Origin of the sequence: Micromonospora sp. NPDC051006, from assembly GCF_044456245.1 — a bacterium.
GTDB lineage: Bacteria > Actinomycetota > Actinomycetes > Mycobacteriales > Micromonosporaceae > Micromonospora.
The window spans coordinates 1-91193 of record NZ_JBITFP010000025.1 but is presented as its reverse complement, the minus strand read 5'-3'; the positions used below and the strand labels follow the sequence as shown (position 1 = coordinate 91193).

Below are 91193 nucleotides of genomic sequence, written 5' to 3'. Positions count from 1 at the left end.
CCAAACCAAAAGGCCCGACCAGTCCGGGGTATAAATCATAATTGGCACTGGCTTATCAAGCACCCTGTTGAGTTCTCAAAGAACAACCACACACCGAACAGCAACCCCGCTTCGCGGAGCGCCCCTCGGGGCAACCTCTCTAACCTACTCGGACCGACTTGCGTTGTCAACCCCGTTTCCGAGGTGATCAACGAAGTGAGATCCGGACCCACGTCGACGCACGCCGAAACCCGGCGGTCGTTGCTGTCGTGGGAAACCGCAGACCGGCCGATCGCCGCTTCGCGGCTATCCGCCCGGCTCCTGCCGGCCTCAGAACTCTACCCGGTCGGTTTCGCGTTCGCAACCCCGTGTTTCCCGGAGTGTTCCGCACCGCCCGATCTCAGTCTCGTTGGCGTTTCCGCCGCGAAGCCTGGCGCCCGTTCTCGGCCGGTTTGTCCGGCCTCCCCCGTGCAGAGAGAAAGTTACGCGGACAGCCCGGAGAAGGCAAATCAACGGCGGTCACTGTGGCTCCTCCGCCGGTCCTGGCACCCGACGGCCGCCCCGACCCGATCGCCCGATGTGGATAGGCCGGACGACAGTGCCGCGCGGATCGCCTGGGCGTGCCAGAGTGTCTGGCATGGATGACGTATCCCGGCCGCCGGCGACCCTCCTCGCCGAGGAAGCGCTGCTCGGGCTCCTCCTGCCGTTCTGGCAGCTGGTCATCGGCGCGTTCGTGCTCGTCGTCCTCGTCCTGTCGGTGGGCCGGTTGGCCCGGCGCGGCCGGTCCCGGATGACCACCGCGCTGCTGGTCACCGCCGCGGCGATCGCTGGCTTCGCCCTGGTGGGTGTCCTACTACAGGGCTGACCCGATGCCCGCTCGGCGCTGACGCAGTGCCGGCCCGGCGCTGCTGACGCGCCGCCCCCTGGGCGTGGACCCTGCCGGTGCCGGCCGACGGACGAATCAGAACCGCCGGTTGGCCAGGCTCGGCAACTCGGCACGGATGGTGGCGAGCCGCTCGAGATCCAGGTCCGCGAAGGCGACACCGGGCTCGTCGGGCACCTGAGTGAGCACCGTCCCCCAGGGGTCGACCACCATGCTGCGACCGAAGCAGGTCCGCCCCGGGTCGTGGTCGCCGATCTGGCCGGCCGCCAGCACGTAGCACTGGTTCTCGATCGCCCGGGCGCGTAGCAGCACCTCCCAGTGGTCCCGACCGGTGTGCAGCATGAAGGCGGCCGGCACCACCAGCACCTGGGCTCCACCCCCAGTGGCGAGCCGGCGGTAGAGCTCGGGAAAACGCAGGTCGTAGCAGATCGACAGGCCGACCCGGACGCCCTCCACGGTGATCGTCACCGGCTGGTCCCCCGGGGCCACCGTCGCCGACTCCCGATAGGACACCCGACCGGGGATCTCCACGTCGTACAGGTGGATCTTGCGATAGCTCGCGGCCAGCGCGCCGGCGCGGTCGAAGACCAGCGAGGTGTTCCAGGTGTGCTCCGGATCCGGCCCGGCCTCGTGGAACGACCCGGCGACCACCCAGATTCCCAGCCGGCGGGCTACGGCGGCGAAGAACTGGCCCACCTCACCGTCGACCGGCTCCGGGGCGGGCGATCCGGCCGCGGGGCCTAGGTAGTCGACGTACTCCGGCAGGACCGCGAGGTCCGCGCCACCGGCGGCGGCGCGCTCCAGCAACGACTCCGCGGCGGCGAGATTCGCCTTGCGGTCGTCCCGGGCGTTCAGCTGGCAGACGGCGACGCGCATGGAATTCAGCGTACGGGGGCGCGCGGCGCCGGGACAGCGTTGGCCAGGGACCGCCGGCGCGTGGCCGGGTGGACGCCGCCAGCAGCCGGCCGCGGCCGGGACGGCCGGGCCTGCTGCACGGCGGTCAGGCCGACTTCTCCTCGCGGTCGCGGCGGGCACGCCGGCCGGTGAACTCGCGGGGCACGATCGTCGGGTTGACGTTCTCGAGGACCACCTCACGGGTGATCAGCACCCGGGCGGCGTCGGGGTTGCTCGGCACCTCGTACATCACGGAGAGCAGCACTTCCTCCATGATCGCGCGGAGCCCACGGGCGCCGGTGCCGCGCAGCATCGCCTGGTCGGCGATCGCCTCCAGCGCAGGCTCTTCGAACTCCAGCTCGACGCCGTCCAGCTCGAAGAGGCGCTGGTATTGCCGGACCAGCGCGTTGCGCGGCTCGGTGAGGATCCGCACCAGCGCCTCACGGTCCAGGCTGCGCACGTTCGTGATCACCGGGAGCCGGCCGATGAACTCGGGGATCAGCCCGAACTTGAGCATGTCCTCCGGCATCACCTGGCTGAAGATGTCGTCGGTCGAGCGCTCGGAGACCGCCCGGAGCCGAGCGCCGAAGCCGGTGCCACCGTGGCCCGTACGCGCCTCGATGATCTGGTCCAGGCCGGCGAAGGCGCCACCGCAGATGAACAGCACGTTGGTGGTGTCGATCTGGATGAACTCCTGGTGCGGGTGTTTCCGGCCGCCCTGCGGCGGCACGTTCGCCACGGTGCCTTCCAGCATCTTGAGCAGCGCCTGCTGCACACCCTCGCCGGAGACGTCCCGGGTGATCGACGGGTTCTCCGACTTGCGGGCGATCTTGTCGACCTCGTCGATGTAGATGATGCCGGTCTCGGCGCGCTTGATGTCGTAGTCGGCGGCCTGGATCAGCTTGAGGAGGATGTTCTCGACGTCCTCACCGACGTAGCCGGCCTCCGTGAGCGCGGTGGCGTCGGCGATCGCGAACGGGACGTTGAGCATCCGGGCCAGGGTCTGCGCCAGGTGGGTCTTACCGCACCCGGTGGGGCCGAGCAGGAGGATGTTGGACTTGGCCAGCTCGACGGCGTCGCCGCCGGTGCCCGGCCCGCCGGCCGACTCGGCCTGGATCCGCTTGTAGTGGTTGTAGACCGCGACGGCGAGCGCCTTCTTGGCCTGGTCCTGCCCCACGACGTAGTTGTCGAGGAACTGGCAGATCTCCATCGGCTTGGGAAGCTCTTCCCACTTCACCTCGCCGGACTCGGCCAGCTCTTCCTCGATGATCTCGTTGCAGAGATCGATGCACTCGTCGCAGATGTAGACCCCGGGGCCCGCGATGAGCTTCTTGACCTGCTTCTGCGACTTGCCGCAGAACGAGCACTTGAGTAGGTCGCCGCCGTCACCGATCCGTGCCACCTACGTTCTCCCTGCACTCACCGGCCGGGGACCCGGCCATGACCTGCGGCGGCTACGCCCCGCCCGTCTCGTTCACCCCGCCAGGTCGTCCCAGCGAAGCGGTACAGACCCGACGTTACCCGCTGGCGGAGCTTTCTCCGACCCCCAAAACGGGTGTGTCAGAGGTCGGCCGGGATCAACGCCCCGGCCGACCTCCGACCCGGTACCGGTCAGCTGGCCGCGTTGGCGGCCAGCAGGCCCTTCTTGCGGCTGGTCAGGATCGTGTCGACCAGCCCGTACTCGCGGGACTCCTCGGCCGTCATGATCTTGTCACGGTCAATGTCCTTGCGGACCTTGTCGACCGGCTGGTTGCAGTGCCGGGAGAGCATCTCCTCCAGCTGGGTCCGCATCCGCAGGATCTCCCGGGCCTGGATCTCGATGTCCGAGCCCTGCCCGTAGCCGCCCTCGGTGGCCGGCTGGTGGATGATGATCCGCGAGTTCGGCAGCGCCATCCGCTTACCCGGCGTGCCGGCCGCGAGCAGCACCGCCGCGGCGCTGGCGGCCTGGCCGAGGCAGACGGTCTGGATGTCCGGCCGGACGTACTGCATGGTGTCGTAGATCGCCGTCATGGCGGTGAACGAGCCACCCGGCGAGTTGATGTACATGATGATGTCGCGGTCCGGGTCGGTGCCCTCGAGCGTCAGCAGCTGGGCCATCACGTCGTTGGCCGACGCGTCGTCCACCTGGACGCCGAGGAAGATGATCCGGTCCTCGAAGAGCTTGTTGTACGGGTTGGACTCCTTGACCCCGTACGACGTGCGCTCGACGAACGACGGCAGCACGTAGCGGTTGTGCACGGCCGCGAACTGGGGCGGCAAACTCAGGTCGGTCATCGTCAGCTCCTCAGCTCAGGGTCCCGGCACCTTCCGGAACCTGGGTGGCTCCGGTGATGACCTTGTCGATGAAGCCGTAGTCCACGGCCTCCTGGGCGGTGAACCAACGGTCGCGGTCCGAGTCGGCCTCGATCTGCTCGGGAGCCTGACCGGTGTGGTGCGCGACCCGCTCCTGGAACATCCGCTTGGTGTAGAGCATCTGCTCCGCCTGGATCGCGATGTCGGCGGCGGTGCCGCCCACGCCACCCGACGGCTGGTGCATCATGATCCGCGCGTGCGGCAGGGCGTAGCGCTTGCCCTTGGTGCCCGCGCAGAGCAGCAGCTGGCCCATCGAGGCGGCCATGCCCATCGCCACCGTCGAGACGTCGTTGTCGATGAACTGCATGGTGTCGTAGATCGCCATGCCGGAGTAGACCGAGCCACCCGGCGAGTTGATCCAGAGGTTGATGTCGCGGTCCGGGTCCTCCGCGGCGAGCAGCAGCAGCTGCGCGCAGATGCGGTTGGCGACCTGGTCGGTCACCTCGCTGCCCAGGAAGATGATCCGCTCCTTGAGCAACCGGTTGTAGACCGAGTCGTCGAGGTTGCCAATGTTGTCGCCACCTCGGGCATCGATCGCCCGGAGCGGCTTCGCTGGGATGTGCATGTCGGTCATGGCAGCCCTTCGCTCTCCGTACCGTCCTACCCGACCCTAACCGCTGGGCCGGGCAGCAGAGTCCCGGTCGTGGCACTGTTCGCTCTCAGCGCAGCCACCCTCGGGCCGTACCGAAAAAAGGGTTGTGGCCGCCGCCCGCCGGAACCGGCGGACGACGGCCTCACCCGACGATCAGTGCTCGTGGTTGTGCTCGGCCTCGTTGGCCGCGCGCAGCGCCTCGAGGGTGACCTCGTTGCCGGCGCTGTCCTTGATCGTGATCCGCTCCATCACCGAAGCGAGCGCCTTGCCGCGCCGGACGTCGCCGAAGACGGCGGCCGCCGCGCCCGAGCGCACCAGCTGGTCGTAGTACTGCTGCGGGGCCATCCCGGCGCGCTGGGCCCGGTGCACGATCTCGTGGCCGAACTCGTCGTCGGAGACCTGGACGTCCTCGGCGTCGGCCAGGGTGTCCAGCAGCAGCTGGACCTTGACCCCCTCGGTCGCCGCCTCGGTCAGCTCGGCGTCGATCTGCTCCTCGGTCTTCTCCTCCGAGGCGAGGTAGTCCTCCAGGGTGGCGCCGATCCGCTCCAGCTGGTCGATCATGGCCTGCTTGCGGCTGTCGACCTCCTCGCGGACGACCCCCTCCGGCGCCGGCACCTCGGCGGCGGCGACCAGCTGCTCCAGGGCCTTGTCCCGGGCGGCGTAGATCTGCTCGACCTGCTTGCCCCGGCTGACCCGCTCGCGCAGGTCGTTGCGGAGCTCCTCGATCGTGTCGAACTCGCTCGCCATCTGGGCGAAGTCGTCGTCGAGCTCCGGCAGCTCCTTCTCCTTGACCGTGCGCACGGTCACCGCCACCTCGGCGTCCCGGCCGGCGAAGTCGCCGCCGACGAGCTGGGTGGTGAAGGTGGTGGTGTCGCCGGCCGCAAGGCCCTCCACGGCCTCGTCCAGACCCGGCAGAAGCTGCTTGCTGCCGACCTCGTGCGAGATGTTGCTCGCCGAGCCGCCCGGCACGTCCTCGCCGTCGACCGTGGCGTTCAGGTCGATCTGGACGTAGTCGCCCTCCTGGGCGGCGCGCTCGACGGTCTTCAGGGTCGCGAACCGCTCACGCAGGTTCTTCACCTGCTCGTCGATCTCGCTCTCGTCGATCTGCAGCTCGTCCACGGTCACCTCGACGGTGGCCAGGTCGGGCAGGGTGATCTCCGGGCGGACGTCGACCTCGGCCGTGAAGTTGAGGGAGTCACCGTCGTTGAACTCGGTGATCTCGACCTCGGGGCGACCGAGCGTCTTCAGGTCGTGCTCGCGGACGGCGGCCAGGATGTTCTCCGGGATGGCGTCCTGCACGGCCTCGTTGAGGACGGTGCCCCGGCCCACCCGCTGGTCGATGACGGCGGTCGGCACCTTGCCCCGGCGGAAGCCGGGAACCTGGACCTGCGAGCCGATCTCCCGGTACGCCTTCCTGAGGCTCGGCTCGAGCTCGACGAACGGCACCTCGATGGCGAGCCGAACGCGCGTCGGGCTCAGAGTCTCGACGGTGCTCTTCACAGGCGTACTCCTTGACGGATCTCAGTTGAGTCTGGGCGTGATTCAGCCCATCGAGTGTAGGCGAGCCGGTCGGGCGCTCCGGCAGCGCCCGGGGACCGCGCGGGAAAAATCGGCGGCGCCCCGGACGACCCGGCTGCGGACGACAGTCGGGGTGGCGGGATTTGAACCCACGGCCCCTCGCTCCCAAAGCGAGTGCGCTACCAAGCTGCGCCACACCCCGTGGCGACGAGAAGTGTATGCCGTCGCACCCCGGCCCGGGCCCCGGGGCACCACCAACCCGACACATCGCCCGCTTTCCCCCGCCGGTGGCGCCCCCTCGGCGCGGCCTCGCGCCCCGCCGGTTGGAGGCCGCAACTTCCGGGATGTTGTGGCCTCCCCCGCCTCCCCAAGCCCCAACATCCCGGAAAGTGCGTGGATCTTGGCGGGCCGGCGCGCGGCGCGGCGCGCGGGGGGACACGACTGCGTGCGGAGCGAGGGCATTGGGTACGCTGTGCGCGTCCCGGGTGTGTCGGGGCGTACGCGGGCGTAGCTCAATGGCAGAGCTTCAGTCTTCCAAACTGACGGTGCGGGTTCGATTCCCGTCGCCCGCTCCACCGGGTCTCCGGCCCAGATCAGAGGCTGCATCCCCTGATCCTGGGCCGATCGGCCACTCCCCCCTTCGATCTTGCGGGCCATCCGTCGGCCATTAGCTGCTCTGGCCGCCCTTGCCCGGGTCTGCCGGGCGATCCGCCGGTCCATGGCCGATGCGCGGGCCGATGGCAGGCCCGGTATGTGGGCCCGGAGGGATTGACCCGGACCGCCACGATCGCCCAGGTCTACGCCCTGGCCGACGGGATGCCTGTTCGGTTCTCGGCGCCCGTTGTGGCTTGGCTGGATCAGCTCGTAGGCCGCCGCCGTGCAGCTTTGTCGCAACCTGCCACAACCGAAGCGGGTCCCCGGCCACTCTCAATGTTGGTGGGAGGCTGGGTTGCGGAGTGAACGAGAGTACGTCGAGTACATCCAGGCGCGGATGCCGTGGCTGCGACGGCTGGCGTACCGGCTGTGCGGGCAGTGGTCGGCCGCTGACGACCTGGTGCAGGAGTGCCTCGTCGCGCTGTACCAGCATTGGCGCAAGGCAACGGCTGCGGACTCCCTCGACGCGTACGTCCGGGCGATGCTGGTGCACGTCTACCTGGCCGAGCGGAAGCGGTCCTGGAGCCGCCGGGTGTGGCCCGTGGCCGACGTGATCGGGCCCCCGGTAGCGCCGCTGGCTGGTGCCGAACTCCGCGTCGACCTCCTGGCCGCGCTCGCGAAGCTGTCCCGCGGGCAACGGGCGGTGCTGGTGCTGCGGTTCTGGGAGGACCTCGACGTTGCGCAGACCGCGGCGGCGCTGGGCTGCTCGACGGGCACCGTGAAGAGCCAGACCTCGCACGCCATCACGGCGCTGCGCCGCCTGCTGCCGAACTACGTGCCGGGAGGATCGGACACGCCATGAGAGACCTGTTCGCCACCCTGCCGGACGATCCGCCGCCGCTGCCGCCCGGCTACCTGGAGGCCGTGCTCACCCGAGGCCGCCGCTCGATCCGCCGCCATCGGATCGCGACCGCAGCGGTATGGGCAGTCGTCGTGCTCGTCCTGACCGTCCTGGTCGTGCCCGGCCTCCCGTTGCCCGTCCGGCCGGCGGCCCCGTCCACGAAGCCAAGCCTGCCAGACCGCTTCGCCGGGTACTCGATGCTCACCAGCACCGTCACGTCGGCTCCGCCCGGCCGCGCGATCGCCCTCTACGGTTCCGGCAACGGCGAGTGGCTCAACAGTTTCCAACCGCTCGTCGTCGGGGCCGATGGGGACACGTACCGGCGGGTCGACGCCATGGAGGAGCGGGACCGCCCCTCGGCGCTACTTTCCCCGGACGGCACCCGCGTGCTGCTCGGCGACGAACGAGGCGCGACCGGCGACCTGATCCTCGTCGACCTGACCACCGGCAAGCGCCGGTCGATTCCGCTCGGTGACCCGGTCGGCGTACGGCTGCTGGCCTGGTCTCCCGACGGACGCCACGTCGCGTTCAGCGCCGCGCCCCTCACCAACTCCGGAGAGTTCGGCACCGTCAACGTCGTCGAGGCCGAGGTGGCTCGCACCGGCACGCTGCGGCTGCTCGACCTGTCGACCGGGCGCAGCACCGAGGTGCCGGCGATCAAGCCGGCATGGACGGCGGCGTTCGCGCCAGACAGTCGCCGGATCGCCGTGCAGGTCGGCCAGGTGGCCCACCTCATCGACCTCGACGGTCGCGAGCACGGCAGCGTCCAGATTCCGAGTGGACGCGAGTTGGCCGCCGCGGTCGGCTGGTCGCCGGACGGAAGGTTCCTCGCTACCGTGCCGTGGGTGTACGACGGCCCGCTCAACGGCACCACCGGTGGCGACACTGGCCGCCACGGCACCTTCCTGTGGAAGGTCGGCGACGTCACGTTCGTGCCCGTCACGGGCAGCGGCACACCACTGGCATCAGTCCCCGACGTCGTGCAACTGCTCGGCTGGCGCTCGATGGGCAGTGTGGTCGTCGCGACCACCAACGCCGCAGGTCACGTGTCACTGGCCGAGGTGCAACTCGGCGCCGGCACCCGCCGGACCCTGGCCCGCTTCGACACCGGTAGCACCTGCGAGCTCGGCACCGAGAGCTGCCAGCTTTTCGACCTTCACCTCGCCACCGGCCTGCTGCCCGACCTGACCGTCCGCGACGCCGGTCGCGCCCAGCGCGGGCCCTGGCCAATGCTCCTCAACGCCGTCATCGGCGTCGTCGTCCTCGGCACCGCGTACTTGCTATGGCGCCGAACACATCCATCGACGCAGCCCCGAGCCGGGAATAGAACAGCTTCCTCCTAGCCACGAGGCGCCCGAGCCGCGCGGTCCGCCACGATCAGCGAGCCCGCTTCCCGGATACAGCCTGTCACCCCGTCGCCCCAGGCGAGGCGTTACAGAGTGCGTCGATGGGCTCGTGCCAAGCGCCTACTTCAACCGGCGTGGTGAGCTCGGCGGATTGCTGGTCGGGGGTCTGCACCGAGAATCGCATCGGCAGAGGATTCGGGCTGGCCATGCGGCAATCAACCATCAGCCGGACGTCTATCCCGCCTGTGCTGCCCGGGAGCAACAACAGTGACTGGCCGGTGTCGCGTACCAGCACGCCCGTCTCCTGAGCTCCAGCGAAACGAACCATGACCGGTATGGAACCAGCATTAACCACCGTCAACTGGGCGTCCACCTCGGCATTCCCGTCGCGTCCGTTACCCCCGCTGGTTGGGCCGGCCATGGCGTCGACCGCGACCGTGGCCGACTGTGCCTGTTGTTCGCGGCGTTCCTGGAACTTGGCAACACCGACACCGCCAAGCGCCACACCGAGAGCGAAGGTACCGACGAGGTACAGCGCCACACGTGGTCTAGACAGCACGCGCTCACCCCGACTCTCGTCCGATCCTGCAGGACCACCCTCTCTCTGATCCAGGTCGATGAACCCATGCTCTGTTGCCACGCCAAAAGCATAGGGCCGACCTGTCCAACGCCGTCCTCGTCACCGGTCCGCATCCAGTCCGCAAGAGGCCGACGGACAGCAGGAGAAGTGTGAGACGTCGCAAAGAATTTCCGCTGCTGGGACCCGATACCCAGGTCGTCATGGCGGTCAGCTTGACCTCATATATGTAGGTCATCCGTGCCATCCGCGTGCCAGTAGCGCGTACCCCCTACGGCGGATAGACCGCGTGACCGCGGCACCTGGGCGTTCCGTTCCGGCGGGTCCGAATCTGGCTTGGCGTCGACGTACGCCGGCGTCAGCGATGCGACTGCCGCATGAGCCAGGTGGGCACGGGCTCGGCGAAGGCGTGCACCACGTCCCAGCCGGCGCGGCGGTACACCTCGACGTTGTCGGGGTTGCTGGTCTCCAGGATCGCCGGCAGGCCGTCTGCGGCGGCGCGGTCCAGTCCCATCTTCATGACGGCGTGGCCCCACCGGCGGCCGGCCTTGTCAGGGTGCGTACCCAACACCCCGAGGTACCAGAACGGCGCGGCCGGCAGTGCGGAGTGCACCGCCTCGTCGTAGCCGCGGACGCGGGCCAACACGTCGGCGGGAAGGTGGGCGGCGAGATCGTCGTCCGGCCACTCGTTCTCGGCGGCGGGTGGTTCCCAGATCGCGACCGACGCGCCGTGCTCGATCGTCCAGATCGTTCCCTTGTGCACCCGCTTGTCGAAGAGGTGCCCGAAGAAGGCGGCGGCGTACCGCGGATAGGTCGCCTCGTCGGGGAACAGGTACCGCAGGACGGGATCCTTGGTGAAGGCGGCGACCAGCGAGGTGATGACCTGTGCACGGTCTTCCGGGGTGGCGACGGTGATCTCGGGCGCTGTCACAGCGGAAACCTATCTCAGGCCGTCGCATCACCAGGGCCACCCGGCGAGCCGGGGCCGGCCCCATCGGCTTCATAGTGGGCCAGGTCGCGGGCAAGTTCGCCGACCAGCACCGTGGGCCGGCGCCGCAGCCACCACCGGTCGGTCACGCCGAACGGCCAGAAGGCCGCACCGTCGTCGACGGTCACCTCGCGAAACTTCTCATCCAGCTCATCCACGATGCCTTGCCAGTTCGCCCGCACGGGCTCGGTGAGCAGGGGCAGCGCCTGTTCGATCCATTCGCGGCAGGACAGGTCGTTGCGGTACTCGTCCACACCCCAGTCATAGCCTGCACGGATCTCCTCGATCAGTCCCGACCACCCTTCCACCGTCTGCGGAAGGCTGCGGACCGTTCGCCAGCCCCTTTCGCGCAGCGCTTCCCCTACGCGTAAGGCGGATTGGTAGTCCTCGCGGCTGAGGTTCAGACTCTCCACCTGCCCCATCATGCCTCCGTCGGTCACGGATCCAGCTTGGTCTCCCTCAGCCAGCACAGGAACGCCCCCATCCGCTCGTCGCTCCATCGTTGGCGTCCCGAGGGCCAGCCGTTTCACCGGACGCGCCGGCCGGCGAATAATCGGCTGCTCCGCCCGGCCGGCGCGGGCGAGAATCCGGCACATGTCCCAGGCCACGCTGCGAACCAGCCGGATCCATCTCGTCCCGCTCTCCGACGAGCACCTCGACGACGAGGTCGAGCTCGACGCCGACCCTGAGGTGATGCGCTACCTCGGCCCGGCGCGTACCCGTGCGGAGGTGCAGGCCCTGCACCGGCGGCGGCTCGCGGCCGCGCAGCAGGTGCCCGGTCTGGGTTTCTGGGCCGGTCTCGTCGACGGGGCGTTCGTCGGTTGGTGGATCCTCGAACCGCCGGAGCGCGCCGACCAGAGCCCGGTCGAGGGGCAGGCCGAACTCGGCTACCGGCTGCTGCGCCGGTACTGGCGCCGGGGCCTGGCCAGCGAGGGGGCCCGCGAGCTGGTCCGGCACGGCTTCGAGGATCTCGGCCTGACCCGGATCTTCGCCGAGACCATGACGGTCAACACCCCGTCGCGAGCCACCATGGCCTCGGTCGGGCTGCGGTATGTCCGCACGTTCCATCTCGACTTCGACGACCCGCTGCCGGGCACCGAGCTCGGCGAGGTCGAGTACGCGCTGACCCGGCAGGAGTGGCTCGCCCACCGGGCGGAGGCCGCCGACCGCCCCTGACGCCGTTGGCCGCCGCCGACGACTGCGGCCGCGGTCGTCGGCCGCAACGTCGATCAGGCGTGGTCGTTGGGGGCCGGACCGGTGCCGATGCTCAGCCGGTAGATCCAGGCCGGGTACCGCACCCGCTGGGCGCCGCCGGCCAGGCCCGGCGTCCGGTGCAGCTGCGCGGCGGGCAGCCAGAGATCACCCCCGGCGTCGACCCACATGGCATCCACCCAGACCAGCCGGGGATCGGCGATCAACGTCGTCACCGCGCGTTCCGGCGAGATGGCGAGGATCCTCCGCCGTTCGACGTCACTCAGGTAGATCGTGCCGGCCGCGTCGATCGCGGTGCCGCCGGTCGTCGGGGTGTCCAGCCAGGGCTCGACCTGCGCGGCCACCGTCTCGGGGGCGACCGTCGGGTCGTCCAGCCAGCGGGTCTCGATCCGGGACAGGCCGCCGGAGGCCGGCTGGTAGTAGAGGTACCGCCCGTCCGGCGACACCTCCAGTTGGTCGGCGTGCAGGACGACCTCGGCGCCGTCCGGACCGTGCAGCACCTCGCCGTCGGCGATCAACCGTCGGCCCACCGTGCTCGGGTGCCCGTCGAGCACCCGGCGGGCCGCGCCGGTCGCCAGGTCGAGCACGATCAACCCCGGCGCCCCGGCGTCGGTCAGGTAGCCGGTGCCGCCGTTGAACCGGACGTCGTCGACGTAGCTGGTCCCGACGACCGCGGCGGTCAGGTCGTAGATCCGGGTCACCTGCGCGGTTGCCGGGTCCGCGACGATCAGCCGGGCGCCGCCGGGCACCTGCGGCTGGCCGGGCCCCGGCGCGCCCGCGTCGATGATCCACAGCCGCCCGTCCGGCCCGGCCCGCAGGCCGTTGACGTTGACGTACGCCCCGTCGCCGTGGGCCGCGTTCCAGGACGCGTCCGGCCAGGGCTCCCGCCGGCCGTCCGGGAGCGCCTCGGCGACCTTAACTCCCGGCTCGTCAGCGCCGGGGAAGCTCAGGAAGATCCGTCCGCCGACGGTGGTGACGCCGGTGCAGACCCGGTCGTTGGCGAGCACCGGCGTCAGGCGCGGGTCTTCCCGGGTGGGCAGGGCGGACATGGCGCTCCTTCGCGGCTACCGGGTCGGTGACGGCAGCGCGCGTTCCCCGGCCCCACCCTTCGAAACACCGCCACCGGAAGCCGACTGCTTGACAGTTGTCGATCTGTGCACTGGTGTGGGTAGCACCCGTGACATCGATGTCCGTCAGGAGGGCACATGATCGTCCGACGACGGTGGACGGCTGCCGCCACCACAGCGATCCTGCTCAGCGCGGTGCTGTCCCATCCCGGCTCCGGCGCGGCCGCGCCAGCCGCACCACCACCCACGGTCACCCTGGCCAGCGGCGAGACCGCGGTGATCCGGGTCCAGCTGCGCGACCAGGCGCAGCTCGACCAGCTCGTCGCCCGCGGCGCCGACCTCGCCAACCGGCCCCGCTCCGCGGACGGGCGGGTCCTCGCCGACCTGGTGCTGACCGGCGCACAGCTCGCCGAGCTGACCGCGCAGGGCGCCACCGCGCTGCGGGTGGTGCAGCGCGAGGGCGACGGCGCCCGACACCTGGCGGAGAGCGTCCGCGCCGCGCAGCAGCGCACCGCCGCCGGCCTGCGGGCCCCGACCGCAGGGCAGCGTACGGCCGGTGCCGCGGCGGCCGTGGACACCCTGCACTTCCTTCAGGCGTACTGGTGGAGCACCGGGGGCCAGACCTTCGTGCAGACCCAGGTGGCGACGACCGCCACCGACGACCCGGACGTGGAGATCACGGTCAACTGGCGCACCGCCGACGGGGCGACGGGTTCCTTCCCGCTGTTCCGGTTCGAGGACTCCGGCGAGTACCAGTACCACTACGCGCTCCCCCAGCCGGTGCCGAACCGGCCGGTGCAGGTGACCGCGACGTCCAGCCTCGGCGGGGTCAGCCGGGTCGTCACCCCGGCACCCTGGCCGAGCGCCACCCCGCCGCCGCTGCCCGCCGGCTACCAGAAGGACTTCATCGACGCCTACCTCACCCCGGTCGACATCCAGGCCCGGATCAAGCGGCTCGCCCGCCAGTACCCGGGGTTGGTCGACGTGATCGACCTTCCGCACCGCACCCAGGGCTACCGGCGGACCGCGGTGGCGTACCTCGGCGATCCGGCCGCCGCGGCCGTCGTGGTCGAGTCGGTGCGCTTCGGCGACCAGGGCATGAACGGCGTCCAGGTGCGTACCGTCGACCCGGGTCGACCGGGTCGCGCCCTGACGGTCGGTTACCGGGACCGGGTCATGACCGTCTCGTTGGCCACCGACGGAGCCGGCAAGATCACCAGCAGCACCGACGACGTCGCCGCCGCGATCAGCAGCCGGTTCCCGAACCGGTTCCGGGCCTTCGTCGAGGAGGGCTCGGCCGGCCTGCCGATGCCGGTCGTCAGCCCGGTCCGGCTCGACGACGGGCTGCGGGGCGCGGAGGTGCCGACCCGAGCGTGGACCGTGCAGGCGCTGCGCATCGGCGTGCACCGGGACGGTTCCCGGGTCGGCGTGCTGGCGTACTCCCAGGAGCATGCCCGGGAGTGGGCGACGCCGCTGGTCACGCTGGAGTTCGCGGAGCGGATGCTGGCCAACGCCCACACCGACCCGGCCACCCGGGAGTTGCTGGAGCAGGTGGACATCTTCGTCATCCCGACGGTGAACCCGGACGGCGCGAACTACTCCTTCCACGACTACAACTTCCAGCGCAAGAACCTGGTCAACCACTGCGCGGGCGCCAACCGTGACCCGCGCTACCGCGACTCGTGGGGGGTGGACCTGAACCGCAACTACACCGTCGGCTCGCACTTCGACGGGTACGTGGGCGCGAGCAGCAACTGCCTCTCCGGCACCTACGCCGGGACCAGTGAGCTCTCCGAGGCGGAGAGCCGCAACGTCATCGCGCTCGCCCAGGCGCACTCGAACATCCGGTTCGCGATGAACGTGCACTCCTACGGCGGGTACTTCATGTGGCCGCCGGGGGCGTACCGGGCCGACGGGCGGGTCACGCTGCCCCGGCCGTCGATCGACGAGTCGACGCTCTTCCTGAACAGCGCCCGGCGGATCGTCGGCGCCATCGCCCAGGAGCGCGGCACGGTCACCTGGCCGTCGCAGACCGGACCGGTCGCGGACGTGCTCTACTCGGCCGCCGGCAACTCGGCGGACCAGCTCTACTACGAGCTCGGCATCTTCGCCTGGGACTTCGAGGTGGGCAACGACCGCTGGAACCCGGTCACCGCCGAGTGGGAGGGGGTCGGCTTCCAGCCGCCGTTCGATGAGGCGCACGGCGAATCCCAGGAGTACGCCGGCGGTCTGGTGGAGATGGTCCGGGTCGCCCGCGACTGGGCCGCCGCCCAGGCCGCCGGCTGACCGCCCGTGACCCGGCCGCCCGATCGGCGGCCGGGTCAGCGCCACCGGTCACCCGCCGAGGCGGTAGCGGCGGGTGACCGGTCCGGGGACGTCCGTTTTGCGCCGAGGCGACCCGGGTACGGGCATCGGCATGGACACGAACAGCACAGCGCACCTGGCCGGCGGGCCTCGGGACGGCAGCACCCACGACGCGGGCGGTGCCGCCCTCGTGGAGCTGGAGATCGACGGCCTGTTCCATCGCTACATCCGGACCACCAAGCAGCACGGCGAGGGCGGGACGATCTACAACTACGACGGCGTGGTCGCGCCGGACGGCGGCGAGCCCGGCGTGGAGGACCCGGCCGCCCGGGTCGCCTCGCCGCGCGCCGACGCCGAGGGGCACGGCGGCACGCACTGACCGCCGGAGGGTTCAACCGGACCGGCCGGCCGCGGATGAACCGCGGCCGGCCGGGTAAGCAGCCCGGCCTGGTGGAGAACGACCGGCGTCGCGGCCGTACCCGCGACCGGGCGCGCGGGCGGGCGGCGGTGGCCGGCCCGCCCGGGCGTACCGCCGTCAGCGGCCGGTGATCCAGTTCCAGGCCGACATGACCCACTCGGTCTGCTGGAGCCAGGCGACCCCCAGGCCGGCCAGGAAAACCGCGGTGACCAGGTGCGCGCCCCGGGCGCTGCGCCGGACCCGACCCAGCTGACGCTCGAGGACCACCCGCCCGACCAGCCGGGAGAGCGCGAAGAGCCCGACCGCGACCAGCAGGCTCAACACGAAGATCAGCAGCGGCGCGGTCAGGTCGCCCCGCCCGGAGATCGCCCAGATCCCCCAGCAGACGAAGGCGAAGAGCCCGCCCGCGGCGCTCCACTCGCCGCCGCGCCGCAGCTGGGCCAGGTGCCAGCTCATCGGCCGGCGAGGCGTGGGCCCCTCCGGCCAGCCGGTCCCGGTGGGCTCCTGCCCCACCACGGGGAAGGGCTCGGTGCGCGGCGTCCGCGGCTGCCCGACCGGGGCGACGCCCCGGCGGAACCCGTCCCGCTGCGGTGGCACCCCGACACCGGGCTGCGGCGGCACCTCGACGGTCCGCTCCGCCCAGGGCTGTGTCTGGTCCGCCATCTCTCGTTCCTCCCCCTGACCGACGGCACCACCGTCCGCCGTCTGTTTCCGAGGGTAGCCACCCGGCAAATCGGTCGCCGAGTCCGGCACCGCCCGAGCGGTGCCGCCGACGCGCGGCGGCGACGGGGGTACGGTCGGCTGATGGGTGATGCGGAGCGACGGCGACGGCGGCTGCGGCACCACGCCGAGGGTGACCCGGCGACCCGGGGCACCGACGGGCACTCGGTCAGCACGGCCGGGGTGCACGACGGTGCCGAGCCGCCCCGACGCCGCGGGCCGGCCGACGACCGGGACGGCGAGCGCGGGCTGCGCGGCCTGGTCGGCTCGGGGTCGTCACAGGTGGGGCTGAGCGCCGCCCTGCGCGCCCGGGACGCCGCCCGGCCCGGCGAGGAGGACCTCGCCGCGGCCGAGGCCCGGGTGGTGGTGGTCCGGCGCAACTGGGTGCCCCGCGAGGAACTGCCCCGCTCGCCGCGCTGACCGCCGCCCGGCACCCCGAGCAGGGTGCCGGGGATCAGCCGGCGACCGTCACGGCAGCGGCGGCAGCTCCCGGGACTGCTCGTACGCGGCGACCTGGGCGATCCGCCGCGCGTGCCGCTCGTTGCCGGAGAACGGCGTGTCGAGGAACGCCTCGACGATGCCGGTCGCCTCGTCCAGGGTGTGCTGGCGGGCGCCGACGGCCACGATGTTGGCGTCGTTGTGCTGGCGGGAGAGCTGGGCGGTCTCGATGTTCCAGGCCAGCGCCGCCCGCACGCCCTCGATCTTGTTGGCGGCGATCTGCTCCCCGTTGCCGGAGCCGCCGATGACCACGCCGAGGCTGCCCGCATCGGCCACCACCCGGTCGCCGGTGTGCAGGCAGAAGGTCGGGTAGTCGTCGTCGGGGTCGAACCCGTGCGGCCCGACGTCCACCACCTCGTACCCCTGCTTGGCCAGGTAGTTGGCCAGGTGCACCTTCAGCTCGTAACCGGCGTGGTCGGATCCCAGGTAGACGCGCATACCGCGCAGTCTTTCAGGCCGCCGACGGCGGCGCCGCGCGGGCGGCGCCACCGAGGCGGATTGGTCACAGCTCAGCGGGAGAGCTCGGCCACCACCAGGCCGCCGCGCGCCTTCGGGGTGAACCAGGTGCTCTTGCGCGGCATCTTCTCCCGGGCCAGGTTCACCGCGACGAAGTCGTCCACGGTCACCGGGGCGATCAGGATGGCCAGCTCGGCCCGGCCGGCGTCGACCTCTCCGGTCAGCCAGCTCGCCGGGTAGTCGCCGCCGACGTAGGTGATCCGCTTGTCGCCCGGGTCGAGACCGAGGGCGTCGCGCAGCAGCAGCCGCTCGACCAGGGCGTGGTCGAGGTTCTCCAGCCGATCGCCGTCGACGTTCGGCAGCGTCACCGCGTACCCCTGGCCCGCCAGGCGGAGGTGGACGGTGCCGCCGGCCGCCGGGACCTCGACCGGGCCGTCGATCCCGGTGATCGCCGCGCCGGCCGTGCGGAGCCGGTCGAGCAGCTCCGGGCCGGTGGTGGTCAACTCGCTGACCAGCCGGTTGTACGGCTGGATCGCCACCGACCGGGGCGTGGTGACCACCGCCAGGAAGCGCGGCAGCCCACCGGTCTGCGCGGCGAGGCTGCGGTGGTTGCCGTCGGCGACCACCAGCTCACCGCCGCCGGCCAGCGCGGTCAGCTCGTCCTGCCGCGGGCCGGGGCCGAGCAGCCAGATCGCGTGGGTCCGGCCGGCCTGGTCGGTGTCGGTGGCGGCGGGCACGCCGGCCGACTCGGTGGCCGCGGCGAGCGCGTCGTGCAGTTCCTCGCCGCGCCCGGTCTGCAACAACAGCACCGGCGAGAGCAGGTGCCCGAGCGACTCGGCGAGGGCCACCCGCTCGCGCACCTTGGCGATGAAGACGTCCTCGTTGCGGATCACCAGGCCGGGCTCGTCGGCCCGGGTGGAGATCTGGTCGGTGTCCACCATCGCGAAGAGACCGTAGGCCGCCTCCTCGCCCGGGGCGCTGATCCGGTAGAGCACCACCACCTGCTCGGCGGGGGTGTAGCTGCCGTCGGCCTTCGCCTCGGCGAGCCGGGCCACCGCGTCGGGCAGCGCGTCGAGGAAGGACTTGCCGACGCTCTCCGGCGCCCGGTGCGGCATCTCGATGCCGAGGGCGCTGTGCGGGTTCCCCTCGATGATCGCGGTGATCTCCGCGTCGTCGGCGAACTCGTCGTAGTTCTGCGCGCCGGTGCCGCCAGTGGTGATCCAGGCCCGGGTGATCGGGTGCACGACCGTCATGACCGCTGACGCTACCGTCGCCCGCATCGACCCGGACGCGGACCCGGTGCGGCGTCCACCAGATGAAAGGGGCGGGCCGGCCGGAGGTCCGGCACGGTCAGCCGGCGTGCTCGGTCGACCGGCGGTGCCGCCCGGTGTTCACCGGCCCGCCGGCCGGGCCACGACCGGCCGGGGTGGGCAGCGTCCGCCGGGCCGGGTTGCCGACGCCGGGCGGGGCCGACCGGGCCGGGCCGGGCGACGGCTGGGCCGACCGGGCCGCGTTGGCGACGCCGGGCGGAACCGGCCGGGCCGGCTCGGTGGCGGTGGACGGGGGCAGCCGGAAGGTCGGGTCGGCGGTTCCGGGCGGGGTCAGGCGGGACGTCGGCGCCACCCGGGCCACCCCCACCACGATCGGCGGGGCGAGCAGGTCGGCCACGTCCGCGGGCAGGTCGGGTCGGAGCGCGGGCCAACGGGAGTCGTCGACCGACCAGTACGCCGGGGTGTCGGCCGCCTCCTCCCGGTTGAGCAGATCTTCACCGGGGGTGCGGCGGTGCTTCGCCATCGGGATGCCTCCACGAGCTGCAGGTTGCGGGTTGCGAATCGCTGCGGCGGACATCGGGCCAAACGAGGTCGAAGCGGAGCGGTGACGGGGGTTAATCACGCCGTCACGGGTGTTGACCGGCCCCGACGTCGGGCCGGGGCCGGTCAGTGGGTCTGTCGATCGGTGGGCCGGCGGGTCAGTCGAAGATCGGCCCGAGCTCGCGGCTGCGCTTGAGTTCGTAGAAGCCGGGCGTGCCGGCGACCAGCAGCACGCCGTCCCAGAGCCGACCGGCGGCCTCCCCCTTCGGGGCGGGAGTGATCACCGGGCCGAAGAACGCGACCGGGCTGCCGTCCGGGCCGGGCGCGTGGATGACCGGGGTGCCGACGTCCTGGCCGACCGGGCGCATGCCGGCCTCGTGGCTGGCCCGCAGCGCCTCGTCGTACTCGGTGCTGTCCGCGGCGGCGGCCAGCGCCGGGTCCAGACCGGCGTCGGTCAGCGCGGCGGCGTAGAGCTCCGGACCCCGTTCCTCCTTGCCGAGGTGGATCCGGGTGCCGAAGGCGGTGTAGAGCTTGCGGAGCACGTCGGCGCCGTACCGCTGCTCGGCGGCGATGCAGACGCGCACCGGACCCCAGGCGGTGCTGAGGAACGACTTGTACTCCTCGGGCAGCTCGTCTCGGCCCTCGTTGAGCACGGACAGGCTCATCACGTGGAAGCGGATGTCCACGTCACGGACCTGCTCGACCTCGAGCAGCCAGCGGGACGTGATCCACGCCCAGGGGCAGGCCGGGTCGAACCACATGTCGGCGGTGACACGATCGGTCACGGTGAGGTCCCTTCGCGACGGGTGACGCCGCGCCTGCGACGTCCAACCCCGATCTTCACCCCGGAAACCGTCGATCGACAGCGGAATGAGAGCGTGACCTCGGCCACCGCGGCGTGCCGGTGCATGGAAGACTCGGTTCCGGGCCGACCGCCACGAGCGGCCGGCGGACGACGCCGCCGCGGCGTACGGCGAGAGTGGGATGGAGACGAACAGTGCCGGGAGTGCGCAACCTGACGCAGGTCGAGGCGACCGAGCGGGCCCGCCTGCTCGAGGTCACCGGGTACGAGATCAGTCTGGACCTGTCGACCGCGGTGCAGGCGGCCGACGGCCGCACGTTCCGCTCCACCACCGAGGTGCGGTTCCGCTGCGCCGAGCCGGGCGCGAGCACCTTCATCGAGGTGGCCGCCGAGTCGGTGCGCTCGGCGACGCTGAACGGCTCGCCGGTGGACCTCGCCGACTGGTCGGCCGAGAAGGGCCTCGTGCTCTCCGGGCTGGACAGTGAGAACACGCTGGTGGTCGACGCCGACTTCGGCTACTCGAACAGCGGCCAGGGCCTGCACCGCACGGTCGACCCGGTCGACGGCGAGACCTACCTCTACAGCCAGTTCGAGACGGCCGACGCGCAGCGGGTGTTCGCCTGCTTCGACCAGCCCGACCTGAAGAGCGTCTACACCTGGCGGGCCACCGTGCCGGAGCACTGGCGCGTGGTGTCCAACATGCCGGTGGAGCGCGAGGAGCCCGCCGGCGAGGGTCTGAAGCTCGTCCACTTCGTCGAGTCGGCCCGGATGAGCACCTACATCACCGCGCTCTGCGCGGGGCCCTACCACGAGGTGCGCGACAGCCACGACGGCATCGACCTGGGCGTCTTCTGCCGGGCCTCGATGGCCCAGTACCTGGACGCGGACGACCTCTTCCTCATCACCAAGCAGGGCTTCGACTTCTTCCACGAGAAGTTCGGGGTGCGCTACCCGCTGCCGAAGTACGACCAGCTCTGGGTGCCCGACTTCAACGCCGGCGCGATGGAGAACTTCGGCTGCGTGACGCACGCCGAGTCGCACTACATCTTCCGCTCCCAGGTCACCGACTTCGAGTACGAGCAGCGGGCCAACACGATCCTCCACGAGCTGGCCCACATGTGGTTCGGTGACCTGGTCACCATGCGCTGGTGGAACGACCTGTGGCTGAACGAGTCGTTCGCCGAGTGGGCCAGCCACTGGTGCAACACCCACGCGACCCGGTTCGGCGACGCGTGGACGACCTTCCTGTCGATCCGCAAGAACTGGGGCTACCGGCAGGACCAGCTCTCCTCCACCCACCCGGTCTACTGCGAGATGCCGGACCTGGAGGCCGTCGAGGTCAACTTCGACGGCATCACGTACGCCAAGGGCGCGAGCGTGCTCAAGCAGCTGGTCGCGTACGTCGGCGAGGAGCCGTTCGTGGCCGGCCTGCGGGCCTACTTCGGCAAGCACGCGTGGGGCAACGCCACCTTCGACGACCTGCTCTCCGAGCTGGAGGCGGCCTCCGGGCGGGAGCTGCGCAAGTTCGCCGCCCAGTGGCTGGAGACCGCGCAGGTCAACACGCTGCGTCCGGAGGTGACGATCGGCCCGTACGGCAACTACCAGCAGGTGGTGGTCCGGCAGGAGGCGCCGGGCGGCTACCCGACGCTGCGCACCCACCGGATCGGGGTCGGCCTCTACGACCTGACCGACGGGCGACTGGTCCGCCGGGAGCGCTACGAGGTGGACGTCGCCGGCGAGCGCACCGAGGTGACCGACCTGTCCGGCGTTCCCGCGGCCGACGTGCTGCTGCTCAACGACGACGACCTCACCTACGCCAAGCTGCGCTTGGACGAGCGGTCGATGTCCACAGTGGTGCAGCACATCGGCGGCTTCGAGTCGTCGCTGGCCCGGGCGCTCTGCTGGACCGCGGCCTGGGACATGATCCGCGACGCCGAGCTCGCCGCCCGGGACTACGTGGCGCTCGTGCTGGCCGGGCTGCCCGCGGAGTCCGACATCAACCTGGTCACCGCCACACTGCGGCAGGCGACCACGACGCTCACCCTCTACGCCGACCCCGCCTGGGCGCCGATCGGCTGGGCCGATCTGGCCCGCACGGCGAAGACCGCGCTCGCCGCCGCCGAACCGGGCAGCGGTTTCCAGCTCGCCTGGGCCCGGGCGTACGCCTCGGCGGCCCGCTCCAGCGAGGATCTGTCCACACTGCGTGGCTGGCTCGACGGCAACGAGGTGCCGGCCGGGCTGACCATCGACACCGAGCTGCGCTGGGGGGTGCTCGGCGCGCTGGTGGCCAACGGGGCGGCCGGGCCGGCCGACGTGGAGGCCGAGCTGGCCAACGACCGGACGGCGAGCGGCGAGCGGGAGGCCGCGTACGTGCACGCGCTGGTGCCGACCGCGGAGAACAAGGCCGCCGTGTGGGCCCAGCTGACCGGCCCGGAGGCGTTGCCGAACTGGCGGCACCGGGCGCTGCTGCAGGGCTTCGTGCACCCCACCCAGGTCGAGCTGGTCACGCCCTACCGGGAGAAGTACTTCGCCGCGGTCGCCCAGGTGTGGGCCAGCCGGGACAGCGAGCCGGCGCAGGAGTTCGCCCAGCTCGCCTACCCCGCCTACCAGGTGGACGACGACACGGTGGCGGCCACGGACGCCTGGCTGGCCGAGGAGGGGCACCCGGCTCCGCTGCGCCGGCTGGTGGCGGAGGGCCGCGACGGCGTCGTCCGCGCCCTGCGGGCCCGGGCGAAGGACGCCGCCCAGAGCGCCTGATCGGCAGCAGACCGGCCCGGGGCCGGCGGGGGTGCGAGCCCTCGCCGGCCCCGGGCCGTTGTCGGCGCCACTCTGCCTGCCGCGAGCGCCCTCATCCAATTCGTGCGCACCAGCACCGGGCACGAAAAAGCCCGGCCCGCGAGTGCGCGGGCCGGGCTTCGTCGTAGGGAGTGGGTCAGCCCTTGCCGGCGTGGCTGGCCAGCTGGTCGAGGCCGTTGATGATGCCGCCGGCCAGGTCGCCGCCGCTGAACGCGCCGACCATGGAGAGCGCGGCGAGCTTGGCGTACGTGTCGGGGATGCGCTTGCGCGCGTGCCGGCCGGTGACGATCTCCAGCTGCCGCTGGTTGGGCGACACCGCGATCAGCACCGACTTGTCCGGGTCGGCGAGCTGGCGGTGCAGCCGCTCGGCGTGCTCCCGGATCGGCTCGTCGAGACCGCCGACGAAGATCGAGAAGACCAGGCCGGTGCCCTGGTCGGCCAGGCGGAGCGCCTCGTCGATGCGCAGCAGCTGCCGGGTCGAGAAGGGGCCGTCCAGCACCTCCGGCGGGTTGCCCGTAGCGGCCTGCGTCTCACCAACGGTCACTTGCGCCTCCGGTTCCACTGGCCGGGGCCTCCCGGTCAGCCTGTTCCTGCTTGCGACTGGACAGCGCCGGCGCCTGCGCGCCCGCTGCCAGGGCGGTGCCGGCCGAGTCGGCCAGCTGCTCCGGACGGGCCAGGAACCAGACCGGAGTGAAGTCGAAGGGTCGGCCCGGCCGGTAGCGCTTCGCGCTGCCGCCCCCACCGCGGCCGCGGCTACCGGCGTACGCCAGCCCGCCGATCACCAGTACGGCGGCCGCCGGGATGCCGACGAAGACCAGCAACGTGTCGGTAACAGACAATCCCAACGCCCCCAGGCGGAAGAAGAGACCTTAAGCATCCAGGTCGGGTGGACATGGTCAACGCGTCGACCGCCCGACCCCGCTGCCATTCACGTTAGCGGAGTCGACGGCCCGCCAGATTGCGGGGTGGTGATCCCATCCGCCACTGGAGTTCTCCAGTTGCGCAGCCGTGGCGATCAAACGCGCGTCGTCACCGTACCGGCCGGTCAGGAGGGCTCCCACCGGCAGCCCCGCCGCCGTGATCCCGACCGGCAGCGAGACGGACGGTTCGCCGGTGACGTTGAAGATGGCGCAGTACGGCGAGAACCGGCGTTGCCGGTCGAAATCGGCCGCCGGGTCGCCGCCGGCGGTGAACCAGCCGACCGGCGCCTGCGGGGCGGCGAGGGTGGGGCAGAGCAGCAGGTCGCAGCCGGCGGTGCGGCGGGCGCCGAGGCGTACCTGGGCCTGGAGTTCGCCCAGCGTGGCGGAGAGCGTCCCGGCGGAGACCTCGGCGCCTCGGGCCCGGAGGAAGCGGGTGAGCGGCAGCAGCTCGCTCTCCCGCTCCGGCGGCACCGGGGAGAGCGCCAGCACGTACCAGACGACCTCGAAGAGCGGCCACGCCGTGGGCCCGAGTGGCGGTGGCACCTCGACCACCTCGTGGCCGGCAGCGGTGAGCAGCGCGGCGGCCCGGTCCACGGCGGCGACGCAGTCCGGGTGTACGAGCTCCTCGGCGAGCATCGGTGCGGTGAACCGGCCGATCCGCAGCCGGCCCGGCGCGGCCGCGCGGGCCGCCGCCAGGTAGCCACCGGGCGGTGGGAGCGGCGGCAGGTAGGGCTCGCCGGGCATCGGCTGGGCCAGCACGTCGAGCAGGGCGGCGACGTCGGTGACTGTCCGCCCGATCGGGCCGTGGGTGGGCAGGCCGAACGCGCCGAAACCGAGCGGGCCGCCGGGGACCAGGCCCCGACTGGGCTTGTAGCCGACCAGGCCGCAGAGCGCGGCCGGAATGCGCAGCGACCCACCACCGTCGGATCCCTGCGCGACCGGCACCAGCCCGGCCGCCACCGCGGCGGCCGCGCCGCCGCTGGAGCCGCCGGCGGTGTACGTCAGGTCCCACGGGTTGCGGGCCGGCGGCGCGACCAGCCCTTCCGAGTAGAGCGAGCAGCCCAGCTCGGAGGTGGTGGTCTTGCCGAGGCTGACCAGGCCGGCGGCCCGCATGAAGCGGACCACGTCGGCATCGACCGGCGGCACGAAGTCGGTGAAGGCGGCCGAGCCGAAGGTGGTGCGCACCCCCGCGGTGAGGGTGAGGTCCTTGATCGCGGTCGGCACGCCGTGCAGCGGGCCGCGCTGCCCGGCCGGGACCGCGTCCGCCGCCGCGGCGGCCTGCCCGGCCAGCTCGGCGGTGACCGTGACGAACGCGCCGACGGTGTCGCCGAGGGCGGCCACCCGGCCGAGGTGATGCGCGACCAGTTCCGCGCTGGACAGCTCGCCGCGGGCGATCGCGGCGGCCTGCTCCAGCGCGGTCAGGTCGTGCGGCTCGGCCATGACCTCATCCTGCCCGGACGACCGACCGCTCGCACTCGTCACGCGCCGGCCCGCCCGGCCGGATCGCCCGACCGGCCCGTTCGCGCTCGGTCTCCGGGTGACCCGGAGGGCGGGACGCCGGCCGTCAGCCGTACAGGAAGCGCCGGGCGTTGCCGGAGAGGAGCTTGTCGCGCTGTTCGGCGGTGAGGAAGTCGGCCTGGTGCACCACCTGGCCGACCGGGCGTTCGCCCAGCGGGTACGGGTAGTCGCTGCCGACCAGCACCCGGTCCTCCCCCATGGTCTCCACCAGCAGCCGCAACGCGGGCATGGCGAAGACCACCGAGTCGACACTGAACCGGTCGAGGTAGGAGCTGGGTGGCGCGGTCGAGGCGCCACGGACCAGGTCGCCCCGGCGGTGCCAGGCGTTCTCGGCCCGTCCGAGCCAGAACGGGAAGCTGCCGCCGCCGTGCGCGAAGCAGATCCGCAGCGAGGGTGGCACCCGGTCGAAGACGCCGCCGAGGATCAGGGCCAGCACCGACAGGTGGGTCTCGGCGGGCATCCCGGTCAGCCAGCGAGCCATCCACCGGTCCAGCCGAGGACCGCCCGGCATGTCCCACGGATGGACGAAGACCGGGGCGCCGACCCGGGCGCAGTGCTGCAGGAAGCTGACCACGCCCTCGTCGTCCAGGTCGCGGTCGCCGACGTGGTTGCCGATCTCCACGCCGACGTGCCCGTTGGCGAGGCAGCGGTCCAGTTCCGCGCAGGCGGCGTCCGGGTCCTGCAACGGCACCTGGCAGAACGGCACCAGCCGCTCCCCGCCGGCCTCGGTCACCGCCAGCGTGAGGTCGTTGAAGATCCGAGCCACCTTCACCGCCTGGTCGGCGGGACGGTCGTAGCTGAAGAAGACCGGGGTCGGCGAGACGACCTGCACGTCGACGCCGTCGGCGTCCATGTCGGCCAGCCGGGTCGACGCATCCCAGCACTCGGCGCCGACCGGGCGGAACTCCGTCTCGCCGACCATGATCATGGCGGCGCGCTCGGAGTCGACCCGCAGCCACGGCCAGTCGGACCCACCGCACGCGGCGCCGAGGTCCGGCCACCCCTTCGGTACGACGTGCGTGTGCACGTCGACCACCGGGGACCGCGCCTGCCCCGGCAGACCCCGGGCGGGTTCCGCCATCAGCCCTTGCCCGGGTGCAGCGCGCCGCAGTTGGCGCAGGTACGCGCGTTCTCGTCGGCGTAGAAGGCCTGGAAGACCGGGGGCAGGTCGGCGGCGATGTCGCGCACCTGCAACTCCACCTCGTGCACCTTGTAGCCGCACTCCGCGCAGTACCACTGGAACTTCTCCAGAGTGCCCTCCTCCCGGATCCGCTCCACCACCACGCCGATCGAGCCGGGCTCCGGGCGCTGCGGCGAGTGCGGGGTGTTGCGGGGCAGCATCCACATCTGACCCTCGCGCACGTGCACCGTGCGCGGCCCCTCCGGGAGCATCAGGTTGATGTGCATGTTGCCCTTGACCTGATAGAAGAACTCCTCGTACGGGTCGATGTGGAAGTCGGTGCGCTGGTTCGGCCCGCCCACCACCATCACGATGAAGTCGTCCCCGCCGGGGAACATCTCCTTGTTGCCGACCGGGGGCTTCAGCAGGTGCTGGTTCTCCGCGATCCATCCGGGGAAACTGAACGGCTCGGCGATCTCGCTCACGACTGACCTCCTGAGGGGAGAAGTGCCACGGCCTGAATCTCGATGAGCAGGTGCGGGTGCGGCAGCTGGTGCACGGCCACGGTCGTCCGGGTGGGCCCGGTGGCGTCGAAGAACTCCGCCCACACCTCGTTGTAGCCGCCGAAGTCGTTCATGTTCACCAGGTAGCTGGTGACCTGGACCAGGTCGGCAAGCTCGGCGCCGACGGAGCGCAGCAGGTCGCGGATGTTCTCGATGACCGCCCGGGTCTGCGCCCGGATGTCCAGGGCGGTGGTGCCGAACTCGTCCACCTCGACCCCGGCGAAGGTGTTGTCCGGCCGGCGGGACGACGTACCGGAGACGAAGACGAAGCCGCCGGCCACCTTGACGTGGGGGAACGCCCCGCGCGGCACGGCCTTGCCGGCCACCACCCGGGCCTCACCCGCGCTCACCGCGGTCCCTCCGTTCGCAACCAGGCCCCGTCGCTCCTCGCCGTCACGACGCCGCCCGCAGCGAGGCCGTGCCGAGCCGCTCGACCACGGCCCGCACGTGCGCGCCCGGGCGCAGCGGCACCGCCGCCGTCGCCGCCCCGGCCAGGAAGACCCAGCCCTCGCGCAGTCGCACCCCGTGCCGCCCGGCCAGCCGGATCCCCTCGTCCAGCGCCCGTCGTGGGTCGCCGAGGATCGCCGCGGTCGAGCCGACCTGGGCCACCCGCCCGTCGACCTCCAGCAGCACGCCGAGGTTCGCCAGGCCGTCCGGCACCGGCGACCAGGGGCCGACCACGAAGGCGGCGGCGGAGGTGTTGTCGGCGATCACGTCGGGCAGCGAGAAGGTGAAGTTGGCGTACCGGGAGTCGATCAGCTCGATGGCCGGGGCGACGGCGCGGACGGCGTCGGTGAAGTCGCCCACCGGCTCGCCCGGTTCGGGGAGCCGGTCGAGCAGGAACGCCACCTCCGGCTCCACCCGCGGGTGGATGTACCAGCCGACGTCTACCGTGCCGCCGTCGGGCACCCGCATCACGTCGGTGAGCCGGCCCCAGATCACCTCGTCCACGCCGACCTGGGCCATCTTCGCCTTGCTGGTGAGCCCCATCTTCAGCCCGACCAGCCGCTCGCCCCGGTCGAGCCGGCGCTGCACGAGCGCGGTCTGCACGGCGTACGCGGCATCCACGTCGAGGCCGGTCTCGGCCGCGAGCTGGCCGATCGCGGTCGCGGTGTCGGCCGCCACCCCCAGCTTCTCGGCGATCCCGACAGTGTCCGGCCCGATCATGCGAGTTCCTCCTGCTCGCGCCGACCGGCCAGGTCCAGCGCCACGTCGACGATCATGTCCTCCTGGCCGCCGACCATCCGGCGTCGCCCCAGCTCGACCAGGATCGAGCGGACGTCCACGCCGTACTTCGACGAGGCGCGCTCGGCGTGCCGCAGGAAGCTGGAGTAGACCCCGGCGTACCCGAGGGAGAGAGTCTCCCGGTCGACCTGCACCGGCCGGTCCTGCGTCGGGCGGACCAGGTCGTCGGCCGCGTCCATCAGCGCGAAGACGTCGCAGCCGTGCTTCCAGCCGTGCAGCTCGGCCACCGCCACGAAGACCTCCAGCGGGGCGTTGCCCGCGCCGGCGCCCTGCCCGGCCAGCGAGGCGTCCACCCGGACGGTCCGCCCGTGCGGCGCCTGCGCGCCGGCCGGCCCGGCACCGGCGATCCGGCCGTGCTCGACGGCCAGCACGCTGTTCGCCACCCCGAGCGAGAGGTTGTGGTGGGCATGGATGCCGATCTGCGTCTGCGGCTCCAGCACCTGCCGGTACGCGTCGACCCGCTGCGCCACGTCGGACATCAGCAGCCGACCGCCGGAGTCGGTGACGTAGACGCAGTGCGCCCCGTACGACTCCATCAGCTTGGCCTGGGCGGCCAGCCCGGCGGGGTCGTTCATGTGCGACATCATCAGGAAGCCGGCCACGTCCATGCCGTTCTCCCGGGCCCAGGAGATGTGCTGGGCGGAGATGTCGGCCTCGGTGCAGTGGGTGGCGATCCGGACGCTGGTCACGCCGAGCGCCTTCGCGGCCTTCAGGTCGGCGATGGTGCCGATGCCGGGCAGCAGCAGCGTGGTCAGCTTCGCGTTGGTCATCACCTCGGCCGCCGCGGCGATCCACTGCGCGTCGCTGGACGCGCCGTGGCCGTAGTTGACGCTGGACCCGGCGAGCCCGTCGCCGTGCGCCACCTCGATGGCGGCCACCCCGGCCGCGTCCAGCGCGGCGGCGATGGCGCGCACCTGGTCGACGGTGTAGCGGTGGGCGACGGCGTGCATGCCGTCGCGCAGCGTCACGTCCTGGATGTAGAGGTCGGTCACGCGGTCACCCCCGTGGATACGGCGCCCCGCAGCGCGACCAGCCGTTCCGCGGTCCGCAGCGCGGCCGAGGTCATGATGTCCAGGTTCCCGGCGTACGCCGGCAGGTAGTGCCCGGCGCCGGAGACCTCCAGGAAGACGGAGACCTGCAGACCGGTGAGGTGGCGACCCAGCGACGGGACGTAGGTGTCGACCCGGTCGAACTGGACGTCCTGCTTGAGCCGGTAGCCCGGCACGTACTCCTGGACGCGGGCGACCATGTCGGCCACCGAGGCGGCGATGGCGGCGGTGTCCGCGTCGGCGTCCGGGCAGAGGCAGTAGACGGTGTCGCGCATCAACAGCGGCGGCTCGGCCGGGTTGAGCACGATGATCGCCTTGCCCCGCTCGGCCCCGCCGACCACCTCGATCGCCCGGGCGGTGGTCTCGGTGAACTCGTCGATGTTCGCCCGGGTGCCCGGCCCGGCCGACCGCGAGGCGATCGAGGCGACGATCTCGCCGTACGCCACCGGGGTGACCCGACCGACCGCGGCGACGATCGGCACGGTGGCCTGCCCGCCGCAGGTGACCATGTTGACGTTGCGCTCGTGCAGGTGCTCGTCGAGGTTGACCGGCGGCACCACGTACGGGCCGATCGCGGCCGGGGTCAGGTCGACCACGGTGCGGCCGTGTGCGCGCAGCACCGCGTCGTTGTGCCGGTGCGCCGCGGCCGAGGTGGCGTCGAAGACCAGCTCGACGTCGGCGAACTCGGGCATCGCCACCAGGCCGTCGACGCCGCCGGCGGTGGTCGCCACGCCGAGCCGGCGGGCCCGGGCCAGGCCGTCCGACTCCGGGTCGATGCCGGCCATCGCGACCATGCGGAGCCGGTCGCTCAGCCGCAACACCTTGATCATCAGATCGGTGCCGATGTTGCCCGACCCGATCACCGCCACCCCGGTCGCCCTCGCACTCATGCCGCTTCCTTTCCGAAGCAGGTCCGGACCGAGCCGAGGCCGGAGATCCGGGCCTCGTACGCCGCGCCCGGGGTGACCGGCACCATCGGGCCGAGCGCCCCGGAGAGCACCACGTCACCGGCGCGCAGCGGGTCGCCCGAGCGGGAGAGGGTGCGCGCCAGCCACTCCAACGCGTGCAGCGGGTTGCCGAGGCAGGCCGCCCCCGCGCCGACCGAGACCGGCTCGCCCGCGTGCTCCAGCACCATGCCGCACAGCCGCAGGTCGACGTCGGCGAGGCGGCGCGGCGAGGTGCCGAGCACGAACAGCCCGCTGGACGCGTTGTCCGCGACGGTGTCCACGATGGAGATGTCCCAGCCGGCGATCCGGGAGTCGACGATCTCGATGGCCGGCAGCAGGTGGTCGACCGCGCGGATCAGCGTCGCGGTGGTCACCCGCTCGTCGGGCAGGTCGGCGCCGAGCACGAAGGCGACCTCCGCCTCCACCCGAGGCTGCAGGAGCCGGTCGATCGGCACCTCGACCCCGTCGCCCACCGCCATCGCGTCGGTGAGAATGCCGAAGTCCGGCTGGAAGACACCGAGGCTCTCCTGCACCGCCCGGGAGGTCAGCCCGATCTTGGCGCCCACCCGCCGTTCGCCGCGACCCTGCCAGGCGCGCGCCTGGAGCTGCTGCACCCGGTACGCCGACTCGACGTCCCCCTCGGGCAGCAACCGCCCGCGCAGCGGCGGGCAGGGCCTCCCGCTGCTGCGCGCCTCGGCGAGTTCACGGTTCGCCGCTTCGATGTCGACGTCCATCTGCCGCCCGTCGGTTGGCTCGCTGCGCTCGTTCACGAGAGGTCCACGCAGACGTTGGTGAGTTCGGAGTAGAAGTCGAGCGAGTGCACGCCACCCTCGCGGCCGATCCCGGACGCCTTCACCCCGCCGAACGGGGTGCGCAGATCGCGCAGGAACCAGGTGTTCACCCAGACGATGCCGGCGTCGAGCCGGGCGCCGGCCCGGTGCGCCCGGCCCACGTCCCGGGTCCACACCGTCGCCGCCAGCCCGTACTCGGTGCCGTTGGCGAGGGCGTACGCCTCCTCCTCGTCGTCGAAGGGCGCGACGTGCACCACCGGGCCGAAGATCTCCTCCCGGTTGGTCCGGGCGTCCGGGCCGAGCCCGGTGAGCACGGTCGGCTGCACGTACGCCCCGCCGTCGCGGGCGTCGCCGAAGCGCGGCGTGCCGCCCCCGGTGAGCACCTCGGCGCCCTCGGCCCGGGCCAGGTCGTAGTGACCGAGCACCTTGTCCCGGTGGGTGTGCGAGATCAGCGGCATGTTCGCCGTGGCCTCGTCGGCCGGCCAGCCGTACGCCAGCTCGCCGGCCCGCTTGGCCAGCCGCGCGGTGAACTCCTCGAAGACCGGCCGCTGCACGTAGATGCGTTCGGTGCAGAGGCACACCTGACCGCCGTTGGTGAAGCTGGACCGGACCGAGCCGACCACCGCGGCGTCCAGGTCGGTGTCGGCGAAGACCAGCCCGGCGTTCTTGCCGCCCAACTCGAAGCTGACCGCCTTCACCCCGTCGGCCGCGGCCCGCATGATGGCGCTGCCGGTGGCCGACTCGCCGGTGAAGGTGATCGCGTCGACGCCCGGGTGCCGGGTGAGGAACTCCCCGGCCGAGTCCGGCCCGAAGCCGTGCACCAGGTTGAACACCCCGGCCGGCACACCGGCCGCGGCCATCACCTCGGCGAGCAGGGTCGCCGACGCCGGGGTCTCCTCGCTGGGCTTGACCACCACCGCGTTGCCACTGGCCAGCGCTGGCGCCACCTTCCAGGTGAGCAGCAGCAGCGGCAGGTTCCACGGCACGATGACGGCCACCACGCCGACCGGCTTGCGGACGGCGTAGTTGAGCGCCCGGCCGCCGGTCGGGGTGACCGTGGTGAACGACTCGGTGGGCGCGGTGGCGACGATCTCGGCGAACGCCCGGAAGTTCGCCGCGCCACGCGGGATGTCCAGGGTGCGGGCCTGCGAGATGGCCTTGCCGGTGTCCGCCACCTCGGCGGTGACCAGGTCGTCGAAGCGGCGTTCCAGCTCGTCGGCAACCCGGCGGAGCACCTCCGCGCGCTCCCGCTCCCCCATCCGGCCCCACGGTCCGCCCAGCGCCGCCCGGGCGGCGGCGACGGCGTCGTCCACCGTGGACTGCGACGCCTCGGCCACCTCGAAGACCGGCTCGCCGGTCACCGGGCTGCGCTTGGTGAACCGTTGCCCGCCGTCGCGGAACTCCCCGCCGACGAAGTTGCGCAGCAGGCCCGGCCCGTCCGGCGCGTGCCCGGCCATCAGCCGGGGATCCCAGAGCGTCATCCACGCCTCCCTCGGCTGATCAAGGCGCCGACCACGCCGCCCAGCAGCACGACCGCGCCCGCGGCGGTCGCGCCGAGCAGCCGATGCTGCCGGCGCACCCGACGGCGCACCTCGGCGTACGGGGTGGTGGAGAAGGACACCAGCTCGTACCGGGAAACGTACCGGCCGGGAAGCGCCCGCTCCAGTGCGTGCTCGACCCGGCGGCCGAGCTGAAACAGGGGTGAGGCGACCTTGTCCCGCATCTCCACGAAGTTGGCCAGCGCCATCCGGGCGATCGCCTCGGTGTTCTCCTGCCGGCGTCGCTGGAACAGCGGCAGCGCGCTCGCCCAGTTGTCGGCGCACTCGTCGAGGCAGCGGTCCAGCTCGACCACGTCCTCGAAGGCGGCGTTCGCGCCCTGACCGTAGAACGGCACGATGGCGTGCGCCGCGTCGCCGAGCAGGCCGACCTTCCCGTCCACCTGCCACGGGGTGCACCGGACCGTGCCGAGCACGCCGACCGGGTTGTGCTGGTAGTCGTCCACCAGGTTCGGCGCCAGCGGCACCAGGTCGGGGTAGTGCTCGGCGAAGTGCCGCTCGATCGCCGCCGGGCTGCCCAGCGAGGCGAAGCTGGCCGTGCCGTGGGTGGGCCAGAACAGGGTGCAGGTGAAGGAGCGGTCCGGGTTGGGCAGGGCGATCATCATCGAGGTGCCCCGGGGCCAGATGTGCAGCGCGTCCGGGTTGAGCGCGAAGTCGCCGCCGAGCGGCGGGATGGTGAGTTCCTTGTAGCCGTAGTCGAGGAAGTCCAGGCTCTCGGTCAGCAGTCCGTGGCCGAGCAGCTGCCCGCGTACCGCCGAGCCGGCCCCGTCGGCGCCGAGCACCACCGACGCGGTCGCCACCACCTTGCCCTGCGGGGTCTCGAAGGTCATCTCACCGGTCGCCGGGTCCAGCCCGACCAGCCGGTGGTCGAAGGCGACCCGCACGCCGGGCAGCGCCGTGGCCGCGTCGAGCAGCGCGTTGTTCAGCGCGCCCCGGCTGATCGAGTTGATCGCCCGGTCGCCGGCGGCGCTGTAGGACTGGAACTGCGGCTCCCCCGCCACCGGGTGGATCATCCGGCCGCGCATTGGCAGCGCGTCCGTCATCACCTGGGTGTCCAGGCCGATCCGGCGCAGCGCGTCCAGGCCACGCTCGGAGAGCGCCAGGTTGATCGAGCGGCCCCGCTCGACCCGGCCGGCGCGCGGATCCGGCCGCCGCTCGTAGAGCGCCACCGGGTAGCCGCGCCGGGCCAGGAAGCAGGCCAACAGGCAACCGGCGAGCCCGGCGCCGACCACCGCGATCTCGTCGCGTTCCGTCATCGGTTCTTCTCCACACTGGCGGCCAGCGCGTCGGCGACCCGCCAGCAGTCGTGGTACGTCGAGTAGAGCGGCACCGGCGTGAACCGTACGACGTCCGGCTCCCGGGCGTCGGCGATCACGCCGTGCTCGTGCCGCAGCCGCTTGGTCAGCTCGTTGGCGCTGCCCGCCCCGATCCGCACCGAGAGCTGGCAGCCGCGTCGCGCCGGGTCGCGCGGGGTGACCACGGTCAGCGGCCGGCCGGCGGTGACCTCGTCGAGCAGCCGCTCCAGGTATCCGGTGAGCCGAAGACTCCGCTCGCGCAGCGCCGGCATGCCGACCGAGTCGAAGAGCTCCAGCGAGGTGCGGACCGGCCCCATCGCGAAGATCGGCGGGTTCGAGATCTGCCACGCCTCCACGGTGGCCGGCGGCCGGGACACCGGGGTCATCTCGAACCGGGTGCTGGCCTCGGTGCTCCACCACCCCTCGAAGCGGGGCAGCGTCGGGTCACCGAGGTGCCGCTCGTGCACGAAGACACCGGCCAGCGCCCCCGGCCCCGAGTTGAGGTACTTGTACGAGCACCAGGCGGCGAAGTCCACGTCCCAGTCGTGCAGGGCCAGCGGCACGTTGCCGGCGGCGTGCGCGAGGTCCCAGCCGACCACCGCGCCGGCGGCCCGGCCGGCCGCGGTCACGGCCGGGATGTCCAGCAGCTCACCGGTCAGGTAGTTGACCCCGCCGAGCAGCACCAGCGCCACCCGGTCTCCCTCGGTGGCCAGGTAGTCGAGCACGTCCTCGGTGCGCAGGGCGTCCTCACCGGGTCGGGGCGTCAACCGGACCACGGTGGAATCCGGGTCCAGCCCGTGGAACCGGGCCTGGCTGCGCACCGCGTAGCTGTCGGAGGGGAAGGCGGCGTCCTCGATCACGATCCGGGTCCGCCGGCCCGCCGGCCGGTAGAAGCTGACCATCAGCAGGTGCAGGTTGACCGTGAGCGAGTTCATCACCACGGTCTCCGCCGGCAGGGCGCCGACCAGCCGCGCGGCCGGCGCGGTGAGCAGCTCGTGGTACGGCAGCCAGGGCCGCTCGGCCTCCAGGTGCCCCTCCACGCCGAGTTGGCGCCAGGCGTCCAGGTCGGCGAGGAGTTCGTCGCGGGTGGCCCGGGGTTGCAGCCCGAGCGAGTTGCCAGCGAGGTAGGCGACCTCGGGGAAGCGACCGCCCTCGGCCGGCGGCACGTGGAACAGGTGGCGGTGCCCGGGATCGGCGGCGTCCAACTGCCGTGCCTCGGCCTCGGCGGCGGTGAGGTGGGACGGTGCGGGGTGCGGGGCGTTCATGGGGGTGTCTCGCTCTCCGGTCACATGCTGGTGCGGGCCGACCACAGCTCCGGGAAGACCACCCGGGCCATGCTGCGCTGCAACCAGGCGAGCCCGGCGGAGCCACCGCTGCCGACCTTGGCGCCCATGGTCCGCTGCACCGCCTTGACATGCTGCCACCGCCAGTCGCCGAACTGCTCGGCCACCTCGGTGAGCGCCTCGCCCAGCAGCCGGAGATCGTTCTCCGGCCCGCTGTCGGCGTAGATCCGCACCCAGGCCGCCTCGACCTGGGGCTCCGGCTGGTGCTCGACCGAGACGTCGCGGGACAGCAGCTCGACCGGGAGGTCGAAGCCCCTGCGGGCGAGCAGGGCGATCACGTCGTCCCAGAGGCTCGGTGCGGCCAGCGTGGCGCCCAGCTCGGCGTACACCTCGGTCTGCCGGCGGAACGGCCGGATCAGCGCGGGGTCGCGGAGGCCGAGCAGGAACTCCAGGTGCCGGTACATCGCCGACTGGAAGCCGGAGGCGTCGCCGAGCAGGTCGCGGAAGCGGTTGAAGTCGGCCGGGGTCATCCAGCGCAGCCCCCGCCAGGCGGCGTTGAGCCCCTCCAGGTGCAGCCCGGCCCGGCGCAGCGGCGCCAGCGCCTCCCAGACCTGGTCGGCGCGGAGCAGTCGCTGGGCCTCGATCAGCTCGTGGCGGGTCAGCCCGAAGTAGAGCTCCATGATCTGGCTGACCATGAGGAAGGACATCTCGCCCGGGTCGTCGCTGAGTGGCTGTTGCAGCCGGTGCAGTGTGCTGGCGTGGGTGTACGCGTCGTAGGGCACCTGCTCGGCGAACTCCAGCGTCGGTCCGCCACCGTTGCGCGCCGCCGTGGCCGCCCGCTGCTGCGGCGTGATCGGGCGCACCGCTGCGGTCAGGGCGGGCGCCCGCAGCTCCGTCTGTTCCAACGTCGTCTCCTCAAGAAACCGGGGTGAGGTCATGATCCCGCGCATGGATCGGCGGATGGAATGCCGGATCAACGGCGGCGGCGCGGATCGGCCTGCCGCACCGAAGGCATGAGATTGCTTCCGGTTGCCGAATGTAAGGTCGCCTCGTGGACGACATGGACTGGGCGCTGCTGCGTGAGCTGCAGGCCGACGCGCGCCTCTCCTTCAGCGAGCTCTCCCGCCGGGTGCACCTCTCCCCGCCGGCGGTGGCGGAGCGGGTCCGCCGGCTGGAGGAGTCGGGTGTGATCACCGGCTACCACGCCCACGTCGACCTGAGTCGCGCCGGTCGCGGTGTGGTCGCGCTGATCCGGATGTCCTGTTACGGCTCGCGCTGCATCATGAACGACCCGGAGGTGGCCGGCTGGCCGGAGATCCTCGAGATCCACCGGATCACCGGGGACGCGTGCAGCATGCTCAAGGTCGCGGCCGGCTCGATCACCGACTTCGAGCGGGTCATCGACCGGCTCGCCCCGTACGGCCAGCCGTCCAGCACGATGGTGCTCTCCACCCCGCTGGACTGGCACCCGGTCACCCCGCTCGCCGGCCCGGACGACGCTCCGGGCAGCCGCCGCCGCTGAGGCCCCCGGGTTAGCCGGCAGACCAGGGGGAAAGCACCGCGGGTCGCCCCAGCAGGACCGGTGCACCGGTGCCGGGAGGGAGGATCATGCGGGGTCTGCGACCGGACGGTGGCGTGTTTCCCGCCCCGTCGACCATCTTCAGGCTGCTCGGGGCGTTCGCGCTGATCGCGGCGTTCGTCCTGGCCGGCGCCGGGCCCGCTCGGGCGGGCGAGAACACGTTCATCGAGGTGACGCCGAGCAGCGTCCAGGCGGGCGGCCGGGTCCAGCTCCGGGCCAGCTGCGACAACGACAACAATCGCCAGGCCGAGGTGCAGTCCGATGCGTTCAACCGGGTCACCCTGCGGCCGGACAACGGCTTCCTGACCGGCTCGGCGACCGTGCCGGGCGACAAGCAACCCGGCGACTACCCGGTCAACCTGCGGTGCCAGAACGGCAACACCGCGACCACCACCCTCACCGTGCTGAACATGGCCCAGCCGAGCAAGGGCCCGGCGACCGGTGGCGGGGGCACGGCCGTCGGCCGGGGCACCGGCTCACTGCTGCTGATCGGCGGGGTGGTCGTGGTGGCCGCCGCGGTGGCGCTCGGCATGGCCGGTGGCCGCCGACGGACCGGGTCCGGGTCCTGACCCGGGGGCATCATGGCCCGCTCACCCTCGCGGCGCAGGCGACCGGACCGGCCCCGGGCCGGCTCGACGGCCCGGTCGGCCCTGCGGGCGTCCGGCCGGCTGGTGGCCAGGACCTCGGGCCGGCTGCGCCGGGTCGGCCGGCACACGATCGCCGCCAGCCTCGCCAGCACCGACCCGGAGGCCCCGCCACTGCCGGCCCGGCCGCGGGCAGGGCCCACGGCGCGCCGCCGGATCGGCGTCGGCGTCGGGCCGGGGCTGCCGGTGCTGCTGATCGCGGGGCTGATGGTGCTGATCGTCGCGATGCTGGGAGTCGAACGGATCACCGGGATCAACGTGCTGCCGGAGCAGCTCAGCGCCGGGCTCCGGCCGCCGCCGAAGAACTTCCCGGTGCTGCCGGCGAGCCGTCCGGTGGACCTCAGCATCCACTCCATCGACCTGCGCGCCCCGGTGCACAGCGTGGGCATCGCCCCGGACGGCAGCATCGGGGTGCCGGACGCCGCCCGGGCCCAGGAGGCCGCCTGGTACGACCAGGGGCCGACGCCCGGCCAGTACGGCCCGTCGGTGATCGTCGGGCACGTGGACACCACCACCGGACCGGCGGTGTTCCACGAGTTGAAGGGGTTGCGCCCCGGCGACCGGGTGGAGGTCCGGCGGGAGGACGGCACGATCGCCGTCTTCGAGGTGGACTCGGTGGAGAAGTTCGACAAGGCGGAACTGCCGGTGGACGAGGTGTTCGGGGACTTCAGCCGGCCCAACCTGCGCCTGATCACCTGTGGCGGGCGCTGGGTCGGCGGGGAGACCGGCTACGCGGACAACGTCGTGGTCTTCGCGTCCCTGGTGAAGGTGCGCCAGTGACCGGCCGACCGCCTGCCTCAGGCCGCCTCGGGCTCGCGCAGGTCGAGCCAGTCGGCCCAGCGCGGGTCGGGTGCCCGGTGGCCGAGCACCCGCCAGGCGGTGCCCTTCGGCGCCGCGGGCGACGAGTGCAGTCGCCAGCCCAGCTCGGCGGGGGTCTTGTCGCCCTTGGTGTGGTTGCAGCGGGCACAGGCGGCGACCACGTTCTCCCAGGCGTGCCGGCCGCCGCGGCTGCGCGGGAAGACGTGGTCGATGGTCTCGGCCGGGCCCCGACAGTAGGCGCAGCGCCAGCCGTCCCGGGCGAAGATCGCCCGCCGGGACAGACCGACGTGGGTGCGGTAGGGCACCCGGACGAACCGGGTCAGCCGGACCACCGAGGGCACCGGCAGGGCGTCCCGGGCGCTGTGCAGGATGCCGTCGCCGTCGGCGACACAGACCGCCTTGGCGGAGAGGACGAGGATCGCGGCACGACGCACCGACACGACACACAGCGGCTCGTAGGTGGCGTTGAGGACCAGCGCACCGGAGCCCACCGTGGGTCGTATGTCAGGCATCGCGCTCACCCTCCCGGTTCAGCGGCCCCCTCCGCGCGCCGCCGACCGGGGCCGGGCACGGCGGCCCAGCACGGTCGACGTCGGCCGGATCACCGACGTCCGTTGCGCCAATAGTCCCTGATCGGACCCCGGATTGCACGTACTAATCCGGGCTCCCTCGTGAAGGTTTTTCCGGGCCTCGCGAGATGACCGGTTCGCCCGCTCCGTTCACCCACCAGCCGGGTGACGGCGACGGGCCGGTCACCCTGCGGTGGGTCGGCGGCGGGCCACCGGGCCGGTTGCGGTACGAAGACAGGGTGACTGCCTCCGTCCTGACGCTCCTCGCGGCCGTGCCCGGTACCCCCGCCCCGAGCCCGGAATGCCTGAACGAGACGGTGTGCCGGGTCACCTGGGAGACCACCAGGTCGGTCTGGTTCGCCGAGGGCAGCTACTGGATCCTGGTCAAGCCGCTGCGGGTGGTGCTGATCCTGCTGCTGGCGGTGGTCGCCCGATGGGCCGTGCACCGGACCATCAGCCGGCTGGTCCGCACCACCACCGACGCCGGGGTGCCGACCATGCTGCGGCCACTGCGCGAGCGGATCCCGAGCGCCGCGGTGGAACCCGGCGAGTTCGTGCCCGAGCGACGGCGGCAACGGGCCGAGGCGATCGGCTCGGTGTTGCGCAGCCTGACCACGGCGTTCTTCTTCGGCATCGCGCTGTTGATGATCCTGCGCGAGTTCAGCTTCGACCTGGCCCCGCTGCTGGCCAGCGCGGGCATCGCCGGCGTGGCGCTGGGCTTCGGCGCGCAGAGCCTGGTGAAGGACCTGATCGCCGGCCTGTTCATGCTGATCGAGGACCAGTACGGCGTCGGCGACAACGTCGACCTCGGCGAGGCCAACGGCGTGGTGGAGTCGGTGGGGCTGCGGGTCACCACCGTCCGGGACGGGCGCGGCGTGCTCTGGTACATCCGCAACGGCGAGATCATCCGGGTGGGCAACAAGAGTCAGGGCTGGGCCCTGGTCGTGGTCGACCTGCCGATCGGGTTCGCCGCCACCGAGGAGGCCACCGCGGTGCTGCGTACCGCGGCCGCCTCGGTCGCCCTGGACCCGGAGCTGGCGCCGGAGATCGTCGAGGAGCCGGAGGTGCTCGGCGTGGAGCAGATGACGGTCGACGGCGCGGTGATCCGCACAGTGGTGAAGACGACCGCGGACGGCCAGTTCGCGGTGGGTCGGGAGCTGCGTCGTCGGCTGGCCGAGGCGTTGGAGAACTCCGGGATCACCGCGCAGATCGCCGCCGCCCGACTCTTCCCCGGTCTGCCCGGCCGGCCGCCGGCCGACGGCGAGGCGGGGCGCGGCGGCGCGACCTGAGCGGTCCGATATGGCCGTCGGTTGTGGGGTCGCGGTCCGCGTGGCCCCTCAGGTATCGTCCGTTCGTTCAGTCGGAGATGCGACGATCTATCCGTTCGCCCTAGCTAGTTGTCAGACGATCGGGCAGAATCCGGGGCACGCGTTCCCCCGCCGGAGCGTGCTGGCGTCCTCGCTGATCAATTGATCTGACGACAGTTCCCGGGCCGACGCCGTCACGAGTGGCCGTCCTGGGGAACATGGAGGCGACGGTGTCCGACGAGCGACCCTCAGCGGAGGGGCCGGCCACCTTCCGCGAGGTCTTCGCCCAACGGGAATTCCGGGCTGTCTTCGCGGCGGGTTCGCTCTCCTGGGTCGGTGACTACCTCGCCAAGGCCGCGGTCACCCTGCTGGTCTACCAGGAGACCAAGTCGGTCGCGCTCTCCGCCGCCGCCTTCGCGGTCAGCTACCTGCCCTGGCTGGCCGGCGGTCCGCTGCTCGCCGCGCTCGCCGAGCGCTACCCGTACCGGCGGGTGATGGTGGCGTGCGACGTGATCCGGATGGCGCTGATGCTGCTCATGGCCATCCCGAGCCTGCCGGTGCAGGTCCTGCTGGCGCTGCTCTTCCTCACCACCCTGGCCAACCCGCCCAGCCAGGCCGCGAAGTCCGCGCTGATGCCGCAGATCCTCGCCGGCGACCGGCTGGTCCTCGGGCTGTCCCTGAACGCCAGCGTCGGCCAGGCGGCCCAGGTGATCGGCTATCTCATGGGGGCCTCGATCGCCGCCCTCGACCCGGTCACCGCGCTGCTGATCAACGCGGGCACCTTCGCCGTCTCGGCGGTCCTGGTCCGCCTGGGCGTCGAGGACCGCCCGCCCGCGCTGAGTGTGGCGCACCGCACCCACCTGCTCCGGGAGACCTCCCAGGGCTTCCAGATCGTGTTCGGCACCCCGGTGCTGCGGGCCATCGCCGTGCTGGTGTTCAGCGCCATGCTCTTCTCGATCGTGCCGGAAGGGCTCGCCGCCGGCTGGGCCGACGACAAGGCCGGGGGCGACCTCGACGCGGGCATGGCGCAGGCGGTGATCATGGCCGCCAACCCGGTCGGCTTCATCCTCGGTGGGCTGCTGGTCGGGCGGGCCTTCGGTCCGGCCCGCCGGCTCACCCTGATGCGCCCGCTGGCGGTGCTCGCCCCGCTCACCCTGGTGCCCGCCCTGTTCGACCCGCCGGCCCTGGTGGTGGCGCTGCTCGCGGCCGCCTGCGGCTTCGCGGTCGCCGGCATGCTGCCGACCGCCAACGGGCTCTTCGTGCAGGCACTGCCGGACGCCTTCCGGGCCCGCGCCTTCGGCGTGATGGCCACCGGCGTCCAGGTGATCCAGGGCCTCGCCGTGCTGGTCACCGGGGTGCTCGCGGAGCGCTTCGAGATTCCGTCGGTGGTCGGCATCTGGAGCGCCGCCGGGGTCCTGCTGATGCTCGTGGCCGCCCTGCGCTGGCCGAGCCAGCAGTCGGTGGACGCCGCCATGGCGGCCGCGAACGCGGCGAACGCGACGCCCGGCCCGGAGGGCTCGCCACCCGCCGGCCGGCCGCACCCCGCGACCGACCCGGTTCCCGGGCAGCCCGGCGAGAACGGTCGGCGGCGGCACGCGGTCAGCTGACGTCCCGGCCCGGCCGCACGCCCGCTGCCGGAGGACGTGCCGGCCGAGCGCGCGCCCGTGACCCGACGCACAGCGACGGCGGGTCCACCCGTACCGCCGGCGCTCAGGGCGCCTGGCAGGATGGAACGGTGCACCCCGCAGGTGAATCCGACCGTGCCCAGCCGTCGATGACTCTCTTCGAGGCGATCGGCGGCGAACCCACCTTCCGCAAGCTGGTGGACGAGTTCTACGCCGGCGTCGCCGAGGACCCGCTGCTGCGGCCGATGTATCCCGAGGAGGACCTGGGCCCGGCTGCCGAGCGGTTCAGCCTCTTCCTGATCCAGTACTGGGGCGGGCCGAACACCTACTCGGCACAGCGCGGGCACCCGCGGCTGCGGATGCGCCACGCGCCGTTCCGGATCGGCGCGGCGGAGCGGGACGCCTGGCTGCGGAACATGCGCCGGGCCCTCGACCGGCTCGACCTGCCGCCGGAGCACGCCACCGCGCTCTGGGACTACCTGGAGCGGGCCGCGTACTTCATGGTGAACGTGATGGAGGACCCGGCCTGACGGCCGGCCAGGCGGCCGTGGTGGCGGGGATCCGCCGCACCACGGCCGGTCCGGCGGCTCAGAGCAGCGCGCCCTCGTCGTGCAGCCAGTCCACGAAGCTGGTGGCCACCGCCGCGCCGCAGTCGAGCATCTCGACCAGGAGCGCGTCGTGCGTCCCGGCACCCAACGGCACCTGCAACTCGGCGTAGATCGGCAGCTGACCGCGCTCGGTCGGGTCGCCGATGTAGGCCTTGCAGAACCGGCGGGTGTGGTTCCACTCGTTGACCACCCGGTAGGCCCGGTCGGCCCAGTCCGGCGGGACGGTCGCGTGCGGACGCGCCCGCATCACCAGGATCTCGTCCTCGGGCCCTTCGAGGGTGACCAGCACCGCGTGCCGCTCCCACATGGCCAGCAGGTTGCCGTCACCGTCGGCCAGGTAGCGCACGTCGAGCAGGTCGAGCGCGTCGCAGACCCGGCTCAGCGTGACCGGCTCGACGGTGGCCGGCATCCCGACGGTCACCGACCGGTCGTTGGCCGTGCAGTCGTCGCCTGGCTGGCGCGGGGTCGGTGGTCCGACCCGGACGGTGCTCTCCACTGTGATCCCGCTCCGACTTTCCGGATCGCCGCCGCCGGCGGGACCCGGGCGCCATGACCACCACGGCATCGCTCGCGCACCTCACTCCCCAGCGGATCCAGTCGCCTACGGTGCGTTGGATCCGAGGATGGACGGTACCCGGACAGCCGGCTTGAAGCATCCCCCCAACGACCGCCCCAACCCAGAAGAATGATCCAGGGTCATCCGTTCGGACGACCCCCGAGGGGCGTCAGGCCAAGATCCGTGGCCTTCTGCGACCAGGCCGCTCCGTATGGTCCCACCAGCCCGACCCATCGGCCGGCTACCCGCACCTGGGCGTCGGCCTCCGGTCCGGAGCCGTCCGACGGGCCCAGAAAGCCCATCCGGACCAGCCCCTGCACCAGTCGTTGCGGCACCTCGACCGGCGCACCGGGCGGATCCTCCGGGGTGACCAGCACGGCCACGTGGTCGAGCAGCGCGTCGCGCAGCGCCCGCTGCCCCACCGCCCGGCCGGCCACGCCGTGTTCGCTGGCGTCCCGCAGGGTGCCGGCCGCCGCCCGGGCGATCCGCCACAGGTCGGCCGCGGGCAGCGTCTCCACCGGCCGGCTCGCCGCCGGCGGCAGCGGCCACCGCCACTGCGCGTCCCGCCGGGCCGGCAGCGCCGGGCCGGAGCGTTCCAGCTCGGCCAGGAGTTCCCCGGCCGAGACCGTCACGTCCCCCGGCCCCGGGCCGGCCACGGTGCGCACCACCAGCACCTGCCAGGGCAGCCGGGCCCAGAGCGCCGTCCGGCCGCCGTCGACCGGACGGAGCCGGACCGGGAGAGCCGGGTCCAGCCGGAGCAGCCGGGCCAGGAACGCGCCGGCGTCGGCGACCCCGACGATGCCGTGCCCGCCGGCAGCGGGCGCGGGCCCTGCCGGCGAGCCGCTCCTCGGCGCCGCCGCCTGACCGGACGCCGCCGGGACGGGCCGCGGACCGGCCGGCCCCGGCCGGGTCACGCCGACCCGCCGGAGAGCGCGTACGTCCGCAGGAACTCCCGCTCCCGGTCGGTGATCCGCCGGGGCAGCTGCCGACCGAGGTCGAACGGCACTAGCACCGACCGGGCCCGCCCGGCGAGCACCTCGCCGTCGTAGAGCTCGTAGGCGACGGTGAACCGGGAGGGCTTGATCTCCTCCACCCAGAGTTCGATCCGCACGGTCGGGCCGCCCTCGGCGGTGGCCCCGGCGAGCGGATAGTCGACCGGGCGCAGGTAGTCGACCTCGTGCCGGCGGATCACCACTCCGTCGGCGAACGAGTCGACCCCCGCCGCCCGGGCACCGGCGAACATCAACGCCACCCGGGCCTCCTCGTAGAGGGTGAGGAAGCGCGAGTTGTTGACGTGGCCGAACGCGTCCAGGTCGGACCACCGCAGCGTGCAGTGGTAGACGAACCGGTCAGCCATGATCAGTCGCGGGTCAGCTTGCGGTACGTCACCCGGTGCGGCCGGGCGGCCTCCGCGCCGAGCCGGTCGATCTTGTTCTTCTCGTACGCGTCGAAGTTGCCCTCGAACCAGAACCACTTCGACGGGTCCTCGTCGTCGCCCTCCCAGGCCAGGATGTGCGTCGCGACCCGGTCCAGGAACATCCGGTCGTGCGAGATGACCACGGCGCAGCCCGGGAACTCCAGCAGCGCGTTCTCCAGGCTGGAGAGGGTCTCCACGTCCAGGTCGTTGGTCGGCTCGTCGAGCAGGATCACGTTGCCGCCGATCTTCAGGGTCAGCGCCAGGTTGAGCCGATTGCGCTCACCGCCGGAGAGCACCTTGGTCGGCTTCTGCTGGTCCGGGCCCTTGAAACCGAACGCGGCGATGTACGCCCGCGACGGCATCTCGACCTTGCCCACCATCAGGTAGTCCAGCCCGTCGGAGACGACCTCCCAGACGGTCTTGTCGCCGCTGAGGCCCTGCCGGTTCTGGTCGACGTACGACAGCGAGACGGTCTCGCCGACCCGGACCGAGCCGCTCGTCGGCTGCTCCAGCCCGACGATGGTCTTGAACAGGGTGGTCTTGCCGACGCCGTTCGGGCCGATGATGCCGACGATGCCGTTGCGCGGCAGCGAGAACGACAGGTCGTTGATCAGCACCCGGTCGCCGAAGCCCTTGGTGAGGTGCGAGGCCTCGATGACCGTGCTGCCCAGGCGCGGGCCCGGCGGGATCTGGATCTCCTCGAAGTCCAGCTTGCGGGTCTTCTCCGCCTCGGTGGCCATCTCGTCGTACCGGTCCAGGCGGGCCTTGGACTTGGTCTGCCGGGCCTTGGCGTTGGAGCGGACCCACTCCAGCTCCTCGGTGAGGCGCTTCTTCATCTTGGCGTCGCGGCGGCCCTCGACGGCCAGCCGGGCGGCCTTCTTCTCCAGGTAGGTGGAGTAGTTGCCCTCGTAGGGGTAGGTCCGGCCGCGGTCCAGCTCGAGGATCCAGTTGGCCACGTTGTCCAGGAAGTACCGGTCGTGGGTGATCGCCATGACGGTGCCGGCGTACTTGGCCAGGTGCTGCTCCAGCCAGGAGACGCTCTCCGCGTCCAGGTGGTTGGTGGGCTCGTCGAGCAGCAGCAGGTCGGGCGCCTCCAGCAGCAGCTTGCAGAGCGCCACCCGGCGGCGCTCACCACCGGAGAGCTGGGTGACGTCGGCGTCCGGCGGCGGGCAGCGCAGCGCGTCCATGGCCAGTTCGAGCTTGGAGTCGATGTCCCAGGCGTCGAGGTGGTCCAGCTCCTCCTGGAGCTTGCCCATCTCCTCCATCAGCTCGTCGGAGTAGTCCGTCGCCATCTGCTCGGCGATCTTGTTGAACCGTTCCAGCTTGGCCTTGGTCTCGGCGACCGCCTCCTCGACGTTGCCGAGCACGGTCTTGGCGTCGTTGAGCGGAGGCTCCTGGGCGAGCATGCCGACGGTGTAGCCGGGCATCAGCCGGGCCTCGCCGTTGCTCGGCTTGTCGAGCCCTGCCATGATCTTGAGGAGGCTGGACTTACCGGCGCCGTTCGGCCCGACCACGCCGATCTTGGCCCCGGGCAGGAAGTTCAGCGTCACGTTGTCCAGCACGACCTTGTCGCCGTGCGCCTTGCGCGCCTTTTCCAGGACGTAGATGAACTGGGCCACGGTGCGGGCTACCTCCGTCGATTGGGATCGCGAGCTTGCGGCGCGGCGCGGGCTGCGACTTCCGCCGGCCGCCGCCGGCCGGGGGCCGGCTGCACGCACGCCGTCGTCAATCCTGACAGGTACGGCGGGCTTCGCCCACATCACCCCGCCCCCCGTGTAGCCCGGTCGGCGGCTGTTGGCAAGATCACCGGCAGGATTCGGCGACCGTGGGACGGGTAGGGAACTCCGGCACGGGGCCCCAGACGCCGCAGCTACGCTCAGTACGCTCATTCGCGGTTGACCCGTCAGCACCCGGAGGTGGCCGAACGTGACCGTCCGCAGCTCCTTTGTCGTAGTGGCGAACCGCCTGCCGGTCGACGAGGTGAGCACACCTGAGGGACGGCAGTGGCGTCGCAGCCCGGGCGGGCTGGTGACGGCGCTGCATCCCGTCCTCGCCGAGCACCAGGGCACCTGGGTCGGCTGGGCCGGCGGCACCGGCGCCGCCCCCGAACCGTTCGACCTGGAGGGCATCCGGCTGCACCCGGTCCCGCTCAGCGCCGAGGAGCTGGAGCGCTACTACGAGGGTCAGTCCAACGCGACGATCTGGCCGCTCTACCACGACGCGGTCGAGACGCCGGCCTACAAGCGCCGCTGGCGGGAGGCGTACCGGCTGGTCAACGCCCGGTTCGCGGAAGCCGCGGCGGAGGTGGCGGCCGAGGGCGCCACGGTCTGGGTGCAGGACTACCAGCTGCAGCTGGTACCGGCGATGCTCCGCGAGCTGCGGCCGGACCTACGGATCGGCTTCTTCCTGCACATTCCGTTCCCGCCGATCGAGCTGTTCATGCAGATGCCGTTCCGCACCGAGATCCTGCGCGGTCTGCTCGGCGCCGACCTGGTCGGGTTCCAGCAGCGGCTGGCCGCGCAGAACTTCGTCCGGCTGGCCCGGCACCTGCTCGGGCTGCGCTACGAGGGGCAGATGATCCAGGTCGACGGCCGGCAGGTGAAGGCCGGGGCCTTCCCCATCTCGATCGACACCCGGGAGATGGAGCGGATGGCCGCCGACCCGGCGGTGCTGGCCCGGGCCAAGGAGATCCGCGAGGAGCTGGGCAACCCTAAGACGATCATCCTGGGCGTGGACCGGCTCGACTACACCAAGGGCATCGAGCTACGGCTAAAGGCCTTCCGGGAACTGCTGGCTGACGGAAAGCTGACAGTGCCCGACGCGGTCATGGTCCAGGTGGCCACACCGAGCCGCGAACGCGTGGAGCACTACCAGGCGCTTCGGGTCAAGGTAGAACGCGAGGTTGGTCGGATTAATGGCGAATTCGGCAGGGTCGGCGTGCCGGCAGTGCATTATCTGCATCAGTCGTACAGTCGCAGTGAACTTGCCGCGATGTACGTCGCTGCCGACGTGATGATGGTGACCCCGCTTCGAGACGGAATGAATCTGGTGGCCAAGGAGTACGTCGCATCGCGCGGGGACCAGGGCGGCGCGCTCGTGCTCAGTGAGTTCGCCGGCGCGGCCACCGAGCTGCGCCAGGCATTTTTGTGCAACCCGCACGACCCGGACGCGGTCAAGGACGCCCTGCTGCGGGCCGTGCATGTGGAGAAGCCGGAGGCCCGCCGCCGCATGCGGACGATGCAACGCCATCTGCGTACCAATGACGTTGGCCACTGGGCCAAGTCGTTCCTCACCGAGCTCGGCGTGCCGGAGGCGGAGGCCGCGTGAACACGCCCGTCCCCGGTGGCGCCACCATCGCCACCGGCGTCATGGACCCGGAACTGCGTTCGGCCATCGGCCGGATCGCCCGGGTCCCCCAGCTGCTGATCGCCTGCGACTACGACGGCACGCTGGCCCCGATCGTCGAGGACCCGAGCAAGGCCGTACCGCTGCCCGAGGCGGTCGCCGCGATCCGCGCGCTGGCCTCCCTGCCCCAGACGAGCGTCGCGGTGGTCTCCGGCCGGGCGCTGCGCGACCTGGCCGCGCTCTCCCGGCTGCCCAGCGAGGTCCACCTGGTCGGCAGCCACGGTTCCGAGTTCGACATCGGCTTCGTCGAACGGCTCTCCCCGGAGCTGATCGCGGTCCGCACCCGGCTGCGCGACGCGCTGCGGGAGATCGCCGCGAGCCACCCGGGCGTACGGCTGGAACGCAAGCCGGCGAGCGTCGCGGTGCACACCCGCGGGGTCGACCCGCAGGTCGCCGCCGCCGCCATCGAGGCGGTCCGTGGTGGCCCCGCCACCTGGGATGGCGTCACGGTCACCCAGGGCAAGGAGGTCATCGAGCTGTCGGTGGTCGCCACCCACAAGGGCACCGCGGTCGACCAGCTGCGGACCCAGCTCTCCGCCAGCGCGGTGCTCTTCATCGGCGACGACGTCACCGACGAGAACGCCTTCGGCAACCTGCACGGGCCGGACGTCGGCATCAAGATCGGCGTGGGCGACACCAAGGCCGACTACCGGGTCGACGAGCCGATCGAGGCGGCGCGCGCCCTCGGCCTGCTGCTGGAGACCCGGCGGCACTGGCTTTTCGGCGAGCGGGCGGTGCCGATCGAGCGGCACTCGATGCTGGCCAACGGCCGGACGGTCGCGCTGCTCACCCCCGACGCCAAGGTCACCTGGCTCTGCAACCCCAAGCCGGACTCGGCGGCGATCTTCGCCGACCTGGTCGGCGGCAGCCCGGCCGGGCACTTCACCGTCTCCCCCGAGCGCGGCGGCATCCCGCTGGGCCAGCGCTACCGCGGCGGCACGATGACGGTGGAGACCCGGTGGTCCGGTCTCACCGTGACCGACTGGCTGGACCTGCCGGCACAGGAGACCACCCCGGACGGCCCGGCCATCATGGCCGGCGACTCGACGCTGGTGCGGGTGCTCACCGGCCACGGCCGGGCCCGGGTGGAGTTCGCTCCCCGGCCCGAGTTCGGCCAGGTGGCGGTGCAGTTGCAGCCGGTCGGCGACGGTCTGCTGGTGCTCGGCTCGAACGAGCCGATCGCGCTCTACTCCCCCGGGGTCGAGTGGGACGTCGTCAGCGACGGCGGCTACGAGACCGCCAAGGCGGTCGTGGACCTGCGGGCGGCCGGCGGGCAGGTCGTCCTGGAGCTGCGCTTCGGCACCCACAGCGTGGAGCACCACCGGCTGCCCGTGCACGAGCGGCAGGCCGCCGCGGAGCAGCCGTGGAAGGACTGGGTGGCCTCGCTCAAGCTGCCCACCACCGCCCGCGACCTGGTGGTCCGCAGCGCGCTGACGCTGCGCGGGCTCTGTCACCAGCCCACCGGCTCGATCCTGGCCGCCGCGACCACCTCGCTGCCGGAGGAGCTGGGCGGCGTCCGCAACTGGGACTACCGCTACTGCTGGCTGCGCGACGCCGCGCTGACCGCCCGGTCGCTGGTCGACCTCGGCTCGACCGAGGAGGCCGAGGGGCTGCTGCGCTGGATCGACGGCGTCGTCGAGCGCACCGGCGGGCACCCGGAGCGGCTGCACCCGCTCTACACGGTCGACGGGTACGAACTCGGCGCCGAGGCGGTCATCGACACCCTGCCCGGCTACGCCGGCTCCCGGCCCGTCCGGGTCGGCAACCTGGCCAACCACCAGCTCCAGCTGGACGTCTTCGGCCCGGTCGCCGACCTGATCGCCGCCGTGGCCGACCTTCGCGGCTCGGTCCGGGAGACCGAGTGGCGGGTGCTGGAGTCGATGGTCGAGGCGGTCAGCCGCCGCTGGCACGAGCCCGACCACGGCATCTGGGAGGCCCGCCTCCCACCGCGGCACCACATCTTCTCCAAGGTGATGTGCTGGATGACCGTGGACCGGGCCCTGCACGTGGTGCGCCAGCACGGCGGCGAGGACCGGCCGGAGTGGGTCGACCTGCGCGACCGGATCGCGGCCAACGTGCTGGAGCACGGCTGGCACGAGCACGCGGAGGCCTACAGCGTCGCCTACGGCGACGAGGACATGGACGCCTCGTCACTCTGGATCGGCCTGTCCGGGCTGCTTCCGGGCGACGACCCGCGCTTCCTCTCCACGGTGCTGAAGATCGAGGCTGACCTGCGCAGCGGGCCGGTCGTCTACCGCTACCACTGGGACGACGGCCTGCCCGGGCGGGAGGGTGGCTTCCACATCTGCACGGCGTGGCTGATCGAGGCGTACCTGCGCACCGGCCGGCGGCTCGACGCCGAGGAGCTCTTCGCCCAGATGGTCGACACCGCCGGGCCGACCGGGCTGCTCCCCGAGCAGTACGACCCGCTGGCCGAGCGCGGGCTGGGCAACCACCCGCAGGCCTACAGCCACCTCGGCCTGATCCGCTGTGCCCTGCTGCTGGACAACATGCTCAAGCAGTGAGCTGACGGTCCACCCCGACGACGGCCGGAGCGCGAGCTCCGGCCGTCGTCGTTGTCCCCCACCCCGCCCCCTGCCCACCCCCACGCGTTGATCATGAAGTTGTTGCCGGTCGCCTCGGCGTGTCGCGACAACAACTTCATGATCAACGAGCGCTGTGGGGGCCGGTCAGGTGTGGAGGGCGTCGACCACGTCGCCGATGACCACTACGGCCGGGGGGCGGAGGTTCGCGGCGACCGCGTCGGCGGCGACGTCCGCCAGGGTCGACCGGAGCATCCGCTGGGAGCCGGTGGTCGCCTCCTGGACCACCGCGGCGGGGGTGTCCGGGCGGCGGCCGTGAGCGAGCAGGGCGGCGGTGATCCCGGCCAGGTTCTTCAGCCCCATCAGGATCACCAGCGTGCCGCGCAACCCGGCCAGCGCGTCCCAGCGCACCAGTGAGGCCGGCGAGTCCGGCGCCAGGTGCCCGGAGACCACGGTGAACTCGTGCGCGACCGCCCGGTGGGTGACCGGGATGCCGGCCGCCGCCGGGGCGGCGATGGAGCTGGTCACCCCGGGGACCACGGTCACCGGTACGCCGGCCTCGGCGCAGGCCAGCAACTCCTCCCCGCCACGACCGAAGACGTACGGGTCGCCGCCCTTGAGCCGGACCACGAACGCGCCGGCGCGGGCGCGGTCGACCAGGATCCGGTTGATCTCCTCCTGGGCCCGGGCCGGCCCGTACGGGATCTTGGAGGCGTCGACCAGCTCCACGTCGGCGCGCAGCTCATCGAGGAGCAGCCCGGGTACCAGCCGGTCGGCGATCACCACGTCCGCCTCGGTCAGCAGGCGCCAGCCCTTCACGGTGATCAGCTCGGGATCACCCGGCCCGGCACCGACCAGGGCGACCCGTCCGACCGGGTCATCCGCCGATCGTCGGGGCGCGTCCGGCTCGGCGACCGGCTCGAACCCGGCGCGCGCGGCGAGCAGCTCGCGTACCGCGTCCCGGACGCTCATCGCCCGACGCGGATCGCCGCCGCCCAGCACCGCGACCGTCACCGGCCCGTGCCGGGTCACCGCCGGCGTCCAGGCGGTGGCCGCCGTCCGGTCGTCGGCCCGCACGCAGAAGATGTGCCGCTCGGCGGCGGCGGCGCTGACCGACGCGGCGGCCGTCGGGTCGTCCACCGCCACCTGGACCAGCCAGGCCCCGTCCAGGTCCTCGGGGGCGAACCGGCGCGCCACCCAGCGCAGCCGGCCGGCGTCGACGTGCGCGCGCAGCGCCGGAGTCAGCTCCGGGGCCACCAGCAACACGTCCGCGCCCGCGTCCAGCAGGGCGGGCACCCGCCGGGTGGCGACCGTTCCGCCGCCCACCACGACCACCCGCAGCCCGGCCAGCCGCAGCCCGAGCGGGTACGGCGTCTCGCTCACGCCGCCGCCCGACCCGACTCGGCGGCGGCGCGAGCCGGCGCGCCGCGCCGCCCTTGGGCTCGCTCGCTGCGCTCGCTCACTTCTCGGCCACCCCGGCCGAGTCGAAGGTGGCCACCTCGTGCAGCACCCGGACCGCGCCGGTGACCACCGGCAGCGCGAGCAGCGCCCCGGTGCCCTCGCCGAGGCGCAGGCCGAGGTCGATCAGCGGGACCAGCCCGAGCCGGCGCAGCGCCAGCGTGGCGCCGGGCTCGGCGGACCGGTGCCCGGCGACCATGGCGCCCACCGCGTCCGGGGCGAAGGCCGCGGCGGCGAGCGCGGCGGACACCGCGATCACCCCGTCCAGCAGCACCGGCACCCGGTGCGCGGCGGCGCCGAGGATCAGCCCGGTCAGTGCGGCGTGCTCCAGCCCGCCGACCGCGGCCAGCACGCCCAGCGGGTCAGCCGGGTCAGGCCGGTGCCGGTCCAGCGCGGTCCGCACCACCTCGACCTTCCGCCGGTACGTCGGGTCGTCCACGCCGGTGCCACGGCCGGTCGCCGCAGCCGGATCGGCGTCGGTGAACGCGGCGATCAGCGCGGCCGCCGGGGTGGTGTTGCCGATGCCCATGTCCCCGGTGAGCAGGATGCCGGCGCCCGCCGCGACGAGATCGTTCGCGACCCGGATGCCGGTCTCGACGGCGGCGCGGGCCTCGTCGCGGGTGAGCGCGGCGGTCACCGCGAGGTCCCGGGTGCCGGCCCGGACGTTGGCGCTGACCAGCCGGGGCGCCCGCGAGTCGAGCGTCCCGGACCCCCCGGCGTCGCGGTCGGCCGCGGCGTCGGCCGCGACGGCGTCGTCCGCGGCCGCGGGGATCGGGGTCGCCACCCCGACGTCGACCACGGTGACCGCGGCGCCGGCCTGCCGCGCGAACGCGTTGACCACCGCGCCGCCGGCCAGGAAGTTGCCGATCATCTGCGCGGTGACCTCCTGCGGCCAGGGCGTCACCCCCTGGGCGTGCACGCCGTGGTCACCGGCGAAGATCGCCACGGCGGCCGGCTCGGGCAGCGGCGGCGGGCAGTTCCCGGCCAGGCCGGCGAGGCGTACCGACAGCTCCTCCAGGGCGCCGAGCGAACCGGCCGGCTTGGTGAGCCGGCCGTGCAGCTCCCGGGCGGCGGCCATCGCCGGCTCGTCCAACGGCCCGATCGCCGCGATCGTGGTCTCCAGCATCATGCCTCCAGCATCTCGCCCAGTACCCGGATGAACTCGTCGGTGGTGGCCGGGTCGCGCACGGCCACCCGCAGCCAGTCCGGCCCGAGGCCGGGGAAGGTGTCCCCCCGACGCACCGCCCAGCCGCGCTCGCGCAGCCCGGCCCGGACGGTGGCGGCGCCGGGCAGGTGGATCAGGACGAAGGCGCTGGCCGGGCGGCCGGCGACGCGTACCCCTGGCAGGGCGGCGAGCCGGGCGACCAGGTGCTCGCGGTCGGCGGCGAGCCGCGCGGCGATCGCGCGCTCGGCCTCGACCGCGGCCGGCGTGGCGCAGGCGGCGGCGGCCGCCAGCGCGGGCGTGGAGACCGCCCAGAGCGGCTGGACGGCGGCGAGCCGCGCCAGCAGCTCCGGCGCGCCCAGCAGGTAGCCGATCCGCAGTCCGGCCAGCCCCCAGGTCTTGGTGAGGCTGCGTACCACCAGCAAGCCGGGCAGGTCCCGCCGGGCGGCGAGGGACTCCGGCTCGCCCAAGTGGCCGGGGCGGACGGTGGTGTCGGCGAAGGCCTCGTCCACGACCAGCACCCGGCCCGGGCGGGCCAGCGCGGCCAGGGTCCGCGCCGGATGCAGGACGGAGGTGGGATTCGTCGGGTTGCCGACCATCACCAGGTCGGCGTCGGCGGGCACCCGCGCCGGGTCGAGGTGGAAGTCGTCGCCCGCGTCGAGCAGCACCCGTTCCACCTGGTGGCCGGCCGCCCGGAGCGCCGCCTCGGGCTCGGTGAACTGCGGGTGCACCACCACCGGCCGGCGGACCCCGCGCAGTGCCTGGGCGAGCAGCACGAAGCCCTCGGCGGCACCGGCGGTGAGCAGCACCTCGTCCGGGGCGCGGTGGTGCCGGGCGGCGACCGCGGCCCGGGCGGGTGCCGGATCCGGGTAGCGGGCCAGGTCGGTGAGGCTGGCGGTGATCGGCCCGGCCAGCCACGGCGGCATCGGCGCGCGGCGGACGTTGACCGCGAGGTCGACCAGGCCGTCCCCCACCTCCGCGTCCCCGTGGTGGGCGAGGTCGGGCTCGCCGACGGGGATCGACTCCGGGACGCGGTCGAGCGCCGGCGCAGGCGCCGGTTCGTCACCGGCGCTCGCCGGTGCCCCGCTCGGCTGACCACGCATGCCCGCGATCCTGCCGGGAAGGCGGCGTGTGGGACAGCCGATCACGGCGTGGGACGCGTCACGACCCGTTCGACGTACGCCCGTTTATGAATTCTTCTCATTTCCGAATCGGAAATGTCATAGCTTGACCTGGTGAGCAACCGACCCCTTGCTGCCGCCGGTCGTGTCGTCCCTCTCCTCCGCGCCGGGCTGATAGCCGGCATCGTGATCGCCGCCGTCGCCTATCCGCTCTTCGCCTTCACCGGCCTGGGCGCGAAGGCCACCGCGCACGCGATGGAGCACAAGACCAAGCTGTTGACCACCGCGCTACCCGCCGAGACGTCGTACTTGTACGCGCCGGACGGCAAGACCGTGCTGACGATGTTCTACGAGGAGTACCGGCAGTACACCAAGCTGTCGGACATGTCGCCGAACATCCAGCAGGCCATCGTGGCGGCCGAGGACTCGCGCTTCTACCAGCACCGGGGCGTGGACCCGAAGGGCGTGGCGCGGGCCTTCGTCGCCAACGCCCGCTCCAGCGGGGTGTCCCAGGGCGCGTCCACGCTGACCATGCAGTACGTCCGGATGGCGTTGCGGGACAGCGCGAAGACCCCGACGGAGGTCCAGGAGGCCACCCAGCAGACCAGCCTGCGCAAGATCAAAGAGATGCGGATGGCGCTGGACCTGGAGAAGGAGCTCAGCAAGGAGGACATCCTCGAGCGCTACCTGAACTCCGCGTACTTCGGGCACCGCGCGTACGGCATCTACGCGGCCAGCGAGATCTTCTTCTCCAAGACCCCGAAGGACCTCAGCCCGGTAGAGGCGGCCACCCTCGCCGGGCTGGTCAAGTCGCCCAGCGAGTACGACCCCGCGTCGTCGGACCAGAAGGACGCCACCGCCCGGCGCAACTACGTGCTGGACCGGATGACCCAGCTCGGCTATCTCTCGCCGGACGCTGCCGCGACGGCCAAGGCGGAGCCGATCCGGCTGAAGCTGACCGACCCGCCGAACGACTGCGCCTCGATCCCGGAGAAGTACAACAGCTGGGGCTTCGCCTGCGACTACCTGAAGAACTGGTGGAGCGCGCAGCCGGCATTCGGAGAGAACCGGCTGGAACGGATGGACAAGCTGCGCCGCGGCGGCTACCGGATCGTGCTCAGCATCGACCCGAAGATCCAGGACGCGGCGGAGAAGAACGTCGGCGCCAAGGAGAACACCGGCAGTCCGTTCGCCAACGGCATCGTGGTCTCCGAACCCGGCACCGGGCGGGTGAAGGCGATGGCGGTGAACCGGACGTACTCGCTGGACCTGAGCGAGAACCCGCAGAGCTCCAACCCGGAGGCCGGGCCGAACATCAAGGCGAACTACCCGAACACGGTGGCCCCACTGCTCGGCGGCGGTGACCTACCGGGTTACCAGGCCGGCTCGACGTTCAAGATGTTCCCGATGCTGGCCGCGCTCAACTCGGGGATGACCCTCTCCACCTCGTTCAACGCCCCGTACCGCTACCAGTCGAAGGTCTTCGACAACTGGGCGCCGTCCAACGCGAGTGGGGCGATGAGCGGTCAGCAGACCATGTGGTCCGGGTTCGGCAAGTCGGTCAACACCTACTTCGTATGGCTGGAGGAGCAGATCGGCGCCGAGGCGGGCGTCCGGCTGGCCGAACAGCTCGGGCTGCGCTGGCGCACCGACGTCGACCGGGATCAGGCCTCACCGGCGAAGGTGAAGAAGTGGGGCGCGTTCACCCTGGGCGTCTCCGACGCCACGCCGCTGGAGATGGCGAACGCGTACGCCGCGATCGCCGCCGACGGCCGGTACTGCGAGGCGATCCCGGTGCAGGCGATCATGAACCGGGACGGCACGCCGACGACGTACGCCACCGCCTCCGGCATCCAACGGGAGGTCGCCAAGCCGCGCTGCCGGCAGGTGGTCAGCGCCGACGCGGCGCGCGCCGCCACCGACGCGGCCCGCTGCCCGACCGGGGACACCCCGGCCCGGGGCGGTTGCGGCGGCTGGTCGACGGCGGACAGCGTCCGGGGAACCGTCGGGCGGCCGGTGGCCGGCAAGACCGGTACCACGGACAGCACCCGGTCCGCCTGGTTCGTCGGTTACACCCCGGAGCTGGCCGCGGCGAGCTTCATCTCCGACCCGGACAACCCGTTCAACGCCGTCGGTGACGGGCAGTCCCAGATCCCGATCGCCGCGGTCTCCGAGACCCTCCGCGACGGCCTCAAGGGCCAACCCACCCGCCAGTTCACCCCACCCTCCGACGCCATAGTCGGCTGACCCACACCCAGCGGGGTTGATCAAGAGGTCTGCGTCAGGAACGGGCCGGTTCCTGACGCAGACCTCTTGATCACCCCGAACTGGGGTGGGGTGGGTGGGTGGGTTAGTGGAGGTCGGCCGCTACGAAGGACCAGAGTTCGAGGTCGACCCGGGCGCCCCGCACGTAGCCGGCGTTGCGCAGCAGCCCCTCGTAGCTGAAGCCGGCCTTCTCGGCCACCCGGCGGGACGCGGTGTTGCCCGGCGCCACCCGCAGCTCGACCCGCTGGAAACCGTGCTCCAGGATCAGCGCGATGGCCACCGCGTCGACCGCCTCGGCGGCCAACCCGAAGCCCCGGGCCTGCGGCGCGATCGCGTAGGAGATCTCGGTGAGCCGGGCGCCCCAGTCGGTGCGGCGGGTCCAGAGACAACCCACCAGCTCGGCGTCCTCTCGCCGGATCACCCCGTAGTGGTCGCCGTCGCCGCTGTCACGGCGCTGCCGGGCCAGGTCGGTGCACCAGGCGTGGCCGTCGATCGGGCCGGAATCGTCGGCGAGCGGCAGCCAGCGCCGGGTCAGCCGGTCGGCCATGATCGCCCCGGCCGCCGTCGCGTCCGCCGCCACCAGCTGTCGCACCTCGGTGCGCGGAGTGGAGACGGTCAACGTCGGGAAGCGGCGTACCGCGACCTGACCGATCACGCCGGCACCCCGCCGGGCTGCGCCGGCACCGCCTCCGGCGCCGGATCGGCGAGCGCCGCCGCGACCACCCGGGTGGCGGTCTCCGGGTGACCCGCCCAGTGCAGGGTGAGCTGGGAGGCGTGCACGTTGCGCCAGACGAAGCCCTCCGGCGTGCCGCCGGCCCAGCTCCACGCCGGCCGCTGGCCGGCCCGCGGGGTGAGCACGGCCCGGTGCTCCTTGTGGCCGACCAGCACCGTGCCCTGCGCGGCGACCACGCTCTCGGTGTGGGCCGTCGCCTCCCGGTAGCCGACCACCAGGCCGTCGCGGCTGGCGCCGACCGCGTCCAGCACGCCGCACATCGGCAGCCCGTCCAACTCGCGGGCCAGCCAGAGCAGGCCGGTCCCCTCGGCCACCACCGGACGCCCGGTGCGGGCCAGCTCGGCCACCGCGATGCAGAGCTTCCGGTTGGCCGACAGCTGCTCCGCGTACGCCTCGGGCAGCGCGCCACCGACGACCAGCGCGCGGGTGCCCGGCGGCAACGCCTCGTCCCGCAGCGGGTCGAACGTGACCACCTCGGCGCCGGCCGCGCGGAGCAGTTCGGTGGTCTCCGGCGGGCTGTAGCTGCCGCCCGGCCCACCGGCCAGCGCGACCACCGGACGGTTCGCCGGGGCCGCCGGGGCGCCCAGCGCGTCCTGCGCCGACCAGGGAGTGGCCGGCAGCGGCGGGGCGGAGCGGGCCAGCCCGAGCAGGCGCTCCACGTCGACCGTGGCGGCGACCGCCTCGCCCAGCCGGCGCACGGCACGGGCCGCCTCGGCGGAGCCACCGATCACCGGCACCACGCCGTGCCGCCGGGCCGGGAGCACCGGGGGGAGGTCCTGGCGGCGCAGCGCGCCGTAGACCGGCACGTTGATGTCGTCGAGCGCCTCGCGAAGCATCGCCTCGTGGCGGGACGAGGCGACCCGGGTGAGGATCACCCCGCCGAGCCAGAGCTGCTCGTCGAAGGAGCGGAAGCCGTGCACCAGGGCGGCCGCCGACTGGCCCATCGCGGCGACGTCGACGGCGAGCACCACCGGGCTGCGCAGCGCGGCGGCCACCGCCGCCGTCGAGTCCTGGTCCGGGCGACCGGTGACGCTGTCGTAGAGGCCCATGCTGCCCTGCACCACGGCCAGCCCGGCGCCCTCGGCGCCGTGAGCGAGCAGCGGGGCGAGCCGGTCGGCGCCGGCCAGCCGGGGGTCGAGGGTCCGACCCGGCCGGCCGGCGGCGAGCCCGAGGTAGGCGGCGTCGACCTGGTCCGGCCCGATCTTGAACCCGGCGACCTGGACCTCGCGGTCGGCGAGCGCGGCGAGCAGCCCGATCGCCAGCGCGTTCTTGCCGTGCCCGGAGGACGGCGCGCTGAACACCAGGCGCGGCACGACGGTCATCATCGACTCCTCGTCGGCGGCGGGGGTACGCGGCTGAGGACCGTGGGAGCGGTCCGCCCGGTGACGATACCGGTCCGGCCCGACGGGTGAACGCCGCAGCGGGGACTGTTGCGGTGGGCGCAGCGGCCGGTCGCGGAGAGTGGCCCCGGTCATACGGGTAGCCTCGTGGCTGTGTACCGGTTCCTGCTGAGCCCACGTTGGCTGGGCATCCTCGCGTTGACCCTGGTCGCGGCGGCGGTGATGGTGTGGCTGGGCAACTGGCAGTTGGACCGCTACCGGGGGCGTACCGAGGTCAACGAGCGGATCGACGCCGGTTTGCGGATGTCGCCGGTGCCGCTGCACGACGCGCTGGCCGCGCCGGCCGGTGGCCCCGGCACCGCCGGACCGGGCCCGGCCGAGGAGAAGGTCTGGACCCGGGTCACCGTCACCGGGCGTTACGACTCGACCAACACGGTCCTGGTCCGCGGCCGTACGGCGGACAGCAAGGTCGGTTTCGAGGTGCTCACCCCGCTGGTGCTCGGCGACGGCACCGCCGTGCTGGTGGACCGCGGCTGGATCCCGCCGGCACCGGGCGGGGCGGCGACCGCCCAGCCGCAGGTGCCCGCCGCCCCGTCCGGTGACGTGACGGTGGTCGGCCGGGTGCACGAGACCGAGAGCGGCGCGACCACTGTCAACCGGCGCGACGGCCGGTTGGAGACCCGGCGGATCGGGGTTCCCCGGCTCGCCGACGAGCTGCCCTACCCGGTCTACGGCGCCTATCTGCTGCTCGACGAGCAGACCCCGGCGGCCGACCCGACGTTCGTCGCGGTGCCGGTCGGGCACGCCAACAACTGGCAGAACCTCGGCTACGTCGTGCAGTGGTGGCTCTTCGCCGGAATGACGATCGTCGGCTACGGCTGGGCGGCCCGCCGGGAGGCCCGTCGCGGAAGCGGCACCGACTCCCGGCCGCTCGACCGGGCCGCCGAGCCGGCCCCGAGCGCACCGGCCTGACCGGCCCGGCCCGGTAACCGGTGCTCTGTCCGACCGCTCAGTCGGTGGGCCGGCTGAGCGGTCAGTCGGTGACCCGCCCGGCGTGGATGGCCCGGACGGCGTCGATGGTGTCCGCCTCGGCGGCCGTCTTGTCGCTGCGGTAGCGCACCACCCGGGCGAAGCGCAGCGCCACCCCGCCCGGATAGCGCGAACTGGTCTGGACGCCGTCGAAGGCGATCTCGACGACCTGCTCGGGGCGGACCCGGACGACCCAGTCGCCCCGCTCCACGGCCAACTCGAGGAAGCGCTCGGTCTGCCAGCGCAGCAGATCGTCGGTGAGGCCCTTGAACGTCTTTCCCAGCATGACGAAGTCGCCCGTGCGCGGGTCGCGGGCGCCGAGGTGCAGGTTGGAGAGCCAGCCCTGGCGTCGGCCGCTGCCCCACTCGACCGCGAGCACCACCAGGTCGAGGGTGTGCCGAGGCTTGACCTTGACCCAGGCGGCGCCGCGCCGGCCGGCGTCGTAGGGCGCCTCCGGCGCCTTCACCACGACCCCCTCCTGACCGGCGTCGATCGCGGCGGCGAACGCCGCCCCCGCCTGCTCCGGCCCGTCGACCTCGATCCGCCCGACCAGCAGCGACTCGTCGACCGCGCCGGCCAGCGCGGCCCACCGCTCCCGGCCGGGCAGGTCGATCAGATCATCGCCGTCGAGGTGCAGCAGGTCGAAGAAGTAGGGCGTCAGCACCGCCTGGCCGGTGGTCTCGGCGGCGGCGAGCACCGCCGGGGCGACCGGCGCGCGGCCGGTGGTGCTCGGCGTGGTGCGCCGGGCGGCCCGGCTCGACGTCTGCTGGAACGGCAGCGGCCGGCCGGTCTCGTCGAGCCCGATCGCCTCGCCGTCGAGCACCAGCTCCCGGGCGGGCAGGGCGCGGACCGCGGCGACCACCTCGGGCACCCGGGCGGTGATCTCGTCAAGGCTGCGGGTGAAGACTGCGATGTCCTGGCCGGAGCGGTGCACCTGGATCCGGATGCCGTCGAGCTTCACGTCGACCACCGCGGGCGTGCCGGTCGCGGCGAGCGCCTCGTCGACCGAGGGCGCGCTCTGCGCCAGCATCGGGGCGAGCGGACGCCCCACCCGCAGGCCGAACCCGGCCAGCGCGGCCGCGCCACCGTCGAGCGCGGCCACCGCGACCGCCCGCAGGTCGCCGGCGAGCAGCAGGGCCCGGCGGACCGCCGCCGCGGGCACGTCGGCCGCCCGGGCGATCGCGTCGGCCAGCAGCCCGGCCTGCGCGCCCTGGCGCAGCTCGCCGCTGAACAGGCCAGTCAGCAGCCGCTGCTCGTCGCCCGTGGCGGCGGCGTAGAGCGCGCCGAGCAGGGCCCGGCGGCGGGCCTGGGAGCCCGCGCCGTGCACCGCGGCGATCTCGTCGATCGCCGCGTCGACGGCGGCCACGGTCAGCGTCGGCTCGGCGGCCGGCGGCGGCAGGTCGCGCAGGCTCGCGTAGCCGACCCCGGTCTGCCGTTGACGCAGCTCGCCGGCGAGCCAGCCGGCGCCGGCCGGCACTTCGGCCGGGTCGAGCGCCCGCAGCGCGCCGGCCAGCAGCTCCACCTTGGCCCGTCGGCCGCTGGTGGCCGCCACGGCGGCAGAGGTGGCTGCCAGATCGAGGAACCGCACGGGTTCATCCTGCCAGCCACCTCCGACACCACCCGGGCATTGCCGTGCCCGGCGAACGGCGTGGCCCGGCTCAGGCCGAGACCGGCTCCTCGATCCGCAGCCCGCGGCCGCGAACCTCGTCGGCGACCCGGCTGAGCAGCGAGTCGAGCGTGACCAGCGCGGCGGAGAGCTCACCGAGCTGTTCCTTGAGCGTGTCCTCGGGCCACGCGGAGACGTCTACGTCCCCCAGAGCGCTGACGGCGGCCTGCAACCGGGCCATCACCTCGTTCGTACTCATGTTCGAAACCCTATATCAGCTGAGGATCCGACACGCCGCAAACTCCCAAATCGACCGGGACGTTACGGTTCCGACACCTAACTCCGGTCCGTGCCCGCCTCGGCCACGTTGTTCAGCAGCAGCGCCTCGGCCAGGCAGACCCGGGCGAACTCACCCAGGTGCAGGCTCTCGTTCGGCCCGTGCGCCCGGGCGTGCGGGTCCTCCACCCCGGTCACCAGGATCGCGGCCTGCGGGAACATCTCCTGGAAGGTGGCAATGAACGGGATCGAGCCGCCCACGCCGATGTCGACCGGATCGGTGCCGTCCCAGGCGGTCCGGAAGGCCGAGCGGGCGGCGTCGAACATCGGCCCGGACGCGTCGATGACGCAGGGGTCGCCGTCGTGCTCGAAGGTGACCGTGACCTGGGCGCCCCACGGCGCGTGCTTCTCCAGGTGGCCGCGGAGCGCCTCGTACGCCCGCTTCGGGTCGTCGCCCGGGGCGAGCCGGATGCTGAGCTTGGCCTTCGCGGCCGGGACCAGCGCGTTCGGCGCCTCGCCGGTGGCCGGCGCGTCGATGCCGAGCACGGCCAGGGCGGGCTTGGTCCAGAGCCGGTCGGTGATCCGGCCGGTGCCGATGAAGGAGACCCCGTCGGCCAGCCCGGCCTCGGCGCGGACCCGCTCCTCCGGGTAGTCGACGGTGGCACCCTCCCGGCCCACCAGGCCCTCGACCGCGACGTCACCGGCGTCGGTGTGCAGGGTGGCGAGCAGCCGGACCAGCGTGGTCAACGCGTCCGGGACGGCGCCGCCGAACATCCCGCTGTGCACCGCGTGGTCCAGCGTGCGGACCTCGACGAAGCAGTTCACGATGCCGCGCAGCGAGGTGGTCAGCGCCGGAACGCCGATGTCCCAGTTGCCGGAGTCGGCGATCACGATGACGTCCGAGGCGATCTGGTCGCGGTGCTCGTCGAGCAGCTGCTCCAGCGAGTCGGAGCCGTACTCCTCCTCGCCCTCGATGAACAGGACCACGCCGACCGGCAGCCGGTCGCCGAAGGCCCGCAGCGCCGCCACGTGCGCCATGATGCCCGCCTTGTCGTCGGCCGCGCCCCGGCCGTAGAGCCGACCGTCCCGCTCCACCGGCTCGAACGGGTCGGACTCCCACAGCGACAGGTCGCCCACCGGCTGGACGTCGTGGTGGGCGTAGAGCAGCACCGTCGGCGCGCCGGGCGGGGCCGCCTTCTTCCCGATCACCGCCGGCTGCCCGCCGGAGCGCGCGATCCTGACGTCCAACCCGCAACTGCGCAGCAGCTCGGCCACCGCCTCGGCGGAGCGCTCCACGTGCGAGTGGTCGAAGCCCTCGAACGCGATGCCGGGGATGCGGACGAGGCGTTCCAGGTCGGCGCGGACCCCGGGCAGCTCCCGCTCGACGGCGGCCCGGATCTCGGACTCGGACATGATCGGTGTGGTCATGACCGGCATCGTATGCCGGCCTTACCGGGTGGGGTCGGCCCGGTCAGCGGATGCGCACGTAGTAGCGGGTGCGGTCGTGCGGCAGACCCGGTGCGCCGTCGACCACCAGGTGGGCGTGCTCCGCCGTACCGTCGGTGGCGAAGTGTGCCGCCTCCCCTGCGTGCCAGCGGCGCAGCTCGGGCAGGATCTCCGGGCCGTCCCGGGCGACCGCACGGGCCAGCCGCAGCGGTGCCGGCGCGGTGACGAAGACGGCCAGGGTGAGCTCCGGTCGGGCCGCCGCCCGGGCCGCGCTCACCCCCTCGACGACGAGCACCGGGCCGGCCGGCACCGACACCGCGTCGGGCAGGAAGCTCCGCCGCACCCAGCTGTACCGGCGGTAGGACCCGGATTGCCCGGCGCGCAGCGGGGCCAGCACCGACTCCTCCAGCCGGGACCAGAAGGTGAGCTGGTCGTCCCAGCCGTCGAGCAGGTCGTCGGTGTGCAGCACCGGCGGCCGGTCGCCGCCGAGCAGGGCGAGGGCGTCCGCGAGGTGCGCCGCGAACCGGCTCTTGCCCGCGCCGCTCGGCCCGTCGACCGCGACCAGTCGGGTACGCCCCAACCGGGCCGGCCCGGCCAGCACCCGCCCGGCCAGTTCGGCGTACGGCTCGACGACCGCGACCGGCGCGGCGGTCTCCCCGACGAGGTCGCCCGCCGACCCGGCAGCCGGGTCTGCGCGGCCGGCTTCCGGTCTCACGCCGGCTCCACCGGTTCGCCCAGCATCTCGCCGAGCCAGGCCAGTTCCGCCCGGCTCGTGGCTCGGGCGATGGTGAGCAGCCCACGACGGTAGGGGTCGGTCAGCTCCTCGGCCCGCACGGGCCGGTCGCCGTCGTAGAAGAAGCTGCTCGGGGTGCGGAGGAAGGCCAGCCGGCGGCGGAGCACGTCGTCTCGGGCGGCCGGCTCCTCGACGTGGCGGAGGAACGCGAGCAGGACGAACCAGCGGTTCTCGTCGCTGATCTCCAACTCGTCCGGCTCGCGCAGCCGGCGGTTCAGCTCAGCCCGGCCCTGGTCGGTCAGGACCAGCATCTGTCGGGGCGCCGCTCGGGTGCCCGGCTCGGCGCGGCGGGTCAGGAGGCCGGCCCGCTCCAACCGCTTGACCGCGGGATAGAGCGTGCCGTCGGCGATCGGCCGGATGTGCCCGGTGAGCTGGGCGATCCGCCGTTTCAGGAGATAGCCGTGCAGCGGCTGGTCGGCCAGGAAACCAAGGATGGCGAGTTCGAGCACCCCGCCATTATGCCCTCTTGACGATATACCTCGGTACGGAGGTATTGTCTCCGGCATGCAGACGGCGACGGTGGGCCCGGACGGGGCCCAGATGCGATGGGTGGAGACCTCCGGCAGCGAGCCGGCTCGGGTTTACGTGCACGGGCTCGGGGCGATGTCGGCGCCCTACTTCGTTCCGGTGGCCACCCGGCCGGAGCTGGCCGGCCACCGGTCACTCTTCGTGGACCTGCTGGGCTTCGGCCTCAGCGACCGGCCGGCGGCGTTCGGCTACACACTCGACGAACACGCGACGGCGCTGGCCCGGGCGCTCGACGCGGCCGGCGTCCGGGCCGCGGACGTGATCGCACACAGCATGGGCGGCGCGGTGGCCATCGTGCTCGCCCACCACCGGCCCGACCTGGTCCGCAGGCTGGTGCTGGTCGAGGCCAACCTGGACCCGAATCCCCCGCCGACCGCCGGCAGCAGCGGCGTCGCCAGCTACGCCGAGGACGAGTTCCTCGCCACCGGTCACGCCCAGACCCTCGACCGGGTCGGACCACACTGGGCGGCCACCATGCGGCTCGCCGATCCGGTCGCGCTGCACCGCACCGCGCTGGGGCTGATCGCCGGGAGCCGGCCCACCATGCGGCACATGCTGGAGCGCCTGCCGATGCCGCGGACGTTCGTGCAGGGCGGGCGGAGCGGTCCGGTGGTTGGCGCGGACGACCTGACCGCCGCCGGAGTCACCGTGGTCACCGTCCCGGGCGCCGGTCACAACGTGATGCTGGACGCCCCCGAGGCGTTCGCCCGGGCCGCCGTCGCCGCCCTCGCGACCGCCGCCCAGCCGGTCGGCTGACCAGCTGCCCGGGCGGTCGACCGGCGGGCCCAGGCGGTTGACCAGCTGCCCGGGCGGTCGACCGGCTGGACCGAGCTGGACCGGGCGGTTGGACCGGCTGGCCCGGGCGGTTGACTGGCCCGGCCGGTTGACCTGCTGCCCTGACGGCCGACCGCTGGCCCGGACGGTCGGACCGGCTGGCCCGGGCGGTCGGACCGGCTGGCCCGGGCGGTTGACCTGCCGCCCTGACGGCCGACCGCCGGCCCGCCGCGCGTCGGGTGCCCTGGTTTCGGGGCACCCAACCGGCGCCGACGATCACGTCCGGGGGATTCGTGTCCCCCACCGGCGGGCGCGCATCCGTTTGCCAGCCGGGCCGGCGGCCGGCTGGGCATGATCGGGAGGTGCTGCGTGACGTGATGAGCCCCGGTGTCGAGGCCCTGCTGGAGCAGGCCCGTTCCGGGCTGCGCCGGTTGTCCCCGCAGGAGACCGTCGAGGCGGTGCGCGGCGGCGCGTTGCTGGTCGACACCCGTACCGAACGGCAGCGCCGCGAACACGGCGACCTGCCGGGCGCGATCGTCATCGAACGCACGGTGCTGGAGTGGCGGCTCGACCCGGCCAGCAGCTGGCGCATCCCCGAGGCCACCGGGTACGACCGGGAGATCGTGGTGGCGTGCCAGCACGGCTACAGCTCGAGCCTCGCCGCCGCGAGCCTGCAGACACTGGGGCTGCGCCGGGCCACTGACATGATCGGCGGGGTCGAGGCCTGGGTGGCCGCCGGCCTGCCGCTAGCCGACCACCCCGCCGACGTCCGCCCCTGACCCACCCCTGCCCTGCCCCGCCCCGCGCCCGCGCCCTGCCCCGCCCCCGCCCTGCCCCGCCCGCGCCCAGCCCCGCCCGGTGCGCCAAGCCCGGCCCGCCGGCCCGCGTCGATCATGCAGTTGTGGTGCCAGCTTTGTCCGCAATGGCGACTTTCGTCCACCACCACAACTGCATGATCGACCGCGACCGGCGAGCGGTCCGTGCCCCGCGGGCGCGGTCCGTGCCCCGAGCGCGGTCAGGGGCGGGGGGCGCCCGGGGGGATGAAGGGGAGGCCGGGGGGCGGGCCGGTTTCGACGAGGCGCCAGAGGGCGTCGGTGTCCAGGTGCTCCTCGACCAGGTCGCCGAGCAGGTCGAGGGAGCGTTCGCGGACGGCCGCGAAGACAGTGTCGGGCGCGACCCGGAAGCCGTGCCGGCCCGCCAGCCGGGCCGCCTCGGTGAGGAACCGCCGGCGGAACCCGTCGGACTCGAACGCCCCGTGCCAGTGGGTGCCGTGCACCGCGCCGAGCACCGCGCCCTCACCGCTGCCGTCCGCGTTGCGAAGCAGCGGGTTCAGCGCCGGGTCGGCCGACGAGACGTACCCGTGGTGGATCTCGTAGCCGCGGACCGGCACGTCGCCGCCGACGCTGCCCACCGACTGCCGGACGGTCTTGCGCGGATCGAAGGTGATCTCGATGGGCAGCAGGCCCAGGCCGGGGACGCTGCCCTGCCGGCTCTCCACCGGGTCGTGGATCGCCCGGGCGAGCATCTGAAAGCCGCCGCAGATACCGAGCAGCGGCTTGCCGGCCGCGACGTGGGCGGTGACCGCGTCGGCGAGGCCGGTCTCCCGCAGCCAGGCGAGGTCGGCCACGGTCGACTTGGAGCCGGGCAGGACGACCAGGTCGGCGGCGGCCAGTTCGGCCGGCTCGACGGTGAGCCGCACCCGGACCCCGGGCTCGGTGGCGAGCGCCTCGACGTCGGTGGCGTTGCTGATCCGGGGCAGCCGGACCACCGCGACGTCCAACCACTCGGCGCCGAGCGGGGCGGCCGGGCGGCCGAGCACCCGTCCGTACGCGAGCGAGTCCTCGGCGTCGAGCCAGAGGTCCAACGCCCAGGGCAGCACCCCGTACGTCGGCCGGCCGGTGACCTGGTGCAGCATGTCCAGCCCGGGCCGGAGCAGGCCGAGGTCACCGCGGAACTTGTTGATCACGAAGCCGGCGATCAGTGCCTGGTCGGCCGGGTCGAGCAGCGCCACCGTGCCGAACATCGACGCGAAGACACCGCCGCGGTCGATGTCGCCGACCACGATAGCGGGCAGCCCGGCGTGCCGGGCCAACCCCATGTTCACGTAGTCGCCGGCCCGCAGGTTGATCTCGGCGGGGCTGCCGGCGCCCTCGCAGATCACCACGTCGTACGTCGCCCGCAGCTCGGCCAGCGCCGCGTAGGCGGTCTGGGCCAGCCGGGGCCGCAGCTCGCGGAAGTTGCCGGCGGTGACGGTGTCGACCGCCTCGCCGAGCAGCACCACCTGGCTGGCCAGGTCACTGCCGGGCTTGAGCAGCACCGGGTTGAAGCGCAGGTCGGGGGCGAGCCCGCAGGCGGCGGCCTGCATCGCCTGCGCCCGGCCGATCTCGCCGCCGCGCCCGTCCGGCCCGACCACCACCGCCGAGTTGTTCGACATGTTCTGTGCCTTGAACGGGGCGACCTTCACGCCCTGCCGGTGCAGCCAGCGACAGATGCCGGCGGTGAGCACGCTCTTACCGGCGTCGGACGTGGTGCCGGCGACCAACAGCCCGCCGGTCACCGGTCCCGCCCTCGCCCGACCGCCGCCGCCCGGACCCCGTCCGTGACCACCGCGCCCCGGGCACCGGGCAAACTCAGCACGCCCCGGACACCGCCGGAACCCAGCACATCCTGGACACCGCCGGTACCCAGCACACCCCGGACACCGCCGGAACCCAGCACGCCCCGGACACCCCGGACACCGCCGCGAACGGCCGCGCTCCGGGCGCCGCCCGAGGCTGTCGCGACCCGGCGGCCGACCGCGTTCACCAGCCGCCCGGCGGTCAGCGGATAGCTGGCCGCCACGGCCAGGGCGGCCAACCCGACCGCCCCGGAGAGGCGGGCGGCCCGCTTCAGGTGCCGGGCCTGCGGACGGGGGCCGTCGCCGAGGAACGGCCGCACCTCGGACCGCCCGAAATAGACGTTGCGTCCACCGAGCCGGACGCCGAGCGCGCCGGCCATCGCCGCCTCGCACTGGCCGGCGTTCGGGCTCGGGTGGTCGTTGCGGTCGCGCCGCCACACCCGCCAGGCACGGTCCCGGTCGCCGTGCGCGACCGGCGCCAGCGCGACGGTCAGCAGCCCGGTCAGCCGGGCCGGCACCAGGTTGAGCAGGTCGTCCAGGCGGGCGGCCGGGGTGCCGAACCGGGCGTAGCGCGGCGAGCGGTGCCCGACCATGGCGTCGAGGGTGTTCGCCGCCCGGTAGCCGAGCAGGCCGGGCAGGCCCCCCACCGCGCCCCAGAGCAGCGGGGCGACCACCGCGTCGGAGGTGTTCTCGGCGACCGACTCCACGGTGGCCCGGGCCAGTTCCGGCTCGTCCAGGGTCGACGGGTCCCGCCCGCACAGGTGGCCGAGCCGCTGCCGCGCGGCCGGCAGGTCGCCGGCGCGCAGCGCCTGGCCCATCACCTCGGCCTCGTGGCGCAGCGTCCGGCCGCCCAGCACCGTCCAGGTCCCGGCCGCGACCAGCGCCGCCCGGGCGAGCGGCCGACGTCGGGTGGCCAGCGTGGCGGCCGCGCCGAGCAGCACCGGCACGCCGACAGCCAGCGCGGTGAACGCGGCACCGGCCGATCGGTCCGGCCGGTACATGCGCCGTTCCAGGTCCCCGGCGACCCGGCCGAAGCCGGCCACCGGGTGCCAGCGACGCGGGTCGCCGAGCAGCCTGTCCAGCGCGTACCCCGCCACGAGTCCCGCCGCGTTCGCCACCGGCGCCGCCTGCCGCACGCGCACCACCTCCGGCCGGCCAGCCTAGACGAGGTAGCTGCGGGGACCAGCCCGGCCGCACCCCGCTGGCACGCGAGGGTGACGCCAGCGGTGCCGGCGGGGGACGAGCCCGGCCGCACCCCGCCGGCACGCGGGGTGACGCCAGCGGTGCCGTCGCCACCCCACCCCCCGTCGCGCCGGTCGCCGGGCCGGTCACACCGGCTGCGGCACCCGCCCTCGGCCTCGGCGGCCACGCCCGCCCGTCGCGGCGCTCGCCGGGGACTCGTCGGGCTCCGGGTCCAACTCGCCGTCCCCGCCGTCGGGTTCGCCGGGCAGCGGCCCCAGGTCGTCGGTGCCGCCCGCCAGGTCGTCACCGCCGGTCGGCCGCTCCAGGCCCACGGCCGCTCGGTCCCCCGCCGCAGGGGCGAACGGGCCCTCGTCGCCGTCCAGGCCGGCGAAGCCGACCGGCTCGTCGAGGGTGGTCCGGGCGGCCGGGTCGTGGCCGGCGCGAGCGGCGTCGAAGTCCGGCAGCTCGAAGTCGTCGTCGAGCGGACGGTCGTCGGGCAGAGCCGGGGCCTGCCCGTGCGGCACCGGCTCGGTCGGCTCGCCGTGCACGCGGCTCTCCGCCTCGGCGTCCTCGACGGTGCTGGTCGTCATGCTCGGGCGGTTGCGCAGGAACCGGGCCCGACCGCGGGACAGGTCGTGGCCGACGGCCACCGCCTCCAGCTCGTAGAGGGTGCGGTGGTTGCCGGCGTCGTCGGTCCAGTCGCGGGTGTAGAGCCGGCCGCAGACCACCACCGGGTCGCCGACCATCACCGAGGCGGCCACCCCCTCGGCGAGCTTCCGCCAGCAGTTCACGCGGACCCGCAGGCTGTTGCCGTCGACCCACCGGCCGCTGTCGCGGTCGAGCCGGCGGGCGGTCGAGGCGACCTTGAAGTTGGCCACCAGGGTGTTGCTCTGGGTGGTGCGTCGCCACTCCGGCGTGGTCAGCACATTGCCGACGATCGTGACGTAGGTGTCGAACATCGTCCCTCCAGGGGATCCGGGGCTTGCCATCGCGAGTCGACTCGGGCCGAGCCTGGCCCGCCCCAGCAGCACCGCGCCACCGTCGCCCGCCGGCCTGTGGACGGCGCGGCCACCTGTGGAGAACGCCCTGATCAAGCTCACATCTGCTAGCTCCGCGGTGGCGGTTCCAGATCCGCGAGGACTGGGTATGGATTTGATCAACCGCAACACCGAGCAAGGGGGGCACCGCCCATGATGACGACCACCACCGGCCCGACCCGCGTCCCTGGTCAGGTGCAGCGATGAGCGCCGTGACCAACCCGGCCACCGTGGCGGAGTGTCTGCGGGTCGGCGCCGGGTTCTCCCAGGGCGACCGGAACTGGATCGTGGAGCAGTTCGCCACGCTGGACGCCCGGCTGGCCGCGTTCCATGCCGACGCCACCGAGCTGGAGGTGTCGGTCAAGGACCGGGAAGCCCGCGGGCAGAAGGTCACCCTGGAGTGCTGGATCGCGGGCCGGCAGAAGATCGTCACCACCTCCGGCGAGGAGGACCTGCGGGCCGCGCTCAACGACGCCCGCGATGACCTGCGCCGGCGGTTGAACGACGCGAAGACCCGGCAGGAGCCGCGGCACAACAAGCACGTACGCGAAATGGGGCAGCCGGCGGCCGAGCCGGCCACCGCCGACCCGGAGCGCGCGGACGCCGAGACCGCCTGAGCCGTACGCCCGTGGCCCCCGCCGCCAGGTGCGGCCGGACGGGGGCCATGGCGCCGGCGGCCGTGAGGGCTACCGCCCGGTAGCTTGTCGGCGTACCGTCGCGTTCGTGGAACCGGACGTGCTGGGGCCGCCCTACGAGCGGCAGACGATCGACCTGGGCACCGACGACGAGGGGCCGGTGGTCGCCACTCTGGTCCGGCGGCGCGCCGAGCGGCCCACCGGGCGGGCCGTGCTCTACGTGCACGGCTTCGTGGACTACTTCTTCCAGACCCACCTGGCCGACTTCTACGCCGAGCGGGGCTGGGACTTCTACGCCCTCGACCTGCGCAAGTACGGCCGCAGCCTACTCGCCCACCAGACCCCGAACTTCTGCCGCGACCTCGCCGACTACTTCCCCGAGCTGGACGCCGCAGCGGAGATCATCCGTACCGACCACGGGCACGACACCCTGCTCGCCATGGGGCACAGCACCGGTGGCCTGATCATCTCGCTCTGGGCCCACGCCCGACGCGACGCCGGTGTGGTCGACGGCATCTTCCTCAACAGCCCGTTCTTCGATCTCAACGCCCCCTGGGCGGTGCGGCGACCCCTCGCGGCCGCCGTCTCCCGGCTGGGCCGCCGGGCGCCGCAGCGGGTCATCCCATTCGGCCTGGGCACGGTGTACGGCGAAAGCATCCACGCCGACCACCGCGGCGAGTGGAGCTACGACCTGGCCTGGAAGCCGCTCGCCGGGTTCCCCGTCCGGGCCGGCTGGCTGAACGCGATCCGCACCGCGCAGCGGCAACTGCGGGCCGGGCTGGAGATCCCGGTGCCGGTGCTGCTCGCCTGCTCGACCCGGTCGTTCAAGGGCAAGCGGTGGCACGAGTCGGCCGGGCTCGCCGACGCCGTTTTGGACGTCGAGCACATGGTCCGCTACGCGCCCCGCCTAGGCCGGCACGTGACCCTGGCCCGCTTCGACGGCGGCATGCACGACCTCACCCTCTCCGGCCCGGCCGTACGGGAGAAGGTCTTCACCGAGGTCGGCCGGTGGGCCGAGGCGTTCCTCGGCGCCGGCCCGACACCGGCCGAACCCCAGCCGGCCGAGCCGGTGACCGTTGCGACGCCGGGTAGCCGGCGCCCGACGGCGGAGGCCGACCCGGCCGGCGCGACGGCTCCCGGCAACTGACCGACGTACCCCGGGTTATTGCTCGGCCCCGACCCGGCGGGGCTCAGGCGTCGCCGACCGTCAAGACGAGGCGCGGCTCAGGCGTCGCCGACCGTCGGGAGAGCCGCCCGGATCCGGTCGAAGGTCGCCACCGGGTGACCGTCCGAACCCGGCAGCACCAGGCCCAGGCAGTGCAGGGCAAGCTCGCCGTCGGCGTCCGCCTGCACGCCGAAGACCGGCGCACCGACGTACCCGGGCGGCAGATCGGCGGTGATCCGGACCGTGCCGTCCGCGCGGACCACCCGCTCGATCGCCACCTCCAGCGGCCGCGACCCGTCCTCCCGGACGCCGTGGGCGAGCACGAAGGCCGAGCCCGGCTCGGCGCTGAGCCGCGCGATAACCTCGGCGTCGGCCGCGATGGCGTCGACCACCTCCTGGGTCCGCCACGCCCAGCCGCCCTCGCCCGCCTGCCGGTGCAGGTCGGCGGTGGGCAGGACGGCCACCCCAGCCTCCGGACGGCGGACCCAACCGCCCTCACCCAGGGTGACCGACACGGAGGCCGGGGCGACGCCGGCAGGCTCGGTGACGCTCGCCCGCAGACCGATCTCGCCCGGTGCCACGCCGGCCAGCGCGTCGGCCGTCAGCAGGTACTCCCCGGTCGCGTCCCGGAAGAGCACCGCCGTGCCGTCACCGCCGTCGCGGTCGGCCTCGCCGGTTCGGCGGTACGGCAGGATGGCCCGGCCGACGATCTGGCAGAGCTCGTAGGCCACGTCGTTCTCGGCGTCGGGATCAAGCAGCACGTGGCCGAGGGTACGTGGTCTCCCCCGCCGGTCCTGCGGGCTGGCCGGGTCCGGCTCCTGCAGTTCCGGCGCTGGTCACGATCGGTCCTGGGCGATCGGATGAGCTGGAAATCCGATGCCCGCCGACCGTGGTCCGTGCGAACCTGATCGGCGGCACCGGCCGACACCCGTTGCGTCGATCCGCCGGAGGACGGCGGTACCCTCTTGGCGCAACACCCACGCGCGCGCCCGTAGCTCAGCGGATAGAGCAGGGGACTTCTAATCCCAAGGCCGCAGGTTCGAATCCTGCCGGGCGCACCTACATCACCGCAGGTCGACGGCTTGGCGATGCTCAGCCACCGGGTTCACTACGGCCCCCGTACAGCCATTCGTACACCCAACTCGGCCGAAGATCCGCCCTCGTCGGCCGTGATCTTCGCCCTTCCAAACGAACGGTGCGGTGGACCACTCAGAGGGACTGGTCCCTCGTGACACGATCGCCAGGCGCGCCGAACTGCACTACGGGGACCCCATGCGTCCGTGTCCTACAGCCGAGCCCGCCCGCTGACGCCGATGCTGCCCAACGACAACGGTGAGCTGACGAAGAGGCAGTGCGGCTCTGTGTGGCAGAGGAGGTCGTCACGTTGACCAGGTATGTGATCGGGCCGGAGGTCGCGCTTCGACTGGCCCGGGACGAAGCAGTGATCTCCGCCGAGCACCAGATCGTGGCGCCGACGCTGCTCCGCTCGCAGTTGCTGTCGTTGCTGTATCAGGCTGTCCGGCGCGGTGAGATGTCCAGGAAGGACGCCGACCACGCGCTCGACTACGTACGAGGGCTGCGGATCCGGCTGCTCGGTGACCGTGTCCTGCAGAGCGTCGCCTGGAAGATCGCCGATCAGCTCGGCTGGCCCGACACGTTCACCGCCGAGTACGTCGCCCTGACCCAACTCCAGGCCGACGCGTTCATCACGCTTGACACGCAGCTCGCCGAGGCCGTGCAGAAGCTGGTCACGACAGCACCCATCGAGGCCCTGACCTGAGCACGCCCGCTGGTGCGATCCCTCGCCGTCGCGGCCGAGCCAGAGTGTTAGCCGGTGGCCTGGTCGAGGCAATGCCCGGTCAACAGCCCGTCCGGCACCCAGCGACGTCAGCGCTCCAGCGGGAGCCGGTAGACGGAGACATGCGAACGCGAGTCCGCGGTGAACTCGGCCCCGGCCCAGTCGGCGTGCCGGGATTCCAGCTGGAACCCGGCCAGTTGGGCCATCAGGTCGAGTTCGGCCGGCCAGATGTAGCGGTGCGGGCTGCGGGTCAGTCGAGCCTGCCGGCTCTCGTCGAACCGGAAGTGGTGCGACACGACGTGCTGGCGCAGCGTGTCGTAGGTGTCCAGGCCGATGTAGCCGGGATCGCTGTGCCAGACGACCGCCGACTGGCCGGGCGGGAGCTTGCGCAGCTCCGGTACCCACAGCTCGATCACGAATCGGCCGCCCGGAGTGAGGTGGCGGGCGGCGTTGCGGAAGCACTCGACCTGTTCGGCCTGGGTGAGCAGGTTGGAGATGGTGTTGTAGACGAGGTAGACGACGGAGTAGTCACCCGGGGCGGAGGCGGTCGCCATGTCGCCGACGACCACCGGGATCGTCGCCTCGTCCACCTTCGAGCGCAGCTGGTCGATCATCGGGAGTGACAACTCGATGCCGGTGACCGGGACCCCGCGCTCGGCGAGCGGTACGGCCACCCGTCCGGTGCCGATGGCGAATTCGAGGGCCCGCCCGTCGCCCGCGAACTCGGCGAGCCGGTCCACGGTCGGCCCGAGGACTTCGGGCGAGAACATCCCGTCGCCCGGCGTGTCATAGCGCTGTGCGGCATCGACGTCCCAGATCTGCTCCTGCTCCACGCCGACCACCATCGACCCGACATTCCACTTTGTCGAACCGTTTATCGCCCGGCGAGGCTCGGGACGAGGGGGCCCGGCGGCCGGGCAGCGGGCGTGACGCGGCTGTGGCAGGGTGCGGGGCAGCCACCCGCCCGAGACCTGACCGGAGTGTGACGGCATGGCGCACATCGACCTGGGCGTCGACGAGCAGCGATTCCCCGGCGTCACCGGCCTGATGCGGTACCGGCCGGAGACGGCCGGGCCACTCAACACGCTGGTCGAGGTGCTGCTACGCGCCGAGCCGCACCCGCTGAGCCGGGGCGAGCGCGAGCTCGTCGCCGCCTACGTCTCCGGCCTGAACGAGTGCGACTTCTGCTCGTCGGGGCACTCGGCGACAGCCGCGGCCCAGCTGGACGGCGGGATGACGCTGGTCGAGCAGGTCCGGGTCGACCTGGAGCACGCTCCGATCTCCGGCAAGCTGCGCGCGCTGCTGCGCATCGCCGCCGCCGTGCAGCAGGACGGCCGGAAGGTGACCGCCGAGCTGGTCGAGGTGGCGCGTGCCGCGGGCGCCACCGACCTGGAGATCCACGACGTCGTGCTGATCGCCGCCACCTTCTGCATGGTCAACCGCTACGTCAACGGCCTGGCCACCCTCACCCCCACCGACCCCCAGGCCTACACCGCGATAGCCCACCGAATCCTCACCCACGGCTACACCCCCTAACCCCACCCACCCCGTAGCCCGCCACCCGGTCGGTCATGAAGTTGTTGTCAGCAGCCTCGGCGTGTCCGGACAACAACTTCATGATCAACAAGAAGGGTGGGGTCAGGTGAGGAGGTCGGTCAGGGTGCGGTCCGCCTGGGCGAGTGACGGGCCACCGGCGGTCGGCAGGACCAGCACCCGCTGGCAGCCGTCGAGCTCCACGTACACCTCGACCCCGGCGGTGCGCGCCGGGCGCAGCAGCGCGAACCGGCCGGCCGGCGTGGCGCACGCCGCCGCCGGCCCGCTCGCCGCCAGCGCGCGAGCCACCGTCGCCCACCGCTCGGGCGGCAGCACCCGGCCGTACGCGAACTCGCCGGCCGGCTTGGCGCCGCCCTGTTCGCGCGCGGGGACCCGGTAGACGCAGAGCCGCACGGCGACGTCGGCGGCGATCGGCGGCCGGCCACCCGCCCGCGCCGGTGATGGTCCGACCGAGGAGGCCTGCGTCGGCGGCGACCCGGCCGAGGGCGCCCGCGTCGGTGACGGCCCCGAGGCAGACTGCACCGCGACCATGTCCGACCACTGCTGGGCGCAGCCCGCGGCGGCTGCCTCCGCCGACTCGATCTCGCGGACGGCGCGCGTCGAGACGGTGGTCAGCCGCAGCCCGCCGAGCGCCGCGCGGACCTCGGCCCGGGGCTTGCCACAGCCGTCGGCCGGAACACCGGGGCGCAGCCAACCGCCCTGTTCATTGACCAGCGCGAGCCAGGGCGGGAGGACCAGATCAGCCGTGCACGGACCGCGGGCCGGTGGTTCGTCGGGCAGCCGCAGCGCGGCGACGAGCGCGGCCACCTCGTCCGCCCGCCGCTCGGTCACCACCAGGTCCTGCCCGCCGCCGGGACGCTGCCGCGCCTCCTGACCGCAGAGGACGGCGGCGACCGGGGTGAAGGTGTCGCCGAGCAGCGGCAGGCCCGTGGCCGCACCGGGCACCGGTAGGCCGGCGCCGACCTCGGGGGCGGCGGACGCGCAGGAGGTCCACCGCTCGACGATCCGCGGCGGGCCGCCGTCGCGGGCTGGAGGGCCGGGCGACCCGGACGGTACGCAACCGGCGATCGCGACGCCGACCACCGCGATCGCCGCCGCCGTCAAGCCACCCGACCCCCCGCTCACCACGTTCATCGGACGCGGCGTCGGCCCGCCCGGTTCCGCCCGCCCGCCGCCGCCCGGTCACGGCGGCAGCCCGCGGACTGGCGTGGTCCGGCGGGATGACGATCGACATGCGGTAACCGTCCGACAGCGACCACCGACGGCCCGGCCTGCGTCGACACAACCGCCGTTCACCCAACGGCAATACGTCGCACACACTGTGTGACTACGCGCCCGAGCCCGTGTTATTCTCCGTTGTCGATCTATGCCCGCAGGGACCGGACCGGGTCCTTGTCGGAAGGACGCTTCTCCCCATGCCGGCCGTTCCTGTTCGGACCGCGCCGCCCGCCGTGCTGGACAGCCCGGCCGGCGGCGCGCTCAACCTCATCTTCACCACGCTGCCGGCGGTGCTGCGACTGACCTGCGGGCTGGTCGCCGCCGTGGTGGCCCTCTCGGTCCGGACACCGCCGGTGCAGACGGCCCTGCTGCTGCCCACCGTCGCGGTGCTGACCGCCTGGTCGCTCTGGTACGCCGCACGCACCCTGCACGGCGGGGTGACGCCGTCACTCGTGGCCGGTGACGTCGCGCTCACCACCGCGGCCTGTCTGCTCATTCCCCAGCTGGTGGCGCCCGAGGTGCTTCCGGGCGAGGGAAGCTGGATCGCGGTGCTGGCCAGCACAACGGTGATCAACGCCCAGGTCACCGCGCCGGCTCGGTGGTCGATCTCGGCCGGTCTGCTGGTCACCGCCGGCTACGCCACCGGCGCCCACGCGGCCGGCAACCCACGGGAGGCCACCGCGCACGCGGCGACGCTGCTGGTCCAGACCGGTTGCACGGCGATGATGAGCGCGGTGATGCGGCGCCGGATCTCGCGCGCCGACCGGAGCTTCGCCGAACACCAACGGCTGGCCCGGGAGGCGTTGCTGGCCCGCACCGCCCGGGAATCCGAGCGCCGGCAGAACCGCGACCTGCACGACACCGTGCTCGGCACGCTGACCATGATCGGGCTAGGCGCCGTCTCCGGTCCGTCCGTGGCGCTGCGTGAGCGGTGCGCCGCCGACCTGCGTACCCTCACCGCCCTGGCCGACGCCCGGGGGGTGCCCGGCGACGGGCCGGTGGCGCTGGACGACCGACTGCGGGCGGTCCGCGACCGGCTGCCGGAGCTGCCGGTGACACTTGAACTGGCCGCGTGCGCGGCGCCCGCGGCGGTGGCGGACGCGGTCACGGCCAGCGTCTACGCCGCGCTGTCCAACGTGGCCCGCCACGCACCAGGCGCGACGGCCGAGCTGCGGCTGGCCCGGGACGCCCGCGGCGTCGTGGTCGAGGTGATCGACGACGGTCCCGGCTTCGACCCGGCCACCGTCCTGCCGCACCGGTACGGGCTGCGCGAGTCGGTGCGCGGCCGGATGGCGGCGATCGGCGGCAGTGCCCGGATCGACTCCGCGCCCGGCGCCGGCACCCGGATCCGGCTGGAGTGGCCCGGTGTCGGCTGAGCTGAACGCCGCCGCCCGCACTCCGACCCGCGACGGGCGACCGGGCACACCGGCGGCGGGCCGCACGGGTGGCCCCACGGCCGACGCGGCCGGGTTGCCGCCGAGGGCGCGTACGCCCGACGACGCCCCGGGCCACCACCCGGCGGGTCCGGTCGGGGCTGGCCAGGCGGCGGCCGCCGTGGCGCGCGCCTCGGACCGCGGCGCGCGGATAGCGGCGGTAGCCATCGCCCTGGCGTGGCACACCGCGATCGCCCTGCCGGCGGTGCTGGGCGCCCAGGCGCAGCTGGCGGCGCCCGAGGTGGTGCTCGCCGGCTGGGTGGTCGTGGCGGCGGCCGGCGTGCTGGCCGGGATCCGGCTGCTGCACGGCCAGCCGCTGCCGGCGTGGCCGCTGGCCGGGCTGCTGCTCGTGGTCGACGCGACGGTCTTCGCCGCCGCCGGCGAACGGCAGCTCTTCACCGCGGCCAACTGGGTGTGGGGCACCCTCGGTTGGTTCCTCGTGCTCGCGGTCTGGGGCCGGCGGGTGGCCGGGCTCTTCACCCTGCTGGCCGCGCACTCGCTGATCGCGCTGGTGGCGGTCGTCGGATACGGCGCGACCGAGCCCGCCGACCTGGCCCGCTTCGCGATGTACGTGTACGGCACGTCGTCGCTGCCGGTGGCGGTCTTCGTGGGCAGCACGGCGATCGCGGCGCTGGCCCGGGACCGGGCCGCCACCGCCGCGGCCACCCACGCGATGACCGCCGAGCGGGACGCGGCCGAGCGGGCCCGCCGTGACCGACGGGACCAGCTGGCCCTGGTCAGCGGCGCCGCGGAGGCGGTACTCGCGGAGCTGGCCGACGGTCGCGCCGACCCGGCCGACCCGGCCGTGCAGCGGCGTGCGGTGCTGGCCGCCGCCCGGCTGCGGCGGCTGATCGCCGAGGCCGACGACGTGCCCGATCCGCTGCTGCACGAGTTGCGCGCCGCGGCGGACCTGGCCGAGCGGAACGGGCTGCCGATCGACCTGGTGATCATCGGTACGCCGCCGCCACTGCCGGTACGGATCCGCCGGCGGCTCGCCGACCCGCTCACCGCCAACCTGGCCGACGCGGACGGCTGGGCCCGGATGACGGTGGTCTCCGGCCCGGACGAGGTGGTGGTCAGCCTGGTCACCCCGGACCGGGACGGCCCGGACACGACGGGGCCACCGACCGGCTACGGGGACGGCGAGGAGGACGACGGTCGGGTGGAGCGGCTCTACGAGCGGGACGGGGAAATCAGATGGGCGCAGACCCGGTGGCGGAGATGAGCGCCCAGCGGCCGATCGGGGTGGCCATCGTGGACGATCACCCGGTGGTGGTCGAGGGTGTACGCGCCTGGCTCGCCACCGAGCCCCGGCTGACCGTGCTGGCCACCGGCGACGACCCGGACGAGGTGCTGCGGGCCGCGCCGGACGCCGACGTCGTCCTGCTCGACCTGCGGCTGCACGGCCGGATGGCGCTGGACAAGCTGGCCGAGCTGAGCGCGGCCGGCCGCCGGGTGGTGGTCTATTCCGAGCACACCGACCCGGAGACGATGCTCGCGGCGCTGGACGCCGGCGCGGTCGCCTTCCTCGCCAAGCACGAGGGCCGGGAGCACTGCGTGGACACGGTGCTCGCCGCGGCGAGCGACCGCCCGTACGTGCCGCCGGCGCTGGCCGGCGCGATGGTCGGTGACCCGCGCCCGGACCGGCCGGTCCTCTCCGACAAGGAGCGCGAGGCCCTGCTGCTCTGGTTCCAGTCGATGTCGAAGGCGTCGGTGGCCCGCCGGATGCGGATCAGCGAACACACGGTCAAGCAGTACGTCGACCGGGCGCGGATCAAGTACACCCGAGCCGGGCGGCCGGCCGCCACGAAGGCGGCACTGTTGGCCCGGGCGATCGAGGACGGCCTAGTCCGACCGGAGGAGATCGGCATCTACCGGTCACAGGCGAGCTACGACCGGCCGACCCCCTAACGGGTGTCATGACATCTGGGCTGCTGATCCGCCACCCTCGACGGTGACATCAGCTGCCCGGGAGGTCGTGACTATGCACGGTGACGCGTCCCCCTTCTTCATCGGTCCACACCGCTTCGACGCGCTGGACGATGAGGTGGGACCGGTGCTCGACCGTCGGTACGAGCTGGTGCCGGTGGCTGGCGAGCAGCTGCTCTGGCGGCATCGGCTGCTGGTGGCGGGGCATCTGCTCGGCCCGAGCGAGACCCGGCGGGCATGGGCGCTGCCCGGGTCGGTGTCGGTGACCGTCACCGACCAGCGGATCGTCTGGGTGGGCGAGGGATCGCAGCTGGCGGTGGTGGCCGGCGGGCGGGCGGACGGCACGATCTGGCAGCGTCCGCCCGCCCGGCAGGCCGGCCTGGTGAGCGGGCAGATCCGCTGGCAGTGGCCGTCCCGACTGGAGCTGCTGCCAGCCCGGGCCGAGCACCCGGCGCAGCTGCTGATCGTCTGCGACGCGTTGCGGACCATCCAGCAGCCGGCGCTCGCCCTCAGCGGGCCGGCCGACGAGATCGTGGAGCTTGCCCGCCGGGTGTGCCGGACCGTGGCGGCCTTCCGGCTGACCCGCCCGCACCTGGTCGACCTGTCAGCTCAGGAGCGGGACGTGCTGGCGCTGCGGTCGCACGCCGCGCTGATCGCCGGGGACGCCCGGATCACCCTGCCCGGGTCGCTGCCGGTGGAGTTCCGCTCCCGGGACGACTACTACCGGCGTGCCGTGGCACCCGAGCATCCCGGGCCCGCAGGCGACGCAGCATCCGGGCATCGGTGAAGCCGACGGTCCGGGCGGCCGCGTCCATGGTCGTGCCGTGCCCGATCAGGTGTTCGGCGCGCTCGACCCGCAGCAACTGCTGGTAACCGAGCGGGGTGAGGCCGGTCGTCCGGCGGAACAGCCGGGTCAGGGTCCGTTCGGCGACGCCGCCGGCGGCGGCCAGCTCCGCCAACGGCAGCGGCTCGGCGAAGCGGCTGTCGATCAGATCCTGCACCCGGTGCACCGCGTCGGAAAGGTGCGACCGGTACCGCATCATCGCGCTCGCCTGCTGCTCGTGGCCGTTGCGCCGGGCGTACACCACCATGGTGCGGGCGATCGCGGCGGCGGCGGCCGGGCCGTGCCGGGTGGCCACCAGGTGCAGCGCCACGTCGATCCCGCTGGCGATGCCGGCCGAGGTGACCACCCGGTCGTCGACCACATAGAGCACGTCGCGGACCACCCGGGCGGCCGGGTGCCGCCGGGCCAGGTCGTCCTGCACCTCGTGGTGGGTGGTGCAGCGCCGCCCGTCGAGCAGCCCGGCCCGGCCGAGGGCGTACGCGCCGGCGCAGACGCTGGCCACGGTGCCCCCGCTCGCGTGGTGGGCGGCAAGCCGCCGCAGGTCGTCGACCCCGACCGGCCCGTGCGGCGGGTGCGCGCGGGGTCGCCACCCGGGCACCACCACCAGGTCGTCCGGAGTCAGCTCGGGCCACGCGGTGTCCGCGACCAGCGGTACGCCCTGGACGCTGGGCACCTGGTTCCGCTCGGCCACGTAGTGCAGTTGGTAGTCGTGGCCGAGGTCGGCGGCGGCGGAGAAGACCTGGGCCGGCCCGGCGAGGTCCAGCAGGTGCAGCTGCGGGACCAGCAGGAAGACGACCCGGGCCACGGTCAGCTCCGGGTGCCGGCGAGCGTCGAGCCGGTCACCTCGTCCACCGTGCGTACGGTGGCGAACCGGCCGGCGAGGGCGTACTCGGTGCGGGTGATGATCTCCTCGGTCGACAGGGTGCGCGGGTCGGCGAGGATCTCCGCGAGCGTGGCGGTCTCCGGCAGTTCCCGGTGCGGGATCGGGAAGGTCAGCGTCGCGTCGGTCACGAAGGTCATCCGGTAGCCGAGGTCGGCGCCGACCCGGGTGGTGGTCTCGACGCACTGCTCGGTGCGGATGCCGCAGACCGTGAGGTCGCGGATGCCGGCCAGGGTGAGCACCTGCTGGAGGTTGGTGGTGGTGAAGGCGTTGTGCGCGGTCTTGACCAACGTCGGCTCCCCCTCGGCCGGCGTCAGGCCGTCGATCAGCCGGACGTGCCCGCTGGCCGGGTCGAACACCCCACCGGTGCCGGGCTCGGCGTGCAGGACCCAGACCACCAGGTCGCCGCGGTCGCGCGCGGCGGTCACCAGCCGGTCGACCTGACCGACGATGTCGGGGTGGGAGCCGTGGGCCCAGATCGGGCGCTGGCGGAAGGACTCCTGGACGTCGATCACGACGAGGGCAGCTCTGTTCATGGCAATGATCCTGACCGGGCACGAGCCGCGAGGGCAGACACCATCATGCCCGGATGCGGAACGATCCGGCCACGCCCCGGGTCGGTCAGCTCGGCGGCCGAGCGGCGACCCTGGCCGGCCCCACCTCCGGGTCGCTTCAGTTTCGCCCGGCGCGGTCCAGTTCGAGGGCCTCGGCCGGGGTGGGGGCCGTCCCGCCCAGGTGCGCGGGCTGCCACCAGCGGTCCGTCGGGCCGGTGGGCGCGTGCGGGTACTCCCGCTGCGCCCGGTCGACGAGGGCGGTGAGCCGCTCCCGCAGCGCGAGCGTCATCGCCGCGGCGTCCGGCCAGTCGGCCGGCTGCATCGGCTCGCCGATCAGGATGGTGACGGGGGTGTGCCGGCGGGTCAGGGTGCGTGGGCGCCCCTTGGTCCAGAGCCGCTGGGTGCCCCAGATCGCCACCGGCAGCACCGGCACCCCGGCCTCACGGGCCATCCGGGTGGTGCCGCTCTTGAGGTCCTTGACGGTGAACGAACGGCTGATCGTGGCCTCGGGGAAGACGCCGACGACCTCGCCGCGGCGCAGCGCGTCCACCGCCGTGGCGTACGAGCCCGCGCCTGCCTCCCGGTCGACCGGGATGTGGCGCATGCCGCGCATCAGCGGGCCGGAGATCTTGTGCGCGAAGACCGACTGCTTGGCCATGAACCGGACCAGTCGGCGGGACTCCAGCGCCCCGAGGCCGCAGAAGATGAAGTCCAGGTAGCTCACGTGGTTGCTGGCCAACACCGCTCCCCCGGAGCGGGGGACGTGGTGGGCGCCGTCAACGCTGATCTTCAGGTCGAGGACCCGGAACATCGTCTTGGCGGTGGCGATCACGGGCGGGTACACGAGCTCCGGCATCCGCAGAATCTACCCTCCCCCGCTGAATCCAACCTGGGAGCGGATCGACGGCGCTTGGCGGAGCCCAGGTCAAATTTTTCTGCCGACGGCGGACTTCTTTGGCCGTTCACGGCCCCGGACCGCACGATGGCGGAATGACTGAACGGGGTGTGCTGCTCTGGATCCACGGCGGCGGTTGGCGGGCCCGGGCAACCGAGGACGGCGGTGCGCTCGCCGGGCTGGGGCTGCGGGTGGTGCAGGCCGACTATCGACTGGTGCCCGAGGCGCGCTGGCCGGCCCAGCTCGACGACGTACGCGCCGCGGCTCGCCGGGCCCGGGCCGCGTCGGACGGCCTACCGCTGCTGGTCGGCGGCGACTCGGCCGGCGCTATGCTCGCCCTGCACCTGGCGTTGCGCGGGGTCGACCGGCCGGACGACGTGGCCGGCGTGCTGGCCTACTGGCCGCCGGTCGACCCGCTCGCCATGGACTGGAAGCGGCTGCGGGCTGGCGACGACCCATGGGAAGGCCTGCTGGGGCATCCGCCGACCCCAGGTGACCCGGTCACCACCGACGCCACCGTCGCCACCCACGCCGGCAATGGCGTACCGGTGCTGCTGGTGCAGGGCGCGGACGACCGATCGGTGCCGGCGTCGCAGACCGTCACGCTCACCGGCCAGCTACTGGCCGCCGGGCATCCGGTGCACAGCTGGCTGACCCACGGCGGCCACGCGCTGCCGTTGGACCGGCCGGACCTGTGGGCGGCGGCCGCCGCGTTCCTCGACACCGTCCTGTCGACCGGCTGACGGACGCCGCCCTCCTCCGGCGGACGTCAGTCGGCCAGCTTGTGCAGGTCCAGCCGGCCTCGGGCGAAGGCGTCCACCCGACCCCACCGGCCGGGGATGTCCAGCACCTCGATCCGGCCCATGCCCACCGGCAGTCGCGGCTCGACCGAGAGATGCCCCTCGTGCGGCTCCAGCCCGAGCATGGTGCGCAGCAGCAGCAGCGGCGTACCCGTCGACCAGGCCTGCGGGCTGCACGCCGTCGGGTACTCCACCGGGAACTTGGTCAACTCCCGCTGGTAGCCGCCGAACGCCTCGGGCAGCCGGCCGTCGAAGTAGGTGGCCGCGTCGAGGATGCCGTTGGCGATGGTGGCCGCCTCCTCCGCGAAGCCGTACCGGCGCAGGCCCCAGGCGATGAACGAATTGTCGAACGGCCAGATCGTGCCGTTGTGGTAGCCGATCGGGTTGTAGCGGATCTCTCCCTCGGCGAGCGTCCGCACCCCCCAGCCGGAGAAGAGCCGCGGGCCGACCAGGTGGTGGGCGATCTTCTCGGCCCGGTCGTGGTCGACGATGCCGCTCCACAACAGGTGGCCGATGTTGGAGCTGAGCACGTCGCACTGGCGTCCGTCCGGGTCGAGCGCGAGGGCGAAGTACTCGCCGTCCGCCACCCACCAGTCCCGGTTGAAGCGCTGCTTGAGCTCCGCCGCCTCCCGCTCCAACTGTTCGGCGAAGGCCGGGTCGTTCCAGAACTGCCGGGCCAGCCGGGCCGCGCGCATCTTCGCGTCGTACGCGTAGCCCTGCACCTCACAGGTGGCCCGGGGAAACGGCGGCAGCCGCCCGTCGGAGTAGGAGATCGAGTCCCAGGAGTCCTTCCAGCACTGGTTCTCCAGGCCGGTGTCGGTGTTACGCCGCTCGTACCAGATGTAGCCGTTGCCGACCAGGTCGGCGTAGTCGTCGATCCACCGCAGCGCGGCCCGCGACTCCTGCTCCAGCTCCATGACCAGCTCGACGTCCCCGCTCCACCTCTCGTACTCGTCGAGCAGCACCAGGAACAGGGGGGTCGCGTCCACCGAGCCGTAGTACGGGGAGTGCGGCTGCTCCTCGAACGCGGCCGTCTCGCCGTAGCGCATCTCGTGCAGGATCCGGCCCGGATCCTCGTCGCGGAAGTCGTCGAACCGGGTGCCCTGCAACGCGGCCAGGATGCGCAGCGTTGTCTTCGACAGCTGCGGGGTGAACGGCAGCGTCTGCAGGCAGGTCAGGATGCTGTCCCGGCCGAACATGGTCATGAACCAGGGCAGGCCGGCGGCGGGCAGGGTCGCCCCGCCGAGCGAGAGTGGCGAGAACCGCAGCGCGGCCAGGTCGATCAGGCTGCGCTTGTACGTCGAGGCGACCCGGCCGTGCTGGCTGTTCACCTTGGGCGCGTCGGCGATCCACTTCTCCAGGTCGTGCTGGAGGGCCAACCGCTCGGTGCCGTGCACCCGCAGGCCCATCCGCAGATCCCGCCCACCCGGCCCCAGTGCCGCGGTGTGCACGTCGATCCGGGTCTCCCACTGCTCGTTCGGTTCCAGGTGGATGGTGTGCGCGAAGCCCTCCCGGTCGTACCGGGCCGGCGCGGACGACGAGATCGTCGTCTCCCGGGTGAAGTTGCCGCGCCGGTAGCCCAGCCGCAGCCGGTCGGATTCGACCTCCGCGTAGATCTCACCCTTCTTGTTCAGGATCTCGTCCTTCACCTGGAACAGGTCGGCGAAGTCCGACCCGGCGTCCATCCGGATCTCCAGGTCGACCGGGTTCTCGTCGTGGTTGAGGATGGTGAGCTGCTCCCGGAAGCTGCCGCCGACCGTCCGCTCCCGGATGATCGACAACTTGGCGTCGGTGTAGTGCGTCGCCATCCCGGGCACCAGGAAGAAGCGCGCCTCGTAGTACTGGAGGTCGTCGTAGGAGAGGGAGTTGAGCCGCTCTCCGTTCACCGTCAGCACCCACTTGGACAGGAAGCGGGTGTCGATGGAGAAGAGCCCGGTCGGCTCGCTCGGCGTCGCCTCGATGTCGCCGGTGTCCTCGGACACCACGAAGGTGTTCCCGTCCAGGATCCGGATCGTGTTGCCAGCTCCCATCACCGCACCTCCCGCTGGAAACGCCGCCGTGGCCCACGGGCGTCCGGGTTGCCGGGGAAGATCCGTTCCACCTGCACCACGAGTCGGGCGTCACCCATCACCGTCATGTCCCCGCGCAGCAACGCCGCGATGCCGTGCTCGCGGCCGGCCGCGATGTCCTCGAACAGTGCCGGGCTGGTTCCGATCACCGTGTCGGCCTCCCGGTCCTCCTGGCTCACCTCCACCCGGCCCCGGTCGATGCGCATCAGCCAGTGCATGGTCCGCGGCCCTTCGTGCAGGTCGACCCGGAGCGAGCCGACGGTCTTGGCCAGCCGGGGCTCGTACCCCTTCCGATCGAGCTCCTCGAAGAACCTCGTGGTCGCGTCCATCATCCGGCCCTCCCCTTCCCGGTCGGTCGCATCCGGTTCCGGCCCGACCGGGGTCTGCGTCCTCCGGACCAGCCGATCGGCGTCGGAGCACGGGTGCCCGCCCGGGGCGCGGTCAACCTCGCCCGGATCGGGTGAGCCGCGACGCGCCCCGGTCGGCCGCGCCGGCGGCGGGACGCCGGGGTCGGAGTCGGGCGGTAGCGTCCGGAAGCACGGGCGGACAAGAGGGAGGCGCGATGGCCGGAAGTCCACCGGACGTCAGCCGCGCGCAGGTGCTCGCCTACCGGGTGGCGGCCCACCAGCTGGACCGGCCGGGACTTCGGCCGGCCGACCTCGCCGTGCTGGGGCTCGGCGTGCAGGACACCCCCTACGGCTCGGCCCGGCTGGCGCTCGCCGCGCGGGGCGCGACCGGACCGGACGACCAGCTGGAGCTGGTCTGGTCCCTGCGCGGGGCCCCGCACCTGCACCGCGGCGCCGCGTTGCCGGCCCTGGCCGCGGCGATCTGGCCGTTGAGCGACGCCGACGCCACCCGCCGGATCAGCGGCCAGATCGGTGCCGGCGCCCGGCTCGGGCTGGCCGCTTTCCGGGCCGCCGCCGAGGCGTTCCGGGCGGTGGTCACGGCGGAGCTGCCGAAGGGCGAGGTGAGTCGCGCGGTCAGCGACCGGATCCCCGCGGAGCTGAGCTACGAGTGCCGGGCGTGCCGGTCCCGGCACATCTCCGGCGCACTTTTCCAGCAGGCGGGGCTGGCCGGTGGGGTACGGCTGGCGGTGTCCGGTCGGGCGGCCCGGCTCGCTCCGCTGCCCGGCTGGTCCGGGCCACCGGCCGGGGCGGCCGGCACCGCCGATCTGGTCGCCACCTACCTGCGACTGCTCGGCCCCGCCACGCCGGCCGATGCCGCCGGCTTCCTCGGTACCACCGCCACCGAGCTGCGCGCGGTCTGGCCCGCCGGGCTGGCCGAGGTCCGCGTCGACGGGCGGGCGGCCTGGCTGCCGGCCGACCGGCTCGACGCGCTCACCGGGGCGCAGCCGGCCGGACTGGTACGGCTGCTGCCCCCAGGCGACCCATACCTGGCCGCCCGTGACCGCGACCTGCTCGTTCCGCAGCGAGCCCACCAGCAACAACTGTGGCGCGTCATCGGCAACCCCGGGGCGCTGCTGGTCGACGGCGAGGTCGCCGGCACCTGGCGGTCCCGGCAGGCGGCCCGGGGGCGGCTGGAGGTGACCGTCACCCCGTTCGGCGTGCTGCCGGCGCGAGTCACCCGGGCGATCGACGCGGAGGCGGCCACGGTGGCGGACGCCCGCGGCGCGACGAATCTGCGGGTACACGTCGAGGCGGCATGAGAAGCCGGCTCCCCGGAGATCCGGGGAGCCGGCGCACGCCCGCGGCGGACGGTCAGTTGTTCGGGTCGTCGGCGCTGATGTCGGCGAGCACCGACTGCGGTTCGCGCTCGACGGCGAGATCGCCCATCGACACCAGGCCGATCAGGCGCCCCTCCTCGACGACCGGCAACCGTCGTACCGCGTAGGTACGCATCAGGTCGGCGGCGGCCACCGCGTCGTCGTACTGGCTCACCGTGATCACGTCCTTGCTGGTGATCTGGTTGAGCCGGGTGGAGCTGGGGTCCATGTTCTCCGCCACGGCGCGGACCGTGATGTCCCGGTCCGTCACGATGCCGACCACGTTGTCGCCGTCGGTCACCACCACGTCGCCGATCGCGCTGTCGCGCATCTCCTGTGCCGCGGCGGTGAGCGTGTCGCTGCCGTCCATCGTCACCAACCGGGTCGTCATGAACTCTCCGACCGTTGTCATGGTGCTCCCCTCTCGGTGTCGGCCCCGGCCGTCTACCCGCCGCCCAGGGCGGGGTAACGCCGGCCGGCCGCGGGTCCGGGCCTGGGTGTTCACCGGCGGGCTGGTTGCCGCCGCAGCCGGCGTCGCAGGTCGAAGAGGCCGTTGCTGGACACGGCGTAGAAGACCGGCAGGACGAGGAAGATCGCGAGCGCGACCACCGGGTCGACCACGACACCCGCCAGGCCGGCCGCCCCGAACCCGACCAGGCCGACCAGGCCGCGTCCGCGCTCCACCGCGAAGACCCGCGGCGGCACCCGGGGATGCAGCAACCCCCGGCTCCGGCTGAGGTGGTGGTAGAGGCCGAGCCAGCCGATGGAGAGCAGCACGCCCACCAGGCCGTAGAGCCCGGTGGTGACCCGCTCGTCGGCGCGGTCGCCGTTTTGCAGGGCCCGCGAGACGATCGACGTGACGAACGGCAGCAGCGCGGTACCGAAGAGGACGGTGAGGTTCCAGCCGTGCAGGCCCGGGTCGGCCCGGACCACCCGGCGGAAGGTGCCCTTGTGGCTCAGCCAGCTCACCGCCACGACCAGGTACGACGTGACGTACGCCAGGTAGGCGGGCCACTGGTCGAGCAACGCGCGCGACATCTCGCCCGGCGGCACCTCCGGCGCTCGCAGGTCGAGCACCAGCAGGGTGATGATGATGGCGAAGACCGCGTCGCTGAAGGTGAGCAGCCGGCCGATGTCCGAACGCGGCTCCGCGACGTCAACGTCGCCGTCGACCGCCTCGTCGCCTTCGTGCTCGACCCGCATCCCACCCCTCCCCCGTGCCCGCCGGGTTATACCCGGCATCCGGGGCGGTACCCGCCGGGTCGCACCGCCCCGAGGCGCGCGGTTAGCGTGGCGGGATGTCGGATGACGAGCAGGCGTTACGCGGGCTGGTCGGCGGCTGCCCGTGGTTGCTGCGGGCACTGGCCGTGGTCCGCGAGACCGGCCTGCCGGACGCCTGGATCGGCGCCGGCACGCTGCGCGACCTGGTGTGGGGGCAGCGGTACGGCACCGGGTTCAACCCCGGTGCCCTCCGGGACGTGGACGTGGTCTTCTTCGACCCGACGGACCTGAGCCCGGAGTACGACCAGCGGGCCACCGCCCGGCTGGCGTCCGCCTGGGACGAGCCGCCCTGGGAGGCGTCCAACCAGGCGGCGGTGCACACCTGGTACGCGGCGACGTTCGGCGGCGAACCGATCGAGCCCTACCGCAGCGTCGCCGAGGCGGTGGCCACCTGGCCGGAGTACGCGACCGCCGTCGCGGTCCGGCTGGACGCCGCCGACCAGGTCGAGATCTGCGCGCCGTACGGCCTGGCCGACCTGCTCGGCGGTGTGTGGCGGCACAACCCGGCCCGGGTGCCGGTGGCACTCTCCCGGCGGCGGCTGGCCCGGCAGGACCCGGCCCGGCGCTGGCCCGACGTGACCGTGGTCGAACCGGCCTGACCAGCCCCGATCAATGGATCGGGCGACCGTCGAGTGTCAGCCGCGGGGTGGAGCGCCGTAGGTCCGCTCGACGTGCAGGCGCAGCACCAGCCGCCGCTCGGCGACCATCGCCCGCCGGAAGTCGTCCCAGTCCGGATGCTCGCCCTGGACCGACCGGTAGATGCCGACCAACTCCTCGACGGTGTCGTCGGCCGGGTCGGCGGCCACCGGGGTCAGCTCGGCGCGCCCCTCGGCCACCGCGTACGCCCAGCCGTCCTCGCTGCTGACGTGGAAGCTCGCCCGCGGATCGCGGCGCAGGTTCGCGGTCTTGGCCCGGTCGTCGGTCACCGACACCCGGATCAGACCCGACTCCCGGTCGAACGAGTAGACCACCGTGGACAGCTGCGGTCGTCCGTCCCGCTTGATCGTCGCCAGCACGCCCAGCCACCGGCCGGCGATCAGGTCGAACAGTGCGGTCTGTGCCCGCTCATCCGGCACGGCAACCTCCACCTCGTCCGGTCGGGCCCCCATCCAAACACGACGGGCCGATCCCCGCGATCCAGCCGGCCCAGCCGATCCCGTCACCACCGACCGCCGGCCGGCCACGAGAAGCCGGCAGTCGCCGATCTCCGCGATCCGAACTGCCCGGCTCTTTCTGGTCACCATGGCCGCGCAGAACGTGCCGGGCACGGCGCCGACGCCGGCCCACCGACCCCGCCCCGGCCGTGCCGCCGGGGTCGGTGAAGCAGGACGACGCCGGGCCCCCGCCGGAGATCGGCGGAGGCCCGGGGCAGGAGACGGGACGGCGGTCAGCGACGCTCGGCCGCGACCAGCTCGGCGATCTGCACCGCGTTCAGCGCGGCGCCCTTGCGCAGGTTGTCGTTGGAGCAGAAGAGCGCGAGCCCGTGCTCGACGGTCTCGTCAGCCCGGATCCGACCGACGTAGGTCGGGTCCTGACCGGCGGCCTGGAGCGGAGTGGGCACCTCGGAGAGGGCCACCCCGGGAGCGCCGTCCAACAGCTCGTGGGCCCGCTGCGGGGTGATCGGCCGGGCGAACCGGGCGTTGATCTGGAGGGAGTGGCCGGTGAAGACCGGTACCCGCACGCAGGTGCCGGAGACCTTCAGGCCGGGGATCTCGAGGATCTTGCGGCTCTCGTTGCGCAGCTTCTGCTCCTCGTCGGTCTCGAAGGAGCCGTCGTCGACGATCGAGCCGGCGAGCGGAAGCACGTTGAACGCGACCGGCTGGGCGAACGCCCGCGGCGGCGGGAACTCGACCGCGTTGCCGTCGAAGGCGAGCCCGCTGGCGTGCTCGGCGACCTTGCGGACCTGCTCGTCGAGCTCGGCGACGCCGGCCAGGCCGGCGCCGGACACCGCCTGATAGGTCGAGACGACCAGGCCGACCAGCTCCGCCTCGGCGTGCAGCGGGCGCAGCACCGGCATCGCGGCCATCGTGGTGCAGTTCGGGTTGGCGATGATGCCCTTCGGGCGTGCCGCGGCGGCGTGCGGGTTGACCTCGGCGACGACCAGCGGCACCTCCGGGTCCATCCGGAACGCCGAGGAGTTGTCGATCACCACGGCGCCGGCCGCCGCCACCCGGGGGGCGAGCTCCTTGGCGGTGCCCTTGCCGGCCGAGAAGAGGACGATGTCCAGCCCGGCGAAGTCCGCGGTGGCCGAATCCTCCACGGTGATCTCGCCGTCCCGCCAGGGCAGGGTGCGCCCGGCGGACCGCGCCGAGGCGAACAACCGCACCTGCTCCGCTGGGAACTCCCGTTCCGCCAGCACCTGCCGCATCACGCCACCGACCTGGCCGGTGGCCCCCACAATGCCGATCCTCATGTCCGCGAGGCTACCCACGCCGACCCCGGGACCGGGAACCCTTTCCCACCGCCCGGGGCCGGTGTCACAGCTTGCCGGGCCGGTCCGGAGGTGGACCGGGCACCCGGCCACCCGGAACCTCGCCGGCCGAGCACCGCGACCACCGGAAGATCCGAGCCCGCGCGCCCACCCGGCCGCAGCATCGCCGACGGGGCGCCCGCACCGCCGGCCCTCCGCGCCGCCACCGCCGCCTCGACCGCGACCCGCGTCACACTTCCCCGCCCGGCGCCGGCCAGGCTTCGCGTCGGGCTCGCGCGGCCTCCGCGCTGGCGTTCCCGCCGGGCTGGCGTTCCCGCCGGGCTGGCGTTCCCGCCGGGCTGGCGTTCCCGCCGGGCTGGCGTTCCCGCCGGGCTGGCGTTCCCGCCGCGCTGGCGCGGCCGGCCCAGCGGCGGCGTGATCGACACCAGATCGCTGACATCGCGGTATCCGACCCAGGCGGTTTCAAGCGGCTGTTGCAACGAGGTGCTTGTTGAGTACCTCGGCAGGATTCTGCCAGTCGAGGGTTTGGCGGGGTCGTCCGTTGAGTTCC

87 protein-coding genes, 3 tRNA genes and 2 pseudogenes are annotated in these 91193 nt (G+C 73.1%); 33 read left to right on the top strand and 59 right to left on the bottom strand.

Annotation, left to right across the window (positions count from 1 at the left end):
- The first annotated feature begins 616 nt into the window (after window positions 1–616).
- A complete protein-coding gene (locus tag ACIBBA_RS28455) occupies window positions 617–844 on the top strand; it encodes a hypothetical protein (protein WP_396701197.1) in 228 nt (75 codons plus the stop codon).
- A 96-nt stretch (window positions 845–940) separates the two neighbouring features.
- Here ACIBBA_RS28455 and ACIBBA_RS28450 read toward each other — a convergent pair whose 3' ends face one another.
- From ACIBBA_RS28450 to ACIBBA_RS28425, 6 genes are all read right to left on the bottom strand, one after another.
- Window positions 941–1738 (bottom strand): carbon-nitrogen hydrolase family protein, encoded by a 798-nt coding sequence (locus ACIBBA_RS28450; RefSeq protein ID WP_396701196.1) that lies wholly within the window; start codon window positions 1736–1738, stop codon window positions 941–943.
- 124 nt (window positions 1739–1862) lie between these two features.
- Entirely contained in the window at window positions 1863–3158 is a 1296-nt protein-coding gene (clpX, locus tag ACIBBA_RS28445; protein ID WP_350872104.1) for an ATP-dependent Clp protease ATP-binding subunit ClpX, read from the bottom strand.
- 209 nt (window positions 3159–3367) lie between these two features.
- The gene (locus tag ACIBBA_RS28440) at window positions 3368–4030 is read right to left on the bottom strand and encodes an ATP-dependent Clp protease proteolytic subunit (RefSeq protein ID WP_091595842.1); all 663 of its coding nucleotides are present in this window, start codon (window positions 4028–4030) and stop codon (window positions 3368–3370) included.
- A 10-nt stretch (window positions 4031–4040) separates the two neighbouring features.
- Window positions 4041–4682 (bottom strand): ATP-dependent Clp protease proteolytic subunit, encoded by a 642-nt coding sequence (locus ACIBBA_RS28435; protein ID WP_350872100.1) that lies wholly within the window; start codon window positions 4680–4682, stop codon window positions 4041–4043.
- A gap of 171 nt (window positions 4683–4853) precedes the next feature.
- Window positions 4854–6200, bottom strand: coding sequence for a trigger factor (gene tig, locus ACIBBA_RS28430; RefSeq protein ID WP_396701193.1), 1347 nt, complete (start codon window positions 6198–6200; stop codon window positions 4854–4856).
- Window positions 6201–6346: 146 nt separating this feature from the next.
- Window positions 6347–6420, bottom strand: a tRNA-Pro gene (locus ACIBBA_RS28425).
- Between the two features lie 299 nt (window positions 6421–6719).
- Here ACIBBA_RS28425 and ACIBBA_RS28420 point away from each other — a divergent pair.
- From ACIBBA_RS28420 to ACIBBA_RS28410, 3 genes are all read left to right on the top strand, one after another.
- Window positions 6720–6793, top strand: a tRNA-Gly gene (locus ACIBBA_RS28420).
- Between the two features lie 374 nt (window positions 6794–7167).
- Entirely contained in the window at window positions 7168–7674 is a 507-nt protein-coding gene (locus tag ACIBBA_RS28415; RefSeq protein ID WP_396701191.1) for a SigE family RNA polymerase sigma factor, read from the top strand.
- A complete protein-coding gene (locus ACIBBA_RS28410; protein ID WP_396701189.1) occupies window positions 7671–9056 on the top strand; it encodes a hypothetical protein in 1386 nt (461 codons plus the stop codon). The genes ACIBBA_RS28415 and ACIBBA_RS28410 overlap by 4 nt, the downstream gene beginning before the upstream one ends.
- Window positions 9057–9120: 64 nt before the next feature.
- Here the strand turns inward: ACIBBA_RS28410 and ACIBBA_RS28405 are convergent, their stop codons facing one another.
- From ACIBBA_RS28405 to ACIBBA_RS28395, 3 genes are all read right to left on the bottom strand, one after another.
- On the bottom strand, window positions 9121–9699 hold the full coding sequence (locus tag ACIBBA_RS28405) for a hypothetical protein (protein WP_396701187.1): 579 nt from the start codon (window positions 9697–9699) through the stop codon (window positions 9121–9123).
- Between the two features lie 295 nt (window positions 9700–9994).
- Window positions 9995–10567, bottom strand: coding sequence for an N-acetyltransferase (locus ACIBBA_RS28400; protein ID WP_396701185.1), 573 nt, complete (start codon window positions 10565–10567; stop codon window positions 9995–9997).
- 14 nt (window positions 10568–10581) lie between these two features.
- Window positions 10582–11064 carry a hypothetical protein gene (locus ACIBBA_RS28395; protein WP_396701183.1) on the bottom strand — a complete coding sequence of 161 codons (483 nt, stop codon included), beginning with the start codon at window positions 11062–11064 and terminating at the stop codon, window positions 10582–10584.
- Window positions 11065–11218: 154 nt separating this feature from the next.
- Here ACIBBA_RS28395 and ACIBBA_RS28390 point away from each other — a divergent pair, with 154 nt between their 5' ends.
- Window positions 11219–11800 carry a GNAT family N-acetyltransferase gene (locus ACIBBA_RS28390; protein ID WP_396701181.1) on the top strand — a complete coding sequence of 194 codons (582 nt, stop codon included), beginning with the start codon at window positions 11219–11221 and terminating at the stop codon, window positions 11798–11800.
- 53 nt (window positions 11801–11853) lie between these two features.
- Here the strand turns inward: ACIBBA_RS28390 and ACIBBA_RS28385 are convergent, their stop codons facing one another.
- Window positions 11854–12885, bottom strand: a complete 1032-nt coding sequence (locus tag ACIBBA_RS28385) for an L-dopachrome tautomerase-related protein (RefSeq protein ID WP_396701179.1) — start codon at window positions 12883–12885, stop codon at window positions 11854–11856.
- A gap of 156 nt (window positions 12886–13041) precedes the next feature.
- Between ACIBBA_RS28385 and ACIBBA_RS28380 the strand changes: the two genes are divergently transcribed.
- Together ACIBBA_RS28380 and ACIBBA_RS28375 are read left to right on the top strand one after the other, a co-directional pair.
- Window positions 13042–15189, top strand: a complete 2148-nt coding sequence (locus tag ACIBBA_RS28380; RefSeq protein ID WP_396701177.1) for a M14 family zinc carboxypeptidase — start codon at window positions 13042–13044, stop codon at window positions 15187–15189.
- Between the two features lie 130 nt (window positions 15190–15319).
- Window positions 15320–15586, top strand: a complete 267-nt coding sequence (locus tag ACIBBA_RS28375) for a hypothetical protein (RefSeq protein ID WP_396701175.1) — start codon at window positions 15320–15322, stop codon at window positions 15584–15586.
- 156 nt (window positions 15587–15742) lie between these two features.
- Here the strand turns inward: ACIBBA_RS28375 and ACIBBA_RS28370 are convergent, their stop codons facing one another.
- Window positions 15743–16288, bottom strand: coding sequence for a hypothetical protein (locus ACIBBA_RS28370; RefSeq protein WP_396701173.1), 546 nt, complete (start codon window positions 16286–16288; stop codon window positions 15743–15745).
- A gap of 141 nt (window positions 16289–16429) precedes the next feature.
- On the opposite strand from ACIBBA_RS28370, the gene ACIBBA_RS28365 reads away from it, so the two are divergent.
- A complete protein-coding gene (locus ACIBBA_RS28365) occupies window positions 16430–16765 on the top strand; it encodes a hypothetical protein (RefSeq protein ID WP_396701171.1) in 336 nt (111 codons plus the stop codon).
- A gap of 48 nt (window positions 16766–16813) precedes the next feature.
- Here ACIBBA_RS28365 and ACIBBA_RS28360 read toward each other — a convergent pair whose 3' ends face one another.
- The 4 genes from ACIBBA_RS28360 to ACIBBA_RS28345 form a co-directional block, all read right to left on the bottom strand.
- On the bottom strand, window positions 16814–17281 hold the full coding sequence (locus ACIBBA_RS28360) for a ribose-5-phosphate isomerase (RefSeq protein WP_396701169.1): 468 nt from the start codon (window positions 17279–17281) through the stop codon (window positions 16814–16816).
- A gap of 71 nt (window positions 17282–17352) precedes the next feature.
- A complete protein-coding gene (locus tag ACIBBA_RS28355; RefSeq protein ID WP_396701167.1) occupies window positions 17353–18552 on the bottom strand; it encodes a DUF1015 family protein in 1200 nt (399 codons plus the stop codon).
- A gap of 97 nt (window positions 18553–18649) precedes the next feature.
- Window positions 18650–19093, bottom strand: a complete 444-nt coding sequence (locus tag ACIBBA_RS28350) for a hypothetical protein (RefSeq protein WP_396701165.1) — start codon at window positions 19091–19093, stop codon at window positions 18650–18652.
- 175 nt (window positions 19094–19268) lie between these two features.
- Entirely contained in the window at window positions 19269–19895 is a 627-nt protein-coding gene (locus tag ACIBBA_RS28345) for a disulfide bond formation protein DsbA (protein ID WP_396701163.1), read from the bottom strand.
- A 221-nt stretch (window positions 19896–20116) separates the two neighbouring features.
- On the opposite strand from ACIBBA_RS28345, the gene pepN reads away from it, so the two are divergent.
- Window positions 20117–22669, top strand: a complete 2553-nt coding sequence (gene pepN / locus ACIBBA_RS28340) for an aminopeptidase N (RefSeq protein WP_396701161.1) — start codon at window positions 20117–20119, stop codon at window positions 22667–22669.
- Window positions 22670–22844: 175 nt separating this feature from the next.
- Here pepN and ACIBBA_RS28335 read toward each other — a convergent pair whose 3' ends face one another.
- From ACIBBA_RS28335 to ACIBBA_RS28270, 14 genes are all read right to left on the bottom strand, one after another.
- Window positions 22845–23252, bottom strand: coding sequence for a DUF5130 family protein (locus tag ACIBBA_RS28335; RefSeq protein WP_357052126.1), 408 nt, complete (start codon window positions 23250–23252; stop codon window positions 22845–22847).
- Window positions 23239–23529 carry a hypothetical protein gene (locus ACIBBA_RS28330; RefSeq protein WP_396701212.1) on the bottom strand — a complete coding sequence of 97 codons (291 nt, stop codon included), beginning with the start codon at window positions 23527–23529 and terminating at the stop codon, window positions 23239–23241. The genes ACIBBA_RS28335 and ACIBBA_RS28330 overlap by 14 nt, the downstream gene beginning before the upstream one ends.
- A gap of 75 nt (window positions 23530–23604) precedes the next feature.
- On the bottom strand, window positions 23605–25068 hold the full coding sequence (locus tag ACIBBA_RS28325; protein ID WP_396701159.1) for an amidase: 1464 nt from the start codon (window positions 25066–25068) through the stop codon (window positions 23605–23607).
- A gap of 124 nt (window positions 25069–25192) precedes the next feature.
- Complete coding sequence (locus tag ACIBBA_RS28320) at window positions 25193–26227, bottom strand: amidohydrolase family protein (protein WP_396701157.1); 1035 nt, start codon at window positions 26225–26227, stop codon at window positions 25193–25195.
- The gene (locus ACIBBA_RS28315) at window positions 26227–26751 is read right to left on the bottom strand and encodes a 3-hydroxyanthranilate 3,4-dioxygenase (protein WP_350872066.1); all 525 of its coding nucleotides are present in this window, start codon (window positions 26749–26751) and stop codon (window positions 26227–26229) included. Before ACIBBA_RS28315 ends, ACIBBA_RS28320 begins: the two co-directional genes overlap by 1 nt.
- The gene (locus ACIBBA_RS28310; RefSeq protein WP_357052114.1) at window positions 26748–27179 is read right to left on the bottom strand and encodes a RidA family protein; all 432 of its coding nucleotides are present in this window, start codon (window positions 27177–27179) and stop codon (window positions 26748–26750) included. The genes ACIBBA_RS28315 and ACIBBA_RS28310 overlap by 4 nt, the downstream gene beginning before the upstream one ends.
- Window positions 27180–27222: 43 nt before the next feature.
- Complete coding sequence (locus ACIBBA_RS28305) at window positions 27223–27996, bottom strand: 2-keto-4-pentenoate hydratase (RefSeq protein WP_396701155.1); 774 nt, start codon at window positions 27994–27996, stop codon at window positions 27223–27225.
- The gene (gene dmpG, locus ACIBBA_RS28300; protein WP_396701153.1) at window positions 27993–29066 is read right to left on the bottom strand and encodes a 4-hydroxy-2-oxovalerate aldolase; all 1074 of its coding nucleotides are present in this window, start codon (window positions 29064–29066) and stop codon (window positions 27993–27995) included. Before dmpG ends, ACIBBA_RS28305 begins: the two co-directional genes overlap by 4 nt.
- Window positions 29063–30013 (bottom strand): acetaldehyde dehydrogenase (acetylating), encoded by a 951-nt coding sequence (locus ACIBBA_RS28295; RefSeq protein WP_396701151.1) that lies wholly within the window; start codon window positions 30011–30013, stop codon window positions 29063–29065. The genes dmpG and ACIBBA_RS28295 overlap by 4 nt, the downstream gene beginning before the upstream one ends.
- Complete coding sequence (locus tag ACIBBA_RS28290) at window positions 30010–30804, bottom strand: 2-keto-4-pentenoate hydratase (RefSeq protein WP_396701210.1); 795 nt, start codon at window positions 30802–30804, stop codon at window positions 30010–30012. The genes ACIBBA_RS28295 and ACIBBA_RS28290 overlap by 4 nt, the downstream gene beginning before the upstream one ends.
- 32 nt (window positions 30805–30836) lie before the next feature.
- Window positions 30837–32318, bottom strand: a complete 1482-nt coding sequence (locus tag ACIBBA_RS28285) for a 2-hydroxymuconic semialdehyde dehydrogenase (RefSeq protein WP_396701208.1) — start codon at window positions 32316–32318, stop codon at window positions 30837–30839.
- A gap of 20 nt (window positions 32319–32338) precedes the next feature.
- Window positions 32339–33673: an FAD-dependent oxidoreductase gene (locus ACIBBA_RS28280; protein ID WP_396701149.1), complete on the bottom strand. Its 1335-nt coding sequence runs from the start codon at window positions 33671–33673 to the stop codon at window positions 32339–32341.
- Window positions 33670–34977 (bottom strand): kynureninase, encoded by a 1308-nt coding sequence (kynU, locus tag ACIBBA_RS28275; RefSeq protein ID WP_396701147.1) that lies wholly within the window; start codon window positions 34975–34977, stop codon window positions 33670–33672. Before kynU ends, ACIBBA_RS28280 begins: the two co-directional genes overlap by 4 nt.
- 20 nt (window positions 34978–34997) lie before the next feature.
- Window positions 34998–35900, bottom strand: a complete 903-nt coding sequence (locus tag ACIBBA_RS28270; protein ID WP_396701145.1) for a tryptophan 2,3-dioxygenase — start codon at window positions 35898–35900, stop codon at window positions 34998–35000.
- Between the two features lie 146 nt (window positions 35901–36046).
- Between ACIBBA_RS28270 and ACIBBA_RS28265 the strand changes: the two genes are divergently transcribed.
- The 3 genes from ACIBBA_RS28265 (at window position 36047) to ACIBBA_RS28255 (ending at window position 37998) form a co-directional block, all read left to right on the top strand.
- A complete protein-coding gene (locus tag ACIBBA_RS28265) occupies window positions 36047–36517 on the top strand; it encodes an Lrp/AsnC family transcriptional regulator (RefSeq protein WP_396701143.1) in 471 nt (156 codons plus the stop codon).
- An 86-nt stretch (window positions 36518–36603) separates the two neighbouring features.
- Window positions 36604–37143 carry a hypothetical protein gene (locus ACIBBA_RS28260; RefSeq protein WP_396701141.1) on the top strand — a complete coding sequence of 180 codons (540 nt, stop codon included), beginning with the start codon at window positions 36604–36606 and terminating at the stop codon, window positions 37141–37143.
- A 12-nt stretch (window positions 37144–37155) separates the two neighbouring features.
- Complete coding sequence (locus tag ACIBBA_RS28255; RefSeq protein ID WP_396701139.1) at window positions 37156–37998, top strand: class F sortase; 843 nt, start codon at window positions 37156–37158, stop codon at window positions 37996–37998.
- 17 nt (window positions 37999–38015) lie between these two features.
- Here the strand turns inward: ACIBBA_RS28255 and ACIBBA_RS28250 are convergent, their stop codons facing one another.
- Window positions 38016–38549: an HNH endonuclease gene (locus ACIBBA_RS28250; protein ID WP_396701137.1), complete on the bottom strand. Its 534-nt coding sequence runs from the start codon at window positions 38547–38549 to the stop codon at window positions 38016–38018.
- A 185-nt stretch (window positions 38550–38734) separates the two neighbouring features.
- Here ACIBBA_RS28250 and ACIBBA_RS28245 point away from each other — a divergent pair, with 185 nt between their 5' ends.
- The 3 genes from ACIBBA_RS28245 to ACIBBA_RS28235 all read left to right on the top strand — a co-directional run bounded on the left by ACIBBA_RS28245 (window position 38735) and on the right by ACIBBA_RS28235 (window position 42068).
- On the top strand, window positions 38735–39895 hold the full coding sequence (locus tag ACIBBA_RS28245) for a mechanosensitive ion channel family protein (protein WP_396701135.1): 1161 nt from the start codon (window positions 38735–38737) through the stop codon (window positions 39893–39895).
- Between the two features lie 236 nt (window positions 39896–40131).
- Window positions 40132–41520, top strand: coding sequence for an MFS transporter (locus ACIBBA_RS28240; RefSeq protein WP_396701133.1), 1389 nt, complete (start codon window positions 40132–40134; stop codon window positions 41518–41520).
- Window positions 41521–41648: 128 nt separating this feature from the next.
- Window positions 41649–42068 carry a globin gene (locus ACIBBA_RS28235; protein WP_396701131.1) on the top strand — a complete coding sequence of 140 codons (420 nt, stop codon included), beginning with the start codon at window positions 41649–41651 and terminating at the stop codon, window positions 42066–42068.
- 58 nt (window positions 42069–42126) lie between these two features.
- Here the strand turns inward: ACIBBA_RS28235 and ACIBBA_RS28230 are convergent, their stop codons facing one another.
- From ACIBBA_RS28230 to ettA, 4 genes are all read right to left on the bottom strand, one after another.
- Window positions 42127–42711: a YbjN domain-containing protein gene (locus tag ACIBBA_RS28230; RefSeq protein WP_357052076.1), complete on the bottom strand. Its 585-nt coding sequence runs from the start codon at window positions 42709–42711 to the stop codon at window positions 42127–42129.
- A 131-nt stretch (window positions 42712–42842) separates the two neighbouring features.
- Window positions 42843–43502 carry a hypothetical protein gene (locus ACIBBA_RS28225; protein WP_396701206.1) on the bottom strand — a complete coding sequence of 220 codons (660 nt, stop codon included), beginning with the start codon at window positions 43500–43502 and terminating at the stop codon, window positions 42843–42845.
- A gap of 110 nt (window positions 43503–43612) precedes the next feature.
- Window positions 43613–44059, bottom strand: a complete 447-nt coding sequence (locus ACIBBA_RS28220; protein WP_396701129.1) for an acyl-CoA thioesterase — start codon at window positions 44057–44059, stop codon at window positions 43613–43615.
- 2 nt (window positions 44060–44061) lie between these two features.
- Complete coding sequence (gene ettA, locus ACIBBA_RS28215) at window positions 44062–45738, bottom strand: energy-dependent translational throttle protein EttA (protein ID WP_350872039.1); 1677 nt, start codon at window positions 45736–45738, stop codon at window positions 44062–44064.
- Between the two features lie 307 nt (window positions 45739–46045).
- Between ettA and ACIBBA_RS28210 the strand changes: the two genes are divergently transcribed.
- Both ACIBBA_RS28210 and otsB read left to right on the top strand, forming a co-directional pair.
- Window positions 46046–47446 carry a trehalose-6-phosphate synthase gene (locus ACIBBA_RS28210; protein WP_350872038.1) on the top strand — a complete coding sequence of 467 codons (1401 nt, stop codon included), beginning with the start codon at window positions 46046–46048 and terminating at the stop codon, window positions 47444–47446.
- 41 nt (window positions 47447–47487) lie between these two features.
- Window positions 47488–50049: a trehalose-phosphatase gene (gene otsB, locus ACIBBA_RS28205; protein ID WP_350872165.1), complete on the top strand. Its 2562-nt coding sequence runs from the start codon at window positions 47488–47490 to the stop codon at window positions 50047–50049.
- Between the two features lie 165 nt (window positions 50050–50214).
- Here otsB and cobA read toward each other — a convergent pair whose 3' ends face one another.
- The 3 genes from cobA to cobC form a co-directional block, all read right to left on the bottom strand.
- Window positions 50215–51450, bottom strand: coding sequence for a uroporphyrinogen-III C-methyltransferase (gene cobA, locus ACIBBA_RS28200; RefSeq protein WP_396701127.1), 1236 nt, complete (start codon window positions 51448–51450; stop codon window positions 50215–50217).
- A gap of 76 nt (window positions 51451–51526) precedes the next feature.
- On the bottom strand, window positions 51527–52651 hold the full coding sequence (gene cobT / locus ACIBBA_RS28195) for a nicotinate-nucleotide--dimethylbenzimidazole phosphoribosyltransferase (RefSeq protein ID WP_396701203.1): 1125 nt from the start codon (window positions 52649–52651) through the stop codon (window positions 51527–51529).
- Window positions 52651–53790: an Rv2231c family pyridoxal phosphate-dependent protein CobC gene (gene cobC, locus ACIBBA_RS28190; RefSeq protein ID WP_396701125.1), complete on the bottom strand. Its 1140-nt coding sequence runs from the start codon at window positions 53788–53790 to the stop codon at window positions 52651–52653. The genes cobT and cobC overlap by 1 nt, the downstream gene beginning before the upstream one ends.
- Window positions 53791–53922: 132 nt before the next feature.
- On the opposite strand from cobC, the gene ACIBBA_RS28185 reads away from it, so the two are divergent.
- On the top strand, window positions 53923–56055 hold the full coding sequence (locus tag ACIBBA_RS28185; RefSeq protein WP_396701123.1) for a transglycosylase domain-containing protein: 2133 nt from the start codon (window positions 53923–53925) through the stop codon (window positions 56053–56055).
- A 103-nt stretch (window positions 56056–56158) separates the two neighbouring features.
- On the opposite strand, the gene ACIBBA_RS28180 is transcribed toward ACIBBA_RS28185, so the two are convergent.
- Window positions 56159–56728: a GNAT family protein gene (locus ACIBBA_RS28180; protein ID WP_350872031.1), complete on the bottom strand. Its 570-nt coding sequence runs from the start codon at window positions 56726–56728 to the stop codon at window positions 56159–56161.
- Complete coding sequence (locus ACIBBA_RS28175) at window positions 56725–58128, bottom strand: cobyrinate a,c-diamide synthase (RefSeq protein WP_396701120.1); 1404 nt, start codon at window positions 58126–58128, stop codon at window positions 56725–56727. Before ACIBBA_RS28175 ends, ACIBBA_RS28180 begins: the two co-directional genes overlap by 4 nt.
- A 165-nt stretch (window positions 58129–58293) precedes the next feature.
- Between ACIBBA_RS28175 and ACIBBA_RS28170 the strand changes: the two genes are divergently transcribed.
- On the top strand, window positions 58294–59118 hold the full coding sequence (locus ACIBBA_RS28170) for an SURF1 family protein (RefSeq protein WP_396701118.1): 825 nt from the start codon (window positions 58294–58296) through the stop codon (window positions 59116–59118).
- A 61-nt stretch (window positions 59119–59179) separates the two neighbouring features.
- On the opposite strand, the gene ACIBBA_RS28165 is transcribed toward ACIBBA_RS28170, so the two are convergent.
- From ACIBBA_RS28165 to ACIBBA_RS28145, 5 genes and pseudogenes are all read right to left on the bottom strand, one after another.
- Window positions 59180–60763, bottom strand: coding sequence for an ATP-dependent DNA ligase (locus tag ACIBBA_RS28165; protein WP_396701116.1), 1584 nt, complete (start codon window positions 60761–60763; stop codon window positions 59180–59182).
- Between the two features lie 70 nt (window positions 60764–60833).
- Window positions 60834–61040: a hypothetical protein gene (locus ACIBBA_RS28160; protein WP_350872026.1), complete on the bottom strand. Its 207-nt coding sequence runs from the start codon at window positions 61038–61040 to the stop codon at window positions 60834–60836.
- Between the two features lie 77 nt (window positions 61041–61117).
- Window positions 61118–62470, bottom strand: coding sequence for a dipeptidase (locus ACIBBA_RS28155; protein WP_396701201.1), 1353 nt, complete (start codon window positions 62468–62470; stop codon window positions 61118–61120).
- Window positions 62460–63116, bottom strand: a pseudogene (locus ACIBBA_RS28150) (uridine kinase); the annotation flags it as partial. The pseudogene ACIBBA_RS28150 and the gene ACIBBA_RS28155, both read right to left, overlap by 11 nt.
- 98 nt (window positions 63117–63214) lie before the next feature.
- Window positions 63215–63745, bottom strand: a complete 531-nt coding sequence (locus ACIBBA_RS28145) for a PadR family transcriptional regulator (protein ID WP_396701114.1) — start codon at window positions 63743–63745, stop codon at window positions 63215–63217.
- A gap of 55 nt (window positions 63746–63800) precedes the next feature.
- On the opposite strand from ACIBBA_RS28145, the gene ACIBBA_RS28140 reads away from it, so the two are divergent.
- Both ACIBBA_RS28140 and ACIBBA_RS28135 read left to right on the top strand, forming a co-directional pair.
- Complete coding sequence (locus ACIBBA_RS28140) at window positions 63801–64580, top strand: alpha/beta fold hydrolase (RefSeq protein WP_396701112.1); 780 nt, start codon at window positions 63801–63803, stop codon at window positions 64578–64580.
- Window positions 64581–64975: 395 nt separating this feature from the next.
- A complete protein-coding gene (locus ACIBBA_RS28135) occupies window positions 64976–65377 on the top strand; it encodes a rhodanese-like domain-containing protein (RefSeq protein WP_350872159.1) in 402 nt (133 codons plus the stop codon).
- 236 nt (window positions 65378–65613) lie between these two features.
- Here the strand turns inward: ACIBBA_RS28135 and ACIBBA_RS28130 are convergent, their stop codons facing one another.
- From ACIBBA_RS28130 to ACIBBA_RS28120, 3 genes and pseudogenes are all read right to left on the bottom strand, one after another.
- Window positions 65614–67155 carry a cobyric acid synthase gene (locus ACIBBA_RS28130; RefSeq protein ID WP_396701110.1) on the bottom strand — a complete coding sequence of 514 codons (1542 nt, stop codon included), beginning with the start codon at window positions 67153–67155 and terminating at the stop codon, window positions 65614–65616.
- Window positions 67156–67316: 161 nt separating this feature from the next.
- Window positions 67317–68351 (bottom strand): annotated as a pseudogene (locus ACIBBA_RS28125) (cobalamin biosynthesis protein); the annotation flags it as partial.
- Between the two features lie 192 nt (window positions 68352–68543).
- Window positions 68544–69356 (bottom strand): single-stranded DNA-binding protein, encoded by an 813-nt coding sequence (locus ACIBBA_RS28120; RefSeq protein WP_396701108.1) that lies wholly within the window; start codon window positions 69354–69356, stop codon window positions 68544–68546.
- 281 nt (window positions 69357–69637) lie between these two features.
- Between ACIBBA_RS28120 and ACIBBA_RS28115 the strand changes: the two genes are divergently transcribed.
- Both ACIBBA_RS28115 and ACIBBA_RS28110 read left to right on the top strand, forming a co-directional pair.
- A complete protein-coding gene (locus ACIBBA_RS28115) occupies window positions 69638–70051 on the top strand; it encodes an HPF/RaiA family ribosome-associated protein (RefSeq protein WP_350872016.1) in 414 nt (137 codons plus the stop codon).
- A 106-nt stretch (window positions 70052–70157) separates the two neighbouring features.
- Window positions 70158–71216: an alpha/beta hydrolase gene (locus ACIBBA_RS28110; protein ID WP_396701106.1), complete on the top strand. Its 1059-nt coding sequence runs from the start codon at window positions 70158–70160 to the stop codon at window positions 71214–71216.
- 77 nt (window positions 71217–71293) lie between these two features.
- On the opposite strand, the gene ACIBBA_RS28105 is transcribed toward ACIBBA_RS28110, so the two are convergent.
- Complete coding sequence (locus ACIBBA_RS28105) at window positions 71294–71995, bottom strand: hypothetical protein (protein WP_396701104.1); 702 nt, start codon at window positions 71993–71995, stop codon at window positions 71294–71296.
- Between the two features lie 224 nt (window positions 71996–72219).
- On the opposite strand from ACIBBA_RS28105, the gene ACIBBA_RS28100 reads away from it, so the two are divergent.
- Together ACIBBA_RS28100 and ACIBBA_RS28095 are read left to right on the top strand one after the other, a co-directional pair.
- Window positions 72220–72292, top strand: a tRNA-Arg gene (locus ACIBBA_RS28100).
- 326 nt (window positions 72293–72618) lie between these two features.
- Complete coding sequence (locus tag ACIBBA_RS28095; protein WP_396701102.1) at window positions 72619–73014, top strand: hypothetical protein; 396 nt, start codon at window positions 72619–72621, stop codon at window positions 73012–73014.
- A 107-nt stretch (window positions 73015–73121) separates the two neighbouring features.
- On the opposite strand, the gene ACIBBA_RS28090 is transcribed toward ACIBBA_RS28095, so the two are convergent.
- A complete protein-coding gene (locus tag ACIBBA_RS28090; RefSeq protein WP_396701100.1) occupies window positions 73122–73865 on the bottom strand; it encodes a class I SAM-dependent methyltransferase in 744 nt (247 codons plus the stop codon).
- A gap of 157 nt (window positions 73866–74022) precedes the next feature.
- On the opposite strand from ACIBBA_RS28090, the gene ACIBBA_RS28085 reads away from it, so the two are divergent.
- On the top strand, window positions 74023–74568 hold the full coding sequence (locus tag ACIBBA_RS28085) for a carboxymuconolactone decarboxylase family protein (protein WP_396701098.1): 546 nt from the start codon (window positions 74023–74025) through the stop codon (window positions 74566–74568).
- 102 nt (window positions 74569–74670) lie between these two features.
- Here ACIBBA_RS28085 and ACIBBA_RS28080 read toward each other — a convergent pair whose 3' ends face one another.
- Window positions 74671–75711 (bottom strand): hypothetical protein, encoded by a 1041-nt coding sequence (locus ACIBBA_RS28080; protein ID WP_396701096.1) that lies wholly within the window; start codon window positions 75709–75711, stop codon window positions 74671–74673.
- A gap of 290 nt (window positions 75712–76001) precedes the next feature.
- On the opposite strand from ACIBBA_RS28080, the gene ACIBBA_RS28075 reads away from it, so the two are divergent.
- The 4 genes from ACIBBA_RS28075 (at window position 76002) to ACIBBA_RS28060 (ending at window position 79953) form a co-directional block, all read left to right on the top strand.
- Window positions 76002–77180 carry a sensor histidine kinase gene (locus ACIBBA_RS28075; protein WP_396701094.1) on the top strand — a complete coding sequence of 393 codons (1179 nt, stop codon included), beginning with the start codon at window positions 76002–76004 and terminating at the stop codon, window positions 77178–77180.
- A 94-nt stretch (window positions 77181–77274) separates the two neighbouring features.
- Entirely contained in the window at window positions 77275–78462 is a 1188-nt protein-coding gene (locus ACIBBA_RS28070; RefSeq protein ID WP_396701199.1) for a hypothetical protein, read from the top strand.
- A complete protein-coding gene (locus tag ACIBBA_RS28065; protein ID WP_396701092.1) occupies window positions 78435–79148 on the top strand; it encodes a response regulator in 714 nt (237 codons plus the stop codon). Before ACIBBA_RS28070 ends, ACIBBA_RS28065 begins: the two co-directional genes overlap by 28 nt.
- A gap of 73 nt (window positions 79149–79221) precedes the next feature.
- A complete protein-coding gene (locus ACIBBA_RS28060) occupies window positions 79222–79953 on the top strand; it encodes a hypothetical protein (protein ID WP_396701090.1) in 732 nt (243 codons plus the stop codon).
- Here the strand turns inward: ACIBBA_RS28060 and ACIBBA_RS28055 are convergent.
- From ACIBBA_RS28055 to ACIBBA_RS28045, 3 genes are all read right to left on the bottom strand, one after another.
- Window positions 79838–80815 (bottom strand): GlxA family transcriptional regulator, encoded by a 978-nt coding sequence (locus ACIBBA_RS28055; RefSeq protein WP_396701088.1) that lies wholly within the window; start codon window positions 80813–80815, stop codon window positions 79838–79840. The two genes, ACIBBA_RS28060 and ACIBBA_RS28055, sit on opposite strands and share 116 nt — an antisense overlap.
- Before the next feature lie 2 nt (window positions 80816–80817).
- Complete coding sequence (locus ACIBBA_RS28050; protein ID WP_396701086.1) at window positions 80818–81426, bottom strand: isochorismatase family protein; 609 nt, start codon at window positions 81424–81426, stop codon at window positions 80818–80820.
- Window positions 81427–81562: 136 nt separating this feature from the next.
- A complete protein-coding gene (locus ACIBBA_RS28045; RefSeq protein ID WP_396701084.1) occupies window positions 81563–82300 on the bottom strand; it encodes a lysophospholipid acyltransferase family protein in 738 nt (245 codons plus the stop codon).
- A 134-nt stretch (window positions 82301–82434) separates the two neighbouring features.
- Between ACIBBA_RS28045 and ACIBBA_RS28040 the strand changes: the two genes are divergently transcribed.
- Window positions 82435–83082 (top strand): alpha/beta hydrolase, encoded by a 648-nt coding sequence (locus ACIBBA_RS28040; RefSeq protein WP_396701082.1) that lies wholly within the window; start codon window positions 82435–82437, stop codon window positions 83080–83082.
- Window positions 83083–83108: 26 nt separating this feature from the next.
- Here ACIBBA_RS28040 and ACIBBA_RS28035 read toward each other — a convergent pair whose 3' ends face one another.
- Window positions 83109–85169: a glycogen debranching N-terminal domain-containing protein gene (locus tag ACIBBA_RS28035; RefSeq protein WP_396701080.1), complete on the bottom strand. Its 2061-nt coding sequence runs from the start codon at window positions 85167–85169 to the stop codon at window positions 83109–83111.
- A complete protein-coding gene (locus ACIBBA_RS28030; RefSeq protein WP_396701078.1) occupies window positions 85169–85540 on the bottom strand; it encodes an SCP2 sterol-binding domain-containing protein in 372 nt (123 codons plus the stop codon). Before ACIBBA_RS28030 ends, ACIBBA_RS28035 begins: the two co-directional genes overlap by 1 nt.
- A 230-nt stretch (window positions 85541–85770) precedes the next feature.
- On the opposite strand from ACIBBA_RS28030, the gene ACIBBA_RS28025 reads away from it, so the two are divergent.
- A complete protein-coding gene (locus ACIBBA_RS28025) occupies window positions 85771–86874 on the top strand; it encodes a DNA glycosylase AlkZ-like family protein (protein WP_396701076.1) in 1104 nt (367 codons plus the stop codon).
- A 52-nt stretch (window positions 86875–86926) separates the two neighbouring features.
- On the opposite strand, the gene ACIBBA_RS28020 is transcribed toward ACIBBA_RS28025, so the two are convergent.
- A complete protein-coding gene (locus ACIBBA_RS28020) occupies window positions 86927–87343 on the bottom strand; it encodes a CBS domain-containing protein (protein ID WP_350871981.1) in 417 nt (138 codons plus the stop codon).
- Window positions 87344–87432: 89 nt separating this feature from the next.
- Entirely contained in the window at window positions 87433–88134 is a 702-nt protein-coding gene (locus ACIBBA_RS28015) for a TMEM175 family protein (RefSeq protein ID WP_396701074.1), read from the bottom strand.
- 95 nt (window positions 88135–88229) lie between these two features.
- On the opposite strand from ACIBBA_RS28015, the gene ACIBBA_RS28010 reads away from it, so the two are divergent.
- Window positions 88230–88811, top strand: coding sequence for a nucleotidyltransferase family protein (locus ACIBBA_RS28010; protein ID WP_396701072.1), 582 nt, complete (start codon window positions 88230–88232; stop codon window positions 88809–88811).
- Window positions 88812–88847: 36 nt separating this feature from the next.
- Here the strand turns inward: ACIBBA_RS28010 and ACIBBA_RS28005 are convergent, their stop codons facing one another.
- Complete coding sequence (locus ACIBBA_RS28005) at window positions 88848–89321, bottom strand: PPOX class F420-dependent oxidoreductase (RefSeq protein WP_396701070.1); 474 nt, start codon at window positions 89319–89321, stop codon at window positions 88848–88850.
- 278 nt (window positions 89322–89599) lie between these two features.
- Window positions 89600–90625 carry an aspartate-semialdehyde dehydrogenase gene (locus ACIBBA_RS28000; protein ID WP_396701068.1) on the bottom strand — a complete coding sequence of 342 codons (1026 nt, stop codon included), beginning with the start codon at window positions 90623–90625 and terminating at the stop codon, window positions 89600–89602.
- Window positions 90626–91193: the final 568 nt, after the last annotated feature.

Coding starts and splice junctions, on each gene's coding strand:
- otsB (WP_350872165.1), top strand. CDS start 47,488: ATGGACCCGGAACTGCGTTCGGCCATCGGCCGGATCGCCCGGGTCCCC.
- ACIBBA_RS28280 (WP_396701149.1), bottom strand. CDS start 33,673: ATGACGGAACGCGACGAGATCGCGGTGGTCGGCGCCGGGCTCGCCGGT.
- ACIBBA_RS28370 (WP_396701173.1), bottom strand. CDS start 16,288: ATGGCGGACCAGACACAGCCCTGGGCGGAGCGGACCGTCGAGGTGCCG.
- ACIBBA_RS28245 (WP_396701135.1), top strand. CDS start 38,735: ATGACCGGTTCGCCCGCTCCGTTCACCCACCAGCCGGGTGACGGCGAC.
- ACIBBA_RS28325 (WP_396701159.1), bottom strand. CDS start 25,068: ATGGCCGAGCCGCACGACCTGACCGCGCTGGAGCAGGCCGCCGCGATC.
- ACIBBA_RS28355 (WP_396701167.1), bottom strand. CDS start 18,552: ATGACGGTCGTGCACCCGATCACCCGGGCCTGGATCACCACTGGCGGC.
- cobT (WP_396701203.1), bottom strand. CDS start 52,651: ATGCTGGAGACCACGATCGCGGCGATCGGGCCGTTGGACGAGCCGGCG.
- ACIBBA_RS28005 (WP_396701070.1), bottom strand. CDS start 89,321: ATGGGGGCCCGACCGGACGAGGTGGAGGTTGCCGTGCCGGATGAGCGG.
- ACIBBA_RS28295 (WP_396701151.1), bottom strand. CDS start 30,013: ATGAGTGCGAGGGCGACCGGGGTGGCGGTGATCGGGTCGGGCAACATC.
- ACIBBA_RS28390 (WP_396701181.1), top strand. CDS start 11,219: ATGTCCCAGGCCACGCTGCGAACCAGCCGGATCCATCTCGTCCCGCTC.
- ACIBBA_RS28030 (WP_396701078.1), bottom strand. CDS start 85,540: ATGATGGACGCGACCACGAGGTTCTTCGAGGAGCTCGATCGGAAGGGG.
- ACIBBA_RS28000 (WP_396701068.1), bottom strand. CDS start 90,625: ATGAGGATCGGCATTGTGGGGGCCACCGGCCAGGTCGGTGGCGTGATG.
- ACIBBA_RS28250 (WP_396701137.1), bottom strand. CDS start 38,549: ATGCCTGACATACGACCCACGGTGGGCTCCGGTGCGCTGGTCCTCAAC.
- ACIBBA_RS28260 (WP_396701141.1), top strand. CDS start 36,604: ATGCGGGGTCTGCGACCGGACGGTGGCGTGTTTCCCGCCCCGTCGACC.
- ACIBBA_RS28060 (WP_396701090.1), top strand. CDS start 79,222: ATGCACGGTGACGCGTCCCCCTTCTTCATCGGTCCACACCGCTTCGAC.
- ACIBBA_RS28040 (WP_396701082.1), top strand. CDS start 82,435: ATGACTGAACGGGGTGTGCTGCTCTGGATCCACGGCGGCGGTTGGCGG.
- cobC (WP_396701125.1), bottom strand. CDS start 53,790: ATGCGTGGTCAGCCGAGCGGGGCACCGGCGAGCGCCGGTGACGAACCG.
- ACIBBA_RS28175 (WP_396701120.1), bottom strand. CDS start 58,128: ATGACCGTCGTGCCGCGCCTGGTGTTCAGCGCGCCGTCCTCCGGGCAC.
- ACIBBA_RS28115 (WP_350872016.1), top strand. CDS start 69,638: ATGAGCGCCGTGACCAACCCGGCCACCGTGGCGGAGTGTCTGCGGGTC.
- ACIBBA_RS28220 (WP_396701129.1), bottom strand. CDS start 44,059: ATGGCTGACCGGTTCGTCTACCACTGCACGCTGCGGTGGTCCGACCTG.
- ACIBBA_RS28455 (WP_396701197.1), top strand. CDS start 617: ATGGATGACGTATCCCGGCCGCCGGCGACCCTCCTCGCCGAGGAAGCG.
- ACIBBA_RS28320 (WP_396701157.1), bottom strand. CDS start 26,227: ATGGCGGAACCCGCCCGGGGTCTGCCGGGGCAGGCGCGGTCCCCGGTG.
- ACIBBA_RS28120 (WP_396701108.1), bottom strand. CDS start 69,356: ATGTTCGACACCTACGTCACGATCGTCGGCAATGTGCTGACCACGCCG.
- kynU (WP_396701147.1), bottom strand. CDS start 34,977: ATGAACGCCCCGCACCCCGCACCGTCCCACCTCACCGCCGCCGAGGCC.
- ACIBBA_RS28305 (WP_396701155.1), bottom strand. CDS start 27,996: ATGATCGGGCCGGACACTGTCGGGATCGCCGAGAAGCTGGGGGTGGCG.
- ACIBBA_RS28065 (WP_396701092.1), top strand. CDS start 78,435: ATGGGCGCAGACCCGGTGGCGGAGATGAGCGCCCAGCGGCCGATCGGG.
- ACIBBA_RS28085 (WP_396701098.1), top strand. CDS start 74,023: ATGGCGCACATCGACCTGGGCGTCGACGAGCAGCGATTCCCCGGCGTC.
- ACIBBA_RS28020 (WP_350871981.1), bottom strand. CDS start 87,343: ATGACAACGGTCGGAGAGTTCATGACGACCCGGTTGGTGACGATGGAC.
- ACIBBA_RS28010 (WP_396701072.1), top strand. CDS start 88,230: ATGTCGGATGACGAGCAGGCGTTACGCGGGCTGGTCGGCGGCTGCCCG.
- ACIBBA_RS28035 (WP_396701080.1), bottom strand. CDS start 85,169: ATGGGAGCTGGCAACACGATCCGGATCCTGGACGGGAACACCTTCGTG.
- ACIBBA_RS28450 (WP_396701196.1), bottom strand. CDS start 1,738: ATGCGCGTCGCCGTCTGCCAGCTGAACGCCCGGGACGACCGCAAGGCG.
- ACIBBA_RS28075 (WP_396701094.1), top strand. CDS start 76,002: ATGCCGGCCGTTCCTGTTCGGACCGCGCCGCCCGCCGTGCTGGACAGC.
- ACIBBA_RS28045 (WP_396701084.1), bottom strand. CDS start 82,300: ATGCCGGAGCTCGTGTACCCGCCCGTGATCGCCACCGCCAAGACGATG.
- ACIBBA_RS28285 (WP_396701208.1), bottom strand. CDS start 32,318: ATGGCCGGGCACGCGCCGGACGGGCCGGGCCTGCTGCGCAACTTCGTC.
- ACIBBA_RS28025 (WP_396701076.1), top strand. CDS start 85,771: ATGGCCGGAAGTCCACCGGACGTCAGCCGCGCGCAGGTGCTCGCCTAC.
- ACIBBA_RS28160 (WP_350872026.1), bottom strand. CDS start 61,040: ATGAGTACGAACGAGGTGATGGCCCGGTTGCAGGCCGCCGTCAGCGCT.
- ACIBBA_RS28050 (WP_396701086.1), bottom strand. CDS start 81,426: ATGAACAGAGCTGCCCTCGTCGTGATCGACGTCCAGGAGTCCTTCCGC.
- ACIBBA_RS28350 (WP_396701165.1), bottom strand. CDS start 19,093: ATGGCGAAGCACCGCCGCACCCCCGGTGAAGATCTGCTCAACCGGGAG.
- ACIBBA_RS28255 (WP_396701139.1), top strand. CDS start 37,156: ATGGCCCGCTCACCCTCGCGGCGCAGGCGACCGGACCGGCCCCGGGCC.
- ACIBBA_RS28290 (WP_396701210.1), bottom strand. CDS start 30,804: ATGGACGTCGACATCGAAGCGGCGAACCGTGAACTCGCCGAGGCGCGC.
- ACIBBA_RS28240 (WP_396701133.1), top strand. CDS start 40,132: ATGGAGGCGACGGTGTCCGACGAGCGACCCTCAGCGGAGGGGCCGGCC.
- ACIBBA_RS28140 (WP_396701112.1), top strand. CDS start 63,801: ATGCAGACGGCGACGGTGGGCCCGGACGGGGCCCAGATGCGATGGGTG.
- ACIBBA_RS28230 (WP_357052076.1), bottom strand. CDS start 42,711: ATGCCGTGGTGGTCATGGCGCCCGGGTCCCGCCGGCGGCGGCGATCCG.
- ACIBBA_RS28135 (WP_350872159.1), top strand. CDS start 64,976: ATGAGCCCCGGTGTCGAGGCCCTGCTGGAGCAGGCCCGTTCCGGGCTG.
- ACIBBA_RS28385 (WP_396701179.1), bottom strand. CDS start 12,885: ATGTCCGCCCTGCCCACCCGGGAAGACCCGCGCCTGACGCCGGTGCTC.
- ACIBBA_RS28410 (WP_396701189.1), top strand. CDS start 7,671: ATGAGAGACCTGTTCGCCACCCTGCCGGACGATCCGCCGCCGCTGCCG.
- ACIBBA_RS28435 (WP_350872100.1), bottom strand. CDS start 4,682: ATGACCGACATGCACATCCCAGCGAAGCCGCTCCGGGCGATCGATGCC.
- ACIBBA_RS28365 (WP_396701171.1), top strand. CDS start 16,430: ATGGGTGATGCGGAGCGACGGCGACGGCGGCTGCGGCACCACGCCGAG.
- ACIBBA_RS28380 (WP_396701177.1), top strand. CDS start 13,042: ATGATCGTCCGACGACGGTGGACGGCTGCCGCCACCACAGCGATCCTG.
- ACIBBA_RS28015 (WP_396701074.1), bottom strand. CDS start 88,134: ATGCGGGTCGAGCACGAAGGCGACGAGGCGGTCGACGGCGACGTTGAC.
- ACIBBA_RS28375 (WP_396701175.1), top strand. CDS start 15,320: ATGGACACGAACAGCACAGCGCACCTGGCCGGCGGGCCTCGGGACGGC.
- ACIBBA_RS28360 (WP_396701169.1), bottom strand. CDS start 17,281: ATGCGCGTCTACCTGGGATCCGACCACGCCGGTTACGAGCTGAAGGTG.
- ACIBBA_RS28440 (WP_091595842.1), bottom strand. CDS start 4,030: ATGACCGACCTGAGTTTGCCGCCCCAGTTCGCGGCCGTGCACAACCGC.
- ACIBBA_RS28155 (WP_396701201.1), bottom strand. CDS start 62,470: ATGTCCGAGTCCGAGATCCGGGCCGCCGTCGAGCGGGAGCTGCCCGGG.